Here is a 115,343-nt window from a genome sequence, read left to right as displayed (position 1 = left end):
TCCGGTAACACAAATGCGCAAAACCATTGCTCGTCGTTTATCAGAAAGCTTATTTACCGCACCACATTTTTACCTTACCATGTCAATTGATATGGATCAAGCAATTGAAGCGCGTAAACGAATCAATGAGCTAGGAACTGTTAAAGTTTCGTTTAACGATATTGTATTGAAAGCTGTAGCAGTTGCATTGAAAAAACACCCTAAAGTAAACTCAAGTTGGTTAGGCGACAAGATCCGTTACAACAACCATGTGAACATTGGAGTAGCAGTAGCTGTTGAAGATGGCTTATTAGTTCCAGTAGTTCGTTTTGCTGACACTAAATCGCTTTCAACTATTTCTGCAGAAGTAAAAGAATATGCTCAAAAAGCAAAAGATAAAAAATTACAACCAGCAGATTGGGAGGGTTCTACCTTTACAATTTCTAACTTGGGTATGTATGGTATTGACCAGTTCACAGCTATTATCAATCCACCTGATGCTTGTATTTTAGCAGTTGGAGGGATTAGTCAGGTACCAGTTGTTAAGAACGGTCAAGTTATTCCAGGTAATGTAATGAAAGTCACTTTATCTTGTGACCACCGCGTTGTAGATGGAGCTACAGGGTCTGAATTCTTGCAAACCCTTAAAGGTTTATTAGAAGAACCGCTTCGTTTATTAGTGTAAAGAAAAAAAGTTTGATACATAAAAAATACCTCGTTAATAATTATAACGAGGTATTTTTTTAATAGAGTTTATTAGTCTATAGCAATTCTGAAAGAGTTTCTAGTTTCATCCCACGAGAACCTTTTACTAATATGTTGGCATTTTCAACAGGGTGGGTTCTTAAATATGATGCAGCCTCTTCTGTTGTTTCAAAAAACTTAAATTCTGAAGCATCCTTTAGGCCATAAAAATGTTTCCCTACTAAAATAGCATTATTAATACCTTCAGCTTTAAGCTGATTAATAACTTTCAAATGCTCCTCTGAACTATATTCACCGAGTTCAAACATATCAGCCAAAATAGCAAGCTTATTTACCGCCTTATTATGTGCAAAATTGCTTATCGCTGCAGCCATACTGCTTGGATTAGCATTATAGAAATCGCAGATCAGGGAATTCTTGGCTGTCTTTAATGCTTGTGACCGATTATTCTTAGGATAATAACTTTCTACTCCGGCTTTAATCTGATCGGAAGTTAAACCAAAGTAGTGACCTATGCAGATAGCTGCCAGCACATTCTCAAAATTATAGCCGCCAACCAAGTTACTTTTAACAGTTTGCCACTCATTAGCCTCAGCAGTAGACCAGTCTAACGTAACGGTATCTTCACTTAAATTATGCTTACGACCACGAACTGTATTTTCAGCTCCTTCTCCATAATGAACAACACGCTTTAGAGTCGATGCCATTTCCATCAAGTAGTTGTTGTCTTTATTGACAAACGCAAGCCCATTATTTTCAAGAAGATGGTCATACAATTCCTTTTTACCTTTCATAACACCTTCAAAACCACCAAATCCTTCCAAATGCGCTTTTCCAACATTTGTAATTATACCAAATTCCGGATTAGCTATACTTGACAACAATGCAATCTCTCGCTGATGATTTGCACCCATTTCAATTATTGCAAAATCAACACTTCCATCGATTGCCAGAATTGTCAATGGCACACCAATATGATTATTCAGATTACCCACGGTGGCATGCGTTTTGAATTTTTGAGAGAGCACCGAATTAATCAGTTCTTTAGTTGTAGTTTTTCCATTAGTACCAGTGATTCCTAAAAAAGGAATTTTGAGTTGATTGCGATGACACTTCGCAAGTTCCTGTAAAGTACATAAAGCATCCTCAACCAAAATAAAGCGTTCATTTTCTTTATATTCTTTTTCATCAATAATTGCATACACTGCCCCGTTTTCAAGCGCTTGTTTAGCAAATTGATTGGCGTTGAAATTATCTCCCTTTAATGCAAAGAAAATACTGTTTGGAGTTATCTTCCTTGTATCAGTACTGATTACTGGGTACTCCTTATAAAGATTATATATCGACTCTATGTTCATGTTAAATTTTGATGCTAAGATAATCAAATTGAAAATTCGAATATCGATTGAAGCCCCTAATCAATTTTCACAAATTTAAAAAGGCTCCCCGTAATTGGGGAGCCTTCAAATAACTAATATTTATATGATCTTACTTGCTTTTGAAATTAGGACGTTTGGTTTTTCCAACTCCTGGAGCACCTACACGACCCATCGCACAACGGAAACCAACCTCTGCTGAAGATGAATCTTGGTCCATAAAGCGGCGAGCACCTGGAGTTAACCAATAAGCTCTATCATTCCATGATCCTCCTTTATAAACTCTAGAACGGTTATTTACCAATGAGGTCTTACCATATCCATACATTGTAGACTCATCACCGTAGTCACGGACATCATATTTCTTAGTGATCTTCGTTCCGTCAATTAATCTACCTGCAGTATCTGGAACTCTTGGAATACGACCTAAACTATCCTTTTTCGCATAAGCACCTTTACCCTCTTTTTGCTTTACGGTAAACTGGTTACCACGGAATGGGTTTTGATCGCTTATATCTTCAAATGAAAGTGGACGGTACACATCTTGCACCCACTCGTTCACGTTTCCAGCCATACAGAACAATCCGTAGTCATTTGGCATATAGCTCTTAACCGGAGCTGTAATGTCAGCATTATCGTTCAAATAACCAGCAACACCGGTATTATCACCTCTACCACGTTTAAAGTTGGCTAAGAATAAACCTTGAGTTTTACCTTGTGAGCTACGTAAGGTTAAGCCATTCCAAGGATATAATTTTTTCTCTTCAATATTCTCATACTTAACATTTCCCTTTAAAGCTAAAGCGGCATACTCCCACTCAGCTTCTGAAGGTAAACGATATGCTCCTGGCAATAGAATACCATCTGAATAACGAACAGAACGAGTTTTATTAGTTGCGTTTGGATCTAGGTTTTTAACGTTTTTCTTAACTGTACCCTCGTATTGACCTGCATAATAAGCATCAGTATTAAAGCTGTTAGCATCCGTTTGGTTTGGCTCAGCCTTTAAAATACCTTTATTCACCAAAATAGCTTCGTTGGCACGGTCAGTTCTCCAAATACAATATTCGTTTGCCTGACTCCAGCTAACTCCAACCACAGGATAATCAGCAAAAGCAGGATGACGTAAATAGTTATCTACATATGGCTCATTATAAGCCAATGGCTTTCTCCAAACCATTGTATCAGGCAATGCGCGCTCATAAACTTCAGGATAGCCTTTGTAAACACGAGCTAACCAGTATAAGTACTCCAGCCAGTCGATATTACGAACTTCCGTTTCGTCCATATAAAACGATGTTACTGTAACACGTTTTTCTGTGTTATCATTGTCATAGCCAAGGTCCTGTTCCAAGGCACCCATAACAAATGTTCCGCCCTCAATGGCCACTAAGCCTGGACCTAGTTGGTCTTTTTTGTATGAAACTTTTTGAAAGCCTCCGTTTTTAGAGTCATTGTAGTTCCAGCCAGTTGTTGACGATCGTTCTTTCTTGTTACAAGCAACAAACGATAACGGCAATCCTAGGGCGCAAGCTAGTATAAGATATCGTGTAGTCTTTTTCATCCTGCTTGAATAGTAGTGGTTATGTTAGGTTTCGATTTAATTTAACTCAAAGCTATAAATTTTCTTTATAGTTTAAAAAGTATCCAAGTCAATTATACGTTCTAATCATTAAATAAGTTGCAATTTAGATTGGTTTCTTTATTATTAAAATTTTCTTTGAATTTAGATTTTTTATTGCACATTTAACAATGTATCAAATTATTATTATAAAACTATAAAATTTTAATTTATTCCTCATTTTTGCAAAAGCCGTTTTGTCATTCAACAAATAAATTTAATATTGCAACCAAAGTATGAATATCATTAAAAAGCGTTTGCTTTTAACCATCTCCATTGCAGGTTTTTGGACGTTTCCATCTTATGCGCAAGGCATTGGAGATGGAGGTTTAATCCAAACTGATGGCAAACGAGTAAATTCTATTACAACTGCCGTACCATTTTTATTAATTGGTCCTGACTCACGTGCGGGAGCAATGGGAGATGCGGGTGTAGCCAGTTCTCCTGACGCTAGCTCGATGCATTGGAATCCGGCTAAATATGCCTTTGCAAAAGAAAAGGGTGGAATAGGCATTGATTATAGCCCCTGGCTTAAATCTCTGGGTATTCAAGATATAAATTTGGCATATCTATCCGGGTACTATAAACTTGATAACCGCCAAACAATTGCTTCTTCTTTTCGATACTTTTCACTTGGGGAATTAATTTTTACGGATAATACAGGTCAAGAATTTGGTCAGTACAATCCTAGTGAGTATGCTATTGATGCAGCCTATATAAGGAATTTAAGCGATCTGTTTTCTATTGCATTAGCGGCCCGTTTTATCCATTCTAACCTAGGATCTGGCAATGTAAATGGTAATGATTTTAATCCCGGCAATGCCTTTGCCTGCGACGTTGCTGTTTATTATAATAAAAATGTTTCACTCTTTAATACTGATGCCAATGTTGCCTGGGGAGTAAACATTTCAAACATCGGCACTAAAATGCAATATGGTACATTAAAAAATTTCTTACCTACCAATTTGAGAATAGGAGGAGCTTCGACCTTTAAGATTAATGAGACAAATTCATTAAGTGTAACAATTGATTTTAACAAATTGCTAGTTCCTACTAACCCAATTGTTGACGAAGAAGGGACTATTGTGGCTGGAGAAGACCCTAACAAAACCGTCCCCGGAGGCATTTTCGGCTCATTTAGTGACGCCCCCGGAGGATTTAAAGAAGAAATGCAAGAAATCAATATAGCTAGCGGTTTAGAATATTGGTTTAATAATATTGTGGCATTAAGAGGGGGCTATTTCTATGAAAATCCAAACAAAGGCAACCGCCAATATTTCACTTTAGGGGCGGGATTAAAATATGAAGACATTGGATTTGATTTCGCTTATCTTATCCCTGGTAAGCAAAACAATCCACTAGAAAGAACAATACGATTTTCTTTAATTTATAATTTTGGCAAAAAACCCGCCGCGTTATAAAAAATTCTGCTTAAAATACTAAAGTCCATTTTAGCAATGGGCTTTTTTTATGCCCATACTTTTGTTGATTAGTTTTGCATATTTGCCCCAAATTTCGACTGATGAATTTTAGAATAGGTTACGGTTTTGATGTACATCAATTAGTTGATGGACATCCTTTTTATTTGGGAGGAGTAAAGCTTGAAGCAGAAAAAGGAGCCTTTGGGCACTCTGACGCTGATGTGCTTTTACATGCCTTGTGCGATGCTTTATTAGGAGCTGCCAACTTACGCGACATTGGCTTCCATTTCAAAAACACAGATGATCGGTGGAAAGGAATAAGTAGTTTGATTTTGCTGGAAGAAACCATGAAACTACTAAACAACAAAGGATATAAAGTTGGGAACGTCGATTGTACTGTTTGTTTGGAAGCCCCCAAAGTAAATCCTCATATTCCTGCTATGCAGAAAGCCATTGCTGAAAAATTGGGCATAGATGAAGATGCGGTTTCTATTAAAGCTACAACGAATGAAAAGTTGGGCTTTATTGGGCGGGAAGAAGGAGTTACAGCTTCTGCAGTAGCCCTTATTTATAAGTAAACTAAATAGTTCATAGATTAATTACCCCCTGAGTTTGTCAAAATCTATGAACTATTTTCTATACACTATTTAAAATCCGCGTTGTCTCATAGCCTCAAAGGCTAAAATTGCAGTACAGGTTGAAACATTCAAAGAATCAATTTGACCCCGCATTGGGATTTTAATTTGTTTATCAGCATTATTTAGCCATTTATCTGTCAATCCGGTTGCCTCAGTTCCCATTATGATGGAGCAAGGCTTAGTCATATCAGTATTATGATATAACTCTGTTGCCGTTAAAGCGGCGGCATAACTGGTAATTCCTTTTGCTTTTAGCCACTCTAACACTTCATCGCTTGTTGAGGCCACCACTTGGGTTGTAAATACACAACCAACACTTGAACGAATTGCATTCGGATTGTAAATATCAGTTTTCGGATCACAAACAATAACTGCATCAACTTTAGCGGCATCAGCTGTACGCAAAATTGCACCTAAATTGCCCGGTTTTTCTACAGCTTCAAGAATAATAAGAAAAGGGTTTTCCGGCAATTTCAATGTTTGAAGAGTTAAGTACTGAGGTTCGGCAACGATAATTAATCCATCAGAACCCTCTCGGTAAGCAATTTTATCAAAAACTTCTTTGCTTATGTAGAAAATATCCCTCTGATTTACTCCCTCAACCCGTTTCTGGCCCCAAACATCCAAGCAAACAAACAATGTCCTAATTTTAAACCCTGCATTTAAGGCTAATCCCAGCTCACGGCTACCTTCAAAAACGATCAGATTCTGCTTTCTACGTTCTGCAGATTTCTCCTGCAGTTTCAGTACATTTTTTATTTTGTGGTTTTGAGCAGAAGTAATTATGTCAATCATCCTTATTTAAACTTAAATGGCAAGAATTGCTGCAAAGGTAGCAACTGATTTGGCTAATAATTATAGAGGGTCCATTTATTTAGAAAAGCTACAAGCTCCTTAAATAATTTTCACTAAGTGTGTAACCTAAACAAGTAGATTGCAGTCATAGTATTCAGATCGATTGCAATTACGATTTGATAATAAATAAAATTTAACCACTTAAATATAATAGAAATCATGGAAGGTATATTAGTCCCAATTTTAATTTCGTTAGGTGCATTTTTAATGGTATTTGGCCTTCGATATTTGGAAAATAAAGAAAGAATGGCAATGATTGAACGCGGTATGGATCCTGGGGTTAGAAAGAAAAACACCAATCCTGCCGGAACTTTAAAATGGGGATTGCTGTTTATCGGCGTAGGTGTAGGCTTATTAACTGCACTTATTTTGACCCAATATGTATTTGTAGGAATGGATGACGATCTGTATTCAGCAGTATATTTTGGAATGATCTTTATTTGTGGCGGGATAGGCTTATTAAGAGCTTATTCTCTTACCAAAAAAGAGCATCAAGAAGAGAAAACAGCAGAGAAACAATCAGCTTATTAATTAAAAACTACTCCGACTAACAAACGGAGCCTGTAAGAGAATATCTTAAAGGCTCCGTTTGTCATACTTTGCCTTTAGGTACTACCATCACTGTAAGGCGACTTAAGCAATTCATTTTCCCCTGTTCATTATACATTTTGATTTCCCAAACGTGCACTGTAGCGCCTATTCTTATAGGAGCGCAAACACCTGTTACAAAACCTGAGCGCACCGCTTTAAGATGATTTGCATTTACTTCAATACCAACACAATCATATTTTAATGGGTCAACACATAGTACAGAAGCAACACTTCCCAATGTTTCAGCCAATACCACTGACGCTCCTCCATGTAAAAGACCATAAGGCTGATGCGTACGAGCATCAACAGGCATAGTTGCCTTTAAATAATCATCCCCTATTTCAGTAAAAGTAATATCCAATAACGATCCAATATGGTTTTTATCACCATATCGCTGATTTATTTGTTCTACAGTAATCGGACTTTTCCAAATCATTTCAATACACGTTTAGTTAAACTCTAATAAAATTGGTTGTATGTTTGAATAGTTAATTGATAACGCAAAGTAAAAAAAACGCCACCCAGAATGAATCCAAGCGGCGCTTCATTATCAAAACAATTCTTTTATCCTTTTTTTACCTCTTTGGCCCATGAATCTTTCAAAGTAACGGTGCGGTTAAACACCAATTGTTCTGGCGTAGAATCTTTATCCAATACAAAATATCCCTTACGGATAAATTGAAAGCGATGCTCGGGATTGAAGTCGTTGGCCAATGCAGGCTCAATATAAGCCTGTTTTATAATTTGTAAACTTTCAGGATTGATATAATCCTTAAAGTCTCCCTCTTCATTAGCCGGATTTTCAACTTTAAACAAACGCTCATACAAACGAACCTCAGCAGTTTTAGCATGTTGAACACTTACCCAGTGAATTGTACCTTTAACATTTATACCACTTGTATCATTTCCGGATTTAGAATTAGGAGCATATGTACAATGTATTTCAGTAACATTACCATTTGCATCCTTTACAAAATCATTGCAAGTTACAATATAGGCATGCTTCAAACGGGTTGACAAACCAGGACCTAGACGGAAAAACTTCTTAGGCGGATTTTCCATAAAATCTTCACGCTCAATCCATAATTCATGACTAAAAGGTAATTCACGAGATCCTTCTCCTCCTTCAACTTCTGGATTATTTTCACCCTCCAATACTTCAACCTGCCCCTCTGGATAATTGGTAATCACCATTTTTATAGGATCAAGAACAGCCATTCTTCTCCAGGAAGTCTTGTTCAGGTCCTCTCGAATGCAAAATTCCAATAAACTAACATCAATAATATTTTCTCGCTTTTGAATACCAATGCGTTCACAAAACTCACGAATTGACGCTGGCGTATAACCACGACGACGTAATCCGCTTATTGTAGGCATTCGAGGATCATCCCAACTCTCAACAAAACCTTCATTCACCAATTGTAACAGTTTCCGCTTGCTCATCACGGTATAGTTCATATTTAAACGAGCAAACTCATATTGTCTTGACGGAAATATTTCCAACTTATCAATAAGCCAGTCGTATAACGGACGATGCGGAACAAACTCCAGAGTACAAATTGAATGGGTTATTTGTTCAATTGAATCACTTTGGCCATGAGCAAAGTCATACATAGGGTAAATACACCACTTATCACCAGTACGATGATGATGAGCATGCTTAATCCTATAAATAATTGGGTCACGCATGTGCATGTTCGGAGATGCCATATCAATTTTGGCACGTAACACCTTTTCACCATCCTTGTATTTGCCAGCTTTCATCTCGGCAAACAGTCGATGGTTTTCTTCCACACTTCTTTCACGATAAGGACTTGGAGTACCTGGTTCTGAAGGGTTACCTTTTTGCGCCGCAATTTCTTCAGATGTAGAATCATCAACATAAGCCAAACCTTTGCTGATTAGTGTCACAGCATAATCATAAAGCTGATCAAAGTAATCAGAAGTATACAGCTCTTCAGCCCAATTAAAGCCCAACCACTTAACGTCTTCCTTAATACTTTCTACGTATTCAGTATCTTCAGTGACTGGATTAGTGTCATCAAAACGAAGGTTGGTCTTGCCATTATATTCTTGCGCCAAACCAAAATTAAGGCAGATGGACTTTGCATGCCCGATATGTAAATAGCCATTAGGTTCAGGAGGGAAACGAGTTAATACACGTCCATCATGTTTTTTTTCGGCTAAATCTTTTTCAACAATTTCTTCTAAGAAGTTAAGCGACCGTTCTTCACTCATAAATTAACATCAGTAATAAAATGCAAATATAGTAGAGTTATGCATTCATTAAGATCATTTTTAATTGGTTTCAGTTACAATCTATTACAAGCTTACCTGAAAAAAATTACATTTGTATCCTATACGCCGGTAGAATTCCGGACTTTATGATGACCAATCAAATGAATAGACCCATTCGCGTTTTAGTTGCCAAATGCGGCTTAGACGGCCATGACCGCGGTGCTAAAATAATAGCAACTTCTTTGCGTGATGCAGGCATGGAAGTAATTTACACAGGCTTACGTCAAACTCCCGAAATGATTGTTAACACTGCTTTACAAGAAGATGTTGACGCTATAGGAATTAGTATTCTCTCAGGTGCTCACATGACCGTTTTCCCAAAGATCATGAAATTGATGAAGGAGAAACAGCTTGACGACGTTCTACTTACTGGAGGAGGAATTATTCCGGAGGAGGACATGAAACAGCTAAACGATCTTGGCGTTGGAACGCTTTTCCCTCCAGGCACCAGTACAAATGAAATTGTTCAATACATAACCTCCTGGACCAAGGAACATCGCTCATTTTGATTTACAATTAATCATGAGGTCTATCCGAAATCCAAAAAATAAAACATCTTAATCAGCATGTACAACAACATTAAAACGGAAATTAACAACCGTATTTTATATATCACCATTAACCGTGCAACTAAGCTAAACGCACTCAATAAAGAAACGTTAGCAGAACTAAATGCCCTAATTAAAGACTTCTATAATAACCCTGAGGCCGGCGTTGCCATTATCACTGGGGATGGACCAAAAGCATTTGTTGCCGGAGCAGATATTTCAGAATTTGCCAGTTTCTCAATCGAAGAAGGCAAACAACTTGCTGCAACTGGTCATTCTTCTGTATTTGATTTAATAGAAAATAGTCCAAAACCTATTATTGCTGCCGTTAATGGATTTGCCCTTGGAGGCGGGCTAGAGTTGGCAATGGCGTGTCATTTCCGCGTTGCAAGCATTAACGCCAAATTGGGCCTACCGGAAGTAACACTTGGCCTAATTCCTGGTTACGGAGGCACTCAACGATTATCTCAATTAGTTGGCAAAGCCAAAGCATTAGAACTTATATTAACCGCTGATATGATTGGTGCTGAAGATGCTCTAGCTCTAGGTTTGGTAAATTATATTACCTCTCCTGATGAATTAATTGCCAAATGCGAAGAACTAGCTGGCAAAATGTTAACTAAGGCCCCATTGGCCCTTAGCGCTGCTATTGCAGCAGTAAACGCATCAACAAAAAATGAAAAAAACGGTTTTGAGGTAGAAATTGATGAATTCGGAAAACTGTTTGGTACTGAAGATTTTAAAGAAGGCACTCAAGCTTTCCTTGAAAAACGTAAAGCTAATTTTACAGGTCGATAAACACCAATAACTTTATAAATGCTAAATTCGTCGCACTTTAAGCTGGCGAGTTTAGCATTTTTTTATCTCCTAACCCTTCGTATAGCTTATCACAATAATTTTTTTGAAAAACAAATAAGTAAAAGCAATTTCTAAATTATGAAACGTATCTTTTTTTTAGCAGTAATAGCAATCAGCGCTATTTTAGTATCTAACAATGCAAATGCTCAAGCTCCTGCAGGTAAAAAATTATTAAACATTGGTTTTGAATCGGGATTTCCAATAGGAGATGCAGCTGATGTATATTCAGTGGTATTAGGCGGTTCTATTCAAGCAGAATTCCCAATCTCTCAAAAATTCTCCGTTACCGGAACTGCTGGCTACTCATCATTCCAACCTAAATCAGAATTTAAAGACGCTGGTCTTGATGGTTATGGATTTATTCCAGTAAAAGTTGGGGGTAAATATTACTTCGCCAGTAATTTCTATGGTATTGGAGAGTTAGGAGCATCTTTTGGAACTGGAGAAGGTTCTTCAACCGCATTTGTTTTCGCTCCTGGAATAGGTTATTCATTCCCTGTTGCTGACAACAAATTTGTTGATGTTTCTGCAAGATATGAAAACCACTCAAACAATGGCAACCTATCATTCTTCGGCCTACGTTTTGCCTATTCCTTTGGGTTTTAATTCAAATTGATAATGATAAAAGCCCGTCGTAATCCCGACGGGCTTTTTTTATGACTAATATGTGCAAAGATTTTTACTCCTACTGGTTTTTTGTACATTGTAACTTTAATAGTCTGTAACTAGATTGACTGGCAAACAATGGTTGTTTTGCGGATAAGAGGAAATCAATCAAGGAGAATTTATGAAAAGTAAAGAAGAAATCGTATCAAACTGGCTACCACGGTATACAGGTACTGAACTTAAAGAATTTGGAGAATATATTTTATTAACCAACTTTAACAACTACGTACGTTTATTTGCCGAATGGGAAGGCGTTGAACTTCGTGGACAAGATAAACCAATGCTTAACGCTACCTCCAGAGACATTACCATTATCAATTTTGGGATGGGAAGTCCTAATGCAGCTATAATTATGGACTTACTCTCAGCAATACAACCTAAAGCCGCTTTGTTTCTGGGCAAGTGTGGTGGCTTAAAGCGCAAAAGTGAACTTGGCGATTTAATTCTTCCTATTGCTGCTATTCGAGGAGAAGGAACTTCAAACGATTACTTTCCACAAGAGATTCCAGCTCTGCCAGCATTTGCCTTACAAAAAGCTGTCTCAACAACTATACGAGAGCATAATCGTGATTACTGGACCGGAACCGTTTATACTACAAACCGAAGAGTTTGGGAACACGATGAAGAATTTAAAGATTACCTAAGGAAAATAAGATGCATGGCAATTGATATGGAAACAGCCACCCTGTTCAGTGCCGGCTTTTATAATAAAATTCCTGCGGGAGCCCTGTTACTTGTTTCTGATCAGCCTATGATTGCCTCAGGCGTAAAAACCGCCGAAAGCGATATAAAAGTAACGGAAAAATTTGTTGAGCAACATTTACGTATTGGTATCGACTCATTATACCAGCTCATTAATAAGGGGAATACCATTAAACATCTTCGTTTTGAAGATATTTAATACCCAAGTCTACCACAACTCTAGTGTCAACTTCCTAGCCGATTTTGCTATTTAACAAAGATTAAACATCGAATGATGATTAGCTTTTTATTCTGTTTGGTGCAGCCTTTGCATTAATACGTCCAAAACCAACGTTTATTTAACTAAAAAAGTGAAACGTGTAGGAGATAAGTCTTTCCAAATCTACCGTCCATTTAACACTTAAATCAGTATTTAAACATGCAGGGGTTATAATAATTTAGAAGGAATAAGAACGCTCCATTAATTTGAAAATACAATAAAAAACTAAGTACCGAATCTGACTAATGATTATTAATTGAGAACATAAAGTTACGAAAGCGCTTGAAGTGTGGAAAAAAATACCCAACTTTGTGCATTCATATCTTTTGTATTGTTAATGAAGATGTTAGAAGGGTTTAATTTATGATAGAAGGCATGAAAAATATTCTGATTATTGATGATGAAGTAAACATTGGATTATTACTAACCCGTTTCTTAACTAAACATGGCTTTCATGTTGAAACCGCTACCAGTGGTGCCAAAGCAATGGAGTTACTCAATGCTAATCGCTATGATTTAGTATTGTGCGACTATAGGCTGGAAGACACTGATGGCCGGGAAATGCTGGATAGGATATTAGGAATTCATCCCCAAACAATTGTTATTATCATTACGGGCTATTCTGATGTAAAAATTGCGGTAGAAATGGTTAAAAATGGGGCTTACGATTATATTTCAAAACCATTGTATCCTGATGAGATTCTGAATACCATCAATAAAGCCCTGGACACTGCTGATTTAAGAGTAACTCCTGAACCTAAGACTTCAGCGCCTGCGGCTAATGGCAGTAAAACTGAAAAAAGCAGTAAAAATCAATCAGGCGGTGTTTTGGTTACAAATAATTATGTCTTAGGTGACTGTGATGCGGCGAAAGAACTTTACCGTCAAATTAGTTTAGTAGCCCCAACCAACTACAGTGTCATTTTATTTGGAGAAAGTGGTACAGGTAAAGAATCTGTTGCCAATATGATCCACCAAAATAGCCCACGTAAAGATCAGCCGTTTGTACCTCTCGACTGCGGATCGCTATCCAAAGAGCTTGCCGGAAGTGAATTATTTGGACACGAAAAAGGTTCATTTACAGGAGCGTTTGGTCAAAAAATAGGTCATTTTGAAATGGCCAACGGGGGTACACTTTTCCTTGATGAAGTAGCCAATTTATCTTATGACATTCAGGTTTCATTACTAAGGGTAATACAAGAGCGCAAAGTAAAACGAATAGGTGGTAACAAAGAAATTGATTTAGATGTGCGCATTCTTGTAGCATCTAATGAAAACTTATGGGAAGCGGTACAGAAAGGTCGTTTTAGAGAAGATTTGTATCACCGTTTTAATGAATTCAGTATTCACATTCCTCCGTTAAGAAACCGAAGCGGTGACTTATTAGTATTTGCCGAATACTTTCTGAAACAAACCAGTAATGAACTTAATAAACACATCAAGGGATTTTCAACAGAGGTAATACGTTACTTCACCCGTTATAGTTGGCCTGGTAACATTAGAGAGTTAAAAAATGTGGTTAGACGAGCCGCTTTATTAACAGAAGATGGAAAAGAAATTGAAACCCGCTCTTTACCTCTTGAATTGCTTGAACTTAATGCAACTCCAATTAATACCCAAGAAACCGAACCAATAATAGTTGAATCAGTTAAAGCCATATCCTACGCCCGTAATGATTTAAAATCAGCTGCGCAAGAGGCCGAATTAGATACCATTATGAAAGTGCTGAAGGAAGTAAACTTTAATAAAACAAAGGCCGCAGCAATTTTAAATATAGACAGAAAAACGCTTTACAACAAAATGAAAGCAATGAAGTTAAACTAGTCTAGAGTGAAGAATAAATTAAAAAGCATTTGGAGTAATCTTGATCGCCCTGAACAGTTTATATGGATAACACTCTTCGTATGTGTTTTACCCAGCATATTAAACCTAGTAGGGATTAACTTTGGTGTTAATTATCAAACCTTCGATACTGCCCGATTAAATACACTCAATTATGAAAGTCAACTTAATCTGATTTATCAATGGTTGGAAGGTCGGTTTATTCATATAATTTTAGTAAGCATGGCTATTGCCATTGCTTTTTTAACTGTAATATTAGCTTTTGTTGATTATAGCATAAAACGCGACATAACTACCCCAATTGTAGGGGTAGCTTTGCTTTGTGCTGGTTTATTTGATGTTTTTCATATCCTTTCTTCAACACAGCTGCTTTCTATTACAACAGAGCTGGTCGATATTTCGTCATTCACATGGCTCTTGAGTAGTGGTTACCATGCCTTTATCCTTATTATCGGAACAGGCATGTTTTTAATAATGCGTCCTGTTGGCAAAACCATAAATAATGACTCTAATGATCGGTTCGTAACTTACATTAGCATCATCTTTGTTTTGCTCACATTTTTAACAATCAACATATTACTAAACTTAAAACGCATCCCAACTTCTGCTCTTACAGGCAAGTTTTATACCCACCCAATAGACGGAGTTCCCCTATTATTATACTTCATTGCACTCGTATTTGTTTTTCCAAAGTTTTATCAACGGTATCCTTCGAAGTTTTCATTAACACTGGTTCTAAGTGTAATTCCTGCCATATTTACGCAATTACACATGGCGTTCAGCTCTCAAATCTTTGACAATCATTTCATGATAGCTCATTTCATGAAAATGATAACTTATATAATGCCATTCTGCGGGTTGGGATTGAATTATTTGGAAACGCTACGTAATGAAAAACTAATGGTTGCCAACCTTCATCAGGTAATTGATGAGCGAAAGAAAGCAGAAGAACTGGTAAGCGGTGTTTTAAACAGCTCAACTTATGCAATTATTACTTTTGAGTCAATAAGAAATAATAACGGACAGATTGTTGATTTCAAAGCCATTCTGACCAATCCTGTGGCAGAAAATATGCTTCGGGGATTTTACAAACTTCCATATCATGGAGCTATAATAAACCGATCGCTAAGTGAAATTTTCTACTCAGTAAAAGAATCAGGTTTGGTTAATGAATTTATTAAAGTTGTAGAATTTGATACCTTATTCGAATCTCAGCATTATTCAACGAACTTGCAACGATGGTTTTACATCAACGCGGTCAAATATCGTGACGGCTGTGTGGTTGTTTTTGACGATATCACTGAAATTAAACGTAATGAAATTGAGCTGAAAGAAAGCAAGAACTTTGTGGAGAAGATTGCAGATAATACTCCTACAGGAATTCTGGTGGTTGATATTGAAAATTTAAAACCTATTTATAGCAATAAGGAGCTATTACAAATAATCGAAATTAATGAAGAGGAGCTATTTGCCGCTGATGAATTAATAATAAATGCAATCCTGAATGGAGAGCCGCAGAATTTAACCGAAGATTATTTGAGTAAATTAAACGTTATTGCAAAAGGGCAAATAATTGAAAATGAACATAAATATAAAACAGAAAGTGGCGAATGGAAATGGTTATATTCTAAACAAGTGCCCTTCAAAACTAATTTACAAGGAAAAACAACGCAGGCCCTTTGCGTTATACAGGATATTACAGAGCGAAAAATAAGTCAGGCCAAGATTCTAAAAAGCGAGGAGAAATATCGTAACCTCTTTGAACAATCGAAAGACATGATTTTTATCATTAACCGAGAGGGTAATATCATTGATATCAATCAGTCTGCCGTAAATCTTTTGGAAACAGAACTCGACAAGTTAAAGTCTTCCAACCTGCGTTCATTTTTCTTTACCAAAAGCGATTGGAAGAACTTCCTTCATCAGATTATTCAACGCGGCAACGTTATAGATATGGAAATTACCTTGGTTAGCAGTAAAGGACAACGCATTTATGCGTTAATTACCGCTGCCGCGCAATACGATAACGAAGGACGTTCTATTTTCTTCCAGGGAATTATTCATGATATTACTGCTCTAAAGCGCTCCGAACACGAGCGTTTAGTTTCTCAAAAGCTCGATGCAACCGAACGGGTAGCCAGAACCATTGCCCATGAGGTAAGAAACCCATTGACCAATGTAAATCTTGCTCTTGAACAACTAAAGCTTGAAATAAACGACAAAAATGACTCTTATGATTTCTATTTTGATATAATCCAGCGTAACTGCAAGCGAATTAATGTACTGATAACACAACTTCTTAACAGTACACGTGCAGAATACCTCGAACTTAAAAACAAATCAGTAAACGAACTTATTGACGAAACGTTGGAATTAGCCATTGATCGAATCAAGCTTAACGAAATTAAAGTTGAAAAAGATTTTATGCAAGCCGATTGCGAAATTTCGATTGATGAGGACAAAATGAAGATTGCCTTATTAAACATCATTATTAATGCAATTGAGGCAATGACTCCCCAAAAAGGGTTGTTAACGCTTAAAACTTATTGCCACAATGGCAAAGCCATTATAGAAATAGCCGATAATGGATCGGGCATTAAGCCAGAAAACATCTCTAAACTTTTTGAGCCTTTTTACACAGAAAAACAAAACGGTAGTGGATTGGGACTCACCAGTACTCAGAACATTGTCCTTACTCATGAGGGAACCATTGATGTAGAGAGCCACTTGGGAATAGGAACTCGTTTTATCCTTAAGTTCAACCATGTGTAACCAAAAAATTGCAAACCATCTAACAAGCTACTATTCAGTTGTATTATAGAAATTCTTGAAATTTCAAAAATGAACGAACCGTCAATTTTGAAATAATGGCAATTTATTTGCCGTAAATTTGCCCAGCAATAAAAATGAAGCATATGAAAAAGTCTAATTTTTTTGCACTTGTATTAGCGGCAGCTTTTGCCGTACCGGCATTTGCGCAGGATGGAGGTGCAAAAGTGTTTGGCGGGGCCAAACAATTCAACACATGGTCAATTGGGGTTAACGGCGGTGTTACCGCTCCTGTTATCTTCTTAGGTGGCCATAACGATTACAATGAATGGGATGCAAACTTTGGTTACGGAGCGTACATTCAAAAGCAAATCACCCATGCATTTGCCTTGAAATTGGACTACCAAGGAGGTAAAGTATCAGGTTCCTACAACCCAAATGAAAACGGACAGGGCAACCCTGGTTTCTCTTCGTTTGAAACAACCATTAACTATGCAGCTTCCTTACAAGCACAAATCGACTTGACCAGCTTGTTGTGGAAACGCGACAGCAAAGTGGCGTTATACGTGCAAGGTGGTTACGGTTTAACCGGTTACAAGCCAGATAGCGAAACCCGTACTGAGCAGTTCTTCCCAGTAGGTGGTGGTTTGAAATTCAAATTATCAGAGCGCATTGGTTTGGACTTAGGTTACACCATGAACTTCCTGGATGCGGATAACTTGGACAGAACCTGGTATGGTTCAGCTAACGACAAATGGTCGTACGGTTATGCAGGTTTGAACTTCAGCTTGGGTAACAAATCGAAGAAAAACCTAGATTGGGCAAACCCTTATGCCTTGATGTATGATGAGTTGAAAGATGATCAATTACGTCAGGAAGTTGAAGCATTGAAATCACGTGTAGCCGCTACAGAAGGTGATGTATCGAACATGAAGAAAGATTCTGACGGAGACGGCGTATCGGATGTGTTTGACAAAGAACCAAATACTCCAGCAGGCAACGTAGTTGACGGTGCAGGTCGTACCATCGTGTTCCCTAAACCAGAGCCTACAGCCGCAGTAGCTGAGCAAAGCAACACCATTCAATTCGACTTTAACTCAGACAAATTACGTCCAGAGTCAATGGGTGCGATTGAAAACATGGCGAACGAATTGAAAGCTTCAGGCGGTAAAATGTTGTTAGAAGGTCACGCTTCAGCAGAAGGTACCGAAGCTTACAACGTGGACTTATCAAAACGTCGCGCAAGTTCAGTGAAAAAAGCTTTAGTGAAAGCCGGAGTAAAATCAGGTAACATCACTACTAAAGGTTACGGCGAAACTCGTCCAGTAGCATCGAACGACACTGAAGAAGGTCGCCAGAAAAACCGTCGTGTTGAATTCAAAGTTCAATAATTAGAATATATAGTCAGATTAGATAATAGTAATGAAAAACGGTAGCCGAAATTCGGCTGCCGTTTTTTGCTTCCACCCCAAGCTATTAAATACTCAATTTGTCATAAACCACGTAAACTTTTAAATTTGCATAAATTTCACAACAAAATGAGCAACGTAGTAAGTACTGCCAACTGGGACAAAATTAAAACGAAGATAAAACGTAAATACAACCGATTAACCGATGAAGAATTAGTTTTTGTTCCCGGACAGGAAGAAGATTTAATTAACAGGTTGATGAAATTAATTAATAAAGACCGTAACTATGTTGAGTTTATGCTTAGCAAGATGCAGTCGAATGAAGCTAATAATCGTTTGTGATGAGTACGATTATTGAAACCGAAGTAATTGAGGAAGTTGAAGTTTCCACAGAAGTTGGGCTACCTTTAAAGCTTGTTTTATGGAATGATGACTTCAATACGTTTGAGCACGTTATTGCTTGTCTTGTAAAGTATATCAAGAAAACATATGACGAAGCTGAAGCAATTGCTTGGATTGTTCACACCAAAGGTAAATTTATTTTACTAGAAGGCGCCCGCCGAAACCTGGTTGAATATTATAATATCCTTAAATTTAAGGGACTGACAGTAAGTCTTGACTAAGCAATAATACCGCGGTAAAAATTCCGTTTTTACTTTGTATTTAATTAGCTTTAGGTGAATAAATTTCATGAATAAGGTAAGTGCATTTTTCAAATCGCCTAAAAAATCAGCTATTGCTGCCGGCATAGTTGCTGCTACATTATTCTCTTTTAAAGCGATTGATGAGCGCTTCGATATTACTAAAAACCTCGATATATTTGCAGGCATCTATCGAGAAGTCAACTTGAATTATGTTGATCAGGTTGAGCCTGCTCAATTAATAAACAAAGCTGCTAGCGCCATAACTGGTTCTCTAGATCCGTATACAGAATATGTTCCTGAAACGGATATCGAAGACTTCAAGATGAACTATGTTTCAAATGAATACGGTGGAATTGGAGCCCTGATTCTGCAAAAAGATAACAAGACTTTTATTTCTGAATCCTACGAAGGGTTCCCAGCCCAAAAAGCTGATATCCGTGCAGGTGATCAACTCGTTTCCATTAATGGTGTCTTTCTGGAAGGAAAAACCAATGATGAAGTTAGTGACTTGCTTAAAGGCAATAAGAACTCAACAATTACAATTAAAATCGTCCGTCCCGGAGATTTAAAACCCATTGAAAAGAAGCTTCAAAGGGAAGAGATAAAATTTCCTAATGTTACTTATTCTGGAATTCTACCCCAACATACCGGATATATAAAACTTGAAAGGTTTTTGGAGGGATCGGCTCTGGAAGTAAAAAATGCCTTCCTTGCACTGAAAAAGAAAGACAAAATTTCTTCACTAATCATTGATTTGAGAGGAAACGGAGGGGGTATCCTTCAAGAAGCAGTAAAAATTGTTAACTATTTTATAGCAAAAGGAGAAACTGTAGTTTCCCAAAAAGGAAGACTTCCTCAAAATAATTATGTTTACCATGCTGGTGCAATTCCTCTGGATACAACTATTCCATTAATAATTCTGATTGATAGCGGCACAGCATCCGCTTCAGAAATTGTAGCAGGCGCAGTTCAGGATTTGGACAGAGGAGTTATTGTTGGCCAACAAAGCTATGGCAAAGGGCTAGTGCAACAGACATTAAAGTTACCTTATAACAGTCTTTTGAAAGTAACTATTGCCAAGTATTATACTCCGAGTGGTCGTTGTATCCAGAAAATAGACTATCAACATAAAAATAAAAACGGACAGGCATCTAATGTTGCTGATTCTTTAATTGCTGAATTCAGGACAAAAAATGGAAGAACGGTTTCTGACGGTAGAGGCATCACTCCTGATATTTTCGTAAAGCCTTATTATTTCAGCTCTGTGGTTACTGCTCTAATTGAAAATAACTTGATTTTCGACTATGGAACTCTGTACCGTCAAAAAAACAATAGCATAAAACAACCGAGAGAGTTTCAATTAAAGGACAGTGAATATGAAAACTTTATAAGTTTTGCCAATAAAAACAATTTTGAATATACGACAACAAGTGATAAACTGCTAGATGATTTGGAAAAAATAACCAAACAAGAGAAATACTTTGATCAAATTGAACAGCAATACACCTCATTAAAAAACAAGGCCATAAAAAATCGTAAAGACGACTTGGTTGAGTATAAATCAGAAATTACCCAAGTACTGGAAAATGAAATTATTTCTCGGTATTATTTCCAACACGGAAGAATTGAAGCTTCATTTAAATATGATGTAGAACTAAAAGAAGCCTTGAAAATTGCTGCTCTAAGAACTAATTACTATAATGTCATCAAAGGAGTAGGAGATTATAAAACTATTGGCAAAAACAGTCAAACTTTACGTAAAACAATTGAAACAGTGCAAAAATAATGATCCTATACCTTAACACCTCAAATTCCTGTCTAACAGTAATTATCAAAGTCAATTGATGGTACACCATTAACATTTACAATTGAATCAATCAGTACTGTAGTTCCATTATCCAAGCGTAAAAACTCCTTGTTATTAATTTCATAAAACTCTGTTATCAGCCCCATAGTATGTTGCTGCCGTCCGCTTTCGTCAGTATAAATGATTGAACAAGGCGTTTTGTCAGCAGCAAATACTTCCAGGCGATTAGAGAAAAAACTACGCATTAATTTGTAATTTCCCATTTGTTGATTTTAATGATTTTCTACGGCTAGCTCTTTTTGATGCTCTTCTGTAAGCTTACGTTGTAATTCGTTTGGAACTGGAGCATATTCAGCAAATTGAACGTTAACCTTAGCCCTGCCCTGACTAATATTACGCAATACAGAAAAGAATTTATCAAGTTCGGCCAATGGAGTGCGTGATTTAATAACTTGGAACCCACTACGATTATCCATACCTGTTATTATGCTTCTTCGGCTTTGGAGTTCGGTCATTACATCTCCCATCATTTCGTCGGGAACCGTGGTTTCCACATCGTAAACCGGCTCAAGCAATTGAGGTTCAGCATTATGAAAAGCTTCTTTAAAGGCCATCATTCCTGCAATTTTGAACGAAATATCATTGCTATCAACAGGATGCATCTTACCATCATAAACACTCACTCTAATATCTCTAACGAAAGAACCTGTTAATGGTCCTTCATGCATTTTTTCCATAACTCCCTTTAAGATCGAAGGAATAAAGCGGGCATCAATCACTCCTCCTACTATGCAATTATTAAAAACAAGCTTTCCTCCCCACGCCAAATCGTGTGTTTCGGAATCACGCACCGGGTATTCCTTTAATGGAGGCATTCCGTCATAATAAGGTTCAATTTTCATAAAAACCTCTCCAAACTGACCAGCTCCACCGGATTGCTTTTTATGCCGATAAGATGAGTTGGCAGGTTTTTGAATGGTCTCTCGATATGGAATTTTCGCCTTAATGAATTCAACCTGCATCTTATAAATATTTTCCAGTCGCCACTTCGTTAGAGCTAAATGAAGTTCCCCTTGTCCGTGTAATATTACCTGTTTCAGTTCGCGGTTATACTCAATCTCAATTGTCGGATCCTCAAGGTGTATTTCGGCCATCACTTCACTCAATTTTTCGTCGTCTTGTTTGTTTTTAGCTATTACAGCAATACGAACTTTAGGATTGGGGAAATGAATAGGATCAATACTTCCAACAGCCCCTTTGCCATTCAATGTATGATTGGTAGAAGTATTTTTAAGCTTAAGTGTGCAACCAATATCTCCTACCTTCAGTTTATCAACTGCATTCCGGTTCTTCCCATCGGCAATGAACAATTGATTTAATCGCTCTGTAGTATTGGTTTTTTCGTTAGTTAGTTCTTGGCCAACTGAAACTTCTCCCGAAACGACTTTGAAAAATGAGAGCTTGCCCAAATGCGGTTCAACTAATGTTTTAAAAACAAAGAGACGGGTAGGCCCTTTAGGGTCAAATGGCACTTCTCTTCCATCTTCAGTAAGTTCTGGAGGCATATCAACTGCACTTGGAGCAACATTATCTATGAATCCCATTAAACGACCGCTGCCCATATCTTTTCGTCCTGACAAGCAAAACACCGGAAAGACCTGATGTTTCATCATTCCAATTTTTAATCCTTCCCGTAATTCATCTTCGTCTAAACTTCCTTTTTCAAAATACAGCTCCATTAGCTTTTCATCGTTCTCAGCGGCCTTCTCAACCAGCTCATTATGTAGCCGATCTGCTTGTTCCCTTTCTTCATCAGGTATTGGAAGCTTTGTTGGTTTTCCACCTTCTGTCGAGAACTTATACATAGTCATTTTTAGCAAATCGATAATGCAGTTAAAATTAAGACCCTGATTTACGGGATATTGCATTATAGTGACTGCTGGTCCAAAAAAGCGTTTAGCTTCTTCTACTGCTTGATTAAAATTGGCTTTATCACTGTCCAGTTGATTAACTGCAATTATGGTTGGCTTTTGGTATTTATCTATATAATCCCACAACAATTCAGTTCCTACCTCTACTCCGTATTGCGCATTAAGAAGTACTACAGCTGTATCACAAACCCGAATGGAAGAAATAACTTCACCAATAAAATCGTCCAATCCTGGTGTATCAATTATATTAATCTTATAATCATGCCATTCGGTGTGCATTGATGTTGCATAAACTGAATTACCCCGTTCATGCTCAATTTCATGATAATCAGAAACAGTATTTTTTTCTTCAACCGAACCACGACGGTTAATTAATCCGGCTTCAAAAAGCATGGTCTCGGCAAGCGTGGTCTTGCCGCTTTTCGCAGAACCAACTAACACCACATTTTTAATGTGCTTTTCATCATACATTTTCATAAAAGTTTATTGTTTAAGGTGAGCAGAAAAGTAGGCTGGCTATAAAATCTTTTAATGATTACAAATTGAGAAACCGGGTCATAGCCAAGCTATTTAAATTGCTATATAACTGCTATTAAGCATATTAATATAATTTTATTTTTCGATTAATTAAAACACAAACATGGATTATTGATTAGTAATAGTATGATAAAAACTAAACACAGGCTTTACGCAACTATTGTTTAAGTAATTTTAATTTCATTAAGTGCAATTATCTTGAAAATCGCTAACTTTCATGCTCAATTATCAAACCACAAGTACAACAAATGAAAAAATTAGGTACAATTATTTCCCGGATTAAAGTAGCAGGATTTTTGTCAATTGTGATATTAGCCTCATCTTGTGCTAATGAGTTAAAATTTGTGCGAGTAAAAAGCACCGAATCAATGCATGCTCAAAAAGCCCAAAATGAACAGAAATCAGAAGATGTGCATCCTCAAGGTGCTCAATATATTGAGCAAGAGATAAAAACGACAACTGTTTATTCCGCTCCAGATGGCTCAGCTGAAACAACAGAAAGCTTAACAGGAGAGTCAAACACTACAACCACTCGTCAGCTGGTACGTACTGAAATGAGTAAAAATGAGGCATTCAATAAATTATCAGTAACTCAACAAGAGAAAGTAGAAAAACTAATTGCAAAACGAGTAGATAAAGTTGTGGCCAAAAAGAAAACTGCTCCTGCACCAGCTCCAAGCGTTGAATTCACACGTATTATGCTAATTGGTTTAATTATTTTACTTGCCGGCATTATTCTGGGCGCCATTGTTGGCGGTCTTGGATGGGTTGCATTTGTTGTTGGTTTAGGCCTTATCGTTTACGGCTTAATTGTTCAGCTATAACTCTACAATCAACGTTATATAAAAGTCCCTGCAAACTTTAGTTCTGCAGGGATTTTTATTAATACAAGTAATTTCTCTTAACTTAGTAAAAAGCTGTAACCCGAAGTAACTTCAATGCGTCATACCCTAAAATGATAAAACAGTTATCAGATATAGAGTTAATTGATTTGGCACTGAGTGGAAATCAGGGTGCTTACGTTGATCTATTAAATCGACATCAAAGGTATGCATTTACCCTGGCTCTACGCTTCACAAAGAACCGAGAGGATGCTGAAGAAATTGCTCAGGACAGCTTTCTGAAAGCGTTTCGTTCATTGGCTTCATTTCAACGTACATCAAAATTTACCACCTGGCTGTATTCCATTGTCTATACAACAGCAATGAGTAAGCTCAGAAAAGGAAAACTTGACACTTCGTCACTTGATGACGATGAACACCCGATAATTGTTGAAAATCCATCAAATGATGAAAGCAGCAGCAGAATTGAACATAAAATCAGAAGTGAATATTTAAAACAGGCTATTGACAAACTATTACCTGACGATGGGGTGATTATAACCTTGTTTTATTTGCATGAACAATCATTAGAAGAAATTGCGGCTGTAATTAATATGCCGGCAAACACGGTAAAAGTTAAACTTCACCGGGCACGGCAGCGTTTAAAAGTTCAACTCGAACTTTTATTAAATGATGAAGTAAATGAATTATTATAACAAACTAACTACTTTTGTCCTGTTGTACAGGCAATTAGTTAAATAGAAAGAATTGATATGAACCGGATAACTGAAGAACAACTTTGGGATTTGGCGGACGGGTTAATACAGGAGCCCCAAGCCGGTGAATTGATGCGTTATATTGAAGAACATCCAGTTCTAAAGAAAAAACTGGATGAAATAAAGGCTCTGAATGCATCTCTTGCATCAATACCTTTAGAAGCGCCTTCGGCAAATTTCACTGCCAAGGTTATGGCACAATGGCGTACCGAAACTTCTCCATCAGCCTTAAAAACACTTGTAAATCGAAAAATTATTTACGGAATTGCAGCTGTTTTTGGAGTGTTGATTATATCGCTATTGATTTACACAATTGGAAGTACCACACCTGAACCTTCGGCTCAGTACATGGCAAAAAGTGAACAGGTTCAGGAAGTTGTTAATTCACAGATTGATTCATTTTTAGGCAACAAAACCTTTTGGTTTTCGTTTTTAATGATTGATGCTGTACTACTACTTGTTTTTATTGATAAATGGATCAGCGGAAAACGATTAAAAAATGAATTAGCATGATCAAGTTTTGCCGATCTTTTACTGTGGGTTTGGTTGGATTTGTGGTCACACTATCGGCTTGTGTAAAAGAAGGCGATGAGGATTTTCGATATAAACAAATTGCCCGAGCTTGGATTGAGACCAAAATAATAACTAATGGCGAACCAGCCGTCGCTCCCGGGCGTCAGCATGTATTCTTTTCAAATCTAAAGTATCGGAGAGTGTGCGCAATAAATGAATATTGTGTTCCTGTACCTGAGGGAGATTGGAGTTTGTTATCAGACAGCACACTACAAACTGTCTATAATACCGAAATCAATATTTATACAATAAAGAAGCTTGACAACCTTAACCTCTGGCTTGAATACCAGTCGGGAAAGAATAAGATCCAGATACAAATGCAGACCCGATAATTTTAAGACACATAAAAACAGGCCTCTTCTTTTTGAGAAGAGGCCTGTTTTTATGCATGTTAAGAAACTGTTCTAATTAAAACTGATTGGAACTTCTATAAAACTATTATCCCAACCCATTAGCATTTTAGCACCTTTACCATTGTCTTCTTTAAATAAAATGGTAAATGCCTCTATTGGAGTCGGTGGAGTTTTTACAGGAACGTCTAAACGCAAAACATCTTTTGCCTTATCGTAAAAATATGCACCCCATTTGTCTGTTACACTATTAAAAATAATCGTCCATTTATCCTTATTCGGGATGGTGAACAATGAATATTCCCCGGCTTTAATCTCTTTATCTCCAATCTTAATATCCTTATAAAATTTAACATCAGTACACTCATTTGCTCCAGTTCTCCAAACTTTGCCATAGTCTTCAAGCTTACCAAAAATTTCACGTCCTCTGCGTTGCGGACGAGAATAGATTATCCGAACTATGGGTTTTTTAGTTATATCTCGCTCAAAAGCAGCCCGAACTGGAAAATAAACTATATCAGCAGGACTTTTATCAATTGGAATAGCTTGAATGGAATCTTGAGTCTGTGCAAAAGAATAAACGGTTAGTGACATAAACATCACAAGAGCTAAACTGAATTTCTTCATCGTTTTATTTTGACTTAAAATATGTAAATACTAAATGTTGATTCAACGCTTTAACTGAGCTAATGTTTCAGTTCTTGTTCAAATAATTTAAAAATTCTTTTGTATTCGTCCGTCCAGCTGCTAGGCTCTACAAAACCATGATCTTCCATTGGATAAACAGCGAGCTCCCAATTACTCTTACCCAATTCAATCAGCCGCTGCGAAAGGCGTACAATATCCTGAAAGTGTACATTGACATCAACCATCCCATGACACATGAGTAATTTGCCTTTTAAACCTTCAGCAAAATAAATAGGTGAGCTTCTCTTATAAGCAATACTATCATTAATAGGCTCATTTAAGATATTTGCTGTATAATCATGATTATAATGAGCCCAATCAGTAACTGAGCGCAAAGCAGCTCCTGCCTTAAATACTTCTGGCTGAGTAAACATGGCCATTAATGTGATAAATCCTCCATAAGAGCCTCCATAAATACCAATTGCTTTTGGATTAACGCCATATTTATCAACCAATAATTTTGCTCCATCCACCTGATCATTCAAGTCAGCTCCACCCATATGACGATAAATATTGGTTCGACAGCGTCTTCCATACCCTGCGCTTGCCTGATAATCAATATCCAAAACCGTATATCCTTTATCAATCAATAAATTATGGAACATATATTCCCTGAAATACTGGCTCCACCAATAATGGGCGTTTTGCAAATATCCGGCACCATGCACAAAAATTACTGCTGGTTTATTAGTATGAGGTTTTGACGGTTGATATAATCGAGCATAAACCTCCCCTGTGCGCCCCTTAAAACTAATCACTTCGGGCTCTCTCCATTTGTAAGATTTAAACTCCTCCGAAGTCGACTGGGTAAGTTGCTGGGGCTCCCCCCCGGATTTATTCTCTTGTAGGTATAACTCCCACGGCTTATTGCTATATGAATAACGAATTGCCAGCCATTTCTCATCAGGGGACAAAGAAACTTCGTTTGCCCCTTTCATAGAAGTTAATTTCTCAAATGCTCCTCCATTAACAGAAAGTCTATAAAAATCTTTTGTCCCTGGATGTTCTTTATTAGCGGTTATATAAAAGCTACGCTTGTCGTTAGAAAGTTTTACAGACTGAACTTCCCAATTACCTGTGGTAAGTATATTTTTTTTACCGTCTGCAACCTGATAAGTATAAAGATGGGAATAACCCGTAGCCTCACTCTGGTAATAAACAGTTTGATTATTAATCCAACCAATATTCTCACCGTAACGATCTATTCCCGGCCCTCCAATCCAAGCTTCGTCACGTTGACGATCAATCAATTTTAATTTACCATCAACTACATTTAGGCTAAATATCCAACGGTCTTTATTATCGGTTGAAAAAACTGAAACTATGGCATTTTTACCGTCTTCACTCCAATAAGGCCCATAAAAGGTTACTTCGCGAGCTTCCTTCTTTTTCTCTCGAAGTTTCTTCTCAAACGGATAATCCTTTAAATAATCAGGTAAATCATAAATACCGGGAATTTGCAAGGTTGAAACCGACAGAATAGTATCTCGTAAACGATCATAAACGTAAAACTCTGACAATGGTTGGATCCCACCAACTTTAGAGCGAGTTGGGATATCTTCTGTATAACCTGACTCTGTTACATAATTAGGCACAATGGTATTCCTAGCCTCCTCGTCAACCGTCATATTGTAAGTCACAAAATTACCATCCGGACTAATCCTTAAATTGGTAACTGACTTTCCTTCCAAATAGATTTCTCTTAAACGTTTGAACTGTTCCTTTTTACGAGCCTTTTGCGCTCCCTCTCTAGCCGCCTTCCGCTCTTTTAATATCTCAAACTCTGCTAGCTGATCTTCCTTTAACCATTTGTCCTGATCATTAACATGAGCATCTCTTATTTTTGTTCCTTTTAAAAAATTGGTCAATTGAGTTAGAGAGCCGCTATTAAGCGATAAACTGAATAAATTATCTGCTCTTCTAAATATAACCTGATCACCATTGCCTGAAAACACAGGAAGAAACTCTTGCTCAACGGTATTGGTAAGCTGACGAAAAGAACCGTTCTTTAAGTCGTAGAGGTAAATATCTCCGTATTTCTCAACCACTTTCAATGAACGGTCCTTATTATAAGCTCCATTACGAGCCAAGCCCATTCTTACAGGCGTTGCAACCTTATTTATCTTCCTATTACTTACCTCAACAACATACAATGAGTCACTTTTAGTTTTATCAGGGTTCCAATTGAAATAAACCGACTGACTGTCATCACTCCAAAATACCGCAGAAGGAGATACACCAATCCATTTAGGATCACGCATAATCTTTTCAACACTCAGCGAATCAAACTGCTGTCCAAAGGCTGTAAGCTGAATTAAAAATAGAGGAATGGATAAGTACAGTTTCTTCATATAACCAGTTAAAGCCCCGCAAGATAATAAGTGAAACGAAGCATTTATAACTACAACATGATTAATACACAGATGCTGTAAAAATGGTTATATTAAAAAAGAACACGAAGTACAAATAAGTCGTTACAATTTGTAATTCATACAACTAAACTCAGGCTCCTACTTGTTGCTTACTTAAGAAATCTTGGTAGGCTAATTTAATACCTTGTGGTAATTCAATTTTGTGCATCCAGCCTAAACCATGTAATTTGGACACATCCATCAGTTTTCGAGGAGTGCCGTCAGGCTTGCTAGTATTAAAGATAAGTTCTCCTTCGTAGCCCACAATCTCTTTCACTAATAATGCCAACTCTTTTATTGAAAGATCTACTCCTGTTCCAACATTAATAAATTCGGGTGCACTATAATTTTGCATTAAATAAAAACATGCTTCGGCTAAATCATCGGCATATAAAAACTCGCGTTTGGGTGAGCCAGTTCCCCAAATTTCTACTTGAGGCAAACTATTTTTCTTTGCCTCATGAAACTTACGGATCAGAGCGGGTAACACATGTGACTTTTCTAAGTCATAGTTATCATTCGGTCCATAAAGATTGGTTGGCATTACTGAAATAAAATCGCAGCCATATTGCGCACGGTAAGCTTCACACATTTTAATGCCTGCAATTTTAGCTATTGCATATGGCTCATTAGTTGGTTCAAGCAAACCAGTTAGCAAATATTCTTCTTTTAATGGTTGCGGCGCCAGCTTTGGGTAGATACATGACGAACCCAAAAACATCAGCTTTTTTACCCCATTTACATAGGACTGATGAATTACATTGTTTTGGATGCAAAGGTTCTCGTAAATAAAATCAGCCCGATAAGTATTGTTAGCCACAATACCACCAACTTTTGCCGCTGCCAGAAACACATAATCAGGCTTTTCTTCAGCAAAAAAATCAGCCACGGCTTCTTGGTTGCGTAAATCAAGTTCGACCGAAGTACGAATGACTATATTATTAAATCCTTCTCTCTGTAATTTGCGATAAATTGCAGAACCAACCATACCACGGTGACCTGCTACAAAAATTTTAGCTTCCTTGTTCATTAAATAAAGTAGAATCTTGCGGCAAAGATACTTTTCTTTTTCTTGGAGGATAAAAGAAATCAAGTGGTTTTGCCAAAAAATGAGCCAAAACTCGTGTAAACAGTTCACTTGTTTGATTAAAATTCACCTTACGTGAGCGTAAAGCAAGTAATAAGGAAAGACTGAAACTCACTAGGAAATTCATTAACCCTATTAAAAAAATTCCTAACAATGAAGTTGCAATGGTAATATCCGAAAGGTAATCACCAAGGGTGTAATAAGCCATTGCAAAACTACCTCCAGCGAGCGTAACGTGCCTGATATCAAAAGGAAGACCGGTAATTTGACCCAAAATTGCCGCAAAGCCTAAAAAGAAACCCAGATAAAGGTTCCCCATTAAGCCTCCCAAATTCTTCTCAATGTACTTGCTTATTTTAATGATGGTATTTTGTGAAAGATACTTTTGCAACGTCCGATGATTCCTGATGCGATCTCCAACATTGCCATAATGAATAAGATTGTCGTAATAACCGTTTATGATTCCTGAAAGAAATAAGAACACTCCTGTAATTGCTGCATACATTACAGAAAGAGAGTGAACCGGGTCAATACTTTTAATGGTATTAAGGGCTTTGACCTCATCAACGATATAATCTCCGGTAAAATAATGGTACAACCATGCAATAATGTATGGCAATGGTATAACTATAATCAGGTTACCTAAAAACGAAATAAACTGGCTTCGCGAAAGCTTCACAATCAACTCGGCAGTTCTATCAACGTTAATTAACTGATGCTTTTTGTCATCCAAGGCACTTGCTACTGCTGAGGCCGTCATTGACGGCTGTTTGGTAGCCAAGGTGGAGTGAGTTATAAAAATAGTAATAAAACTGGCTGCATAGTTAAGACTGAATAATAATCCCTCAACCAATGGAGCCGCTTTAATTGATGAAAGGACAAACTTAATCCATGTCGTAAAGGAGATTATTAAACCGCCCGTCATTGATTGAAGGAAAAACTTATAATACTGCTTAGGGGTGTTGGTAATATAATGTTCGCCAGTTTGGCTGGTATATTCAACTACCTGATAAGCTAACATTTGTGTATTATCCTGAAGATGTTGCCTTATCCCATGCTTCTGATTTTCAGAGCGAACCATTTGGGTAAACATTTCAACTGCTAAACTTAATCGCAATGCCCGGGTTTCACTCAAAATTGATCCTAAAATTCGGCCTAACCGCTCAATATTCTGCTCAATACGCAACAGTAAATAAGCCAGATTTACACTTACTCCTTTTTTCTTTTGGCCCCGACGAACCTGTTCAACCGAGTCCCTACATTGACTCAACATCACTAAAATATGGCGATACAAAAGATTCAACTGTTCCCTGTCGGAATTGGACTGTTTTGCATCATCAATCAGTTTGTTGACTTCAAGTGCTAATACTTGGAATGAAGAATTATAGTTCTCAATATGAGGCAGCCGTACAATAATTTCGGGTTCCAAGCCCAATGAAGAAATACGACTTGCAACTATTTGAGCTGAGGTATATAAGGAAGGATAAAATTCATCAGAAAGCACATTATTCTTTGTAGCTCTAAAATCCATTAACTCAAACAACTCACACCAGGCATCCTGATCAATTGCCTCAACCCACTTATAATCATTGTCTTCATGAAAAACTTCTGCAATTACACTCAGCAATTCTGTTTTTTCTATATAAGCTGGCAAGAACTTTTCATTAAAACGTCTAAATAGTTCAGAAAAGAAACTCTGTTTTGCAGAAATGCCTAACTCGGTAAACAGGCGAATTTGCTTTTTCGACCTGATAATATTTTTAATGAATGACCGGAAGCCTGATAAAAGTTCATTATCCGTTTTTAGTTGATAAAGAATATAATCAAGCTGATGCTTTGCTGAATGAACATTAGAAATAGTTTTAGGGCGTATGCAATCAACCAGTATTCTCAACTCGTTTACTCCACAGTTATGATTTTTGCGTATGCAATCTAATATTTGTTCAATTTTGGTCATAAAATGAATAACAGTTCTTCAGGCAACTTATTGTTTAAAGGCAAAGTTTCCAATAATCTTAATTTATAAGCTAACTGAAGAAAATTGTTTACGACTGAACTTATTATCTTTGCCGCGTGGGAAAGAATAAATTACGTCAATTTGCCGAATTAGATACGTTCCATAACGTATTTCAAAAAGATAGCTCGTTAAAAGGAAAGTGGAGAAGCGAGTTTTTTAAAAATGAGTGTCCTGTTGTGTTGGAATTAGCCTGTGGCAAAGGCGAGTACACTGTTAATTTAGCTCGAAAGTTTCCGGACCAGAATTTCATTGGTGTTGATTTAAAAGGAAATCGTTTATGGACGGGTGCCAAAATGGCTATTGAGGGAAAAATTGAAAACGTTGGATTTCTGCGTATTCAAATTGAGCATTTGCAATCTTATTTTGAACCTGGTGAAGTGGATGAGATTTGGATTACCTTCCCTGATCCGCAACCACAAGTTAGCAGAGAGAAAAAGCGTTTAACATCAATGCGTTTTTTAGACGTTTACCGTCCGGTGTTAAAAGAAAATGCTATTATTCATCTTAAAACGGATAATGATCAGTTGTATGAATACACCCTTGAAGTAATCAACGAAAATAAACTAACGCTTTTAGCTCATACCAATGATGTTTATAATTCGGAATTATTAAACGATGTATTGTCAATAAAAACTTATTATGAACGCAAATACCTTTCACAAGGCAAAAACATCAATTATGTAAAGTTTAGTTTATAAATTTAATATACAAGCAAGGGTTAACAGTCACGTTAATCCTTCTTGCTTTCAGCTGGCAGGTTATTTATTGCTGAGATGTAGTAATTCCGGTCCTTTTCGATAAACCAAATAGCGCCGTTCCCAATCATTGCTCCCTGATAGTTCCTAAAAATTCGATCAAGGCGTTGCTCCTCAATCACTTTTTTCAAAGGCCCATCAAATAGTGCGTTATATTGCTTCCTAAACTCATCTGCATTTTTAATTTCCCCCAAAGGGTATTGGACATGAAAAGCAATGCTGTCAACTTCGTTGTTTTTCACCCAACCTTTCAATTGGATAATAAAACGTTTGAAATCATCCGGACGACTAAAACCAGCTGTTCTCCATGATGTCGGGATACTACCATCGTCAAATAAAGTGTCTTGCGCAGTAAGTTCAGTATTATTAAAAGGAGTTTCAGAGGACTTTACCGAGGAATCCTGCATTTTGTTCAATGAATCCATTCTGCTTTCACTCCCCTTTTTTGAAGGTTGACAAGAACAAAATAGCACCAAACCGCCGATGAGCATGCACTTGTTCATACAAATTAATAATGAAGAATTGAGATCAGTGCTTAGTTTTCTCTATTTTATCACTGTATTTCAGGTACATAGGCAAGGCTGCAGACCCATACCATTGAAAGATTTCATAATCTAATACCCCAGAAGCTACAGCTGGATCTGAACTTAAAAGGGGCTTAGCCTCTTCCGGCGTTTTAACATTAAAGATAAAGATACCCCGGTATGTTTTATCATTCTTTTTCATTGGCCCTGCAACTACTAATTGCCCATTATTAGCCAAACGGTTAATATTGTTTAAATGCCCGCGAAAAATACTGTCAAGTTTGGCTTTATCTTCAATTTTAGTCGGTCCAGTTTTTAAAATCACGAAGATGTATGGTTTCATTCCATACTCATCAGCACCTAATGAATCTGCAAGGGCTTTGTTATAGCTTGAGTTGATATTTTGTGCTTTCGCAGCCAAAACCACCCCGCATAGAAGTAGGAGAAGCAAAACTTTTTTCATAATCTGAATTTACGATTTTCCGAATAAACAAGTCACTATCTCACAATCAAAAATCATATGACTAGAACTCTGCGTCTACCTGGATAACAATCGTTTTCTTGCTAACAGGATGCTTAAACTCAATCATTTCTGCATGCAAATGCAACCGATCTCCTTTGCTGCCATACAAATCATCTCCTACAATTGGACTATTAAGGCCTAATTTATGCGCAGAATGGACACGCAATTGATGAGTACGCCCTGTTATTGGATAGAAATGAATCCTGGTATATTTATCGGTACGTTCAACCACATTCCATTTTGTTGTGGCAGGTTTACCATATTCGTAACATACAAGCTGATGCGGTCGGTTATCCAAGTCAACTCGTAAGGGTAAAGTAATTACACCTTCTTCATGCTGAACAACACCCTCCAGCAGAGCCACATAACGTTTTTTTACAGTTCGGTTTATAAATTGACTTTGTAAATACTTGTACGTTTCCTCCGATTTGGCAATCAACATCAGCCCTGAAGTCGACATATCCAACCGATGAACAATCAATGGACCAGATGCTTCCGGATAAAGAGTTCTTACCCGTTCATAAACCGAATCCTTTACATTTTTTCCTGGCACAGACAAGAATTCTGCAGGTTTATTGATTACTGCCAACTCTTCGTCTTCATAAACTATACTGATATCTTTCCCTTCGGCAGGGTTAATGAGCATTGGATTCTCATCCATTTCAATACCATGGAGCATGTGAGCTAAAATAGGCTCACATTTACCTCTACATGCGGGATAAAACTGCCCATGAATCCGAACCTCTGATTTAGGCGATTGCCCCCACCAGAATTCGGCCATAGCCAAGGGTTTTAAATCGTGAAGAAATGCATATTGCAACAATTTTGGTGCAGCACACTCTCCGGCCCCTGCTGGAGGACGTGCCTCAGCTGAATTCTGAAAAATGCGTTGCAGGCTTTTTTTCTCGCCGTATTGATTCAAAAAATAATATTGATCAAACAGTTTTTGTTGTAATGAAGCCGATTTATGTCTGCGTTCTTCCTTTAAAGAAACTATTTCGTTAACCTTTGCATCAATTTTATGCTGAATAGCCGCCAGCTGATTCTTTATTTGCTTGTTAAAATGTTTTAGATAAAAACTTTCATTAATACTTTCTTTTCTGAGTTCTTCCAACGCATTTGTTAGTTCGTTTTCAGAAAGTTCTGCTTCATGTATCTTTCTTTTCAAATCCCGAGCTTGTTTAGCTTCCTTCATTTGCTGCTTTAGCTCGGTTAATTGCAAAGAGGCGCTATTCGTTTCTGTAGCTAATAGCTCATAAAGCTGAGCTAATTCAGGAGCATTCTCAAGTAGTTCAATTTGCCTATTGTAATGATTTAATACTTCCTCTTCTTTCCTAAAAAAACCATCCTCGGTAAGCATATCAAAAACGGGAGGTACAAACCGTGAATGATGATTTTCTCCAGCCAGCTTTCCTGAAAATGCTGAAAGGTATCCAATTTCTCCATTCTGATTTTCAACAATCAAAACCCCAAACATCTTTCCAATCACCATTCCATCTTTTGTTCCGTCAATTCCGAAGTTATGATCCCACTCCTTTTGATCCTCGAGGTGTTTTTGCAGCTCACTGGCTGCAATAAGACAAAGTGGGTGTGGTTCGTAGTAAAACGGAAAAGTAAACCGTAAGGGTAAAGGATAAGTGACTACAGATTCCTGAAAAAATGTAAAGTATGGATCTTTCAATACTATCTGTTCACTCATTTCGCCGTTTCCTTTATACTGTAAATCAATTGGTTAAAAATGAAAGTTGCAAAAATACAAAGCTTTGATTGATTGGTAAGGTAAATTTTGAAAGAAATTAAAAATGATTGCATGAAGAATTTAAAAATGTGAGAAACTTTCCTGAAGAGCACCACTTTTTTCATTAATTTAATGACCCTTTATACTTATTCCTAGATTAATCATAAAACAAACAATATATGACAGTAGTAAATGTTTATCTGAATTTTAACGGCAACTGCGAAGAAGCCTTTAACTTCTACAAATCTGTTTTTGGCGGAGATTTTCCTTTTTTGGGTCGATTTAAGGATATGCCACCACAAGAGGGCATGCCTCCGGTTCCTAAAGAAATGGAAGATAAAATCATGCACGTTTCATTGCCGATCAGTAATGAAACCATGTTAATGGGGAGCGACACAGGAGGTGAATGGGCTCCAAGTTTTAAACAAGGTAATAACTTCTCTATTTCAATAGGCACAGATAGTAAAGATGAAGCTGATCGTTTATTTAATGGCCTTTCAGCCGGAGGGCAAGTAACCATGCCAATGAATCAAACCTTTTGGGGGGACTATTTCGGTATGTTTACCGACAAATTTGGCATAAACTGGATGGTAAGTTTTAATACCAACCAACAAAAATAATAACAATAAAAAAATAAACGTCGACTAACCGACCATACATCTGTTAATCGACGTTTCTATCATGGAACCTGTATAGGCTATAATTTCTCTGCTTTAGGCAAATTCTTTTCAATTTCACTAAAATCAACACCACACTTGCAGTTGGCTCCACAACCATTCTTTTTAGGTTTTAGCTGACGGTAAATCATTCGGCCCATATATACCAAGGCTAATAAAAAAACGACACCTACTAATAATTGTTGAATCATGACGCAAAGTTATTTAGAATCAATCTAATCTTAAAATTGTTTTTATTGAAAATAGCATAACATGCCTATTTTTAGCACATTAGTTATTCAAGTCGTCTATTCTTGTCAATCTATCAATAATATCTACATAATTTATAATCGAAGATCTTATGAAGAAGTTGTTATTATACCAGCTGCTCTTCCCGATCGCGATCCAATCTGTTGTAGGGTCAGCCAGCCACAGATATTCAAACTTTAGCGAAAGCGCGAAATGTTATTTTTCATGATTTGAATTCTCTATTTTCATATACACTAACAAATTTAAATGTTTATCCCTCCCAAAAAGAAGTTCAGTTCAATATAGATGTCATCTTCTACGGCCTGCATTTTCTTCCTCGCTTTCATTAAATAGGAATCTGTCTGGTTATTAATTAACTGTTAATTGACAGTAAAAGTCAGTGGTTTTAACCTTAATAATTCATTTTCAATCTGTTTTGTAAAACAAATATCCTCAATGGCTTTACCAGGTTAAATTATTTATCTACCTTTGCGGCAAATTTTTGAAAGTACTTTTCGAATGCAAAATATTAGAAACATTGCGATCATCGCACACGTTGACCACGGTAAAACTACTTTGGTTGACAAGATTTTACACACTTGCTCTCTTTTCCGTGATAACCAGGAAACGGGCGAATTAATCTTAGACAATAACGACCTGGAACGTGAGCGTGGTATCACCATCGTTTCTAAAAACGTTTCGGTTAATTATAAAGGCACCAAAATCAATATTATTGATACGCCGGGCCACGCCGACTTTGGTGGTGAGGTTGAGCGTGTATTGAAAATGGCTGATGGGGTTCTTTTGTTAGTGGATGCGTTTGAAGGACCGATGCCTCAAACTCGTTTCGTAACGCAAAAAGCTCTTTCGTTAGGACTAAAACCAATTGTAGTAATCAATAAGGTAGATAAAGAAAACTGCCGTCCTGATGAAGTTCACGAGAAAGTATTCGAATTATTCTTCAACCTTGAGGCTACCGAAGAGCAATTAGATTTCCCTGCTATCTACGGTTCTTCTAAACAAGGTTGGATGAGCACTGATTATACAAATAAAACGGAAGATATCCTACCTTTATTAGATGCAGTTTTAGAGCACATTCCTGCTCCTCCTGTTTCTGAAGGAACTTTACAGTTACAAATTACCTCACTCGACTTCTCTAAATTCGTTGGACGTATTGCTATTGGCCGTGTAGCCCGTGGTACTATTTCTGAAAACCAGCCGGTAACATTGATGAAAAAAGATGGCAAACTGGTAAAATCTCGTGTTAAAGAACTTTACACGTTTGAAGGTTTAGGCCGTATTAGAGTTGAATCAGTTAAGGCAGGAGATATTTGTGCAGTAGTAGGTATTGACGGTTTCGATATTGGTGATACAATTGCTGATTTTGACAATCCGGAAGCATTACCAGTAATGCACATTGATGAGCCTACAATGAATATGTTGTTCACCATCAATAACTCACCATTCTTTGGCAAAGAAGGTAAATTCGTTACTTCTCGTCACTTAATTGAGCGTTTAGAGAAAGAAATGGAGAAAAACCTTGCATTAAAAGTTGAGCCTACCTCTTCAAATGATGCTTATCTGGTTTTTGGTCGTGGTATTCTTCACTTATCGGTTTTAATCGAAACCATGCGTCGTGAAGGTTATGAATTGCAAGTGGGTCAGCCACAAGTAATCATCAAAGAAATCGATGGTGTTAAATGTGAACCAATTGAAACTTTAATTGTTGACGTTCCTGCTGAAACTGCCGGTAAAGTAATTGAGTTGGCAACTATGCGTAAAGGTGAGTTGTTAATTATGGAACCAAAAGGAGATTTACAGCATTTAGAGTTTGAAATCCCTTCTCGTGGTATCATTGGTTTACGTAACAGTGTATTAACTGCTACTGCAGGTGAGGCTATTATGGCGCACCGCTTCAAATCATACGAGCCATGGAAAGGTGATATCTCTCAACGTTCTGCAGGTGTATTGATCTCAATGGATAAAGGTTCTTCAACCGCTTACCGTATCGATAAATTACAAGATCGCGGTATTTTCTTCGTTGATCCGGGAGAGGAAGTTTACGAAGGTATGATCATTGGTGAGCACAGCCGTGATTCAGACTTAACGGTAAATATCACTGAAGGTAAACAGTTAACTAACTTCCGTACTACCTCTAAAGATGATGCAACTCGTATTGCTCCTGCAACCAAATTCTCGTTAGAGGAAGCAATGGAGTACATTCAGGCTGATGAGTATGTTGAGGTAACACCTCAAAGTATGCGCCTTCGTAAAATCATTTTGAAAGAAAATGAGCGTCAGGTTGCAGCTAAGAAAAAAGCATAATATATCTGATTACTTTGCAGGTCACGCACAGTAATTCAAAATAGGTTGTAAAAGCCTTCCGAGCAATCGGAAGGCTTTCTTTTTTCAATGCATCTAAATCTCTTACTTTTGAAATTCCAAAGCATTATTTCGGTTTCAAAATGATAATTAGTCACTACCAACAAGAACTTGCAATAGTTAACAGTCAAATTAAGCATTACACAGAACTTGTTAACCGTTATTCTCTGTTTCGTTTAGGAACTATAATTGGCGGCTTAACAATTCTCTTTGTTTCATTTAAATTTGATTCGCCATGGCTAAGTGCAGGCATTGCCATACTCATTGTACTTCTGTTTATCTGGTTAATTGCTACTCAGAATAAATATGACCAGCAAAAAGAATATCACATCAACTTAAAAAAGGTACTTGAAAACGAACTCAATGTAATGAGCAAGCAAGCATCTATTTATAACAATGGACATACTTTTGAAGACGACCATCATTCTTACACTTCCGATTTGGATATTTTCGGCCCTAAGTCATTATTTCAGTTAATAAACCGATGTGCAACCGTTCAAGGAATTGAAGAATTGTCTGCATGGCTAAAACATCCTGCTGACATAAATGCAATTAATAGCCGACAGGAAGCAGTAAAAGAAATTTGTCAAAAGCATAAATGGAGAACTCACTTTCAGACATTACTGCTTTTTAATTTGAGTTTAAAGGAAAATCCGGTTGAAGGCTTATTGCGTTATTTAAAACTCCCACGTGAAAACCATAAACTATTAAGAAGATATGTAATGGTTGCACCTTGGCTCTTCATCGGATTATTGTGCGCTTCATTTTTAATCCCTAAGCTATTTGCGTTTGTAATTGCCTTAGGCATTTCACACATTGGAATAATCATTAATAATCAACTATATATTAATAAAACCGATGTTCTTGTGGGTAAAATCGGTAAAACCCTAAGTGATTTTTCAGCAGCTTTTAAAGCTATTGAAAATGAAAACTGGCAAAGCTCACTCTGCATTCATTTAACTGATAGCATGAAAAGTAATACAGAGTCAACTATTTCCGAAACCATTAATCTACTTTCGTCGCTCATTATAAAGCTTGACTATCGTTTGAATGTTTATGTGGCGGTAATTTTAAATGCCATTTTCTTATGGGATCTCCGCCAAGTTTTTGCAATTGAAAACTGGAAAGAATTAAATAAAGCTAATATTGATGAAGCGTTTCATTGTCTAGCTAAATTTGAAGTCTTGAATAGCATGGCTTGCCTATCAGCAAACAATTCGAGCTGGATATTCCCAGAAATTATTGAATCTGAAAACTGCACTTACGAAGCAAAAGAATTAGGCCACCCGCTAATTGCACAGAATTTAAGAATAACCAATAATTACGAACTTATTAACGATCGTAAAATTGATATTATAACAGGGTCAAATATGGCCGGAAAAAGCACCTTCCTGCGAACGCTGGGCATTAATGCTGTATTGGGATTATCTGGAGCTTCGGTTTGTGCATCTCAAATGCGTCTTTCACCAATCCAGTTAGTTACTTATATGCGTATTCGTGATTCTCTAAATGAAAGTACATCAACTTTTAAAGCAGAGCTAAATCGATTACAATTAGTCCTTGAAACTGTTCCAAAAACATCCAACACATTCTTTTTAATTGATGAAATGCTCCGTGGAACCAATTCTGTGGATAAATACCGGGGATCAAAAGCTGTGGTAGAGAAACTGATCGCCGGCAAAGGTGTGGGGGTGGTGGCAACCCACGACCTTCAGGTTGCACATTTAATAGAAAAATATCCCGATTATATCCGTAATTTTTATTTTGACATACAGGTTAAAGACAATGAAATGCATTTCGATTACAAACTCAAACAAGGAGAGTGTAAAACCTTTAATGCTTCATTGTTGCTAAAACAAATTGGTATTGAAGTAGATTAAATTGTTTTTATGTTATGAACGAAAGTAGTATTCGTTTTAACCTATTAAAGCATCATTTAGGCTTTATAACATCCTTCATCAAATTAAAACCTAAAGACTGGCAAATTCAGTTACTTGAACTGGGAAACCTTCATTTTGATGTTTATACCGGTCAGCTTTCAGTGAAGGAAATTAAGTCTCAAATCTTACTCTGCTTACTTAACATCGGCGTTCAATCGCCTCAACAATATTTCGATTTTTTGGGGGACGAATTGAATTATAAAACCATTGCCATTTCTGATGGCAGCTATTGGGTGTTGCGCTGGGGCATAGACTCTAAAGAATTTATTCATATCCATATTGCCAGATTTGGACCACATACACTTCGAGTTAAATCCACTGCTTTAAAAACAGCCATTGCACTGGCAATTAATCATCCAGAAATAAACACAACAGATATAAATTCAATAAATGATATTAGAGCCATATTAGGAATTTCCCCTATTAATTCTCATGGTATAGAAAGCATTAATGAATTACTAAAGTTGATTTCCGGAAAATTTAAACAGTAATATTATCTCAGGTAAAGCTTTTTATAGTCTTCATCAAGCTTATAAATATCTCTTCTGAAATTCAAATTCCCTTTCTCATCAACCCAGACCGTTCTATAAACAATAGAAACAGGAACCAGTTGTTTCAATGTCACCCAAGTCTCTTTCCCCCCCTGCATTACTGAACTTATTTTGACACTATCCCATTCTGCTTCATTTCGTAATAAATGCTCTGCCAATTTTTGCGGCTCAGAAATACGAATACATCCATGACTAAATGAACGAAAACTTGAATTAAAGAGGCTTTTAGCAGGAGTATCGTGCAAATAAATATCATGTTCATTAGGAAACAGGAATTTAACCAGTCCCAAAGAGTTGGATGGACCAGGTTTTTGCCTTACCGAGTATGGGAATGGTTCATTGGGGTATTTTTCCCAACTGATACTACTGGCAGAAACAGTTTTATTCCCTTGTCTAAACTCCAAACGTTCTTTGTAAATATAGCCTCGGTCCTTTTTTACTTCAGGAATAATCTCATTCCGTACAATCGATAGGGGTACATTCCAATAAGGACTGAATACGATGTACTTCATATCTCCGGTAAAAACAGAGGTGGACGAAGTAGGCTTTCCTACAACCACTGCAGTGCTCCAGCAAAGTTCACCGGCTTGATAAACATGCATTTTGAATTCAGGTATGTTTATAATGATTCCGTCTCCATTTTGAGAAATCCCATTCCATTTCAACCGTTGAATATTGGACAACAATTGCTCTAAGCGTTGAGTAGGACCAACGTTCAATGCTGTTATTACTTCTCTTCCTATTATTCCATCTTCTTTTAATCCGTTTAATTGCTGAAAAGCTTTAACTTTTGACTGAAAAGATGACGTATAAACATCAGAGGAATCCGTTTGTACTGTATCTAGAAGTAAAAAAACTCTTCTTTTTATTTCAACAAGCTGATGGTTTTTCTCTCCAGACTTAAATGCTTTTTGTGGAACAACCAATTCACTCCAGGAATCATTTTGTTTAAATACTGAATAACTGCTTAACTTATCGCTCAGTTTATATAATTCTGGCTCCCCGCTAACGTTGCATACCCTAATTAAAGGCAACATTGCCAACAATTCTTTTATTGCCTCATTAACAGTTAATGGAAGTGGAAAAAACCACTTTTCTGCCGTTTCATAACATTTCGGATATGTCAGCTTCAAGAACTCTAGAAAATATCCGGTAAGCTTGATTTCTGTATGCAGTTTAAGTGAATCCGTTTTTAATGAATCAGGAATATTTTGAAAATATTTTGTTATGCCATTAACGGCAAGAAAACAATTGACATAATTACGCTCTTGGATTGAATGCTGCTGCAAAAGATTTTTGAAGTTGATAGCAGCCTCTGAAAGATTATTATTTATAATCCAAACTGCGTATTGAGGCCTGCTCTTATAAAAATTGAGAATTTCAGACTTAATGGAACGTGTTAATGAATCTGCGTCAATAATTAAAGCTAAAGTAGGTGCTTCTATTGAAACCAAAGATGTGTCAATTTCAACACCAGTTCTTAAAGGCCTGGTATTGTAGGCATTCCCGGCTTGAATAAAACACAGAAAAACGATACATGTATGCAGCAATCTCATTGGAAGAGCAAAATTTAGAATGCGGCCTACTTCTACGAAAAAACGAAGCCTCCTATTCTGTTAATTTAACAAAAAGGAGGCTTACGAACAATATATGGTTTAATCGACTAACGCAAATAAGCTGATTTATTAATATAAGATGGGTTGTTTCCCGCAATGAACAGCACTGCACCATCTTTAATTGTATCAATAATCTGTTTGTTTAATTCTTTTGGCAAAGCAGGACATCCCCAGCTTCTACCTAACATTCCATTATGAGCAATAAACGAACGGGAAACATAATCAGCTGAGTGGATTATGATTTCTCGCTCACGGGCCTTGTCATTGATACCTCTTTCAAGTCCGTTGAGCACCATTGAATAGCCATGCTTAGGACTAATGATAGTTTGTCCGGTTAAATAAAAGCCCAGACTACTTTGCAATGAACCTTCAATATTTGAAAAGTGAGTTGCATATTCTTCTCCTGAGTTTTTGCCATGAGCAACAAGAGAATGAAACAGCAATTGTTTTTTGGCAACATCAATTACAAACAATCGCTCTTCACTTGAAGGTTTGTTAAAATCAATTATTGCTAGAATTTGCTTTTTAGGATTTATTTTTCTGAATCCAACAAGCGCCCTATCAAAAACTTCTTTATTCAAAAGAAGATTAAGACCGGTGTTAGTGTAAACTTCTTCTGCCTCAGTAACCAGGGTATTTTCCTTTTTAACCGTAGCAGCTGGCGATTCGTCTTTTTTATCCTTGTGGGAATAGTTAGAATAACCGTTTACCGCAATCAACGAGAACACCAAGAATAATACTGTCCCTACCTTTCTTTTCATTTAGTCGCCAGTTTTGTTTCCTATTGTAATCATCTTCTACGAACTCTTAACCTCCTGGGTTACAAATAATTGAAAGTTAATTTAAGGTAATCTTTTCTGAATTAAAAACAAAAAAAATTAACCATTTATAAGGCAATATAAATTTAGATATTGTTTTACGCAGAACCCTAAACAAACAACAATCTCATTCACAGGATATTACAACTACAAATTTACATTCATTTTTTAAACGTTACATTCAATTGACTATGAAAATAGTTTATAGGTAGTACTTTTGCACATTACAATTAGTGAGTATGGCCTTAAAACTGCTTTTAAAATATATACTAGAACTGATCTTGATATTTTGGTTGTTAAGACTATTATTAAGATTAGCAGCGCCATTTCTGTTTAGAACTATGGCAAAAAAAGCCGGAGAACAGGCTGAAAGGTTTTACCGTCAGCAACAACAGCAATATACCAATACTTATAACCAAAGGCAAGGTGAAATGCATGTTAATTATGCTCCAGAACAACAAAACAAACGAAAGCCTAACCTTGACAGTGCGGGAGAGTTTGTTGATTATGAGGAAGTAAAGTAGATTAATCTGTCCATTTAAAACTAATCAAATGAAATTTTACGATCTCGAATCGGAGTTAAAGTTTGGAAAATACGAGGGAAAAACACTTCAAGATATTGTAAAACTTGATCCCGATTATTTAAATACTTGTGCAATACAGGAAAAAGACTTTTTTATTGCAGGGCCTGTAATTAATGATTTAAAAGGCTTAAATCCACAATTTAGGCTAACAGACGTAGCCCTTGCCACTCTGGCTCAAAAACATAAGCATTGGAAAATTGATGCAGATATTGAAGATGATGACGACGAAGATACATATGCTTATTTTGACGAGCAGGCCTGGAAAAATGAATTTGGCTTACCAGATGATGATGATGAAGCCTCAGAAATATTAAGCCTCGAAGCCGCAAGCTTAGAAGCTGAAGTTAAAGGGCATCTTCCAGGAATGACCGACAAGAAAGATCCGGAAACTATTCAGCACGCTAAAGATGTTGAGGATTCGGATGATGCTTTAGAAGAATTCCCGTTTGAAAAATTTGATGAAGACATTGACGACTGGGAAGGAAACTATGACGAGGAAGATGAATGGAACTAATTTTCTTATCAATAAACGTAGGCCGCAGTTTACACTGCGGTTTTCTTTTTTAATAGATTACCTAAAATTGAACAACTCTTTTCAGAATATTGTTTGGAACGCTCTCCCTTTTACAGTTAATTCATTTTTCTATATTTGGCCGTTTCAAATAAACTAAAGCCTCAAAATAATGAACCAGTGGTTTAAGAAGAATTGGCCAAACATAGTGGCCCTTGTGTTGTTTATCGCAATTTGTTTTATCTATTTCAGTCCGCTTTTGCAAGGCAAAAAGCTCATGCAAAGTGATGTTATGCAGGCTACTGCCGTACAACAGGAAATTAAAGATTACACAAAAAATGGCATTGGCCCACTTTGGACCAATTCCGTATTTAGTGGAATGCCATCCTATCAAATATGGGCACAATATCCTTCTAACTTAGCCTCACATGTTATTTCCATCTGGAATAAGATTTTTCCTAATCCGGTAAACTTTGTTTTATTATACCTGGTTGGCGGCTTTTTCTTGTTTAGGATGCTTCGCTTTAAGCCTTGGCTTAGCTTTTTAGGAGCTATTGCAATCGCATTTTCATCATACAACTTTGTATTAATTGAAGCCGGACACACCGGAAAAGCTCTGGCTATTGCTTTTTTTGCACCAATTTTAGGTGCTATAATTATGGCCTTTAGAGGTAAACGTTTATGGGGAGCAGCTCTTTTAGCTTTATTTCTAGCACTGGAGATTCGTTCGAATCACTTGCAAATGACTTACTACTTAATGATTGCCATTTTGGTATTGGTTATTGCAGAACTAGTTGATGCCATCAAACAAAAGAAACTGGTTGATTTTACGAAGACTTGTGGAACTTTAGCTATTGCAGCAATCATTGGAGTGGGTGTTAACTTTGGTACACTTTGGGTAACCTATGAATATGCGCAAGAAACCATCAGGGGAAAATCTGATTTGGTAAAACCAGCTGCTACGAATGCATCAAAAGGTTTAGACAAAGAATATGCTTACCAATGGAGTGAGGGCATTATGGAATCAGTAACATTTCTTATTCCTGATGCTTATGGAGGCGCAAGCGGCATTCCGTTTACTCCTAAATCGAATACTTATGCAGAGTTGGTGAAAAACAATGTTCCGGCTCAAGACGCAGCCCAACTTGCGGCACAAATTGGAGGAGCTGCCCGCTATTGGGGAGACAAACCATTCACATCAGGTCCTTATTATTTTGGAGCAGCGATTATTTTCCTGTTTATACTCGGGCTTAGCTTAGTTAGAGGTTCATTAAAATGGGGTATTGCCATTGCAGCCTTATTAAGTATCATGCTTTCATGGGGAAGAAACTTCCAAGGGTTTTCTGACTTGTTTTTCGATTATTTCCCAATGTATAATAAGTTCCGTGCAGTTGAGTCTATTCTAGTAATCGCCGGCTTAATGATACCTGTTTTAGCTGTAATTGTGCTAAACCAGATCTTTGAAAATAAAATTACTAAAGAGCAAATCCTTAAAAACCTTAAATATACCCTTTATGGCTTAGGTGGATTTTTATTGGCATTTATAGCATTACCAAACCTATTCCTTTCGTTTAGCTCGCCAAATGACGCTAACCTAACACAACAATTACAGGCAATGGGAGGTGATGCGATGGCTCAATCGTTAATGGGCGCAATTAAGGCTGATAGAATTAGCATTGCCCGTATGGATGGTATCCGTTCATTGGTATTTGTACTTTTTGCAGCAGGTTTAGTATGGGCATTTATTTCGCAAAAAATCAAAGCAGAATTTGCAGCAATTGGTTTAATTGCTGTTATCATGGTTGACATGTGGGGTATTGATAAGCGTTATTTAAAAGACGAAAACTTCACTGAAAAACGCATTTTTACTCAGGCGCAACAACCACGCGAAGTAGATTTGGAAATTAAACGAGATACCGATCCTTATTACAGAGTGTATGATATGACTGTCGGAAATGCATTCAGCAATGCAGCTCCCTCTCAATTCCATAAAAACATTGGAGGTTACCATGCCGCAAAACTAATGCGTTATCAAAATCTTATCGATAGCCAATTAGTAAAAGGCAATCCATGGGCATTCAACATGCTAAACACCAAGTATATCATCATGCCTGATAGTACTAAAGGTGCTCGTGTAGTTCGTAATGATCAAGCTTTAGGCAACGCTTGGTTTGTGACTGGTGTTAAGTTTGTTGCCAATGGAAATGAAGAGTTAGCAGCCCTTGATGTTGTGAATCCTAAAACCACTGCAATTATCAGTGATCAGTTCCGTAAAAATATCAATATCGCTAAAATGGATTTTGATACTACTGGAACAATCAAACTAAAAAGCTACCATCCTGAACATTTGGTATATGAATCAAATTCGAGAGCATCGCAAATTGCCGTATTCTCCGAAATTTATTACAACAAAGGTTGGAATGCTTATGTAGATGGTAACTTACATCCTTATTTCCGTGCCGATTATCTATTGAGAGCTATACAGCTAGAAGCTGGCAAACATACAATTGAATTCAAGTTTGAGCCGAAGTCATATTACACTGGTGAAAAAGTTTCACTTATCTGTTCAATCTTGTTAGTTTCTGGATTTGCAGGGATCGGGTTTCTCAGCTTTAGAAAGAAGAAAAATGCCACACCCACAGAAGAGATAAATGCTTAATAAAAAAAGAGCTGGTCGGTTTCGATCAGCTCTTTTTTTTACTTTTTTCTTACAAGTGTTTTATTTTTACCGAATGAACAAAAAAGCGATTACTACTCCACGTGAGCAGATGTTGAAAAACATCCGAAAAGCTTTGCTTGAAAAGCGTGATAACCCTTATCCAAACTATGAGGATTCTCCGCTCTATCCACCAAATCATGACTTGTTAGAAGTGATTTTTGCTGAAGAGCTGAATAAAGTTGCCGGAAAGTTTTTGTTCTGTGAAGATGAAATCCATTTTATTGAAAATATAATTGGCTTGGCTGAAGAAAAAGATTGGCTAAAGATCATTTGCTGGGACACCAAACTGCAACAATTGTTACGCAAGTATGACTATCCATACATTGCAGATGACACCAATTTTGTAAATGCAGAAGTGGGCATTACAACTTGTGAAGCCCTTATCGCCCGCAATGGCAGCGTACTGGTATCAAGTGCACAGCAAAGCGGTCGCAGGTTGAGTGTTTATCCGCATACACATATTGTGCTGGCCTATACATCTCAATTGGTAATGGATTTAAAAGACGGTTTTGCACTTTTAAAAGAAAAATATGAGGAACGCTTACCGTCAAATATTACCGTAATTACCGGACCTAGCCGTACTGCAGATATCGAAAAAACATTGGTATTGGGGGCTCATGGTCCTAAAGAATTATATGTTTTTTTAATTGACGACTTAAATCCCGATTTTAAAGCCCTTGGATCTCAGGTTGAATTAGACCTTTAGTCTGCTATTCCATAGACGGCCAGCCAAACAGTTTTTCTCTTGAGTTTGACAGCAAAATAACATAAAATATTTATAACCAAATAGATACGAAAAATCAGGCACACTACAAGAAATAGCTAAGTGGTTGATTTTAAAGATATTGATTCAAGGAGGCTACATTCAATACTGAAGGGAGCGATTTTAGGCCAAGTTTCTGCTGAAAGTCAGTTTCTTCCTCAGAGGCTGCAGATCGTAGGAAATAGTTTTTGTCCTGTTGCTCCACTAAACTCACCTGCATTTTATCGAGAAGTTTCCGCAGTTTTCCTTCGGTCGTCTTGAACCCGGCTTTTTCCAGTTTTAGCAAGGTGAAGTTCAGTAAGGTATAGGACAGGTAACAAAGGCAGATATGACCTTCTATCCGCTTATCTGTCCAATGAAACATTGGACGGGTTTCCAGATGGGATTTAAATGTGCGGAAGGTATGTTCAATTTTGTAAAGGTGTTTATACTGCTCCAGCGTTTCACTTACCGAGAGACTCTTATTGTTAGTGGCAATAGCCAGAAAGCCGTCAAAACGTTCATCGCGTTTTATTTTTTCCTGGTCCAGCTGATAGGTTTGTGAACCTTGTTTTTTCAAATAGAAACGACCCGCCTTTTTACTGAGGAGTTCGGGGCGGGATAATAAAGTTTCGGCTGTCTGCAGCTTTTCTGCCCGGTCGTGGGCATCTTTTTTTGCCCTTTTAGCCGAATAGGTCCCAATAATCACCCTTCCCTGATATTCGATCGTTGCATAGCGAACCATAACAAGCTGATCTTCACTATCGCTATAGCTCCATTCTCCATGGTAGTTCTTCAAGTCCAGCAGGAAATCCTGGAGGGAACCGGGAAGCTTCTTTAACCTTTCGCCTACAATAAATTCATAACCGCTTTCGGTGGTAACATCAAGATTGTTTTTGGAAAGCATCCCCCGGTCAGCCACTACAATCACCTGATTGATCTGATAGTCTTTCTTCAGGTCTTTTACCGCTTTTTCAAACGTATGACCTTCGAACGTGTCGCCTTTGAATACCTGATACCCTATAGGCTGTTTATCCCGGTCAATCAGCAGGCAAAACAAGATCTGGGTAGTACCAATCTTACCATCTTTACTAAAGCCCTTTTGTCGTAAAGCCCCCTCTTGTTCTAGTTCACTTTCAAAATAAAGTGTGGTGACATCATAGAAAACAACATCCAGTTGCTGATTGAATAAATCCCGGCCCGTTTGATAGATCTGCTTTTGGATCGCTTTGTTATAATCGGCCAGCTTATCTAAAGAACGGTACAGATGCTGCAGCTCTACTTTCTCAATGCCCAGGTATTCGTTTTGGTTGAAATAGGAGCTTCGTTTGCTGCAGGGATCCTGCAAGCGCTCAAGAATCATTAACAGCACAGCATTCTGCAGGTCAAAGCCAAGTTTATGCTTGCTGCCGATCTGCCCGAATAAACGGGGGAGTTTATAATGGGACAGGGCTTTGGAGAAAACCTGAAAGTAACCATAATTGAAACGGGCTTTTTCGCCCGTGGTAATTTCCAGAAGATCTTTCAGGTCGCCTCCGCCAAGTTCGTAAAGTTTTGAGCCGATACGTTTTAGCTCTTCTGGTGTATAGTCTTCCAGTTTACCAAGGGTATATAAAATACGATGACGGCTTATCCCGCTCTCATCGCGATAGCTTTCAACGATGCGTAAATACTTTCCTGACTTCTTGTTTTCTACCCTTAGAAAGGCCATGGGCCAAATCTAAAGTCCCTATAGGGAAAAAACAAAAAGTTGGCACACTACACTTTTTTGAAAAATCAATCCAAAAATGGGCCCTGCATACCTAAAAATGAGGTTTTAGAAAATAGTGCTGTCAAACTCAAGAAAAGATTGGCTAAAGATCATTTGCTGGGACACCAAACTGCAACAATTGTTACGCAAGTATGACTATCCATACATTGCAGATGACACCAATTTTGTAAATGCAGAAGTGGGCATTACAACTTGTGAAGCCCTTATCGCCCGCAATGGCAGCGTACTGGTATCAAGTGCACAGCAAAGCGGTCGCAGGTTGAGTGTTTATCCGCATACACATATTGTGCTGGCCTATACATCTCAATTGGTAATGGATTTAAAAGACGGTTTTGCACTTTTAAAAGAAAAATATGAGGAACGCTTACCGTCAAATATTACCGTAATTACCGGACCTAGCCGTACTGCAGATATCGAAAAAACATTGGTATTGGGGGCTCATGGTCCTAAAGAATTATATGTTTTTTTAATTGACGACTTAAATCCCGATTTTAAAGCCCTTGGATCTCAGGTTGAATTAGACCTTTAGTCTGCTATTCCATAGACGGCCAGCCAAACAGTTTTTCTTTATGGCTTATTAATCCTTCATGATGGAAATTACAGACATGGGTTTTGACTTCAATAAAATCAGCTCGTTTTTATTTTTGTCTACTAAATCCCCTTCGGCTTGTTGATTACGCAGTTTCGGACAATATTTTGTACCCTTTGCTTTTTAAATAATCAAGTGCCAGCTGCTCTCGGTATTTCCCAAATCGTTATGTTGAGTCATAGGTATAGTTTTGAAGTATTAAGTTATAAGTTTTACGTTATTTTTGCAGCAAAATCCAGTTAATGTGATAATGAAAGAAGTGCAGTTTATAGATTGGGGCTTAATTGATTACAAAGAAGCTTGGGATAAGCAGGAAGCTATATTTTCGGAAACGGTTCGAATAAAAACTGAAAACCGCAATAACCAACCGAACTTACAAAAAGAAACCAATGACTATTTGGTCTTTTGCGAACACCCGCACGTTTATACTTTAGGAAAAAGCGGGAAGCCGGAGCACTTGTTACTCAATGATCAGGCTCTTAAAGAAAAAGAAGCAAGTTATTACAAAATAAACAGAGGTGGAGATATTACCTATCACGGCCCAGGACAGATTGTTGGCTACCCGATTTTTGATTTGGATCATTTTTTCACTGACATCCACAAGTATTTGCGTTTTTTGGAAGAGGCAATAATACTTACACTGGGAGAATATGGAGTAAAAGCAGGCAGATCAGAAGGACAAACCGGTGTGTGGCTGGATGCTGAAAACCCTTGGACTGCACGTAAAATTTGCGCAATGGGCGTTCGCTGTAGTCGCTGGGTAACAATGCATGGATTTGCATTTAATGTTAACGCCAACCTCGACTATTTTAACAACATTGTTCCTTGTGGAATTAGTGACAAAGCCGTAACCTCATTAAATAAAGAGTTGGGCCATGATGTTGACATCAACGAAACAAAAGAAATCTTAAAAAGAAAGCTTTGCGAACTTTTTGAGATGCATCTAATTTAATTTCAATCATCAACAATATCATTAACCTTTCAAAGCTTTTGTTTTTCTATGACAAATCAAAGACTAACTTACCTCGCACTGGGTGACTCATATACTATCGGCGAAGCCGTTGAAGTTGCTGACCGCTATCCGGTTCAATTGGTACAATTGCTGGCTAAAGAAGGCATATCTATTGAAAGTCCTGAAATAATAGCAACTACCGGCTGGACCACTGATGAACTAATGAAAGGCATCGAACAGGCTCAGTTATCTAAAACCTTCGATATTGTCACCCTGCTAATTGGAGTTAATAATCAATACCGCAAAAGAAGCACGCAAGCCTACCGAAGCCAATTCCGCAGGCTATTACGTATTGCTAATAAATTTGCAAAAGGCAATAGAAAACATGTTTTTGTACTATCAATCCCTGATTGGGGCGTTACTCCTTTTGCTCAAAACAGATGGGATACCCACGTGATTAAGGAAGAAATAAACAGATTTAACGAAGTAAATAAGGACGAAGCGCTAAACTATGGAGTGCATTACATCAACATAACTCCAACTTCTTATTTAGCGGAAAATGATTCAACCTTTATTGCTAGTGACAATTTACACTTTTCGGGCAAAATGTATGAGGAGTGGGCCAAACTAGCATTGTCTGCTGTTCGTAAAGAACTTCAATAAAATCTCAAATTCTTAAAAGTACTTAAAACAAAAAGTACTTTTAAGAACTCACCACTTTTTTTTATTTTCTCATTTTTATTTCGAAGGTCTATACCTCCCTCCAAGATCGATTTAAGATTGGCCAGATAAAACGTCCATCCTTCTGAGCATCCTAAATGATAATAGGCCTTTGATTGTGCATCAATTGGTATATTGCTTTGGGTTAGTTCCACAATCGTTTCACCTTCTTCAAGTTTTACTGATAGGCTTACAATACCTGCTTTCCCAAAACTAAACTTAAAGAAATCCTTCCCATTTATTTCTAACACCAAACCATGTTCAACGGTAGAATCATCATAGCCAAACCACATCCATTCGTATTCATCATTCAATTGAATAAACTCGTTGCTTTTTCGAACTCTTCCTTCTTTCGATTTAAATTCAGCCTTACGTAAAAACCAACTTTCTAAACCCGAAGGTGTTGTCCAGGCATTATAAACAGTTTCAATAGTTGTCTTTAAAGGAATCCTTTTAGTGAAGGCGGACCAATCATACGTTTCCATAGTTAAAGTAATTTTATCCTATTAAAGCTACCCAAGATTTGAAGATAAAATAAAGTCAATTTAAACGCTATCATTTCCTAATATTGGCCTTATGAAAAAAAAGTTATTGATTGTTTTATTTTTCCTTTTCACTTCATTCTTCGTTAATGCCCAGGACCAGTTAGTTATTAAGGCGGCCACAATTCCGTCACCTGATACAGTTTGGGTTTTTAGACCCTCAAATCCTACTCAAAAGAAAACACCGTTACTTTTCTTGCTCCATGGTTGGTCGGGTAGCTATAAACAATGGAATTCCATCATCGACCTGCAACAACTTGCGGATAACTACGGATTTCATATTGTTTGCCCTGATGGATTTTATGACTCATGGTATGTAAACTCAACTTTTGATCGTAAGCGACAATTTACCAGCTTTTTCTTCGACAAACTCTATCCCGAAATTGTTTCAAACTACCCCGTTGATACTTCACAAGTATTCATCAGCGGCTTGAGCATGGGAGGACATGGCGCTTTGAGTTTATACTGTGAACGGCCCGACCTCTTTAAAAGTGCTGGCAGTACCAGTGGTGGAGTTGATTTAAGCGTAATTGGCACTTTTAAGAATCAATACGGCATAAATAAGATTTTAGGGTCATTTAATGAATCAAAAGCTACCTGGGCTCATTTTTCGGTACTTACTAAAATTGAACGATTAAATGGGCTAAACAAGGAGTTTATTTTTGATTGTGGTACAGAAGATTTTTTCTATACCGCAAATAATGCTTTAAGAGCCAAATGTGATGAGCTCAAAATTAAAGCAACTTATATTTCTCAGCCAGGAAACCATAACAGGGAATACTGGAAGAAATCAATAGTTCAGCATATGTTGTTCTTTAAGGAATTAATACAGTCCAGTCATAATCAAGTTAAATCAGAATAAATCATTTCATTACTTTCGGCTAAAATTTAAATCGATGAAAAAAAAACTCTTGATGCTTATTACAGCGGGCATACTAACAATTACCTATGCTTTTGCTCAAAAAGCGATCATATTAAAACAGAATTTTCAAGTAGGTAAAAAATACAGCTATGCAATGCTCCTTAACCAAAACATTAATCAAGACATTATGGGGCAGAAAATAGACCTGAAACAGGTTATGGATATGACCTACTCCTTTGCTGTAAACAAAACACAAGGTGATAATAAAGACATTAAGGTTGTTTATGAAAAGGTGTATTCATTAACGGAGGCAATGGGAAATTCAAATGAGTATGACTCTTCAAAAGATGATGGCACAAGTAAAAATCCACTTAGTGCAATGAAAGGTGCAGGATTTAACATGCTTCTATCATCAAAAGGCGAAGTTAAATCTGTTACTGGTGTTGATAAAATGATTGATGCCATGATTCAAAAGGTTTCGAGTGATAGTGCGACTGCCCAAACGTTGAAAGAAACTCTAAAAAAACAATTCGGCAATGAAGCCATTAAAACCAGCATGGAAAATGCATTGAAAATTTATCCTGATCATCCAGTTAAAATTGGTGATTCATGGGAAGTGCAAACCGAGGTAAAGGCTGCCCTTCCTATGACCATGAAAACTGTTTATACTTTAAAAGAGCTAAAAAACAATAAAGCCATTATTGGCATAAGCGGAACAATTGGAGCAAACGGTCCCGCAGAAATAATGGGTTTTAGCATGCAAACCAACCTCACCGGTACCAATATCGGTGATATGATTGTTGATGTAAAATCGGGCTTACCTTTAACCAGCAACATCAAATTAAATATTAATGGAACTCTTAACGCAATGGGCCAAGACATTAAAATGAAAATTGAAGGCGAAAACAAAATATCTGCTAAAGAGTTGTAATTCTGTCCTGCTTTACCCATAAACAAAAGAAGAATGCTTACCGGCATTCTTCTTTTGTTTATGGAGTCCTTAATGACATTATCTTTTCTGACAAAATTTCATCCTGATAAATCTTTATATTACATCCCATGTCAGAAATCTGCCAATTTTCAACGGCAATACCCATTCAATTTATTTGGCACAATCTCTGTTAGTTGTGGGCATAACTATTAAAAAAATAATCATAGAACTATGGCATTAAATATTAAACCTATCGCAGACAGAGTAGTAGTAGAAGCTGCTCCTGCAGAAACGACTACCGCTGGCGGTATCATTATCCCTGATACAGCTAAAGAAAAACCTCAACAAGGAACTATCGTAGCAGTTGGCACCGGTAAAAAAGATGAGCCAATGACTGTGAAAGTGGGCGATACCGTTCTGTATGGCAAATACGCTGGTACTGAAATTACTGTAGAAGGTAAAGAGTATTTAATCATGCGCGAATCTGATATCTACGCGATTATCTAAATTTTTTAATGATAGAAAGAGAGAATACTATTTTCCTCCTTTATTCATTTCAAAGCAATCTAAAAAAGTTTAACAAACAAAAGACATGGCAAAACAAGTAAAATACAATGTTGAAGCACGCGACGCTTTAAAGCGTGGTGTTGATACTTTAGCAAACGCAGTTAAAGTAACCTTAGGTCCTAAAGGCCGTAACGTAATCATCGATAAAAAATTCGGAGCTCCTTCAATTACTAAAGACGGTGTTTCAGTTGCTAAAGAAATTGAATTAAAAGATTCTTTAGAAAACATGGGTGCTCAAATGGTAAAAGAAGTTGCCTCTAAAACTGCTGACATTGCTGGCGATGGAACTACTACTGCTACCGTTTTAGCTCAGGCTATTGTTACTGCAGGTATTAAAAACGTGGCTGCCGGTGCAAATCCAATGGATTTAAAACGCGGTATCGACAAAGCTGTTGCTGCTGTAATTGCAAACTTAAAACAACAGTCACAATCTGTAGGTGATGACAACAATAAAATCAAGCAAGTTGCTTCTATTTCAGCTAATAATGATGAAGTTATTGGTTCGTTAATCGCTGAGGCAATGGACAAAGTGAAAAAAGAAGGTGTTATTACTGTAGAAGAAGCAAAAGGTACTGATACTACTGTAGAAGTAGTTGAAGGTATGCAATTCGACCGTGGTTACCTTTCTCCATACTTTGTTACCAATGCCGACAAAATGGAAACTGAGTTAGAAAACCCTTATATTTTGATCTACGACAAGAAGATTTCTTCAATGAAAGAATTGCTTCCTGTTTTAGAAAAACAAGTTCAAACCGGTCGTCCTTTATTAATCATTGCTGAAGATTTAGAAGGCGAAGCTTTAGCAACATTAGTTGTTAACAAAATCCAAGGCCGTTTGAAAGTAGCTGCTGTTAAGGCTCCTGGTTTTGGCGATCGTCGTAAAGCAATGTTAGAGGACATCGCAATCTTAACTGGTGGCACTGTAATTTCTGAAGAGCGAGGTTACAAGTTAGAAAATGCTGACTTAACTTACTTGGGTCAGGCTGAGAAAGTGGTTATCGACAAAGATAATACTACTGTTATCAACGGTTCGGGAGAAAAAGCAAACATCGTTGCTCGCGTTAATCAGATCAAAGCTCAGATTGAAACAACAACATCTGACTATGATAAAGAAAAATTACAGGAGCGTTTGGCAAAATTAGCTGGTGGTGTTGCTGTTCTTTATGTTGGTGCTGCTACTGAAGTAGAGATGAAAGAGAAAAAAGACCGTGTTGATGATGCTTTACATGCAACTCGTGCAGCTGTTGAGGAAGGCATTGTTGCAGGCGGTGGTGTTGCCTTTATTCGTGCAATTTCTTCATTAGAAGGCTTAAAAGGCCATAATGATGACGAAACTACAGGTATCGCTATTATCAAGCGTGCAATTGAAGAACCTTTACGTCAAATTTGCGAAAATGCAGGCATTGAAGGTTCTATTGTAGTACAAAAAGTAAAAGAAGGTAGTGCTGATTTCGGTTACAATGCTCGTGAAAACCGTTACGAAAACTTAATTGCAGCGGGTGTAATTGACCCTACTAAAGTATCTCGTGTTGCTTTAGAGAATGCAGCTTCTATTGCTTCAATGTTGTTAACTACTGAGTGTGTATTAGCTGATGAGCCTTCAGAAGACGCTGGTCATGCTCATGGTGGAGCCCCTGGCATGGGTGGCATGGGTGGTATGATGTAATAATTTACCGTTCATTAACGAACTTATAAATCAAGAGCCCTTCTTATATCAAAGAAGGGCTCTTGATTTATTGATAATATTGCATTGCTTAATGGCGTACTCCACAATATTATCCCTTTCATATTCAGAATCCTTACGAGGTTGCCATTCCGTCCAAATCATAATAATATCATCATCAGGATAACTACCATCCCACTCCCCACAATGTGCATAAACTGTACCTGCAATTATTAGAAAAAGTTTATTCGTTGATGGCAAATCACTCAACGGTTTTTTTCAACATAACATGTATTTCCATACTCCTATTTAAGCCGAATGCCAGTCGACAATGAAAACTGCACATATAAATAAGATTCATCATTAAAAATCTTTACAGCCAAACAAGCAGCGCTCAATCTTTCATCTTTACAGGGTTAGCTAATCGTTATTCTCAAAATTGTTAGTATATTGATATAAGCCTTTTGAAAAATTTTATCTGTTAAATCATTGAATTATGGACAATTCGCAAGATTTTAAAAAGCAGGTATTGGAACTGTTTATTCAGAAAAAGGAGAATCTACTGGCCGAAACCAAAACGGATCAGCGATATAAAATTGATGGAGCGGAAGCTGACAAAATTGATACCGGAGGACTTTATGAAAGTACTACACAGCAACTACTTGATGAAGCTCAATTGCAAACACAGCCTATCAACTTTTTACAAGACGAGATAAGAACTCTGAAATCAATAAATACTCAAAACAAACCTGACAAAGTTACTTTTGGAGCGCTAGTACAAACAAACTATGCCTATTTTTTAATCGGAGCAGCCCAGGAGCCTTTTTTTTATGATAGTATAAAGTTTATTGGACTTTCTATCGGAGCACCATTATATCAGAAAATGACTGGACTAAAAGTAAACTCTGAATTTCACTTCAACGGAATTAAATACGTTATTATTGATATTTTTTAATTTCTACTCTAATTTAAATACCTCACCTACAATAAAATTTCTGATCCTTAGTTTTAGAGAAAACTAAAACTATGAAGTTCTTCAGAAAAAAAGATTTAAAGCAAGACGAATTACCTCAACAGTCAATCTTACGAGAATGGCTGGGAGCCTTGACTTTTGCCCTTGTAATGGCCACTATAATCAATACTTTTTTCATGCAGCTATATGCTGTTCCAACAGGGTCAATGGAAAAATCAGTATATATTGGTGACCGAATATATGTCAGTAAGCTACATTATGGAGCTCGATTGCCTATAACTCCGCTCTCAATACCTTTGATGCACAATACCCTTCCTTTAGGCAATAACTTAAATTCTTACTTCAGTGGTTTGCAAGCTCCTTATTTTCGTTTACCTGGAATTTCTTCCGTACAGCGCGGAGATGTAGTAGTATTCAACTTTCCTCTAGATAAAGATTCTCAAGGAAATTACCGTCCTATTGATAAAAAGGAGAATTATGTAAAACGTTGTGTTGCATTACCAAACGATGTTCTTACAATAAGAAACGGGAAATTGTTTATTAATAGCAAACCTGCCGAAATAAAAGAGCGTGAACAAATGGAATATTTTGTCACTACTGATGGTTCATCATTTAGCAGTGAGTTTCTAAAGCAATTAGACATTCGTAAATTTGATGGTACACCTTCGGCTAACAATGATATTATACCATTGCCAGACAATCAGTATTTCATGTTCTTATCAGAAATGCAAGCTGAATTATTGTCACAAAATCCTATTGTTAAAAAGATTCAAAAACATGTTTTACCTGCGGGTGAACGAGAAACCGAAGTGTTTCAACCATCCAATACGAGCTGGAATCGGGACAATTATGGCCCATTGACCATTCCTGTCAAGGGCACTAGGGTTAAATTAACAAATGAAAATTTACCGCTTTACAAAAACATCATTGAAGTTTATGAAAACAACACATTAACGGTTAATGACACGGGCATTTTCATCAATGGACATAAACAGGATACTTATTCATTTAAATTGGATTATTATTTCATGATGGGTGATAATCGTCATAACTCAGAAGACTCAAGAAGCTGGGGCTTTGTACCTGAAGATCATATTGTAGGGAAGCCACTTTTTGTATACCTTTCGTTTAATGAACGTGGAACTATTTTTGATAAAATTAGATGGAATAGAATCTTTAAAACTATAAACGATTGATAATTACATTTTGCTAATGCAATTTAATTGTAAAAATTTAAACCTTATGGTAACACACTGATTTTCAAGGTTTAAATTTGCAAGCTGAAAAAAAAATAGCAGACGATGAGAGAAAAACGGGTGTTGCATTTTTTATTACTATGGATTTGTTTATTGGCTTTATCCGCGCAGTCATGCAGTAAAGCTGATATTAATCCACCTGTAAAAAATGAATTATTACCTCAGGGAGGCAGTGGCGTTCCGGGAATAGCCCTTACATTGTATTCCATTCATGGAAATTCAATTGAAAAAAAAGGCGATTATAAAGTTGGTGATTCATTATTAACCTATCAATCTGATGCGGCAAAACATTGGCAAATGTGGGAATATTTTACTCGATTAATTCCCCAAGAGTACCGCAATAAGATTACTGAGTTAGCTATTATTTATAGCAATCATAAAGTAGCGGGCTATGTACAACCGCTTAAAAAAGATTTAAGTGAGTGGCGACTGGCTTTATCAATAGACATTAGTGATAATCTAAATCAGGTAAATCTACGACAAGGGTTTTCATATGTTTTAGTACATGAATTTGGCCATGTTTTAACATTAAACGACACTCAAATTGATGCAGTTTCAACTGATAATTGTACCACTTATAAGATAGATCGTGGCTGTATGCGCCCCGAATCCTATATCTATAAACATTTTCAGTTGGATTGGATTCAGCTAATAAATGAATATAACACTATAGGTACCGACAATAAAGACGCTTTGCATAGCTTTTGGTTAAAGTATAAAAGTAATTTCGTTAGTGAATATGCATCAACAAGCATTAATGAAGATATAGCAGAGACCTTTGCATACTTTGTTATCCTTGCCCAAAAACCTACAGGATCAACAATCGCCGATAAGAAAATTCAATTAATGTATACTCAGCCTCAGTTGGTCGATATCAGAAATCGGATACGAAACAACCCTGATGTGGTTGCTATTAGCAGTGCTCAGCTGAAGGTATTCTCTACAGAAAGCATGAGAAATACCAAAGAACGACCAGTAGTTATTCAATAGCCAATCAAAACGAATTAAAAAACAAAAGGCCTCGATTCAGTGAATCGGGGCCTTTATAGTTATTTCATATTGAGGTTAACTTTGCATACGCTCAGGCATAACCGCATTTGGATCATCAATATCTGTAACATTGATTGCTTCAACCGAAGCAATTTCAGGAACCTCACGCTTAACAGCTTGCTCAATTCCTGCCTTTAAGGTCATAATACTCATTGGACATGATCCGCATGAACCCAGAAGTTTCAATTTCAATACATTTTCGTCTGTTACTTCCAATACTTCAACATTACCACCATCCGCTTCTAAATATGGACGAATTTGGTTTAAGGCACTTTCAACTTTATTTAACAGTTCTGCGTTACTCATGCTAAAAATTTTTTTTAGTCTTTTTGCAAAGATAAGAAAATAATTATACTACTAACTCTTTATTAGCCAAGGCGTTTTGTATAGCAATCTGTTGAGCCATTTTCTCGGCTATATCATCAAAGGCCATTGCCACCGGATTTCCATTTTCCAAAGCAATGGGTTCTCCCTTGTCACCTCCTTCACTAACGGTCATAACGATCGGAAGTTCACCTAAAAACGGCACATCAAACTGTGTGGCCAATGTTTTACCTCCGTCTTTACCAAAAATATAGTATTTATTATTCGGTAATTCTGCAGGGGTAAAATATGACATATTTTCAACGACCCCTAAAATCGGAACTTTAACGCCTTCCATTCTAAACATTCCTGCACCTTTTCTCGCATCAGCCAAGGCCACGTTTTGCGGGGTGGTAACAATCACCACTCCTGCAACAGGAAATCCTTGAGCCAATGTTATATGAACATCTCCTGTTCCCGGAGGCGTATCAACAATTAAATAATCCAATTCCCCCCATTCTGCATCATTAAATAGCTGTTTAATGGCCGATGAAACCATTGGTCCACGCCATGGAATAGCCTGATTGGGATCGGTAAAAAAACCTATAGACAATAACTTTATACCATATTTTTCTATAGGTTGAATTTTATTTTGCCCGTTCACCTGTACCATAAATGGTTTAGCATTTTCAAGATTGAACATGATAGGAATTGAAGGGCCATAGATGTCACCGTCAATCAATCCAACTTTTGCACCTTTTTTTGCAAGAGCAAGGGCAAGGTTTACAGCAACAGTTGATTTACCAACACCACCTTTACCAGAAGCAATGGCTATAATGTTTTTAATATTACTAAAAGTATTGGTGCTTTTAGTGGTTACCCTTGAAGTCATATTTATTTCCACCTCTGCATCCTTATCAACAAAATGTTTGATTGCATTTACACATGCGTTTCTGATAAGGTCTTTTAGCGGGCATGCCGGTGTGGTAAGAATTACGGAAAAGCTCACCTTCTTTCCATCCACTTTCACATCCTCTACCATTTTTAGAGTTACTATATCTTTCTTAAGATCAGGCTCCTCAACGTTGCTAAGAGCGGCTAAAACTTGTTCCGTAGTAATCATTTAGTGTTAATATGTTAAGAATTTTCATCAAAATTAACTAAAAAAATAGGATATTTTGGTTTTTGTTTAGTTAGCATAGTACTATCAATTAAATACCTGTAAAACAATGGCCACCGTAAACCTTTGCATAAGACCCGATATGAAAGATAGCAATGGGCTCATTCCCATTTATATGATCTTTCAGCATAGAGGTAAACGTTTTAAACACTTTACAGGATTAAAAGTTCCTGAAGAAAACTGGGATTCCCAAAAACAGCAAGTGGTTGAATTAAACGGCAATACCGACAGGTGGAACAGTACGCTTGAAATGCAAAAAATAAAGCTACTCAATGCTTCCCATCATGTTTTACAAGACCATAAAGATGCAGACGTCCAAGAAATAAAAGAGGCTTTTTACAGAGATCTTTTTAAATCGGGCAGTGAGTTCTTTGCCGAACTAGCTAACTTTATTGACGAATCCCGAAAAACAAAAAAAGAAAGTACCGTTTTCGTTTACGAAACACTTATCAAAGACCTCAAGCTTTTTGAAGATGCCGATGATTATCGCATCAGTTTTCATAACCTTAACTCAGAGTTTTATATAGCGTTCACCCGTTTCCTAGAAAAAACATTAAACAATACCAATAACACCATTAGTAAAAAAATTAAAGCACTTAAGGCGTTCTTACATTATGCATCGGACAAAAAGCTAATGCAAACTGCCGAATTTGAGGCGTTCGGCACCAAAACTATTGAATCACCAAAACTTTCGCTTACAGATAGTGAAGTGGAGCGGCTTTATACGTTAAATCTGAGCTTAAATAAAGAATTAGCTGTAATCAGAGACATCTTTATGTTTGGCTGTGTTACCGGCCTTAAGTATTCCGATATTATAAAACTTAAGGTTGATGAAGTTACTGACGGAAAGTTGCTCATCATCAATCAATATACCTTTATTAAGACACGTATTCCAATGAATAATTATGCTCAATTTATTCTGAAAAAATACATGCCCGAGAAAGGATATTGTTTTCCTTTCGTACAAAATGTTTATGCCAATAAGCATTTAAAAACCTTGGGCAAAATGGCTGGCATTGATGCTCCAATTACAGTTAGCGTTCATAAAGGAGATAAAATCATTGAAAAGCAAAAACCTAAATACGAATTAATTACTACTGACACTGCCAGATATACCTATGCAGCGTTATCTTTGCGCGCTGGTATGCGCCCGGAATTGCTGATTCAGGTACTTGGTCAAAAAACGATTAATGCTTTACTAGAATACAGCTATTTCAGCAGCCCAATGAATGATTTTGAGATGGTAGATTGTTGGAATAAAAAATTCTTTTAGGTTTTGAAAATATTTCTGAAAAAGTACTGGTGGATATTCGCCATTTTTATTGTTTTAATAGGCATTGGCATAGCTGTGCTTTTTGCTAAACGTGAAGAAATCCTTAATAAAACAATAACAAAAATTACAAAGGCCCAGCTTACAAGGAATCAACTCGATATTAAAATTGAGAATGCCCGTTTTGTTGGTCTTAGTTCTGTTCGGTTTGATAAAATTACTGTTGTACCGCTTCAAAAAGACACCTTACTTTCCATTTCCAACTTTGAAGTTAAGGTGCGGCTTTTACCTTTAATCCTGGGAGATGTTAAGCTTGCTTCTGTTCAACTTAATAATGGAAAACTGAGCTTGGTTAACCGCAACGGGGTTAAGAATTATGACTTCTTACTGAAAGAACATAAACGCGATACCACTCAAAAATCAGAACTGGATTTAGCCAAATTGGCTAACCGGCTTATTAACCAAGTGCTTTATAAAGTGCCTGACAATATGGAGCTGCGCAATTTTGAAGCTTCATTTACAGAAACTGACAGCTCCAGAACCACAAGCATAATAGCCAAAGAAATTTTAATAGACGATCAGGAACTTAAATCCACTTTTATAATTAATAGAGGCGAAGCCGTTTGGCACTGCTCAGGTACGGTTGATGGCGGAGATAAAGAAATGGACGTTAAACTTTATGCTGATGGAAAAAAAGTGGAACTTCCCTTTCTTGAACAGAAATTCGGCCTAAAACTAAATGTTGACACCGTTATGACTCGCATGGATGGAACCAGTTACCATAGAGGGGAACTAACCATTAAAGGAGCCTGGGGAGTTCGTAACTTGTTAATTAACCATCCGAAAATTGCCTCAAAAGATATTGTAGTTGATAATGGTTCCATTGATGCCACTATGGTTATTGGTAAGAACTTCTTATCACTGGATAGTGCTTCAACCATTCATTTACGAAACCTTGAAGCTCATCCGTTTATAAAATACACTTTAAAACCATCAAAAGTGTATGAACTTAAAATGAGTACCGATTGGGTAAATGCTCAGGATTTTTTTAATGCATTCCCTATAGGTATGTTTGAATCCTTAGAAGGATTAAAGGTCTCAGGAAAACTTAAATATGGATTAGATTTTTACTTGGAAGATAAGGATCCTGATAACTGCCGTTTTGATTCTCGTTTGGAGAAAAAAGATTTTAAAATCTTGAAATTCGGAGTAGTAAACCTTCAAAAAATCAATGCTCCGTTTGTATATACTCCTTACGAATATGGCAAGCCAATGCGTAATATTACAATAGGACCTGAAAACCCAAATTACACCCCTTATAATCAGATTTGCAATTATTTAAAAAATGCTATCTTAACAGCCGAAGATTACGCGTTCTTTAAACATAAAGGATTCTTTGAAGAGGCAATCAGAAAATCAATTGTTACCAACTACAAGGCCAAAAGCTTTAAGCGAGGGGGTAGTACAATTTCTATGCAATTAGTAAAAAATATATACCTGAGCCGACAAAAAACAATGGCTCGTAAGATAGAAGAAATGCTAATTGTTTGGCTCATTGAAAACAACCGACTCACCAGCAAAGAACGTATGTACGAGGTATACCTCAACATTATTGAATGGGCACCAAACGTATACGGAGTTGGAGAAGCGGCTAGGTTTTATTTTGCTAAGAATCCCTCGGAATTAAACCTTGGGGAATCAATGTTTTTGGCTAGTATTATACCTAGTCCAAAGCGTTATCGTTATCAATTTTACCCTAATGGAGCATTGAAGCAACGTATTAGCGGCTATTATTTTAATTTAATAAGCGGGCTAATGCTAAAACGAGGAATGATTACCGAAGAAGACCGTGCTTCTATGTACAATGTAATTCTTCGTGGGCCTGCTCGAAATTACGTTATAACTGATACATCGGCAGTTGATACAACGATTAACGATGTTGACGAATTTGCTCCTCAACAAATAATGGAAGAGGAGCCGGTTAAAACTAAAACAGAAACTATTGACCAACAAGAAACAAAGTCAGTGGTTACAGAGCCTGTTATAGAAAAGAGTAAAGCAGAAATACGACGTCAGGAACGTGAGGAGAAAAGGAAAAAGCGTAGGGAGGAAAAAGAAAAGGAACAACAATTAATTAACCAGTAACAACCTAAATATTAAACATAAACTCGAAAGCCAATGAAGAGAAGTTTACACTTAATCTGGATTTTTCTTACGTTTTTTATCTTTACTGCTAATGCACAAAATGTCACATTAAAAGGTAAGATAGTTGAAGATGTTCCTGAGGCGTACCCAATTCCGAATGCCACTTTAACAATTTCTAACACTAAACTTATTTATTCGGCAAATAAAAACGGAGAGTTCTCCATTAGCATCCCTGAAAAAAACAAGGTAGATAGCTTAATAATCACCTCATTAGGGTATAAAGCCAAAGTCATCAGTATTAAAGATATGCTTAAAACGCAGTTCTCAACTGTAAAGTTAAAATCGGCGTTTCTTCAACTTGACGATGTTGTTGTAAATGCCAAAAAAGCAACAAAACTTTACGTAGGAAGCGATAAGGAAAGAAGTTTCGGCAAGTACTGTCCCTTCCCTGAACTTCAGCATGCATTTTATATCCCTAACGACAATAATACTACCGGCATTATTCGTTCTGTTCGCTTCTTCATTCGAGAATGTGAAAACGGTGTAATTGACGCTCCTTTCCGTGTAAAGCTTTATGGGAAAGCCGACATGCGTGATTATCCAGGACAAGAGTTAATTCAGGATGCGATTATTGCACGTGCACAAAAAAACAATGAATGGCTTTCTGTAGATATTTCACAGTATAATGTTGAAGTCCCTTATGATGGATTCTTTATCGTTCTTGAAATTCTGCCATTACAGTACTATTCATCGGAGGTTACTAGTACCGAAACCACTTATGATGGCAACAAAATCACGGTAATGCATTACCCTGCGCCTGCAATTGGTTATGAAAAACTAGAGGAAGGATTGATTGCTCGTTCATGGAGACGTTACGGCATTAACAAATGGGAAAAAGTTGATCAATACAACTACATGATGGGGGCCAATATCACTGCCGACTGATTTATTTCTACAATTAATTATCAATTAATATTTCAAAAACGAAACAGGGGCTTAATGTCCCTGTTTCGTTTTAAATCAAAAATATTCTCCAACACTATCTATTTACCTTTAAAAATTTCTCCTGAATAATTTGCTGAACCGGCTTATTATTGATCTTACTTTCCAACCACGAAATAATGTCCAGATACAAGAAAGGGCGTTTTTCATATGGGTGATTTTCATATGGCACCAACCTATCGTGCAAACGTTTAAACTCACGCTTTATATCTGTTGCATAAATATTTCCTAGATTCTTCAAAAAGTTGATAATTTCTACTTGAACCTTGTGTAAATCATCCATTTTTACCAAAAACCGATATACAGATTTAATTTGATATTCAAGATTTGAGTCATTACCTGCTTCATAATTGGCAATCAAATTTAAAATGCGGGCAAAGCATTGAATATCCGACCGCACATCGGTGTCACGCGTACTGATTATTTTATTCAAATAAGCAATCGCGTTTTTATTGTCACCACTACCAAAATACAAGCAAGCAATCTTATAATAATAAACTAAGACATGATGCTCATCAATCCGTTCACTGTGATGTGATAAAAAGGATTTCAATTCAGGAATCAGTGCAAGCCCCTTGGTAAAGCTACCCTCCATAAAATGAAGATTCACCTTATGAGTTAAAATACATGACTGAACCAACATCTTTGCATTATCATCAAAAAAGTCATTTTCATCTTCAACTTCGCTTTGCAGGGTTGTAAGTACCTCCCAAAACTTTGAATAGTAGCGCAGGTAGAATAATGATTCAAGCAGATAATTATAAGCCTTAATGTAAAAGCTGATCATGCTTTGCTTCATTTGAGGATTTTCATTAAAGAGATCAACCCAACGTTGAGCATAACGATAACACGAGACAAAATCCTGAATTATAGAATAATACCAAACATAAGATTGATACAAGTACATTTTCTCAGAAAACCCCAGCTTATCCGCATCATATTTAGGCAGGTTGAGCTCAAAAAAGGTTTGAACATAGGCAACATCCTTGCTATTACGGGCATAGCCCACCTTTAAATACAATCCGTAAAGTTGCAAGGCAAGGTTAGAGAATTCATTAGCAGTTTGAATACTGGTATTTAATCCAATTGCCTCATTGGTCAAAATATCTGCCCTATTAGAAATACTTCTTGTGATGTATTGAGATTCGATCATCTTCTCGAATTCAACAATTTCAAGAGCTATGGTATTCTGCATCAACTGCAAGGCTACCTGCTTAGCCTTATCTAAAATTTTTAAGCTTTGACGATATAAGCCTTTATTATAAAGAATTTTAGCAAAATCAACCTGTTCCCGCAATTGTAAATCGGGGTAGTGTTGCACATTCATTAATCGCAAACTGATAAGAATCTGCTTATACAAATGGGCTTTCATGTTTGAAAGTTGAACTTTCTTAACGGGTGCCTTTTTCAGTATTCGTTCCTCATCATAATCATCTATTCCGTCAATTGCATCAAATAATGCGAGAAACTTAGCATCTTGATTGCCTTGTAAACGGGTAGCGAACAGTTTAAAGTTCCGCTTTTCTGATTTCGACATCGACTTTATCAATTCAAACACAGGCTCATTCTTTCCATTAGCCATTGTATATAGACCTCCTTTAAATATCTGATTTAATGATAGTTATCAAAAATATACCAAAATTGAAAATAGTACAAAATACTCAATAATGGTTTCCAAAAGCTAATCTTAGTGAATACTTTAGAAATTCCAAACACAAATCTAACAATGTCAACAAGAAAGATTCAGATATTCGATACAACCCTACGTGATGGGGAGCAAGTGCCGGGTTGCAAATTAAATACACCCGAGAAGGTAGAGATTGCACGTAACCTGGAGAAACTGGGGGTTGACGTAATCGAGGCAGGTTTCCCAATTTCTAGCCCTGGGGACTTTAAATCAGTAGTGGAAATATCAAAAGCTGTAACCGAACCAATTGTGTGCGGTTTATCTCGTGCAGTACAAAAAGACATTGAAACAGCTGCTGAGGCATTAAAATATGCTAAACGCCCTCGGATTCATACCGGAATAGGAACTTCGGATTCTCATATTCTGCACAAATTTAATTCAACCCGTGAAGAAATTATTGAACGTGCCGTTGCTGCTGTAAAATATGCCAAACGCTTTGTTGAAGATGTGGAATTTTATGCTGAAGATGCCGGCCGTACTGATAATGAATACTTAGCACGAGTTTGTGAGGCTGTAGTTGCGGCAGGAGCAACTGTCCTTAATATTCCTGACACAACAGGCTATTGTTTGCCACATGAATACGGTGCAAAAATCAAATACTTAAAAGAAAACGTAAAAGGGATAGACAAAGCCATTTTATCAACACACTGCCATAATGATTTAGGATTAGCGACTGCTAACTCAATTGAAGGAGTAATAAATGGAGCAGGACAGATTGAGTGTACTATTAACGGCATAGGTGAACGAGCAGGAAACACTTCTTTAGAAGAAGTAGTAATGATTATGCGTCAGCATCCGTACCTAAACCTGATTACCGGAGTTGAGTCCAAAATGCTTTATCCAATCAGCCAACTTGTTTCTGAAAAAATGCAGATGTTTGTGCAGCCAAACAAAGCCATTGTCGGCTCAAATGCATTTGCGCATTCTTCGGGTATTCACCAAGATGGCGTCATTAAAAATCGTGAAACATACGAAATTATGGACCCGGCTGATGTTGGTGTCGATCAGTCTTTAATTGTTCTTACAGCTCGCAGCGGTCGTGCAGCATTGGCTTATCGTGCGCACAAAATTGGCTACTTGCTTACCAAAGATGCTTTGGACGAAGTATATACTCAATTCTTAATAGTAGCCGATCGTAAGAAAGAAGTTTACGACAATGACATTCATGAATTGATGAAAGACGTGAAGATTGAGCTTTCGGCTTAATTACTTAACTAATAACGACTGTAAACAAGAGTAATGAATAATTCATTGCTTACTTAACTATATTGAAAAGATGGGTAAGACCTTATTTGACAAAGTTTGGGATGCACACGTTGTAACAACTACCGAAGGCGGTATCGATGTGTTGTATATCGACAAGCATTTAATACACGAAGTAACCAGTCCTCAGGCATTTGCAGAACTGGAACAACGGGGTATTTCTTTATTCCGCTCTAAAAAAATGGTGGCAACCGCCGATCATAACGTTCCAACTATCGACCAGCATTTACCAATTAAAGATGATCTATCACGCTTTCAGGTTAACAAACTAACCGAAAACTGTAACAAGTTTGGGGTTGAATTGTATGGACTTGGTCATAAATATCAAGGCATCGTGCATGTAATTGGTCCGGAATTAGGTATTACACAGCCAGGCATGACCATTGTTTGCGGTGATAGCCATACCTCAACTCATGGTGCTTTTGGTTCCATTGCATTTGGTATAGGCACAAGTCAGGTTGCTATGGTAATGGCTAGTCAGTGCTTATTGCAGCAAAAACCTAAAAAAATGCGCATCAATGTGAACGGCAAATTAGCCAAAGGCGTTCTTCCCAAAGATGTTGTATTATATATCATTGCAAAACTAAGTGCTAATGGAGGAACCGGGTATTTTGTAGAATTTGCCGGTAATATTTTCCGAGAAATGAGCATGGAAGGCAGAATGACAGTATGTAACATGAGTATTGAAATGGGAGCCCGTGGAGGAATGATTGCCCCTGACGATATAACCATAGACTATGTTCGTGGACGTGAGTTTGCCCCTCAAGGCGAAGCTTTTGAAAAAGCATCTGCATATTGGAAATCATTGACAACAGATGCCGATGCTGTTTTTGATGCAGAATACTCATATATTGCTGAAGACATTGAACCAATGATTACCTATGGTACCAATCCGGGTATGGGAATTAAGGTTACAGATACCGTTCCAACAGAAGATACATTCTCTGGTAAAGAAAGTTTTAATAAAGCATTAAGCTATATGGGGCTTGAAGCCGGCGAAAACATGATTGGCAAACAAGTTAATTATGTTTTTATTGGAAGCTGCACCAATTCTCGAATTGAAGACTTACGAATCGCGGCTCAAGTAGTAAAAGGTCATAAGAAAGCTGAAAATGTTCATGCCTTTATCGTTCCCGGCTCTAAGCAAGTAGAAGCACAGGCGATAGCAGAAGGATTGGACAAGATTTTTGAAGAAGCAGGATTCCAGTTACGCGAACCAGGCTGCTCAGCTTGTTTGGCCATGAATGACGATAAAATTCCAGCTGGCGAATATTGCGTTTCTACTTCAAATAGAAACTTTGAAGGCCGTCAAGGTCCTGGAGCCCGTACTTTCTTAGCCAGTCCTTTGGTTGCGGCTGTTGCTGCTCTGGAAGGCAAGATTGCTGATGTAAAACCGTATTTGAATTAATCAGGATGTGATTTAATCACGTACCTCAAATCAGAAATGATGAAAGCATTTAAAGAATTAACCTCAACGGCAGTTCCAATGCCGATTGAAAACATAGATACAGATCAGATCATTCCGGCTCGTTTCTTAAAAGCGACAAGTCGCGAAGGGTTTGGAGATAATTTATTCCGCGATTGGCGTTACAACAGTGAGGGCCAGCCAAAGGCTGATTTCGTTTTGAATGACGCTCGTTATAGTGGTAAAATTTTAGTAGCAGGCAGAAATTTTGGTTGTGGTTCTAGCCGTGAACATGCAGCATGGTCAATTCATGACTACGGCTTTAAAGTAGTAGTATCAAGTTTCTTTGCAGATATCTTTAAAGGCAATGCGTTAAACAATTTCTTACTGCCGGTTCAGGTTACTGAAGAGTTTTTACAAGAAATTTTAGCTGCTATAATTGCCGATCCAGCAACCGAACTAAAAATAGATCTGAAAACCCAATCCATTGAATTGGTAAACACAGGCAAATCAGAGAATTTCGTAATAGACGGATACAAAAAAATGTGCCTCCTTAACGGTTTTGACGATATTGATTACTTGCTTTCTCTTAAAGACAGGATTGAAGCCTTCGAGCACCAAGCTGTTAAATTTTAAACAAGCATCATCATAAGGTTAATTGATAGGCCGGGGAGAAGCCCCGGCCGCCCTTAGGGGTAACCTTTTAGATATATAAGAAGAAATACTCTTCATACATATAACTTTAATTCAATTACATAGTCCCCAACAGGGGATTTTTAAGTTTATGAACAAGAAAATAGCTGTACTTTCCGGCGACGGGATTGGACCAGAGGTTGTAGCACAAGCCATTAAGGTGTTAGATGCCATCGCAAAAAAATTCAATCACACATTTGAATATTCTGAAGCGCTTGCAGGTGCCATTGCAATAGATAAAACAGGCAATCCGATGCCTGATGAAACACTAAAAATCTGTTTAGATTCTGATGCAATTTTGTTTGGAGCCATTGGCGATCCGAAATACGACAATGACCCGAACGCAAAAGTTCGTCCGGAGCAAGGTTTATTAAAGATTCGTAAAGAAATGGGGTTATTCTGTAATATTCGCCCGGTAACTACTTACGATTCATTAATTAGTAAATCACCTTTAAAAGAAGACCGTATTAAAGGAGCAGATCTGGTTGTGTACCGTGAATTAACCGGTGGAATTTACTTTGGAGATAAAGGTCGCAAAGGCGATGGGTCAATTGCTTATGATAACTGCGAGTACTCAGTTGAAGAAATTGAGCGCATTGCCAAATTAGCATTTGAAGCAGCCCAAGCTCGTCGTAAGAAACTAACATTAGTTGATAAAGCTAATGTTTTAGAGACTTCTAGATTATGGAGAGATGTGGTAAAGAAAATGGCTCCACAATACGCTGATGTTGAAGTGGATTTTTTATTTGTTGATAATGCAGCAATGCAAATGATTGTATACCCAACACAATTTGATGTTATTTTAACTGAGAACATGTTTGGGGACATTATTTCAGATGAGGCGAGTGTTATAACGGGTTCACTTGGCTTATTGGCATCGGCATCAATTGGAGCCCAAACCGCCATGTTTGAACCTTGTCATGGCTCTTACCCACAAGCAGCAGGCAAGAACATTGCTAATCCGGCTGCAACCATTTTATCGGCTGCAATGATGTTGGATTATTTTAAACTTTTTGAAGAAGCTAATTTGATTCGGGAGGCGGTACAGTACTCAATCGATAAAGGTTTGTCAACTGTTGATGTTAACCCGGAAAATCCGCAAAGCACCTCTTCTGTTGGAAATATTATTTCTGCTTATATTTCTGAAGCAACTGTTACTGCATAAAATTTTTCAATTTTAGTAGTTTAATCCTGCCATTCAACCGTGGCAGGATTTTTTTTTGATAACCTTTCATTTCTCTGTAACGAAACTTTAGTTTGATATACTTACTGGTAGTCAAACTTAAATCAGTTTATAAAATGAAAACATCACGATCTGCCATTTCGCCTGCAGGCTTCCTTCTATTAATTCTAGGTGTAACCTGTTTTGATCAACATACAGTTATGAAATACACTTTTCTTATTCTGTCGATTATTCTCATAATAGGGCGGATATTTCTTACATTAAGAACAAAAAAAACAATCGAATTGTTAACTGTTCATAATCCACCAATTGGATAATTAAGTATGCTACAAGGAATATAATTCATATAAAATAAGAAGCGCAAGAGTTGAACTTTTGCGCTTCTTATTTTATTAAATATTTCTTGTTATCTTCTTCCTTTTTTCTTGACTGGAAACTTCATCTTATAATCCGTTTTAATGTTTCCTTTAGAAATAGCATCCAAACGGCCTCTCAACATAGCTTTTTTTAACGGATTCAGATAATCGGTAAATAATTTACCCTCAATGTGATCGTATTCATGCTGAATTACACGTGCTGCAATTCCCGAATAGTCTTCAATATGCTCATCCCAATTCTCATCATAATACTTAATCTTGATATTTGCCGGGCGCATCACGTCTTCCCTAATATCCGGAATGCTTAAACATCCCTCTGTAAAAGCCCATTTTTCACCAGTCTGTTCAAGCATTTCTGCATTAATAAACACCCGTTTAAACCCTTTTAGCTCTTTTGATTCTGCTTCACTTACCTCATCATCGTCATCATCTCCAAATGGTTTTGCATCAATAACAAATAAACGGATTGAAAGACCAATCTGAGGAGCAGCAATACCCACACCACTGGCATTATACATGGTTTCAAACATATTGTTAATTAAACCTGATAAATCAGGGTAATCCTTATCAATAGGTTGTGCTTTTTTTAATAATACAGGATCGCCATAGGCGGTAATTGGTAATATCATCTATTTAGTACTTATAAGTCGTGTTGAATTTGGTTGTGTGTGTAGAAATTCAACAAACCGCAAAAGTACAAAAAACCGTCGTGATTTTTTTCCGTGCTTTTAGAACCCAAACGATCGCTTTTCCATATACGATTGCAGGATAATGACCGCACTTACAGTATCTATTAATTCTTTTTTTTGCCTGACGTTTTTCTTCAAGCCACTTTGGGCAATACTTTGACTGGCCATTTTGGAGGTAAACCGTTCATCCATTCGCTCAATCGGAATCTGCGGAAATTGTTTTTTTAAAAGATTAATGAACGCTTCAACGTGTCGAGCTGATTCTGAGGGTGAGCTATCCATTTGCTTCGGCTCTCCGACAATGAAAGTTTCTATTTGTTCGGTCAGCAAGTAATTCTTCAAAAATTCAACCACATCTTTTGGGTGAATTGTTGTTAATGCAGTAGAAATAATTTGCAAAGGATCCGTTACCGCAATACCCAAACGCTTGGTACCAAAATCAAAAGCCATCAATCGTGCCATAAGCCAAAATTTAATGCAAAGGTGTAAATTGTAGCGCATAATTAAGAGTGTTTGCATTAATTAGTATTGCATTAAAATATTTTAGAACTTTACAGCATGCTGTTTAAAGACATTGAAGGCAATAAAGAGGTTAAAGAACAATTAATTAGATCGGTAAAGGAAAACCGGATTAGCCATGCACAATTATTTTTGGGTCCTGAAGGCTCAGGCGCTATGTCCTTGGCTATTGCTTATGCGCAATATATTGCCTGCGAAAATAAGCTTGATGATGATTCCTGCGGGCAATGTTCCTCTTGCCGTAAATACCAAAAGTTCATTCACCCAGATCTGCATTTCTCATACCCGTTTATTGCCAGTAAAACGAACAAGGTTGAAACCAGCATTGATGTAATTGAGGAATGGCGCAAGGCTTTATCAGCCGACAATTACCTTTCTTTGAATGCTTGGTTAAAATACCTTGAAGTCGAAAACAAGCAACCTAACATTCCTATTGCCGAATGCCATGCTATCATTCAAAAGTTAAGTTTAAAGCCTTTTGAGTCAGAATTTAAGGTACTAATTATGTGGTTGCCTGAGTTCTTGGGTAATGAGGGAAACTCATTACTGAAAATTATTGAAGAGCCTGCACATAAAACCCTGTTCTTATTAGTAGCCGAAAACCGTGACAAGATGCTGAATACTATTCTTTCGCGAACACAACTTATTAAAATCAATAAGCTAAGCAATAAGGACATTCAACAGCACTTTATAGATAACCACCAGAGCGACTCGGCACAAGCGAATCGTATTGCTTATTTATCAAATGGCAACATGGCTACAGCCTACTCGATTTTCAATGAGGAAGAAAACAAGGAAACCGGCAGTTTCGCCGATTGGATGCGCTTATGTTATACTGGCAACGGAACCGGAATTGTAAAATGGGTAGAAGATTTTGCCAAAATTGGGCGCGAACGTCAAAAAAACTTCATCCGCTATGGATTGAACATTATTCGTGATTGTTTGTTATATGGAGACGGGGCCAAGGAAATGATTTATTTAGAGGGTGAGGAGCTCGACTTCGTTAGCAAGTTCTCAGCGTTGGTAGGCATTCAAAAAGGCGAAAAGTTGATAAAATGCTTTGAAGAAGCAATCTATCATGTTGAAAGAAATGCTAACCCTAAAATTTTATTTTTAGATGTATCTTTGCAAATTAATCGTTATTTGCGAAGTTAAATTTTTAGATTTTCATAATCTGTTTGGGTATAAATTTCCCAAACAGATTATTCATTATATAAATTATGGGATGTAGTACCTGTTCAACCGGAGGATGCACACCGGCCGGATGCAAAAGCAATGGTTCGTGCTTAACCGATGGAGGATGTAGTAAGCTTGATGTTTACGATTGGCTGGCCGACATGGACCTGCCATCACACTATAAACCATTTAACATTGTTGAAGTAAAATTTAAAGGCTCACGTAAAGATTTTTACTTGAATCCTAGTAACTTTTACCTCGAAATGGGAGAAATGGTAGCCGTTGAAGGTAATCAGGGAGGATATGACCTGGGACATGTTTCCCTTACTGGAGAACTGGTTCGTATGCAGATGAAAAAGAAAGGGGTAAAAGACAGCGCCGAATTCAAAAAAATCATCCGTAAAGCTAACCAATCTGATATTGATAAGTGGAAATTAGCCAAAGGTCTTGAGTATGAAACTATGCACAAGGCTCGTACCTTGGCCCTTGAACTCGGCCTTAAAATGAAGCTAAGTGATGTTGATTATCAAGGCGATAAAACCAAAGCCACTTTTTACTATACGGCTGATGACCGTGTGGACTTCCGTGAGTTAATTAAGCGTATGGCCGAGGCCTTTAAAATTCGCATTGAAATGCGTCAAATAGGTATGCGCCAAGAAGCTAGTCGCCTAGGAGGAATCGGCTCCTGCGGTCGTGAACTATGCTGCTCAACCTGGCTTACAGATTTTCGTACTGTTTCAACAGCTGCAGCCCGCTATCAGAATCTTTCCCTTAACACGCTTAAACTGGCAGGTCAATGTGGTAAGCTAAAATGTTGCTTAAACTATGAACTTGATACTTACATTGACGCCCTTAAAGATATTCCGGAAAATGTAACTGGCTTACAAACCGAGAGAGGATTTGCCCGATTACAAAAAACCGACATTTTTAAACGTATCATGTGGTTTAGCTATGAGGGTGTAACTGACTGGATTCCATTGGAAGTTGGTAAGGTAAAAGAAATTTTAGCCTCAAACGCCAAAGGCCAAAAGTCTGTTGACCTTAAAGCAGTTGAATATACCACTACAACAACAGGAGTAAAAGATGTTGCATTTGACTTTGAAAATGTTGTTGGGCAAGATTCATTAACTCGTCTCGACGAGAAAAATAAGAAAAAGAAGAAAAAGAAAAAATCAAAAGGTGATTCAAACGCTCCTCGTCAGGAGGCTCGTGAGCAACAACCAGTTCAGGAACGTCAACAGCAAGGAGGTGGAAAGCCGCAACAACAAAGTCGTCAGCAGCAGTCCAACAATCCACAACAACGCAGCTCAAAACAAGGAGAAGGACCTAATCGTCCACAACAAGGAGGGGGTAATAAAAACCAACAGCGCCGTCCTAACCAACAACGGAATAATCAAAAACCAACTAACAACAATAATTCAACCAAGCAATAAATGTTTCGTTCAAAACTATTGTTTAGCAGCCTTTTGGCTATTATATTAAGTTCACTGTTATACTCCTGCACTGATAGTGCTGTTTATAATAACACTCTAACCATAGATCCTAAAGGCTGGTTTTCAAATGACAAAGCCGTATATGATGTTAAACTTGATCAGACGGGCAAGTATTCACTTTATTTGAACCTAAGGCATACAGATGATTATAAATATTCGAATATTTTTTTCAGGCTGTATGTAAAAAACCCTGATGGGAAGATGCAAACCACCCGTATTGTTGAGGTTAAATTAGCTGAGAATGACGGTAAATGGCTGGGTTCAGGTACAGGGAAACTACTAGCGAAAAAAATATTTATAACCAACGGGATTGACTTCTCTAAACCTGGTCAATATCGGATTGAATTGGAGCAATTCATGCGTGATGATCCGTTAAAAGAGATATCTGATGTGGGCATTCAATTATTCAAAAATTAAACACCCAACCACATCCGGTTAACAATCTCTTTGAAATTGTGTTTTGAAGAAAGGGTTCCAACAAGGCTGTGATTGTTGACCAATCTTGATTCAACAAATGCCTCTGCAACATACTCAGGTGAATAACGAGTCAATAATGATGCTTGTAATAGCTTCGCCATGTGCTCAACTAATGTTCTACTTTCAGCTTCATTATTTTCCAATAGTGAAGCTGAACTTTTTTTAACAAAGTCCCTAATAAATTTATCTAACAGAGGATTTATTCCTAAAGCCAACTCCAACTCTGAAATAACACTTTTCAATGAATTGGATTGAGTTTGCATTGCACGAATAACATCGAGGCAAATAACATTGCCTGAACCTTCCCAAACTGCATTCAAAGGAGCCTCTCTGTAAAGACGAGGCAAGATAGATTCTTCAATAAAGCCAGCTCCACCTAAACATTCCAAGGCTTCATATACCATTGCTGGTGTTCGTTTACAAATCCAGAATTTCGCGATAGGTGTAACAATACGTTTAAAGACCTCTTCCTGCTCTGATTTATTTTCATTATCAAATGCTAAGGCCAATCGCATAGCTAATTGAGTGGCTGCTTCGGTTTCGAGACATAAATCGGCTAATACATTGAGCATAATAGGCTGATTAATCAACTTTTTGCCAAACGCCGAGCGATTTTGACAATGGTGTATTGCCTGAACTGTAGCCTGATGCAGTAACCCCGTTGAGCCTATAGCACAATCTAAGCGAGTATGATTTACCATTTCAATTATAGTGGCCACCCCACGACCTTCCTCGCCTAATAAAACCGCGTAAGCATCAGTAAACTCAATTTCTCCTGAAGCATTGGATCTGTTGCCCAGCTTGTCTTTCAAGCGTTGTATAGAGTAATTGTTAAGCTGACCATCAGGAGTATATCGAGGCATAAAAAAACACGACAAACCTTTAGGAGCCTGAGCCAGCACCAGAAATGCATCCACCATTGGAGCTGAACAAAACCACTTATGCCCAGTCAAAAGAAAGTCCGTATCATTTATTGATTTAGCCCATGAAGTATTAGCCCTTACATCCGAACCACCTTGTTTTTCAGTCATGGCCATCCCACACAAAACACCATTTTTTTTATCAAATGGCAAATATCGGGCATCATACTCATTGCTCAATAGTTTACCCAACCAATCTTTTAAAGCTTTCGGAGCCTGTTTATTCAGCACAGGATAAATAGAGAAAGTCATTGAAATAGGACATAGATGACCAAACTCAACCTCCGAAGCCATCATCATAAGTGCAGCCCTAACACTATGACAATATGGCTGTTGGTCAACCCAAGGCAGGTTATGCAAGCGATTAGCCATTGCCAAATGCATAAGTTCATGCCAAGAGGGATGAAAATCAACCTCATTAATTCGGAAACCAAATCGATTAAAAGCTTTTAGAGCAGGAGTGAATTGGTTTGCCAGAAAGCCCCATTGTATTACTTTCGAACTTCCCATTTGTGCACCGAATTTAGTTAGTTGAAGATGAGCCCAGGACGCATTAAACTGCTCAACACAACCCTTCAGAATTGGGTTGGTTAAATAGAGATTATAATCTTCCAATGGAGGAGGCTGGTTAAACACATCATGGGTTTTATAACCCTCTATCATTTTCCTTTCAATATTCACTTTCTTATGATTTAAAATCCTTCCAGAATCATTCCTAATCTATTAATATTAAGCAGATTATCAAAGTAAATTAGAATAACAGAAGCACACATAACATTAACTATCATTCTTGTTTTTTTAATAATAGTTAGGATAATCAATCCGAAAACAATTACTTTAGGACCATAAACTATTAAACCATCTATTTAAAATGCTAAGCTTAAAATCTCTTTCCCAAAAAGGTTCAGTGTTGGGCGTTTTGGCAATCAGTACTTGTTTGCTATGTTCATCTTTTACTACTAATGTTATTAATAGTAATGCCCTAATTGTTGTCAACCATACTGAATCGCAACAACAGAGCGACGATGATGTATACCTTTATGTAGAAAACCCGCCAAGATTTCCAGGAGGCAACACTGCATTGGTGAACTTCATCAACAGAAACCTTCAATATCCACAGCGAGCATTGGAAAAAAACACTCAAGGAAGAGTTTCTGTATCATTTGTAGTTAGAAAAGACGGAACTCTAACTGATATTAGAGTCATAAAAAAACTAAAAGACGGTTTATCTGAAGAAGCTGTCCGAATAATTAAAGCGATGCCTAGATGGACACCTGCTGTACATTATGGTAAAAGAGTGAATGCTAAATACACACTTCCAATTGACTTTAAATTAAAAATGAGCTAAAAAAGCAACGGCAGTTTACAAAGTAGACTGCCGTTCTTTATTTTACCAAATCCAATCTGATTATTTAAGGCTTATTCAATTTGATTATAAGCTTTCTAATTCTTGTCTGAAATCGTATTGTAAGTCCTCATGCAACTTATCAATAGCTTTGTTTATATTTTTAAGCTGTTGCTGATATAAATTGAATAAAGCTGTACTTGATCCTATTTTAATCCCCGAATGTTTTAATGTCTTACAAAAATGTATTAACAACTCCGCCTCAGTTTGCTTATCGCCTGAATATTTAATATACTTTTTAGTTATTCTTAATGTTTTTCGAATTGATTTAAGCGACAGGTAAATGTTAGATTTGGTTATTCCGGCAAAGTACTCATCAATTTCCTGTTTAACTGATTCAATATATGCTGGTTCATTATCCGCTTCAAACAACAAATAGGTCAACAGCTCCTTATTTTCCTTTTTGTATTTGGCAATTCTCAAACAAATGGCAGTAAGCTGTACCGGCGATAATTCGACTAGTTCTTTTTTAAGTTCATTAAGCGAGGCTGCTTTCATTGACGAAAATTAATCAACTTTTTAATTATATATCGAACTTGATACCTTGAGCAAGCGGCAGGTCTGTCCCGTAATTAATCGTATTAGTTTGTCGACGCATATATACTTTCCATGCGTCAGAGCCTGATTCCCTTCCTCCACCGGTTTCCTTCTCACCTCCAAAAGCTCCTCCAATTTCTGCACCCGAAGTTCCAATATTCACGTTTGCAATGCCGCAATCTGAACCCGCATGCGACAGGAACTTTTCTGCTTCCCGCAAATTAGTTGTCATTATTGCAGATGAAAGTCCCTGAGGCACCCCATTCTGAAGCGCAAGGGCTTCATCAATGGTTTTATATTTCATCAAATAAAGTATTGGAGCAAAAGTTTCATGTTGCACTATTTCAAAGTGATTTGACGCCTCAAAAATCACAGGCTTTACATAGCACCCCGATTCGTAACCGTTTCCGCTCAAAACACCACCTTCTATCAACAAGGTTGCTCCTTCGGCTTTTGCTTTTTCAATGGCCTTAAGGTAGTTTTCTACGGCTAGCTTATCAATCAACGGACCAACATGGTTGTTTTCATTCAAAGGATTACCAATTCGTAACTGGGGGTAAGCACTAACCAATTTTGCCCTAAATGCCTCATAAACTGATTCATGAATAATCAGTCGGCGTGTTGAAGTACAACGTTGACCGGCAGTTCCAACAGCTCCAAATACCACACCGGGAAGAGCCATATTCAGATCGGCATGCTCTGAAATAATGATGGCGTTATTTCCACCAAGTTCTAATAAACTTCTCCCTAAACGTCTTCCTACTGCTTCCCCAACAGCTTTGCCCATACGAGTTGACCCTGTTGCCGATACTAATGGCACACGAGTATCATTGGCCATCAATGATCCAATTTCTCTGTCGCCAATAACGAGGCAGGAGACCCCTTCTTCAATGCCATTATCGTTTAAAATTTTAGCAATAATCTTTTGACAGGCTATAGCTGTCAAAGGTGTCTTTTCTGAGGGTTTCCATATACAAACATCTCCACAAACCAAAGCCAATGCCGCATTCCAAGCCCAAACCGCTACAGGGAAATTAAATGCAGAAATAATACCCACCACTCCCAACGGATGGTATTGCTCATACATGCGGTGACGAGCCCGCTCAGAATGCATAGTTAATCCGTATAACTGGCGTGAAAGGCCAACTGCAAAATCGCAGATATCTATCATTTCTTGCACTTCTCCCAAACCTTCCTGAAGACTTTTACCCATTTCATAAGAAACCAAAGATCCTAATGACTGCTTTTTCAACCTTAACTCTTCTCCAAACTGACGTACAATTTCTCCACGTTTAGGAGCCGGCAATAAACGCCAGCTCAGAAATGCTTTTTGAGCTGCTTTAATTACATAATCGTAGTTTTCAGCATTGGCAAATGAAACTTTAGCAATGGCTTTACCATCAACAGGAGAATAAATGGTTTTGGATTCAGCATCTGCATCCGCTCCCCAGGTTAAGCCTGTACTCCAGGCTAAATTATCTTGTTCGATATTCAGTTCTTGCAGAACTGAAGGGATATTTATAGTGTTCATAATTTGAATTGGTATAAGATAAAAATAGAAAAAGGAGTTGAATTGAAGAGCTTCAAAGACGTTTATTCATCAATAAAATAGAGCATTTCACTTATCTTTGCTGCATGAAAATTTTAATGGTGTGTTTGGGGAACATTTGCCGCTCTCCAATGGCAGAAGGCATTATGCGTGATTTAATTGAAAAGAACAGACTTAGCTGGCAGGTAGACTCATGCGGAACTGGTGACTGGCACGTTGGCGAAGCTCCCGATCGAAGGGCACAAAGAACCACCCAAAGTTTTGGAATCGATATTAGCGATTTACGTGCTCGTCAATTTTCGATTACTGACTTTGATTTATTTGACCGTATTTTCGTAATGGACCAGTCGAATTACAAAAATGTTCTTAGGATGGCTCGCAATAATAACGATAAAGAAAAGGTGGATTTATTACTAAATATCTCAATCCCAGGACAAAATTGCGAGGTCGCTGATCCATGGTATGATGAATCTCTTTTTATCCCTGTATTTAAGCAGATTGAAGATGCCTGTAATGAAATTATTAAAATACAAGTAGGCGCTAGAAATTAAAATATTTCATTTCCTGCTGAAATTTAAAATTAACCTAATTTTACCCATTAAAATAAGCATTCAACACTTATCATCCATAATATACAACGAATGAAACCAAGCATCCCAAAAGGAACCCGTGATTTTTCGCCTGTTGAGGTGGCCCGAAGAACATATATTTTCGATACTATTAAACGTGTTTTCCAAAAGTTCGGCTATCAGCCTATTGAAACACCGGTGATGGAAAACCTAAGTACCCTAACTGGCAAATATGGAGAAGAAGGGGATCAACTTATTTTCAAGGTGCTTAATTCCGGTGATTATTTGTCAAAAGTAGATTCAAATAAACTGGAAAACCGTAACTCAAAAGCCTTAACATTCGAAATCTCGGAAAAAGCATTACGTTATGATTTAACTGTGCCGTTTGCTCGATACGTAGTAATGCGTCAAAACGAAATTGCCATGCCATTTAAGCGCTACCAGGTTCAGCCTGTTTGGCGAGCAGACCGTCCTCAAAAAGGTCGTTATCGTGAATTTTACCAATGCGATGCCGATGTGGTTGGCTCTGAATCTTTATTGAATGAAGCCGAGTTTATCTGCATTTATGACGAAGCCCTGTCTTGCTTAGGCTTGAAAGATTTCACCATTAAAATCAACAATCGCAAAATTTTAAGCGGCATTGCTGAAATTATTGGAAAACCGGAATTAATTGTGGACATGACTGTTGCCATTGATAAGCTTGACAAGATTGGGTATGATGGTGTTACTAAAGAGTTAATGGAACGTGGATTTACAAGTCAGAATATTGAAGTATTAAATCCGTTTATTGAACTAAAAGGTTCAAATGAGGAAAAGCTTCAAGTGATGAAGCAAAGCTTGGCTACTTCAGAAATTGGGAAAAAGGGAATTGAGGAATTAGAGTCCATTTTCAATTACCTTTCTTCTTTTGAGTTAAAGAATGCCACAATTGAATTAGATATTACATTGGCCCGTGGTATAAATTATTATACCGGAGCTATTTTTGAAGTAAAATCAAATGAGGTGCAGATGGGCTCTATTGGTGGAGGAGGTCGTTACGATGACCTTACCGGCATGTTTGGACTTAAGGGTGTAACCGGAGTTGGTATTTCATTTGGTGCCGATCGTATTTACGATGTAATGCTAGATTTGAACTTGTTCCCTGAAAGTGCAATAACATCAACTAAAGTACTAATTACTAATTTTGATTCTGCTGCAGAAAAGTATGCACTACCCGTATTAGTAAAATTGAGAGCCAATGGAATTAATTCAGAATTATATCCAAGCTCAACTAAACTTCAAAAACAGATGAAATATGCCGATTCCAAACGAATTCCATTTGTAATTTTAATTGGAGAAGAAGAAATGCAGTCGGGAAAATTAACACTAAAAAACATGACCAGTGGCGAGCAAGAGAAACTGACCATTGACATGATAATAGAGAAATTAGCATAAATAAAAGCCTTGATAAATTAATATCAAGGCTTTTATTCTTGATCAAAATAACATCTAGCGGTTTAAAACCTTGACTTTACTGTTTACCAACTGGTTCATTTCAGGTGATAACCTGAACCAATAAACCGCTCCCATGTATATTGCTGTAATCAATCCTGATCGCACTGCTATGTCCACGATAAAATTAGGTAATGGTGGTAACAAATAATTTAAAGCTAAAACAACTAGCCCAATAAACAAGATTGCTACATTGTTAACACTAAACGGCTGCAGACCAAACTTTGCCCACACAAAAGCAAAACGGAATAAATTAAACAAGAAGGTTCCTAAGGCAGCTGCAATGGCGGCGCCAGTTAATCCATATTTCGGAATAAATACATAGTTTGCTCCAATAATAACCAGAATAAGCGCCACAAAAAAATAGGTATCAAATTTAAAATACTTTGAGGTGGCTAAAATTACCCCATTCACCCCCGTTGCCATATCTATCAAACTCCCTAACCCCACAAACAAAATAACGTATTTACCTGTTTTATAGGCCGGTGGCAAAATATGAAACACGTTATCAATATTGGCCCAAATACCTATAAACAGCAACAAACCTATTAAAAGTTGATTAATACAACTTTTACGGTAAAGGGATAAAACTCCGGCGTAATCTTCGTTTTTCCAATGCTCTGCAATAATGGTTCCTGCAATTCTGTACATTGAACGGGCAGGCATTGCAATTACCACTGCAAAATAAACAGTAATATCGTATACCCCGGTCTCCTTAGTCCCCAATAGATTAAAGATCATGAATTTATCGATATACTGAATAATCATAGTAGTGAAACCGCTCAAGATGGCAAATGCACTAATACTAGCCATGCCTGCAACCAGTTTTTTGTCCGGAAAAGAAAGGTCCGGAGTAAAATCCAACTTTTTCTCTTTTGCCAGCTTAAACGCTATGATGAAAGTTGGGAATGCATTGGCAAATAGCCACACATACAAAAATTGATCGAAACTTAAGGTAAATACTAACAGTAGAGCCATTGAAAGGCCTACAAAGAATTTTTGGTAAAACTCTCGTAATGCAGTACCCGTAACGGTATCATAAAGCGCTCTATTGTAGTTGTCAAGTACACTAAAAAACTGAAGAAAAAAAGCCAAAGCCCATAGTATTGGTCCATATTCCTTAAAGATCAATTGGTTTTTAGGGCTATTCGACCAGAAGAAATCCCCTCCAATACTAACAATTACCCAACAAAGTATAAAACCAATTAATGATACTATAACCGACAGAAATAAGAAACCATGATTGTTTTTCTTTGGATTCCGAAAGTAAGGAAAAAAACGTACCGAAGCCGACTGAAAGCCTAAACTCGACACTTGTACCAATATGGAAGAACATGCTAAAATTACTGCCAAAAGACCGTTTTCCTCTTCTGACAAACAGAATGGCCGTAAGAATATTGTAGTAACAAATCCTACGGCCACACCTAAATAGGAGTAAATAGTGCCCTTTATTAATTGTTTTTGAATTATTCCCATCAGGAAAATTTAAAAGGCAAGCTATTTATTATGATTTACGCTTTGTATAAACAAAGCTTGGAATTTCATTTACCGTGGTTTCTTTCTCAAACTCAAACCCCGAATGTTCAAAAGCCCGTACAGAAGCCATGTTTTCTTTGCGAATATAAGCCCTTACCAAATCACCCGGAAAAAGATTAAAGAAATAATCACAGGCATCCATGATCATTTGCTTAGCGAGCAGACGTCCTCTAAAATCTTTATCAATAGAGATACGAACAATGGTATCACTGTTATGACGTTCAAAACGGATTTGTCCGATAGCCATTCCAGTTTCATACTCAAACACAAGCATAATAGAGTTTTCGTCTTTTAATGCAGCATTAAACCAGTTAACATGGGTTTGGTAGTCAATCTTTTTTTGGCTGTATGAGTTTTTACGAGCCTGATCTTCGTTGGCCCATTTAAAATATAAATCAACGTCTGTAGACTTCGCGAGGCGGTGGACAATCATAAAGTAAATAAATATACTGCTACTATTGAATTTATTTTAATGCAAGCAACAGTTTTCGGTAATGAATTTGTACTTGAAATTAAACCGCTAATATAAAAAGGCTTATTGGATTTATGCTATTATATTCGTTCAAAAGCATCAATATAACTTTTTTCACTCCAATTTTTGACCTTAACTCCTCTGTATTTAGCGTATTTAGCAAGCACTTTATAACTAAAAAAGGCCTTTGCTAATGATGCGAAGAAGCTATGAACACCATATTCAGCCGTATTATTAGCATGCGTGTTCATTACTATACTTTTTCCCTGTTGATTATAAAAATGTTTATCTATCGTCACCAGGTTATTGTTTTCATCAAGGGCAATTTGTTCGTGCCATGAATGATCTGCTCCTAATAAAAAAACCTCTTTAAACTGCATATTTGTGGCGATGAAAATACATGCCCCTAAAATATTTTGGCATTGTGGCATTGCGAGATTTCGCTTAAAAAACTGAAACTTAACTTCATTAAGACCATCAAAAACCACATAGTTATAAAAGCTTATCTTAATATTAGGATTCTGCTTTACCAATTGCTGTAAAAATAAGTTTTTACTAGCTCTGGCCGGCAAAAACAATGTCATTTCCCAGCTTACATCATTAAGCAAGTGTTCATACGTTTTCTTTACAGCATCAATAGGGGTTGAAACGCCATTATAGCTTGCAAAATATGGATCCAGAAATACGTAATATTTTGGTTTAAGCTCAACAAAAAGCGGAGAAACAGCAAAACTATTTACAACAAATAGAGAAACTGAGGAGTCTACTAACTCTGCATGTCGTTTTTCAATAGATTGTTTTAATGATGGGCCATTACCCAAAATATAACACTTTGGGGTTGTTGCCTCAGGTAATTTTAATCCGAATTTTGAACGAACTAAGACCTTTAGCACCGAAACTATGGTTTGTAAGGCTGCACTTACTTTATCACTTATGAAGGTTACACTATTTTCAATCATTACAGCATTATTTCTTCTTTCCCCATATCACAATATATGGTGAGAAAATACGGCTTTCAAAATTTAGCAACTTTGTAATCATTTTTCCGGCTAACCAAACGGTTCTGAACAACATCTTTACTGCCATATTTTGTTGCTGACGGTTTTCAAGCCAAATGGAAAACTTACCATAATAACCACAATGTTCAACTTCAAAACCTAAGTCCTCAAAAATTCGCGTCAGAAGCATTGGGTCCATCGAAGAAATATTGTGTTTGTCGTAATTTTCTCTATCAAATTTACGCTGAAACCATCCGTTAACCCCCGTAAAATTTGGCAATGTTAGCAGCAAAATGCCATCATTGCTTAAAAAATCAACATGGCGACGAACCACATCTTTCGTATTTTGAAAATGCTCTATCAGGCCACATGAAAAAACAAGGTCATATTTTTCTCTTTCGCTTTCGTCAAATAAATCACCCTGAATAAAACGAATACTATCTTTAGGAACATTATTAAATACTTCGAGCTCGTTTATAATTTTTGGATGAATAAAAAAATCTAATAGAGTAGCTTGTTTATTCAAGTACTTTGTTAAAAAAAGGGAAAAATAGCCAGGAAACCCTCCCAATTCAATGGAATTTTTAATTGAATGTTTAGCAATAATTTTTCTGAAAACATCAAAAAAAACATAATGTGGCCCAATTTCGTGCAAAATATCTGTCTTAGAGTCCCAATAGTTTGCCCAAAATTGCTGATCGGTTAAATTGTTTTCAATAGCTTGCGTTTCCATTTTTAACACACGAAATTACGTATTTGAATATGTACTTTTGACAGATTAGTAAATTGTTTTACAAAGGTGTAAGAATACTGATAATTTAAGAATAGCGGATTAATTTTTTAATGAAAATACTGCAAATAAACAGTTATGATGGTAATGGAGGCGCTGCCCGGGCAGCCGCACGACTAAACGAGGCTCTAAAACTGCATAATATAGAAAGCAATCTTATTGTAAATTATAAATACGGCAGTCATCCCGAAATCAAAACCTTTTCTGCCAACCCTATCACTAAACTTTATACCTTTTCCCTTATTGGGCTTGAACAGGTATTAACTAAACTTCGGCTGAAGAAAGAAAAAATTCCATTTTCTATCCCATTTATTGGAAAATCAATACAAAAACATACAGCTGTTAAAGAGGCTGATATTCTACACTTGCACTGGACCAACCAAGGTTTTTTAACAATTAAATCATTAGAAAAACTTTTGGCACTTGGAAAACCCGTTGTATGGACCTTTCATGATAGTTACGCATTTACCGGCGGTTGCCATGTGCGATATGATTGCGAAAACTATAAACTCCAATGTGGTAATTGCCCTGTTGTAAAAAATAGTACCTCCAATGATGTTTCGCATCAATTTTGGAAGAAAAAACACAACTTATACTCAAAGTACCGATTTCAGATAGTAACCCCAAGCAATTGGATGGGTAGCGCCGTTAGGAACAGCTCATTATTGAACAACTTTCCAATTTTAACTATCCCAAATGCTATCGACGCCAATTTGTTTAAACCATTAGACAAGGTAGAAGCACGTCTAAAACTTGGGCTATCAGCTGATAAATTTATAATGCTAAGCGGTTTTATGCCTTCAAAAGTTGATAAACATAAAGGTGTTTCCTATTTAATTGAAGCCTTGGACTTATTGGCTGATCGGCATGATTGCAAAAATGTTGAACTTGTTATTTTTGGCAATAAACCAGGTACGGAAACACCACAAATGAGTGTTAGCACTTCATATTTGGGCACCATTAACAATGATGAACTGTTAGCAACAGTATATGCCGCCGCTGATATTTTCCTAACAACTACCTTGGATGATAATTTACCCAATACAGTTATGGAAAGCTTGGCATGTGGCACCCCGGTAATTTCATTTTCAACTGGAGGGGTACCAGACATGGTAAAGCACGAAGAAACAGGTTATCTTGCAAAGTACAAATCATCAGAAGATTTTTGCACGGGTATACTTTGGGCAATTAATCATCCCAATAGGAAAGAGCTAAATGACCAAGCCCGACAGCTGGTGCTCGAAAGCTTCAGTATGGAAGCTGTCGGTAAGAAACATGCCGACTTATATAAATCACTTTTGCACTAAATCATCACACTAATCTCGACTTAAAATAACAATGCAGGGCGGATACCGACTACAACAAATAGCATCAAAAAAGGACCTTCAAAAACCAGTTTTAAGTATAATTACAATTGTTTATAACGGTGCTCCATTTATTGAGCGGACATTAAAAAGTGTTACAGAACAAACCTACGCTAACATTGAATACATTGTAATTGACGGGGCATCAAGGGACAATACACTTGACATAATAAAAAATTATCAAAACAATATTGCACTTTGGCAATCTGAGAAGGACAAGGGAATTTACGACGCGATGAATAAGGGATTGCAGTTGGCCACTGGCGACTTTGTACTTTTTATGAATGCAGGGGATTGTTTTTACCATCCGTCAACTGTTGAATCCATTTTTTATGAAAACTCACTTGCTGATATTTATTATGGAGATGCCTTAGTTGTTGATAATGAGAATAAAAGTCTTGGACCCCGCCGACTGAGACCGCCTGAAGTATTAACATGGAAAAGCTTCAGAATGGGAATGCTGGTTTGTCATCAATCTTTTATTGTTAAACGGTCAATTGCGCCGTTGTATAACCTTAACTATAAAATTGCCGCTGATATCGACTGGTGTATCAGTTGTATGAAAAATGCTCAGCAAATCAAAAACACTCATTTATTTATTTCGAGGTATTTGGCAGGAGGAGCATCATGGCAAAACCTAAAAAAAGCATTAGCTGAACGTTTTGAGATTATGCATAATCACTATGGATTATTAAGCACAATTGGGTCGCATATAATCATTGCACTACGAATAATTACACAGAAAATCCGTGGAACGAAATTCACTAACTAAGGCTTATAAAAACAGAAGCAGCAAGCGATTAACACTTGCTGCTTCTTGTTTTATTATAATTCCAACAGAATAGGCTTAATTCTTCTTTAACTTTTTTCTCATTCGATCAAAGAAAGAACCATTCTGCTCCTCGTCTTTAACCATATCAGTCTTTGCACCTGAAACTGAATAACTATCTACCAGTGTTATCAGTTTTAGGTTACTTTTTACCTGTTCTAATGTTAATCCCGATTTGAAGGTAATGATTCGAACTTCACCAGGTAATAAATCGAAATAGTTAACATCAAACGCTGAATGCTGATCGTTGGCCAGTAACAGATATAGGTTTTTGGCTAATACATCAGAGCTTAGTTTTATTGAAAATTGCGATCCTGTCTGTTGGATTTCAGATTTAATAACCGGTTGTGGCAAGTTAAGAGCCTTAAGGGTATCTAGGTACAAAATGTTCTTCGAAACTGATTTACCCTCCACCAACAATTCCGCAACTAATAAATGTGAAGTTTTATCAACCTTTTGGAGGTGAATAGCAGTTGGCTCACTATAAACTACTTTACTTTTATTAGCTTCCAATTGAACAATTTCAGATTTTGACCAGACCTGATTTCCTTTAAAATCCATCAGTTTGAGTTTTAACTCGGCAGGTTTGCTTTCTTTTAAATCAGAAATGGCGTAAACAGACAATTTGTTATTCTCCATCTGAGGATCAACCAATACAGGAGTGAACGCATCTTTTACAAAGTATTGCAAAGCCTTCCATCGGCCATAATAATCGATACTACTCCATGATGCCACTGGCCAGCAATCGTTCAATTGCCAATATAATGAGCCCATGCAATAAGGCATGTTTCGACGATGAGCCTCAATGGCAAGCTTTATTCCCTCGGCCTGCAAAAGTTGTCCCACATATAAAAACGACTCAAAATCTTTAGGCGATTTATAATATCGGTCCATATAAGTTTTGATTAACCCATTGCCTTTATAACTCTTTTGATGAGCTTTCATCACGGCCGAATTAATATCGAAATCTTCGGATTTTGCAAACCGATTGATCGTTACAACATCAGGGAACGATTGAAACCCATACTCACTCATAAAGCGTGGGACATGAGTATTATAGGCTTCAAAAGGCATTTCGGCATGCCAAACACCCCAGAAATGGTTGTCTCCTCTTTTAAAATCTTCAACTTTCCCCCAGTTACTTATAGGTGATGAACCAAAGTAAAATCGGTTACTATCAAATCGTTCAACAGCTTGCGGCAATATCTCGTCAAAAACCTTTTTATACCCATTTATAAGTTCATTACTGTCTAGTTCGGAATAGTTATATGATTTTTGCCATCCCCAATTTTTCCAGGCGACTGCAATCTCATTATTACCACACCATAAGACCAAACTCGGATGCTTGCGTAAGCGTTTAATATTATATTCAGCCTCAGCTTTTACATTAGCCAAAAACGCCGAATCAGAAGGATACATAGTACAGGCAAACATAAAATCCTGCCAAATCAAAATACCATTTTCATCCGCAAGGTTATAGAACTCATCACTTTCATAAACGCCACCACCCCAGACACGTAACATGTTCATGTTTGACTGCTTTACATCTGCGAAAGTTTTTTGAAGCCTGTCGACAGTAACACGAGGCAGGAAACTATCCGACGGGATATAATTTGCCCCTTTCATAAATACCGGCACCCCATTTACCTTAACATAAAAGCTTTCTCCAATAGAGTCAGAAGCATTTACAACTTGAACGGTACGCAACCCCACATTTTGAACTGTACGGTCGCCTGCTTCATCTGTAAACACCTCCATCATCACTTTATACAGTTTTTGTTCACCTAAACCATTGGGCCACCACCGTTTTGGATTAGGTATCTGAAAGGAAACTTTTACATTCTGACGACCAGGAGTGAGGTATTGGTTCATGTAAACAGTTTCAAATTCATTATCAGGACTCGAAACCTTTAACTGAACCGTTTTGTCTAGATCAGATTCTAAATCGATAATAGCTTCCAGTGAAGCCTGATTGTTGTTTAAATATAGTTGTTGTACATGTGTATCAACGATCCGAACCTTGTTCCATGCATGCAATCGTACAGATTTCCAAATACCGGAGGTTACAAAACGTGGTCCCCAGTCCCATCCGTATTGATAAGGTGCTTTTCGGGTGAAAATGCTAGTTTTTATGGGTGATTGCTCATTATCTGCAGGATATTTAATTTTTGAAGCTTGATAAATAGGCATCGCTTTATTTACCGGAGAGTGAAAATAAACCCTCAATTTATTTTCTCCAGCTCTAAGAAAATGCCTTACTTGCACCTGATGGCCAATAAACATGTTATTGGAACTTAACACCAAAGAATCATTCACAAAAACATCGGCATAAGTATCAAGGCCTTCAAAATCCAAATCGATATTTTCGTAAGCATTTAACTCCTCATCAATATTGATATCGGTTTCATAGATCCAGTCCTTTTGCTCAATCCATTGAACTTCCTTTTCGTTTGTACGATAAAAAGGGTCTCCAATTACTTTATTGGCAAGTAAATCCGTATGAACCGTTCCCGGCACTTCAGCAGAACGCCACTGAGATGCATCAGCTTGTTTGAACTTCCAATTTTTGTTCAGTTCAATTGTTTTTACTGCTTGTCCCTTAACCATCGTTATGGAACATGCCACAATGGTTGTGAGAAGCAGTTTCCTGAAAAATTTCCTCATGTTTGGTATAACGTTTTTATCACTGCACAACTTGCTCTCAACAAGCTTTTTAGTTGCCACTTAACTGATTTAGCTTTTGATGCATTGCTTTTACTTTTTCAACATCAACTATTGCTTTTTCAAACTCCGATAATTGACCTTCCTTGCCCATTTTTATATTTGGATGCTGAAATTGCATTTCGGTTTTAACAAATTTCATTGCCGAAGAATGAAAGTGCCTAATTCCAGCCTCATACAGCAGTTTCATATTGTCAGCATTTACTCCGCTACCTGCCATAATATTTACTCTATTATCTGCTTGCTGAATAATCTGTCTAAGAACCTCAACACCCTCGACAGCAGTATTATATGTGCCGGATGTCAATATTCTTTTAATACCACAACCATATATCTTTTCCAAAGCATCAAAAGGATCTTTTGACATATCAAACGCCCGATGGAATGTTATATCCATTGGAGACGCCAATTCTACCAGCTGTTTAGTCCGTTCAACATCCACTGATCCGTCTGGCAATAAAAGTCCAATCACGACACCGTCAGCTCCTAGGCGTTTCGCTTCCAGGACATCACGTTTCATTACTTCGAACTCAATATCATTATAACAAAAGTCACCTCCACGCGGACGAATAATTACATATAGTTTGATATTGTCTGCCTTACGGGCTAAGGCTATAGTTCCACTACTTGGAGTCGTACCGCCATCCTGCATGCTATCGCAAAGTTCAACTCTATCAGCTCCGCCTTTTACCGCTTCCACCACCGATTCCGCCGAATAACAGCATATTTCTAAAGAAGATTCAGTCATTTTATTTCTTATGTTCTTACTTTAATCAATAAATTGCTTTAATACTCAATCGTCAATTCATCCATAAACATCCAGGCTATATTACCAGCCCCAGGGTGCCACCCCGGCAATTTCCCGGCATTCTCAACTTCTATTTTTATAAACTTAACCTTCTCCTTCGCATTATTTTCCTTTGAAAATTCCTTAATAACAATTTCTGGATGAGTTAAAGGCATTTCATTTTTTATTGTTCCTAAATCCACATAATTACTACCGTCTGCTGAAACCTTGAAACGTATACTCTTAGGAATAAAAATCCAAGACCCTGTATTCTCCATAAAACGAATATTGAGCTTCTTTATAGCGATTGGTTTTTCAAGTTCAATCGTTAAGCTTAACTGTCCATTGTCGGTTGCAAACCACTTTCCATCTCTGAAATCGTAAGAGCCTAAAGTGCCATCTAACAATATATCAGCCGTATTCTTGTAGGTATTTCCTGGTGTTACGTTTGACTTTATTTTTGGGAATGATCCTTTTGATGTTTTAACGATAGCCCTGGTAAAATTGATAGTTGAAGGCTCACTTTGATTACCGTCTTTATCGATAGCAACTGCATTGACAATAACACTTTTATTTACCTCAAACGGCTTGGTATATATTTTTGATGAGGAAGTTGGAACCGTACCATCCACCGTATAATAAATTTTAGCCCCTTGGGTCTCTGACTTCAATGTAATAAGTTTTTTCCCGAAAAAAATCGTTTTACCTGAAGCTTCATATGGCTTAAACATTAGCTTTTCGCCTTGCTTTTGGCTAACATTAATGGCTTGTACAGGACAGTCTTCAGGCTTTGTACCCCGAGAGTGATTCGGTTGATTCACCATTGAAAAAACAAATGCCCCCCCTTTAACCAAATCCTTATGCGTAACATACGTTTTTGAGTAGGGTTGATTATTTAGCAATGTCCCCTCTACGTAAATATTATCTTCGAAAACATCATTTGCTGAAATTGTAAATGATGTCTCAGAATCAGGGTTGAGGGTAACCGACTCAAACAGTGGACTCCCTAAAATATATTGTCCGGAAGCTGGATTTACTGGATAAAAACCTAAAGCCGAAAACACATACCATGCTGACATTTGTCCGCAGTCTTCATTTCCACATAATCCAGCCCTTTCAATGCTGTATAACCCATCCCTAATTTCATGTACTTTTTGCTGGGTCTTCCAAGGCTCGGCGGCATAGTTATATAAATAAGCAACATGGTGACTTGGTTCATTTCCATGTGCATACTGCCCAATAAGACCACTTACATCTAAAGCATGTTCATTATCTACCAGAGACTTTTGAGCAAACAAACTATCTAGCTTTGCTGCAAATTTTTTTGCTCCTCCATATAATTCCATCATCCCATTTACATCCTGTGGTGCAAAAAAACTATATTGCCAAGCATTTCCTTCTGTAAAGTCACCGCTTCCGAATATTGAAACCTGCATAGGATTAAAGTCAGGATTCCATTGCCCATAACTATTGCGACCACGCATAAAACCAACTGAAGGATCAAAAACATTACGATAATTTAATGCACGACCTAAAAAATATTCGTAATCATTTTGCTTACCCAATTTGAGCGCTACCTGTGAAATGCACCAATCATCAAAGGTATATTCCAGTTGTTTAGAAACTGAATTAGCTTCAAGCTCCCGGGGAATAAAACCATTCAGCTTGTAGTACTTTAATCCTCTGTCATCATCCAGTGCACTTTTTTTCATTGCCTCATAGGCCAGGCTTACATCAAGCGAGCCAATTCCTTTTAAAATCATATCGGCAATTACAGGGACAGCATGATAGCCAATCATTGTTCCGGTTTCATTTGAGGCAAGCTCCCAAATGGGCAGTCGACCGGATTGTTTATAATCATCTAATAATGACTGTACCATTTCAGTGTTCCTTTCAGGTGCAATTAAAGTAAACAAGGGGTGTAACGCTCTAAAAGTATCCCAGAGTGAGAAAACAGTATAGTGATTCGTAGTAGTTTTATGGATTTGCATATCCATTCCACGGTACTGCCCATCAACATCACTATAAATATTAGGGTGAATAAAGCAATGGTAAAGCGAAGTATAAAATATTGTTTTTTGCTTTACTTGAGAGGAATCCAGCGAGTCAACTGGCGCATTAACCTTTATTTTGCTCAACTGCTGTTCCCAACTATTTTCTGTTTGGGCTCTGATTTTTTCAAAATCCCATTCGGGAGCCTCGGCTTCCAAATTTTTACGCGCCCCTTCAACACTCACCGATGAAATGGCCACTTTAACCAAAATAGCCTCATTTTCTTTGGTTGTAAACCTGAAAATGCCTTTCACAGCTGTACCTTCCATTTTGCGACCATCAACAGTCATATCTTCGTCGTTGGCCACTGCAAATTTTTTAAAGGGCTTAGAAAACTTTATAATAAAATAAACATATTGGTCGTTTGCCCAACCTTTTGATCGTCGTAAACCAACAACTTCATCGTTACCACTTATTTGAATAAAACTCTCCCGCACATCATCAGAAATACCATGCTCCAAGTCGACCACGACATTACTCACTGATGATTTGGGGAAAATGTATTTATGTATGCCCACGCGGGTGGTCGTTGTCAATTCAGCTGTTATTTTATAATCATCCAGAAAAACACTGTAATAGCCGGGTGAAGCCTTTTCTGTTTCATGACTGAAACGAGAACGGTAGCCATCATTTGATTTATCTTTTGCTCCTGGTTGAACTTTCCAGGCTCCTATTGTGGGCATTAATAAAATATCACCATAATCTCCGCCACCGGTTCCACTCAAATGAGTATGTGAAAATCCAATGATAGAACTATCAGAGCTATGATACCCCGAACACCAATCCCAGCCTTCAGTCCCCGTGTCCGGACTCAATTGCACCATACCGAAAGGCACCGTTGCACCTGGAAAAGTATGCCCATGTGCGGCCGTACCAATGAACGGATTTACATAACTTATCAGTTTCTGACTGTAAGTAGAGAGGGTAATAGTACTTAACAAAACACAAAGTGAGGTTTTGATAAATGCTCGATTCATTATGAGTTTATTTGGTTTGATTCTTCTAAAATCGAGATTCTATTATAAAATGACAAAAGGAATAACACTTATTCCATTTTCATAAAAGTAGATACATTTGAAATGGCAGCAATTAAGCCTTATTTTTCCGTTTTTTTACCACAGGTAAATTGATATAAAATGTAGTACCAATACCGGCAACTGAGTTGAAACGAATCATTCCACCTGCATTTTCAATAGAGTTCTTCACAAAAGCAAGTCCAATACCCATACCCGAACTTTTTGTGGTAAAGTTGGGGGCAAAAACTTTCTCTCGAACCTCATCAGGAATCCCGCTACCCGTATCAGAAATGGTAATAGACACTTCATTTTCTGAACCAGTTAGATCTATCATAACCATTCCGCGCTCATCGGTCGGCATTGCCTGCAATGCATTTTTCACCAAGTTGTTGAACGATCTAAGTAACTGATCCTTATCAGCAAATATTTTAGTATTACTGTAATTCCATGAACGGAAAATCACTTCGGCACTTTCAGTTTCTTTAAAAATGTTAACTGTTTGTTCCAAAATTTCTTTCACATCAAACACTTCATTTTTGGTTTCAGGCATTTTGGCAAAACTAGAGAACTCTGAAGCAATAAAAGATAAACTGTCAATCTGCTGAACAAAACTCCTACTGAATTTTTCAAATTTCTGATCAAAGTTCGGGTCTTTGTCACGCCATGAACGCTCCAGGTGTTGAATTCCTAAGCGGAGAGGAGTTAACGGATTTTTGATCTCATGTGCAATTTGCTTTGCCATTTCTTTCCATGCGTTTTCGCGCTCCGACATGGCCAGTTTATGCGCGCTAACTTCGAGCTCGGCAATCATATTGTTGTACTCATGCACCATCGCTCCAATTTCATCGTTATTTTGCCATTCAATTGGTTTATTACGTCCAATCCGTGTGGTCTTAAAATTTTGCAGCAGCATTTCAAGCGGAGCTGTTATCGAGTTGGAAAACACAAATGCGATAATACCGATTGCTAAAAACACAAAAGAATAAACGTTAATAATAGAGCTCAAAAAGATTGATATTTTCCCTCTGTAGTCTTCTTCATTTTCAAAATAAGGGATATTGATGTACCCTAGAATCTTATTTTTTGAATTTATAATTGGGGCATATGCAGAAAGGTAATTTAATGTCCCTAGGGATTCTCTTTCTGTTATGTACTCTGTGAACCCATTTTTGGAAATATCATGAAACGGCCTTGGATTAATGTTTTCAGAGATCAATCCCCTATCAAATAGTTTTGGTTGTGTAGTACGAATTAGCCGACCATCAGGTCCATAAAGATTTACATCCGATGAACTGATATCAGCAAAAGAGGCAAACTTAATAGGAAACTCATTATCCAGTACCAATGAATCATCTTTAACCAGTTGTGCATTAAAATTCACACTAGCCAAATTGATCCTTTCAATGATTAACCCATTTTGTTGATCTCGGTATTGTTTCCGGACATTCAATAATGTAACCCAACCGATTACCAAAACTGAAGCCATTACAGCAATAATCATTGATAATTGAATCCGGGTTTTAAATAAGAGGTTGAAGGAATTTAATAGCTGTGTAAAATTAAACTGGCTAATGTTTTCATAATTCTCCTCCAGGTAAGTACCAATGTTTCTTAAGAAGAAAATTGCAGCTGCAAAAAGAATTGAGAAACCTAATATATATGAAAAGATAGCCAGATCAGTTAAAAAGTCATGATTTCTGCGGCTAACAATTATCTGTGTGTCTTGTCCAACCCGATAGACAAGGTGGTTAAAGTTGTTTAAGTTGAAAAAGTAGCTGTCTGTACTTTTAAAGTCGGATGTAAAATCTGAACTATTTGCTTTATATTGATAATCCCCTCTATTTATCATCAATTTGCCCTTATTATACAAGGCATATGAATAGTTTTCAAGTTCCCGATTTACGTTTACATTACTTTCCAATAATACCTGAGGATATTTGCTTCCTCTTTCTGCTAGTTTGGAACGAATATCAAAGAACAGCTTTGCCTCTGTTATTCCTTCTTTAATGCTTATTGCTCCTATGTATTGCTGAATACCCGGAATTCCTTTAGGTTGAAAGAGGGTGTCGGTCCCAGCAAGCGCCTGATTAAAATCGAGCCCACTATTTTTAAACAACAAACGTATGCTCGAGACCTCCTGATTGTCTAAGGTATCTGCAGGATTCTCAAGCGGATATGTGTTTACTTCGTAGCGAGAAAAATACCCTGTAAAATAAACCTTTTGCAATCTATCATTTAAAGCCAGCCTATTCTTTTCGGCAGAAAGAAAGTAATTAATTACAATTGGGTCTGTCTTTATTTTCCTTTTTATATCCGTAAAAACAATTTCGGCAATTGGGTCATGGGCATCCTCTAGTTTTAACGCTAATAACTTACGGTTTTCCTTTTCCTTTTCAGCTAAGAAAATATTTAAGTTTGATGCTATTATTGTTGAGAATATAAGCAAAACTAAAGTTCGTTCTGGAAAGGTGAGCACCGCCCTTCCTTGTTTTGTACTACGTTCAACAACCAAAAGAAAAAGTGCAATCAATAAGTAATAAACATTGTAGTTGCCTTTTAGAACAAAATAGATCGTTACAGCAAAGATTGACGTTGTAAATACAGCAAGCTTTTCATTCTCATGAAAGTTCAATTCCGCAAAAAACCTCACTATCAATATTGAAATAAGGAAAAATGTATATACTGTTATGCCTATTATAGTTAGACCAATAATGCTATATCCACTTATATCGAGTATCTCAGATAGATCAAACTCAATTTTGGAGTTCAAAATCAATCCTTCAAAGATATCGTACAGCAGTTTACAAAGCTGAAATATGAAAAACAGAAAAATACCCGAAACCGCATAGGCTGCTGTTTTGTGACCGAAGGATAAATCAATAGGCTTGATTTTTCTACTGTAATACCAAACAATGCCGAAAACCAGCAAAACATTTAGTAAAAGATCTCCTAATGAATTATTGGGATAAGATGAGGCGTAGATTGTAGGAGCGAACATTTCACTTCTGTAGAATTCGCCTGGAATAGCAAACTCTAACAATAACAATCGAAATCCAATCGGAACCACCACGATTAGTAAAAAGGCTTGCCATTTTTTCTGTCGCTCATAAAGCTGATTCCCAATAAAAACAAACAGAATAAATAAAATAAGAATCATTAAGCTCTCGATTACGATTTTCGGGATCGATATAGTTTGATCTCGACTAAAACTGTCTATTTTTAGTCCGAAAAGAACTATATCGGGCTCAATAACCACGTAAACAATCCGCTTCTCATCTAAGCTGGAAAGCTTAAAGTAATCCGGTATGTTAAGTTCTTCTGAAAATGTGTTTTTTAAGAAACTATTTTGAAACGAGTATTCTTTTTTCACCAGCATTAAAAACAAGCTGGAAATATTTTTATTGACCTTCTTATTTATGAAATACCAACCATTGGAGAGTTTCACAAATGAACTGCCACTTTTTATCTGACTTGGATTGTCAATAATTACATTGTTGCTAGTCCAAAAAATTAGATGGTCACCCTTAAACTGCAATAAATTAAGATTCTGATCTTTTAATTTTTGAATAATCTCAACAGAGTTAACGGCAGGGGAGTTTAAGTTTTTACCATCTATCGAGTATAGATAGAAACCGTCGATAAACTCCAGCTTTTCAGTCAGCAAACGTCCAACTCTGTTAGCTACCATTCTTAGCTCCGTATCGGGCTTTGAAAAGTAGCTAACAGTATAGTTTACAATAAACAGCGCACCAATTAGCGTTAATGTATAAAAAATAAACTTGGCGTTGCTTTTTAACATATTTTGGTTTTGGCAATCCTATATCCTTTTATCCCTCTAGATTCTCCATTTACCGACCTTTATCTCAAATAATAACCGAAGTATAATCAAAGAAATTCCGGAAACAGAAAATTAATACACTATTAAATTTAAAAAATAGCTGAACTTTTATAAAAAAACAAGTTTATTTCTACTCGTTATTTTTGAACAGGGCATAAAAAAAGCAGTCGTTGCTTTTCCGACTGCTTTTACTATATCTTAAAATTGATATTATTTTTTTGCGCTATCAACTGGAGCAGCAACAGGAGCTGCATTATTACCTGCAGGAAGTTTTGCAGGAGCTTGCGACGGCATGTTAGTATTATCAATTTGTTTTTGTATTGCCGACTCACCTTGCTCACCTCCACGGTTGATAAAGAAATTTGTAGAAAGACTTACAACCAAAAGGGCAATAACCAGTGACCAAGTTGCTTTCTCAAGAAAATCAGAAGTTTTTTGAACTCCCATCATTTGGTTGCTACCACCAAATGCTGAGCTTAAACCTCCACCCTTAGGGTTTTGTACCAATACAATTAATACCAATAAAATCGCTATTAAAATTGCTAAGATCACTAATGCCAAATACATCTTTCTATTTATAAATTAAAGTTCGTTTTCTTAATTAATTAGTTGACAACTTAGCTATTATGCTTAAGTTTCTCAATTTGAGCCGCAAAGTAAGTATTTTTTTCCGGATATTTCAAACACAATTTTTCGTATACCACAATTGCTTTTTCATACAAATGCTGATCTGCATATATTTTAGCCATTGTTTCGCTGACAATTGCCATTTCATCATTTGTGCTTTTTTCCGACTTATCTTCAAATGATATCTCATTCAACTGAACCGCTCTTATCATTGGCTCTTCCCTTATGAAGCGTTCAATTATCTGATCTTCTTTCTTCCGCAAATCAAACTCAATCACTACTGTTTGCTCAAGTTCATTTAGATTTGATACATGGAGTGCATTTTCCAAAAACTCTTTACCAATATCTGTAGTAACTACACGCTTAATTGGCACTGTTGTATCCACATGATCAGTCGCATAATTAACAGTATCCTGCACTCCTCTGATGCGACGAAGCCAGAAGGTAAAAGTATGAGGAAGTTTATCATCAATGCTTAAGGCTATCTTATTTTCGCCTTCTAATATGGTAGGCAGAGGCTCAAACACTTGAAGTGTTTCCTTTTTGTGAGGAATAACTGTATTTTCAGATTCTAGCTCTTCGCTCTTAACGGTTTCGGTTATAGAAGTATCTTTCTGTAATATTAGATTAACCGGAGTTTCTAAACTGTTTTTCCAACGATGAAATTCTGGCGGAGTGCTATAATCATCTTGCTCATCTTCTGACGCTTCATTAGACACCTTAATTTCTTCATCATGAACTAATGCTTCCGCATCCCGATAAGTTCCGGCAGGTTTTACATTTTGGAATTCTGTTGGTAACTGATCACTTACTTCAAAATAATCTTGAGGACTAACTGTTTCCGGCTGAATGGTTAGTGGTTCAAGCAAATCTTCAACTTCTGACTCGGCATTTAAAAAATCAATTGCCTCGTCATCTTTTATCAGGTTATCCTCAGCAACATTTGACTCAGTCACAAGTTGATTCTCATCAACTGACGTTTCAGTAAATATGTATGGTTTTTCTTCCTCCAAAACAGCTAAATCAGCAACTTGATTTAACGTAATGGGAGGGTTTAGAAAACAAAACAGGGCTTCTCTGCTTACTGCATAAGCCGCAGCTGTTCCTCTTAACGATTCATATTCGTTTGGGGCCAATTTCTTGGCCAACTTGGCACGCATAAAATGCAGGGTAGCACAATATGGATAGTTCAGCAATCCTTTACTTAGACTTTCTTCCATATTGTTCCCCAACTCAGCTGAGTTGCTCAATGAATTATTAAATATTCCTGCGTTCAAATTTTACCAGTTTGAGAATGCTCGATTATAAATATCAGTTGTTAACTTATCAATAATTGTTTGGTTAAGCTGTTGCTGTACCGATGCCAAGTTTTGCCCTTTTGGAAAGTTTTCAAATTGAGAAAACGACTGTTCAAAACTCTGCTTTTCATCTTTGGTGTTGGTACATTTTACTTGTACCGTTATGGTTAAACGGTTTTGTTCAGCAGCTCCAGTTGTTCCTTCCGAAGTAAAAGACACAGGTTCTACTCTGTATCCGATAATAGTTCCTTCAAAGTTCACATCACCTATGGAACGTGTCAATCCAAGTGGCGACTGGCGAGAGATTCTGTCTTTAAGTCCCTCAGTAAACTTTTGACTTAGGGTGGGATCTACTAATGGAGCTCTGTTTTCAAAAAACTGCACTGAATAGGTTTTAACTGTTGGAGGAATTGATGCTCCCGTAAATGAATAACACCCTGAAAGTGCATATGATAATAAAACTCCAAGAGTAAGAAATATTATTTTTCTCATTCCAATATTTAACACAAACGTGCAATTTACACTATAAATTTAGCTCTTTAATTTTACGATATAGGGTTCTTTCAGAAATACCTAATTCTGAAGCGGCATATTTCCTTTTACCTTTATGTTTTTTCAGAGCCTTCTTGATTAAATCTGCCTCCTGATCGTTTAGAGACAGACTTTCCTCCACCTCTTCAGCGATATTTATTGGATGATATTGCGACTGAGGGACAACAGGAGCTACAACGGGCTGTATATTTAATGGCGTAGCAATATCAATATTCTCATCTTCAAACGGTCGGACGTCGCTATACAATTTGGTAATAATCTGAGGATTTGACTGCACAATGTGACTAATCCCTTCAGGATGTTGAATAATTTCAACTACCAGTTTCTTTAAATCAGTAATATCTTTTCGCATGTCGAACAACACCTTATATAAGATGTCTCGCTCAGAGAAGTCATTCGTTGAGTTACTTTCTTTCCGTAACATAGGCAACGTGGTTGACTGCTCTACCGGAAGGTAATGTCTCAAAGTAACACCGTCCACCTCCCGATTCTTTTCTAATACGGCAATCTGTTCAGCCAAGTTACGCAACTGACGCACGTTTCCCGGCCATGAATAATCTTCAAGGATTTGACGAGCATCTTCTGTTAACTGAACCGAAGGGCTGCGATACTTCTCACTAAAATCAGCTACAAATTTCCTGAACAGCAAGTAAATATCTTCTTTACGTTCACGTAATGAAGGAATTCTTAATGGGACAGTATTTAAGCGGTAATACAAGTCTTCTCTGAACTTTCCATTTTGCACAGCTTCAAAAACGTCAACGTTGGTAGCTGCAACAATACGAACATTAGTTTTTTGCACTTTTGAAGACCCCACTCGTAAGTATTCACCAGTTTCTAAAACACGCAATAAGCGCGCTTGTGTTCCCTGTGGTAATTCAGCAACCTCATCCAGAAAAATTGTCCCTCCGTTTACTACTTCGAAATAACCTTTACGGTCATCAACAGCATTGGTAAACGAACCTTTCACATGGCCGAATAATTCAGAATCAACTGTTCCTTCGGGAATGGCACCACAGTTCACAGCGATAAACGGTCCATGTTTACGATGACTCAGATTATGTATAATGTGAGAAAACGCCTCTTTTCCAGATCCGCTTTCACCGGTTATAAGAACAGAAATATCGGTAGGAGCCACTTGTCCGGCAATATCAATTGCCCTGTTCAGCAATGGCGAATTACCAATAATCCCAAATCGTTGTTTAATTTCTTGTACGTTCATTAAAGATTACAATAATGAAGAAAGACTGAAAAATATTTTTCAGTTTTATATATTATTAATGAGTCAAATTAGAAACCAATGAGTTTTTAGAATGATGATTGAACTGACTAGGTGAGTCTAAATAAATTCTTTCATTTGGTCACCGATAATACAATCATCAATTCACTCCATTACTTTACTAACGTTCCTATCAGCGTGGCAGAGGTGCAACGTTCAACCAATACGTTTACATAATCGCCTGGTTTTATATTTTCTCTTACCGGGAAGATTACCATTGCATTCTGATCATTTCTTCCGCAGTAATCCTGATCCGATTTTTTAGAAAATCCTTCCACCAATACTTTCTGAACTTTGCCTATCTGTGCTTCGAGTTTTAATTTAGACAGTCCCAGCTGCTTATTGATAATCTCCGTCAACCTTCTGTTCTTCACTTCAGCAGGAATATCGTCGGCTAATTTTTTGGCAGCAGGAGTTCCCGGACGCTCTGAATACATAAACATATAGGCAAAATCATACTGTACAAAGTCCATCATTGAAAGCGTATCTTTATGTTCCTCTTCAGTTTCAGAGCAGAACCCAGCAATAATGTCGGTAGAAATTGCACACTCAGGAATAATTCTACGAATGGCTTCAACACGCTCCATATACCATTCACGATCATAGGTGCGGTTCATCAGCTCTAAAACGCGGCTGTTACCAGACTGAACAGGAAGGTGAATGTATTTGCAAATATTCTCATACTTACCCATGGTAAACAACACCTCATCGGTAATATCTTTAGGGTGAGAAGTTGAAAAACGAATTCGAATTTCAGGACTTACCAGAGCCACTCGTTCTAACAGTTGTGCAAAATTCACTTTCTCAGAACCGTCTTCACTTTGCCATTTGTAAGAGTCTACGTTTTGACCTAGTAAAGTTACTTCTTTGTAACCGCTGTTATATAAATCTGTTACTTCCTTTACAATTGAATGTGCATCACGGCTACGCTCACGCCCACGCGTAAATGGAACTACACAAAACGAACACATGTTATCACATCCTCGCATAATTGAAACAAAAGCTGAAATACCGTTACTGGTAAGTCGAACAGGATTAATGTCGGCATAAGTTTCTTCACGAGAAAGCAACACGTTAACGGCCTTATTTCCTTCATCAACACGTCCGATCAGATTAGGCAAGTCTCGGTAAGCATCCGGCCCTACAACAATATCCACCAATTTCTCTTCTTCCAAAAACTTCGCTTTTAGTCGCTCAGCCATACATCCCAATACTCCAACAACCATATCTGGCTTCCGAACCTTAGCAACAGCAAAGTCTTTTAAGCGGTTACGAACACGTTGTTCAGCATTTTCACGAATAGAACAGGTATTGATAAAAATCACGTCCGCTTCTTGATAGGTACCGGTGGTTTCAAAACCCATATCAAGCATAATGGAAGCTACAATCTCCGAATCAGAGAAGTTCATCTGGCAACCGTAGCTTTCAATATAAAGTTTACGTCCGTTATTTTTACCAGATTGATTTTCTAACAACAACGCCTCGCCCTGACGCGCTTCATCATGCTCCTTAACCGTAATGCCCGAGTTAAACATATCTCTTCTCTTTTTATTAATCTAAACGTCCTCTTACTTCCAGTTAGTCTATTCTTTATTAACTGATTACCAACTGTGTTTCAAAAAAATAAGACGGCAAAAATAAGCATTTACCCCGACAAATGACACTTTGGCAGTAAGATTGTCTTTACTAATTATTAAATTACGCACTGAGTATAGACAAATGCCTGAAAAAAAACGAAAAACTCTTTATTGGTTGGCAGGAATAATTGTTTTTATATTGCTCACTATGGGCAGCATTGTGATTTTTTATGCTTATCATTATGAACACATTTTAAAAACGAAGCTTCAGAAAGAGGTTTTTGAAAAATCAAAAGGCTTATACCGACTGGAGATGGACCGGGTAATAATAAGACCTTTTATCGGTAAAATTAAAATAAACCAACCGCGATTACTGCCTGACACCAACCGTTATAATCAATTAAAGGAATTGTCCTTGGCGCCTCCTTCGCTATATACTGCTTCTTGTAAAACAATTCAGTTAAGTAACGTTAATTTATGGGATTATTTCAAATACAAAAAGCTATCTATACGGCTTTTACTAATCGAACAACCTAAACTGGTTTTGGTTAAAGATTTAAATATCCAGTTGACCAAAACAACAAAACCGATTGAAAATCTTTATCAAATGATAGCTTCTTTGTTTAAGGCAACTCAACTTAGAGCAATCAAAATCATTGACGGCGATTTTACTTATAATCGCAAAACCCAAAACAAAACCACTTCAATTCACATAAACAAATTCACCATTGAGGCTGACGATTTCCTAGTTGACTCTGTGTCCGAAATGGATACCACTCGATTCTTTTATTGTAAAAACATTCAAGTTCAGGTTGCAGATTATAATTACTTAACGCCCAATAATCGCTATTCATTTAGCATTGGTCAGTTTAACCTCTCAACAAGTGATTCCAGTATAACCCTCGTCAATGTAAACCTAACCCCGAGGTTTAAAAAGGAAGTCTTTGCACAAAAAGCAGGCGAACAAACCGACTGTTTCACGCTAACTACTGATTCAGTTTACTTAAAAGGTGTTCAACTTAGAACTTTACTTTTTGATGAACGCATTCGAGTAAAAAATATAGAAATAATTAAGCCTCAATTTGAATCCTACAGAGACAAGAATGTGAAGCGAAAGAACTTTAAAGAGAAACTATTATTCCATCAGATGCTTCAGCAACTACCCCATGAGGTTTTAATAGCCAATCTTAAAATTAAAAACGGCTACATCAACTATGAAGAGGTACCTGAGAAAGGCAAACAAGCTGGAGCAATTTATTTCACCAATCTTTATGCTGATTTCACAAACATTAACAATATAATAAGTACGTCAATACCCAAAAACATCAATATAAATGCTCAAGCATTTCTAATGGGTTCAGGTGATTTACATGTTAAATTCATCCTTCCCGTGAACCCTTCGGAAAAAACTTTTAAAGTTAACGGTTCATTGAAAGCAATGGACATTGACAGAATGAACACGGCTTTAGAAAAGCTGGCTTATATACGAGTAAGAACGGGAAGGGTTAATCAACTGAATTTTGACATCACAGCCACTCCTGACGTATCAAAAACTCATTTAAAGTTTCTGTATAGTAATTTGGAATTGCAGCTATTAAATAAGCAAACAGGAACTACTGAGCGCCAAGGGCTTGCATCAACACTTGTTAACGCTTTAATTATTGATGAGAGCAACCCTATTGCGGGCCTTCCTCCTCGTATTATTAATGTTTCCTATCATAGAGATAAAACAAGGTCTGTGTTTAATTTTTTATGGAAAAGTTTATTCATGGCTATAAAACCGGCTGTTGGAGTAACCGCTAAAAAAGAAATCAAAATTGCAGACCTGAAAACAAAGTTCGAAGCGTATAAAAATAAGTCAAAACGAAAGCGTGAAGCACGAAAGTTACAGCAGGAGCTTGAAAAGCAATCCAATCGAAAGTAACACAATGATGAATACTGGGCTTTTTAATAAAAAACACCCCGACTTTTTAAAGCCGGGGTGTTTTTTTTATTAAAAGGACATTGAATTAAACTTTGTAAATCCACCCATGGGTATCAGTAACAGTGCCTGCTTTAATAGCATCAAGATGTTTGTGAACCTTGTTCGAGAATTCTCGGCCGGCAGGATCAGGTAAAACGTAATCTTTGCTACCATTGGTAATCTGCGCAATTTGACTGATTGTGGCAGCTGTCCCAACACCAAATGCTTCTGTCAATCGACCTTCTTCAATAGCATTTACTACTTCTGAAACTGCAACCGGACGCTCTTCAACTGTCATTCCCCAATCGCGTGCAACAGTTAATACGCTATCACGGGTAATGCCCTTCAAAATAGTATCCTTGGCAGGAGGCGTAATCAGTTTGCCATCAATTACAAACATTACATTCATTACTCCCGACTCTTCAATAAATTCATGATTACTCGAATCAGTCCAAATTACCTGGTCAAAGCCTTCTTTCTGAGCCAGCATAGTCGGATACATTGCCCCTCCGTAGTTAGCTGCTGCTTTAGAATAACCAATTCCTCCAGGGCATGAACGAGAGTAAGTAGTTTCAAACTTAACTTTTACAGGTTTGCTGTAGTAAGCTCCTACAGGACAAGTAAAAATAATGAATAAGTATTTAGAAGAAGGACGCACGCCAATAAACTCATCCGTTGAAAACATAAACGGACGGATATATAATGCGCTATCAGGTTTATTTGGAATCCAATTTTGATCAATATCAATTAACTGCGCCATGCCTTTCATGAAGATTTCTTCAGGAACAGTTGGCATACACATACGTTCTGCTGATAAGTTGAAACGTTGGAAATTCGCCTCAGGGCGAAAAATCACCGCTTGTCCTTGCTCATTTTTAAAAGCTTTCAGACCTTCAAATATAGCTTGCCCGTAGTGAAGAGCAGCCATTGCAGGTGTAAACTCAATAGGTGCGTATGGTTTAATGGCTAAATTCTTCCATTCGCCATCGCTATACTCTGCCACAAACATGTGGTCTGCGAAAACCTTTCCGAACGGTAAGTCATTAAAATCAACACTGCTGATTTTTGATTGTTCAATTTTTTGAACGTCAATATTCAAAGTCTCCAACATTATAAACTTATTTAGTTAACTGTATGCAAGATTAGTCATTTTTTGACAGCTTTTCTAATTTATCTGCCTCATATGCAGCAAGAAAAGGCTCTTTTTATTTCTATTTCTTTACTGGCACAAATTCATCAACCCAACTTTTACCCCAATTTTCAATCTCATCGGAAGTCCATAGCTCAGGATAGAAAACTAGTTTTTGGAAACGTGGCGGCAAATATTTCTGCCAGTTGGTACCACCTGTTGCTTTAATATCTTCTGGATCGCGTTGCATATAACGCACAGCCGAACGATAATGCATCAGCTTCCAATTTACGTTTACATAGGTATCGAAGCTGCGCAACAACTCTTTCAATTGGGATACATCCTCACCTTTACTTTGTAAAGACAAATAACATCGCCAAAAGTTGTTGGTTTGAAGATTCGTTGCCAAATCAATAAACCTCTGACTATATTTTTGCTCAAATTGTTTTAACGTAAGCGTTTTTTTACCTGTTGATAATTCTGTCGCACCGGTTTTCCAATACAAGTTTTCGTAAAGATCAGTTATAGATGCATTTTTTAAACTCTCTCTTTTTTCTGCGGGAACAAGTGTTAAGAAATCAGATGCATAAATTTCAATCATCCGGTATTGTCCCGATTGGAAACCACTGGCCGGTAACAGCGACATACGAAATGCCAAGAACTGTTCTTTTTCCATTCCATCAACCATCACATCAAAAGAGTCAATCAACGCTTCGAAATAACGATTTACACGTTTTAAACGTGCAGCGAAGAAATTAACGCTTAACTCACTCTTTTGTGCAATTTGTTCGCATTCATGTAAAATCAAATTCAGATACAATTCCGTAATCTGATGGTACATAATAAATATTTTCTCATCCGGAAACTGTGTTTTAGGATGCTGAAGAGTTAAAAGGGTATCGAGATGTATATAATCCCAATAGGTTAAAAAATCGGCATAGAGCAAACCATCAAGATATGAATTCATATCCTGCCCCATTGCATCATACTTTTGCTGCAATTGCTCAAGCCGTTTCAAAAGTTCATCAGTAAGTTGCATAATAATTTATTGATTTGTTTAGGCTCTGCAAAGGTAGTTCAATGCTTTCAAAAAGCCACATATTCATTCGGTAATTAATTGCAGCTTGTTATCTTCGCATTGCAACACATATATGGCCACTGTTGATGAAAGTACCAATCATTCGAAAAAAATCCATATTTCTCTCAGACCAGCTCATACTTTTAGGGTATTTAATTAAATGGCTTTTAATATGCCTGCTGGTTGGAATAATTACCGGTTCAGCTTCGGCAGGCTTCTTGCTTTCGTTGGATTGGGCAACCTACTGGAGGGAGAATCACTTTTGGGTAATCTTTTTTTTGCCCTTAGCCGGATTATTCATTGGACTGCTTTACCATTATTACGGGCAGGACGTTTCAAAAGGCAATAATCAACTTTTAGAAGAGTTTCACAATCCGAAAAATATTGTGCCTTTTAAAATGGCACCGCTTATTTGGCTTACAACCGTTCTGACGCACCTTGTTGGCGGGTCTGCCGGAAGAGAAGGAACAGCCGTACAAATGGGTGGCTCGTTGGCTGATCAGTTTACTAATTTGTTCCAACTGAAACCGCGAGATCGCAAGGTGATTCTTATAGCAGGTATTGCAGGTGGTTTTGCCTCAGTATTTGGCACTCCATTGGCTGGTGCCATTTTTGGATTAGAGGTTTTGGTTGTAGGGCAAATCAGTTACACAGCTATTTTACCAGCTTTACTTTCAGCAGTTATTGCAGATCAAACCTGCCGCACCTGGAATGTTGATCACAACCATTACCATATTGATAAGACTCCTTTATTAGATGCTCCAGGCATATCTTATGCCATTATTGCAGGCATTTTATTTGGCATTACAGCCATGATCTTTTCTAAAACAATGCATAAAATTACTGATGCTTTTAAGGAAAAGGTATCATATGCACCCATTAGACCAGTCATTGGAGGCTTTGCAGTTCTGGGCGTTTTCCTTCTGATAAATTGGCTAGCCCCAACCTATGGAACGCGGTACACAGGTTTGGGTCTTCCTGTTATTGCTGAATCATTTCAGCAGCAACAAACCTTTATTGATTTTGCTGCTAAACTATTATTAACAGCCTTTACTATTGGATGTGGATTCAAAGGGGGAGAGGTCACGCCCTTGTTTTTTATTGGGGCAACGCTGGGGAGCGCTTTATCACTATTTCTCCCATTACCTGTGGGACTTTTAGCAGGGATGGGATTTGTTGCAGTATTTGCCGGAGCTGCCAATACTCCATTGACTTGTATTGTTATGGGGATAGAACTTTTTGGCATCCAGACCGGCGTTTTTATTGCAATTGCCAGCATCGTTTCTTTCTTATTTTCCGGCAACTCCAGTATTTATCTATCGCAACCCACTAAAAATCACAAACACATTTTACTGAGATATTTGAATAAATAATTAATTGCATTTAACTATTTTTTTGCAGCTAAAATCGATGGCGAGTGAAAGTTTTATAATGAAGATATACTTCTAATTCGCTTGATGTAGTATAAAAAAGGTGAAATGTTAAAATCTGAACAAATAGCGCTGAACTAAATAAAAACGCCTTTGAAAATTGCTATTCAAAGGCGTTTTTATTTAAACTAAACTATAGAAAGTATTATTCTTTCACACGTTCAATATAATCACCGGTACGGGTATCAATCCGAACTTTATCACCTTCATTAATGAATAACGGAACACGAATTTCTGCTCCTGTTGAAACAGTTGCCGCTTTAGTTACGTTGGTTGCAGTATCACCTTTAACAGCCGGCTCTGAATATGTAATTTCAAGCGTTACATGGCTTGGCATTGTGGCCATAATAGGCTCATCATTTTCAAGTGCTACCATCACCTGCATTCCTTCAGCTAAAAATTTAACAGCGTCGCCAAACATTGCTTTAGGAACATAAATCTGATCGTAAGTATTATTATCCATTACAACCAAATTTTCGCCATCCTCGTATAAATATTGATAGTTTTGAGTTTCAACTCGAGCAATAGTAACCTCTTCATCAGTACGGAAACGGTACTCAACCAATTTATTAGTTTTTACGTTACGCATTGATGCCTGATAAAAAGCACGAAGATTGCCTGGAGTACGGTGAATGAACTCTTCTACCAATACCAATTCGCCATTAAAACGAAGAATATTACCAGTTTTTACTTCTGAAGCCTTAGCCATAAAATATTAAAGTGTTTGAAATTGAGCCGCAAAGATAATAAAAAGTTCAGAGTCTTGAATACCTAACAAAGGGCTATTTAAGATTATCTTAAACAGTTTATTGAACGAAATGATCTTATCTCAATGCATTACATCTTATAATTCATCACATTTATTTTGTGCTGACAAAAAGCATATTCATGCTCCTGATTAGAACAAACAATAGTAAGACGATTATTGGCAAAGCGTCCAATTAAACTTAAGTACCATTCGACGCCTTGGTGGTCTAGGTTTGATGTGGGTTCATCTAGTAAGAGCAAGGGAGCATCTGTGCAAAAGGCCAACGCTAGCTTTACGCGCTGCTTCATACCCGATGAGTAGTTTTTTATAAATCGATCCCTGTATTTTTCAAAGCCTAGCAGTTCAATTACAGCATGCTTATCAAATCCTGGCATGAATGATTTAAATCCGAAATGAAAATCGATGATTTCGTTGAGGGTAAAGTCCTCAACTAGTTCGAGATAAGGGGAAGCAAAGCTGAGGAGGCTAAAAACCTCTTCAGCTTCAATTTCCTTTCCTAAATATTGGTGAGTAATTTTTCCTTCAGAAGGGCTTAAACTGGCTCCGATTATTTGTACTAGGGTAGATTTACCCGACCCATTGGGGCCTAGCACCGCATAAGATTGACCTTGCTCAAATTGGTAGTCGACCCCCCGGAATATCCAATCCCGGTTAAAACGTCGACCGATATTTTGCAGGCTTATCTCCATTAATTACTTGAAAAGCCTTTCATAATACCGCGGTTTGAATTGCGCACAAAGTTGACAATTTCGTCACGCTCTTCAGTAGGGGTAATATCTGCTTCAATAATATCTAAAGCCTTTGTGGTATTAAAGTTTTTCATATACAGGATACGATAAACTTCCTGAATTTGATTAATCTTTTCAGAACCAAAGCCTCTTCTACGCAAACCAACAGAGTTAATTCCAACAAAGGACAATGGCTCTCTTCCTGCCTTGGTATAAGGAGGAATATCCTTTTTAACCAAAGATCCTCCTGAAACCATTACATGTGCGCCAATTGAAACAAATTGATGGATAGCTGAAGTACCTCCAATGATTGCCCAATCATTAACAGTAACGTGGCCGGCAACTTGCACTGCATTAGCTAAAATGCAATTATCTCCGATAATGCAATCATGTGCAATATGCACATAAGCCATCAGTAAGCAGTTGCTGCCAATGCGAGTTTCTTTACGATCGCTGGTACCCCGATTTACAGTAACACACTCACGAATCGTAGTGTTATCACCAATAACAGCAATAGTATATTCTCCCCCAAATTTTAAGTCTTGCGGAACAGCTGAAATTACAGCTCCTGGGAAAATACGACAATTTTTACCGATACGAGCGCCATCCATAATTGTCACATTAGGCCCTATCCACGTTCCTTCTCCTATCTCTACGTCTTTATGAATTGTTACAAAAGGTTCAATCACAACATTATCTGCAATTTTAGCCTGTGGATGTATATATGCTAACGGTTGAATCATACGTTTGGTTTTCTAGCTATTTGAGCCATCATTTCGGCTTCTGTTACAATTTTATCCCCTACCATTACAATACCTTTCATCTGGCAGATACCTCTGCGAATTGGAGCAGTCAAATCACAACGCAACACTAGAGTGTCTCCTGGAAGAACCTTTTCTTTGAAGCGAACATTTTCAATCTTCATAAAATAAGTAAGGTAGTTTTCAGGATCAGGAACAGTATTCAATACAAGAATACCCCCATTTTGGGCTAGTGCTTCAACTTGTAATACCCCAGGCATTACCGGAGCTCCAGGGAAGTGACCAACAAAGAACGGTTCGTTCATGGTTACATTTTTCACTCCTACTACGTGGCTTGAAGAGATTTCAAGAATTTTATCTATCAACAAGAAAGGAGGACGGTGAGGCAAACGAGCCATAATATCGTTTACATCATAAACGGGCTTTGCGTTAGTGTTGTATAGAGGAATGCTCTTACCACGACGCTCTTTTTTAATCAATGCTTTGATCTTTTTGGCGAAAGCCACATTAGCGGCATGACCAGGGCGTGCAGCCATGATATGAGCTTTTAACGGCATACCCGCCAAAGCTAAGTCACCAATAACATCTAACAGTTTATGACGTGCAGGTTCATTTTGATGACGCAAAGAAATATTATTTAAAATACCTTCTTTGGCTACAGCGATCTTTTCACGGTTAAATAAGGTTGCCAAATGTGCCAATTCACCGTCATTTACTTCACGATCAACAATTACAATGGCATTATTTAAGTCTCCTCCTTTTATCAACCCGTGTTTTAGCAATACTTCTAACTCATGCAGGAACACAAACGTGCGGCATGAAGCTATTTCACTTCTAAATTCAGAAATGTGAGAAATATTAGCATGCTGTGTACCTAAAACCGGTGAGTTATAATCAACCATTACGGTTAAACGATAGTCATCAGCAGGCATGGCGATCATTTCAACTTTACGATCAGCCTCAGCATAGTGAATATTCTGATTAATATGGTAGTATTCTCTGTCTGCTTTTTGATCTTCAAAACCAACCTTTTCCAAAGCTTCTATGAACTGAATAGAGCTTCCGTCCATAATTGGAGCTTCCGGACCATCAACTTCAATAAGTACATTATCTACTTCTAAACCTACCAAAGAAGCTAAAACGTGTTCGATAGTACTTATACGGCCGCCATTTTGCTCCAGGGTTGTTCCCCGTGAAGTATCGGTAACGTTATCAACATCGGCATCAATAATGGGGTTACCCGGCAAATCAATGCGTTGAAATTTATAACCATGATTTTCAGGTGCTGGTTTAAAGGTTAAAGTTACACTGGCGCCAGTATGCAAGCCCACACCTGATACTGATACAGGAGCCTTGAGGGTTCTTTGTTTAACGTTCATTAAAAGTAATTTTATCAGCTGTGGATAATAGGAGTAGCCTCCTATTTACTCTCTCTATTTAACACAGCGTATATTATTCAGCCTGCAAAATTACTAAAAACTAGATATGGAATAACGAAAAATGCATTTTTTAACCTTTAGTCTATAAACCAATTTAGACATTGGTACAAAAACTAGGCTATTTACGTCCCAAAAGTTCTTTTAATTGTTTTTCAAGCTCAGAAACTTTACGTTCAAGCTCTGGCAAACGAGGCAGACTATTTACAGTTTTTAAAGAGTGGAAATAAGGTACAATTGGAGAACCATTCCATTTCTTGCCTTCTTCCTCAATGGTTCGGTGCACACCTGATTGTGCCCCAAATTGAGAACCTTTGGCAATGGTAATGTGTCCAACAATACCAACCTGACCTCCAATAACACAATTTTCACCAACTTTAGTGCTACCCGAAACGCCTGATTGCGCGGCCAGCACCGTATTAGCTCCAATCTCTACATTATGAGCAATTTGGATAAGGTTGTCAATCTTCACACCTTTGCCGATAATCGTTGATCCCATTGTAGCTCGGTCAATTGAAGTATTTGAACCAATTTCAACATTGTCTTCAATCACAACATTTCCAATTTGCGCTACTTTGGTATAAGTACCGTCAGCTTGTGGAGCGAAGCCAAAGCCGT

The 115,343-nt window shown here is 37.3% G+C and carries 102 protein-coding genes and 1 pseudogene (2 of these 103 only partly in view); 55 read left to right on the top strand and 48 right to left on the bottom strand.

Translation table 11 applies throughout. The features are described 5' to 3' along the window. Nucleotides 1–664: the 3' end of a pyruvate dehydrogenase complex dihydrolipoamide acetyltransferase gene (locus L2B55_RS02940; RefSeq protein ID WP_237848799.1), read on the top strand. 965 nt of this gene lie to the left of the window's left edge; 664 of the gene's 1,629 nt are visible here — the last part of the coding sequence; its start codon lies off the left edge, out of view; its stop codon occupies nucleotides 662–664. Nucleotides 665–740: 76 nt separating this feature from the next. On the opposite strand, the gene L2B55_RS02935 is transcribed toward L2B55_RS02940, so the two are convergent. Together L2B55_RS02935 and L2B55_RS02930 are read right to left on the bottom strand one after the other, a co-directional pair. Beyond that, on the bottom strand, nucleotides 741–2,042 hold the full coding sequence (locus L2B55_RS02935) for a UDP-N-acetylmuramoyl-tripeptide--D-alanyl-D-alanine ligase (RefSeq protein ID WP_237848798.1): 1,302 nt from the start codon (nucleotides 2,040–2,042) through the stop codon (nucleotides 741–743). A 130-nt stretch (nucleotides 2,043–2,172) separates the two neighbouring features. Then, on the bottom strand, nucleotides 2,173–3,624 hold the full coding sequence (locus tag L2B55_RS02930; RefSeq protein ID WP_237848797.1) for an SUMF1/EgtB/PvdO family nonheme iron enzyme: 1,452 nt from the start codon (nucleotides 3,622–3,624) through the stop codon (nucleotides 2,173–2,175). A 293-nt stretch (nucleotides 3,625–3,917) separates the two neighbouring features. Between L2B55_RS02930 and porV the strand changes: the two genes are divergently transcribed. Both porV and ispF read left to right on the top strand, forming a co-directional pair. Next, nucleotides 3,918–5,102 (top strand): type IX secretion system outer membrane channel protein PorV, encoded by a 1,185-nt coding sequence (gene porV / locus L2B55_RS02925; protein ID WP_237848796.1) that lies wholly within the window; start codon nucleotides 3,918–3,920, stop codon nucleotides 5,100–5,102. 101 nt (nucleotides 5,103–5,203) lie between these two features. Next, complete coding sequence (ispF, locus tag L2B55_RS02920; protein WP_237848795.1) at nucleotides 5,204–5,680, top strand: 2-C-methyl-D-erythritol 2,4-cyclodiphosphate synthase; 477 nt, start codon at nucleotides 5,204–5,206, stop codon at nucleotides 5,678–5,680. Nucleotides 5,681–5,749: 69 nt separating this feature from the next. On the opposite strand, the gene L2B55_RS02915 is transcribed toward ispF, so the two are convergent. Then, on the bottom strand, nucleotides 5,750–6,535 hold the full coding sequence (locus L2B55_RS02915) for a TrmH family RNA methyltransferase (protein WP_237848794.1): 786 nt from the start codon (nucleotides 6,533–6,535) through the stop codon (nucleotides 5,750–5,752). Between the two features lie 219 nt (nucleotides 6,536–6,754). On the opposite strand from L2B55_RS02915, the gene L2B55_RS02910 reads away from it, so the two are divergent. Continuing rightward, nucleotides 6,755–7,126: a DUF6249 domain-containing protein gene (locus L2B55_RS02910; protein ID WP_237848793.1), complete on the top strand. Its 372-nt coding sequence runs from the start codon at nucleotides 6,755–6,757 to the stop codon at nucleotides 7,124–7,126. Nucleotides 7,127–7,187: 61 nt separating this feature from the next. On the opposite strand, the gene L2B55_RS02905 is transcribed toward L2B55_RS02910, so the two are convergent. Both L2B55_RS02905 and L2B55_RS02900 read right to left on the bottom strand, forming a co-directional pair. Then, on the bottom strand, nucleotides 7,188–7,622 hold the full coding sequence (locus L2B55_RS02905; protein WP_237848792.1) for a hotdog fold thioesterase: 435 nt from the start codon (nucleotides 7,620–7,622) through the stop codon (nucleotides 7,188–7,190). A gap of 128 nt (nucleotides 7,623–7,750) precedes the next feature. After that, nucleotides 7,751–9,424: a glutamine--tRNA ligase/YqeY domain fusion protein gene (locus tag L2B55_RS02900; protein ID WP_237848791.1), complete on the bottom strand. Its 1,674-nt coding sequence runs from the start codon at nucleotides 9,422–9,424 to the stop codon at nucleotides 7,751–7,753. A 161-nt stretch (nucleotides 9,425–9,585) separates the two neighbouring features. Between L2B55_RS02900 and L2B55_RS02895 the strand changes: the two genes are divergently transcribed. The 10 genes from L2B55_RS02895 to L2B55_RS02850 all read left to right on the top strand — a co-directional run bounded on the left by L2B55_RS02895 (nucleotide 9,586) and on the right by L2B55_RS02850 (nucleotide 20,967). Continuing rightward, nucleotides 9,586–9,993, top strand: a complete 408-nt coding sequence (locus L2B55_RS02895) for a cobalamin B12-binding domain-containing protein (RefSeq protein WP_237848790.1) — start codon at nucleotides 9,586–9,588, stop codon at nucleotides 9,991–9,993. Nucleotides 9,994–10,050: 57 nt separating this feature from the next. Next, nucleotides 10,051–10,830, top strand: a complete 780-nt coding sequence (locus L2B55_RS02890) for an enoyl-CoA hydratase/isomerase family protein (RefSeq protein WP_237848789.1) — start codon at nucleotides 10,051–10,053, stop codon at nucleotides 10,828–10,830. 138 nt (nucleotides 10,831–10,968) lie between these two features. After that, nucleotides 10,969–11,496 (top strand): hypothetical protein, encoded by a 528-nt coding sequence (locus tag L2B55_RS02885; RefSeq protein ID WP_237848788.1) that lies wholly within the window; start codon nucleotides 10,969–10,971, stop codon nucleotides 11,494–11,496. Between the two features lie 181 nt (nucleotides 11,497–11,677). After that, the gene (locus L2B55_RS02880; protein ID WP_237848787.1) at nucleotides 11,678–12,457 is read left to right on the top strand and encodes an AMP nucleosidase; all 780 of its coding nucleotides are present in this window, start codon (nucleotides 11,678–11,680) and stop codon (nucleotides 12,455–12,457) included. A gap of 435 nt (nucleotides 12,458–12,892) precedes the next feature. Then, nucleotides 12,893–14,341 (top strand): sigma-54-dependent transcriptional regulator, encoded by a 1,449-nt coding sequence (locus L2B55_RS02875; protein ID WP_237848786.1) that lies wholly within the window; start codon nucleotides 12,893–12,895, stop codon nucleotides 14,339–14,341. 6 nt (nucleotides 14,342–14,347) lie between these two features. Then, nucleotides 14,348–17,131 (top strand): PAS domain S-box protein, encoded by a 2,784-nt coding sequence (locus tag L2B55_RS02870; protein ID WP_237848785.1) that lies wholly within the window; start codon nucleotides 14,348–14,350, stop codon nucleotides 17,129–17,131. Between the two features lie 143 nt (nucleotides 17,132–17,274). Next, nucleotides 17,275–18,519 carry an OmpA family protein gene (locus tag L2B55_RS02865; protein ID WP_237848784.1) on the top strand — a complete coding sequence of 415 codons (1,245 nt, stop codon included), beginning with the start codon at nucleotides 17,275–17,277 and terminating at the stop codon, nucleotides 18,517–18,519. Nucleotides 18,520–18,666: 147 nt separating this feature from the next. Continuing rightward, entirely contained in the window at nucleotides 18,667–18,879 is a 213-nt protein-coding gene (locus L2B55_RS02860; RefSeq protein ID WP_237848783.1) for a hypothetical protein, read from the top strand. Continuing rightward, nucleotides 18,879–19,160, top strand: a complete 282-nt coding sequence (locus L2B55_RS02855; protein WP_237848782.1) for an ATP-dependent Clp protease adaptor ClpS — start codon at nucleotides 18,879–18,881, stop codon at nucleotides 19,158–19,160. The genes L2B55_RS02860 and L2B55_RS02855 overlap by 1 nt, the downstream gene beginning before the upstream one ends. 67 nt (nucleotides 19,161–19,227) lie before the next feature. Then, entirely contained in the window at nucleotides 19,228–20,967 is a 1,740-nt protein-coding gene (locus L2B55_RS02850; RefSeq protein ID WP_237848781.1) for a S41 family peptidase, read from the top strand. 32 nt (nucleotides 20,968–20,999) lie between these two features. On the opposite strand, the gene L2B55_RS02845 is transcribed toward L2B55_RS02850, so the two are convergent. Both L2B55_RS02845 and L2B55_RS02840 read right to left on the bottom strand, forming a co-directional pair. Continuing rightward, nucleotides 21,000–21,251, bottom strand: coding sequence for a hypothetical protein (locus L2B55_RS02845; RefSeq protein ID WP_237848780.1), 252 nt, complete (start codon nucleotides 21,249–21,251; stop codon nucleotides 21,000–21,002). Between the two features lie 9 nt (nucleotides 21,252–21,260). Further along, entirely contained in the window at nucleotides 21,261–23,396 is a 2,136-nt protein-coding gene (locus L2B55_RS02840) for an elongation factor G (RefSeq protein WP_237848779.1), read from the bottom strand. Between the two features lie 308 nt (nucleotides 23,397–23,704). Between L2B55_RS02840 and L2B55_RS02835 the strand changes: the two genes are divergently transcribed. From L2B55_RS02835 to L2B55_RS02820, 4 genes are all read left to right on the top strand, one after another. Continuing rightward, the gene (locus L2B55_RS02835) at nucleotides 23,705–24,280 is read left to right on the top strand and encodes a hypothetical protein (protein ID WP_237848778.1); all 576 of its coding nucleotides are present in this window, start codon (nucleotides 23,705–23,707) and stop codon (nucleotides 24,278–24,280) included. Nucleotides 24,281–24,411: 131 nt separating this feature from the next. Next, nucleotides 24,412–24,993, top strand: coding sequence for an RNA polymerase sigma factor (locus tag L2B55_RS02830; RefSeq protein ID WP_237848777.1), 582 nt, complete (start codon nucleotides 24,412–24,414; stop codon nucleotides 24,991–24,993). A 57-nt stretch (nucleotides 24,994–25,050) separates the two neighbouring features. Then, nucleotides 25,051–25,566, top strand: a complete 516-nt coding sequence (locus tag L2B55_RS02825) for an anti-sigma factor family protein (protein WP_237848776.1) — start codon at nucleotides 25,051–25,053, stop codon at nucleotides 25,564–25,566. Next, nucleotides 25,563–25,958: a hypothetical protein gene (locus L2B55_RS02820; protein WP_237848775.1), complete on the top strand. Its 396-nt coding sequence runs from the start codon at nucleotides 25,563–25,565 to the stop codon at nucleotides 25,956–25,958. Before L2B55_RS02825 ends, L2B55_RS02820 begins: the two co-directional genes overlap by 4 nt. 72 nt (nucleotides 25,959–26,030) lie before the next feature. Here the strand turns inward: L2B55_RS02820 and L2B55_RS02815 are convergent, their stop codons facing one another. The 4 genes from L2B55_RS02815 to L2B55_RS02800 all read right to left on the bottom strand — a co-directional run bounded on the left by L2B55_RS02815 (nucleotide 26,031) and on the right by L2B55_RS02800 (nucleotide 32,118). After that, nucleotides 26,031–26,603, bottom strand: coding sequence for a DUF2911 domain-containing protein (locus L2B55_RS02815; protein WP_237848774.1), 573 nt, complete (start codon nucleotides 26,601–26,603; stop codon nucleotides 26,031–26,033). A 59-nt stretch (nucleotides 26,604–26,662) separates the two neighbouring features. Continuing rightward, on the bottom strand, nucleotides 26,663–29,014 hold the full coding sequence (locus tag L2B55_RS02810) for a prolyl oligopeptidase family serine peptidase (RefSeq protein WP_237848773.1): 2,352 nt from the start codon (nucleotides 29,012–29,014) through the stop codon (nucleotides 26,663–26,665). Nucleotides 29,015–29,165: 151 nt separating this feature from the next. Then, complete coding sequence (gene fcl / locus L2B55_RS02805) at nucleotides 29,166–30,104, bottom strand: GDP-L-fucose synthase (RefSeq protein ID WP_237848772.1); 939 nt, start codon at nucleotides 30,102–30,104, stop codon at nucleotides 29,166–29,168. After that, complete coding sequence (locus L2B55_RS02800) at nucleotides 30,088–32,118, bottom strand: site-specific recombinase (protein WP_237848771.1); 2,031 nt, start codon at nucleotides 32,116–32,118, stop codon at nucleotides 30,088–30,090. Before L2B55_RS02800 ends, fcl begins: the two co-directional genes overlap by 17 nt. A gap of 116 nt (nucleotides 32,119–32,234) precedes the next feature. Here L2B55_RS02800 and trmB point away from each other — a divergent pair, with 116 nt between their 5' ends. Continuing rightward, nucleotides 32,235–32,876, top strand: a complete 642-nt coding sequence (gene trmB, locus L2B55_RS02795) for a tRNA (guanosine(46)-N7)-methyltransferase TrmB (RefSeq protein ID WP_237848770.1) — start codon at nucleotides 32,235–32,237, stop codon at nucleotides 32,874–32,876. A 32-nt stretch (nucleotides 32,877–32,908) separates the two neighbouring features. Here the strand turns inward: trmB and L2B55_RS02790 are convergent, their stop codons facing one another. The 3 genes from L2B55_RS02790 to L2B55_RS02780 all read right to left on the bottom strand — a co-directional run bounded on the left by L2B55_RS02790 (nucleotide 32,909) and on the right by L2B55_RS02780 (nucleotide 35,679). Beyond that, nucleotides 32,909–33,436, bottom strand: coding sequence for a hypothetical protein (locus L2B55_RS02790; protein ID WP_237848769.1), 528 nt, complete (start codon nucleotides 33,434–33,436; stop codon nucleotides 32,909–32,911). Between the two features lie 25 nt (nucleotides 33,437–33,461). Then, the gene (locus tag L2B55_RS02785) at nucleotides 33,462–33,920 is read right to left on the bottom strand and encodes a YciI family protein (protein ID WP_237848768.1); all 459 of its coding nucleotides are present in this window, start codon (nucleotides 33,918–33,920) and stop codon (nucleotides 33,462–33,464) included. Nucleotides 33,921–33,981: 61 nt separating this feature from the next. After that, entirely contained in the window at nucleotides 33,982–35,679 is a 1,698-nt protein-coding gene (locus L2B55_RS02780; protein WP_237848767.1) for an RluA family pseudouridine synthase, read from the bottom strand. A gap of 218 nt (nucleotides 35,680–35,897) precedes the next feature. On the opposite strand from L2B55_RS02780, the gene L2B55_RS02775 reads away from it, so the two are divergent. Then, nucleotides 35,898–36,338 (top strand): VOC family protein, encoded by a 441-nt coding sequence (locus L2B55_RS02775; protein ID WP_237848766.1) that lies wholly within the window; start codon nucleotides 35,898–35,900, stop codon nucleotides 36,336–36,338. Between the two features lie 77 nt (nucleotides 36,339–36,415). Here L2B55_RS02775 and L2B55_RS02770 read toward each other — a convergent pair whose 3' ends face one another. After that, nucleotides 36,416–36,586, bottom strand: coding sequence for a FeoB-associated Cys-rich membrane protein (locus L2B55_RS02770; RefSeq protein ID WP_237848765.1), 171 nt, complete (start codon nucleotides 36,584–36,586; stop codon nucleotides 36,416–36,418). Between the two features lie 556 nt (nucleotides 36,587–37,142). Between L2B55_RS02770 and typA the strand changes: the two genes are divergently transcribed. The 3 genes from typA (at nucleotide 37,143) to L2B55_RS02755 (ending at nucleotide 41,436) form a co-directional block, all read left to right on the top strand. Beyond that, nucleotides 37,143–38,948 carry a translational GTPase TypA gene (typA, locus tag L2B55_RS02765; RefSeq protein ID WP_237848764.1) on the top strand — a complete coding sequence of 602 codons (1,806 nt, stop codon included), beginning with the start codon at nucleotides 37,143–37,145 and terminating at the stop codon, nucleotides 38,946–38,948. A gap of 140 nt (nucleotides 38,949–39,088) precedes the next feature. Further along, nucleotides 39,089–40,885, top strand: coding sequence for a MutS-related protein (locus L2B55_RS02760; protein WP_237848763.1), 1,797 nt, complete (start codon nucleotides 39,089–39,091; stop codon nucleotides 40,883–40,885). A gap of 14 nt (nucleotides 40,886–40,899) precedes the next feature. Next, nucleotides 40,900–41,436: a hypothetical protein gene (locus L2B55_RS02755; protein ID WP_237848762.1), complete on the top strand. Its 537-nt coding sequence runs from the start codon at nucleotides 40,900–40,902 to the stop codon at nucleotides 41,434–41,436. Nucleotides 41,437–41,438: 2 nt separating this feature from the next. On the opposite strand, the gene L2B55_RS02750 is transcribed toward L2B55_RS02755, so the two are convergent. Together L2B55_RS02750 and L2B55_RS02745 are read right to left on the bottom strand one after the other, a co-directional pair. Next, on the bottom strand, nucleotides 41,439–43,052 hold the full coding sequence (locus L2B55_RS02750) for a L,D-transpeptidase family protein (RefSeq protein WP_237848761.1): 1,614 nt from the start codon (nucleotides 43,050–43,052) through the stop codon (nucleotides 41,439–41,441). 107 nt (nucleotides 43,053–43,159) lie between these two features. Next, nucleotides 43,160–43,873: a murein L,D-transpeptidase catalytic domain family protein gene (locus L2B55_RS02745; protein WP_237848760.1), complete on the bottom strand. Its 714-nt coding sequence runs from the start codon at nucleotides 43,871–43,873 to the stop codon at nucleotides 43,160–43,162. A gap of 296 nt (nucleotides 43,874–44,169) precedes the next feature. On the opposite strand from L2B55_RS02745, the gene L2B55_RS02740 reads away from it, so the two are divergent. The 4 genes from L2B55_RS02740 to L2B55_RS02725 all read left to right on the top strand — a co-directional run bounded on the left by L2B55_RS02740 (nucleotide 44,170) and on the right by L2B55_RS02725 (nucleotide 48,450). Continuing rightward, entirely contained in the window at nucleotides 44,170–44,454 is a 285-nt protein-coding gene (locus L2B55_RS02740) for a DUF4834 family protein (protein ID WP_237848759.1), read from the top strand. Between the two features lie 28 nt (nucleotides 44,455–44,482). Next, a complete protein-coding gene (locus L2B55_RS02735; protein ID WP_237848758.1) occupies nucleotides 44,483–45,028 on the top strand; it encodes an exodeoxyribonuclease X C-terminal domain-containing protein in 546 nt (181 codons plus the stop codon). 169 nt (nucleotides 45,029–45,197) lie between these two features. Beyond that, nucleotides 45,198–47,684, top strand: a complete 2,487-nt coding sequence (locus L2B55_RS02730; protein ID WP_237848757.1) for a YfhO family protein — start codon at nucleotides 45,198–45,200, stop codon at nucleotides 47,682–47,684. A gap of 73 nt (nucleotides 47,685–47,757) precedes the next feature. Further along, nucleotides 47,758–48,450, top strand: a complete 693-nt coding sequence (locus L2B55_RS02725) for a LutC/YkgG family protein (RefSeq protein WP_237848756.1) — start codon at nucleotides 47,758–47,760, stop codon at nucleotides 48,448–48,450. Nucleotides 48,451–48,580: 130 nt separating this feature from the next. Here the strand turns inward: L2B55_RS02725 and L2B55_RS02720 are convergent, their stop codons facing one another. After that, nucleotides 48,581–50,197, bottom strand: a complete 1,617-nt coding sequence (locus tag L2B55_RS02720) for an IS1634 family transposase (RefSeq protein WP_237848755.1) — start codon at nucleotides 50,195–50,197, stop codon at nucleotides 48,581–48,583. 133 nt (nucleotides 50,198–50,330) lie between these two features. Here L2B55_RS02720 and L2B55_RS02715 point away from each other — a divergent pair. The 3 genes and pseudogenes from L2B55_RS02715 to L2B55_RS02705 form a co-directional block, all read left to right on the top strand. Beyond that, nucleotides 50,331–50,786, top strand: a pseudogene (locus L2B55_RS02715) (LutC/YkgG family protein); the annotation flags it as partial. Nucleotides 50,787–51,096: 310 nt separating this feature from the next. After that, nucleotides 51,097–51,798: a lipoyl(octanoyl) transferase LipB gene (gene lipB / locus L2B55_RS02710; protein WP_237848754.1), complete on the top strand. Its 702-nt coding sequence runs from the start codon at nucleotides 51,097–51,099 to the stop codon at nucleotides 51,796–51,798. A gap of 48 nt (nucleotides 51,799–51,846) precedes the next feature. After that, nucleotides 51,847–52,461 carry an SGNH/GDSL hydrolase family protein gene (locus L2B55_RS02705; RefSeq protein WP_237848753.1) on the top strand — a complete coding sequence of 205 codons (615 nt, stop codon included), beginning with the start codon at nucleotides 51,847–51,849 and terminating at the stop codon, nucleotides 52,459–52,461. Here L2B55_RS02705 and L2B55_RS02700 read toward each other — a convergent pair. Further along, on the bottom strand, nucleotides 52,455–53,003 hold the full coding sequence (locus L2B55_RS02700) for an SRPBCC family protein (protein ID WP_237848752.1): 549 nt from the start codon (nucleotides 53,001–53,003) through the stop codon (nucleotides 52,455–52,457). The genes L2B55_RS02705 and L2B55_RS02700 overlap by 7 nt on opposite strands. A 91-nt stretch (nucleotides 53,004–53,094) precedes the next feature. Between L2B55_RS02700 and L2B55_RS02695 the strand changes: the two genes are divergently transcribed. The 4 genes from L2B55_RS02695 (at nucleotide 53,095) to groL (ending at nucleotide 57,086) form a co-directional block, all read left to right on the top strand. Beyond that, entirely contained in the window at nucleotides 53,095–53,922 is an 828-nt protein-coding gene (locus tag L2B55_RS02695) for an alpha/beta hydrolase (protein WP_237848751.1), read from the top strand. Between the two features lie 34 nt (nucleotides 53,923–53,956). After that, nucleotides 53,957–54,853, top strand: a complete 897-nt coding sequence (locus tag L2B55_RS02690) for a DUF6263 family protein (RefSeq protein ID WP_237848750.1) — start codon at nucleotides 53,957–53,959, stop codon at nucleotides 54,851–54,853. Nucleotides 54,854–55,084: 231 nt separating this feature from the next. Then, complete coding sequence (locus tag L2B55_RS02685) at nucleotides 55,085–55,360, top strand: co-chaperone GroES (protein WP_237848749.1); 276 nt, start codon at nucleotides 55,085–55,087, stop codon at nucleotides 55,358–55,360. Nucleotides 55,361–55,445: 85 nt separating this feature from the next. Beyond that, nucleotides 55,446–57,086, top strand: a complete 1,641-nt coding sequence (gene groL / locus L2B55_RS02680; protein ID WP_237848748.1) for a chaperonin GroEL — start codon at nucleotides 55,446–55,448, stop codon at nucleotides 57,084–57,086. 48 nt (nucleotides 57,087–57,134) lie between these two features. Here groL and L2B55_RS02675 read toward each other — a convergent pair whose 3' ends face one another. Then, on the bottom strand, nucleotides 57,135–57,353 hold the full coding sequence (locus tag L2B55_RS02675) for a hypothetical protein (protein WP_237848747.1): 219 nt from the start codon (nucleotides 57,351–57,353) through the stop codon (nucleotides 57,135–57,137). A 226-nt stretch (nucleotides 57,354–57,579) separates the two neighbouring features. On the opposite strand from L2B55_RS02675, the gene L2B55_RS02670 reads away from it, so the two are divergent. The 3 genes from L2B55_RS02670 to L2B55_RS02660 all read left to right on the top strand — a co-directional run bounded on the left by L2B55_RS02670 (nucleotide 57,580) and on the right by L2B55_RS02660 (nucleotide 60,302). Then, a complete protein-coding gene (locus L2B55_RS02670; protein ID WP_237848746.1) occupies nucleotides 57,580–58,038 on the top strand; it encodes a hypothetical protein in 459 nt (152 codons plus the stop codon). Between the two features lie 71 nt (nucleotides 58,039–58,109). Beyond that, nucleotides 58,110–59,252, top strand: coding sequence for a signal peptidase I (gene lepB / locus L2B55_RS02665; RefSeq protein ID WP_237848745.1), 1,143 nt, complete (start codon nucleotides 58,110–58,112; stop codon nucleotides 59,250–59,252). A gap of 105 nt (nucleotides 59,253–59,357) precedes the next feature. Next, nucleotides 59,358–60,302: a zinc-binding metallopeptidase gene (locus tag L2B55_RS02660; RefSeq protein ID WP_237848744.1), complete on the top strand. Its 945-nt coding sequence runs from the start codon at nucleotides 59,358–59,360 to the stop codon at nucleotides 60,300–60,302. Nucleotides 60,303–60,377: 75 nt separating this feature from the next. Here L2B55_RS02660 and L2B55_RS02655 read toward each other — a convergent pair whose 3' ends face one another. Together L2B55_RS02655 and L2B55_RS02650 are read right to left on the bottom strand one after the other, a co-directional pair. Further along, nucleotides 60,378–60,668, bottom strand: a complete 291-nt coding sequence (locus L2B55_RS02655) for a NifU family protein (protein ID WP_237848743.1) — start codon at nucleotides 60,666–60,668, stop codon at nucleotides 60,378–60,380. A gap of 43 nt (nucleotides 60,669–60,711) precedes the next feature. After that, on the bottom strand, nucleotides 60,712–61,788 hold the full coding sequence (locus L2B55_RS02650) for an Mrp/NBP35 family ATP-binding protein (RefSeq protein WP_237848742.1): 1,077 nt from the start codon (nucleotides 61,786–61,788) through the stop codon (nucleotides 60,712–60,714). 106 nt (nucleotides 61,789–61,894) lie between these two features. Between L2B55_RS02650 and L2B55_RS02645 the strand changes: the two genes are divergently transcribed. From L2B55_RS02645 to L2B55_RS02635, 3 genes are read left to right on the top strand one after another with little or no spacing between them, the layout of a single operon-like run. Beyond that, nucleotides 61,895–63,118: a site-specific integrase gene (locus L2B55_RS02645; RefSeq protein WP_237848741.1), complete on the top strand. Its 1,224-nt coding sequence runs from the start codon at nucleotides 61,895–61,897 to the stop codon at nucleotides 63,116–63,118. Between the two features lie 3 nt (nucleotides 63,119–63,121). Next, nucleotides 63,122–65,260 (top strand): biosynthetic peptidoglycan transglycosylase, encoded by a 2,139-nt coding sequence (locus tag L2B55_RS02640; RefSeq protein WP_237848740.1) that lies wholly within the window; start codon nucleotides 63,122–63,124, stop codon nucleotides 65,258–65,260. A 33-nt stretch (nucleotides 65,261–65,293) separates the two neighbouring features. Further along, the gene (locus L2B55_RS02635) at nucleotides 65,294–66,205 is read left to right on the top strand and encodes a carboxypeptidase-like regulatory domain-containing protein (RefSeq protein WP_237848739.1); all 912 of its coding nucleotides are present in this window, start codon (nucleotides 65,294–65,296) and stop codon (nucleotides 66,203–66,205) included. A 94-nt stretch (nucleotides 66,206–66,299) separates the two neighbouring features. Here L2B55_RS02635 and L2B55_RS02630 read toward each other — a convergent pair whose 3' ends face one another. After that, nucleotides 66,300–67,844, bottom strand: coding sequence for a hypothetical protein (locus L2B55_RS02630; protein ID WP_237848738.1), 1,545 nt, complete (start codon nucleotides 67,842–67,844; stop codon nucleotides 66,300–66,302). Nucleotides 67,845–67,988: 144 nt separating this feature from the next. Here L2B55_RS02630 and L2B55_RS02625 point away from each other — a divergent pair, with 144 nt between their 5' ends. From L2B55_RS02625 to L2B55_RS02605, 5 genes are all read left to right on the top strand, one after another. Next, nucleotides 67,989–69,155 carry a 2-isopropylmalate synthase gene (locus L2B55_RS02625; protein ID WP_237848737.1) on the top strand — a complete coding sequence of 389 codons (1,167 nt, stop codon included), beginning with the start codon at nucleotides 67,989–67,991 and terminating at the stop codon, nucleotides 69,153–69,155. A 70-nt stretch (nucleotides 69,156–69,225) separates the two neighbouring features. After that, nucleotides 69,226–70,620, top strand: a complete 1,395-nt coding sequence (gene leuC / locus L2B55_RS02620; RefSeq protein WP_237848736.1) for a 3-isopropylmalate dehydratase large subunit — start codon at nucleotides 69,226–69,228, stop codon at nucleotides 70,618–70,620. 39 nt (nucleotides 70,621–70,659) lie between these two features. Continuing rightward, nucleotides 70,660–71,253 carry a 3-isopropylmalate dehydratase small subunit gene (gene leuD, locus L2B55_RS02615; protein ID WP_237850319.1) on the top strand — a complete coding sequence of 198 codons (594 nt, stop codon included), beginning with the start codon at nucleotides 70,660–70,662 and terminating at the stop codon, nucleotides 71,251–71,253. A gap of 148 nt (nucleotides 71,254–71,401) precedes the next feature. Next, on the top strand, nucleotides 71,402–72,475 hold the full coding sequence (gene leuB / locus L2B55_RS02610) for a 3-isopropylmalate dehydrogenase (protein WP_237848735.1): 1,074 nt from the start codon (nucleotides 71,402–71,404) through the stop codon (nucleotides 72,473–72,475). Between the two features lie 134 nt (nucleotides 72,476–72,609). Then, nucleotides 72,610–72,810: a hypothetical protein gene (locus L2B55_RS02605; protein ID WP_237848734.1), complete on the top strand. Its 201-nt coding sequence runs from the start codon at nucleotides 72,610–72,612 to the stop codon at nucleotides 72,808–72,810. Between the two features lie 89 nt (nucleotides 72,811–72,899). Here the strand turns inward: L2B55_RS02605 and def are convergent, their stop codons facing one another. Together def and ruvX are read right to left on the bottom strand one after the other, a co-directional pair. Further along, nucleotides 72,900–73,499, bottom strand: coding sequence for a peptide deformylase (gene def, locus L2B55_RS02600; protein ID WP_237848733.1), 600 nt, complete (start codon nucleotides 73,497–73,499; stop codon nucleotides 72,900–72,902). 99 nt (nucleotides 73,500–73,598) lie between these two features. Beyond that, nucleotides 73,599–74,021, bottom strand: a complete 423-nt coding sequence (gene ruvX, locus L2B55_RS02595) for a Holliday junction resolvase RuvX (protein WP_237850318.1) — start codon at nucleotides 74,019–74,021, stop codon at nucleotides 73,599–73,601. Between the two features lie 96 nt (nucleotides 74,022–74,117). On the opposite strand from ruvX, the gene L2B55_RS02590 reads away from it, so the two are divergent. From L2B55_RS02590 to L2B55_RS02580, 3 genes are all read left to right on the top strand, one after another. Continuing rightward, complete coding sequence (locus L2B55_RS02590) at nucleotides 74,118–75,233, top strand: DNA polymerase III subunit (RefSeq protein ID WP_237848732.1); 1,116 nt, start codon at nucleotides 74,118–74,120, stop codon at nucleotides 75,231–75,233. 65 nt (nucleotides 75,234–75,298) lie between these two features. After that, a complete protein-coding gene (locus L2B55_RS02585) occupies nucleotides 75,299–76,687 on the top strand; it encodes a PSP1 domain-containing protein (protein ID WP_237848731.1) in 1,389 nt (462 codons plus the stop codon). After that, a complete protein-coding gene (locus tag L2B55_RS02580) occupies nucleotides 76,688–77,164 on the top strand; it encodes a gliding motility lipoprotein GldH (RefSeq protein ID WP_237848730.1) in 477 nt (158 codons plus the stop codon). It abuts the gene before it with no gap. Here the strand turns inward: L2B55_RS02580 and L2B55_RS02575 are convergent. Next, the gene (locus L2B55_RS02575) at nucleotides 77,161–78,825 is read right to left on the bottom strand and encodes an isovaleryl-CoA dehydrogenase (RefSeq protein WP_237848729.1); all 1,665 of its coding nucleotides are present in this window, start codon (nucleotides 78,823–78,825) and stop codon (nucleotides 77,161–77,163) included. The two genes, L2B55_RS02580 and L2B55_RS02575, sit on opposite strands and share 4 nt — an antisense overlap. A gap of 190 nt (nucleotides 78,826–79,015) precedes the next feature. Between L2B55_RS02575 and L2B55_RS02570 the strand changes: the two genes are divergently transcribed. Then, nucleotides 79,016–79,492 carry an energy transducer TonB gene (locus L2B55_RS02570; protein WP_237848728.1) on the top strand — a complete coding sequence of 159 codons (477 nt, stop codon included), beginning with the start codon at nucleotides 79,016–79,018 and terminating at the stop codon, nucleotides 79,490–79,492. A gap of 84 nt (nucleotides 79,493–79,576) precedes the next feature. Here L2B55_RS02570 and L2B55_RS02565 read toward each other — a convergent pair whose 3' ends face one another. Continuing rightward, nucleotides 79,577–80,047 (bottom strand): hypothetical protein, encoded by a 471-nt coding sequence (locus L2B55_RS02565; protein WP_237848727.1) that lies wholly within the window; start codon nucleotides 80,045–80,047, stop codon nucleotides 79,577–79,579. Nucleotides 80,048–80,072: 25 nt separating this feature from the next. After that, nucleotides 80,073–81,617, bottom strand: coding sequence for an L-piperidine-6-carboxylate dehydrogenase (gene amaB, locus L2B55_RS02560; protein WP_237848726.1), 1,545 nt, complete (start codon nucleotides 81,615–81,617; stop codon nucleotides 80,073–80,075). A gap of 104 nt (nucleotides 81,618–81,721) precedes the next feature. On the opposite strand from amaB, the gene L2B55_RS02555 reads away from it, so the two are divergent. Continuing rightward, entirely contained in the window at nucleotides 81,722–82,186 is a 465-nt protein-coding gene (locus L2B55_RS02555; RefSeq protein ID WP_237848725.1) for a low molecular weight protein-tyrosine-phosphatase, read from the top strand. Between the two features lie 81 nt (nucleotides 82,187–82,267). After that, nucleotides 82,268–83,638 carry a histidine--tRNA ligase gene (gene hisS / locus L2B55_RS02550; protein ID WP_237850317.1) on the top strand — a complete coding sequence of 457 codons (1,371 nt, stop codon included), beginning with the start codon at nucleotides 82,268–82,270 and terminating at the stop codon, nucleotides 83,636–83,638. 54 nt (nucleotides 83,639–83,692) lie between these two features. Here the strand turns inward: hisS and L2B55_RS02545 are convergent, their stop codons facing one another. The 4 genes from L2B55_RS02545 to L2B55_RS02530 all read right to left on the bottom strand — a co-directional run bounded on the left by L2B55_RS02545 (nucleotide 83,693) and on the right by L2B55_RS02530 (nucleotide 87,434). Beyond that, entirely contained in the window at nucleotides 83,693–85,171 is a 1,479-nt protein-coding gene (locus tag L2B55_RS02545) for a lipopolysaccharide biosynthesis protein (RefSeq protein ID WP_237848724.1), read from the bottom strand. A 28-nt stretch (nucleotides 85,172–85,199) separates the two neighbouring features. After that, the gene (locus tag L2B55_RS02540) at nucleotides 85,200–85,664 is read right to left on the bottom strand and encodes a GNAT family N-acetyltransferase (protein WP_237848723.1); all 465 of its coding nucleotides are present in this window, start codon (nucleotides 85,662–85,664) and stop codon (nucleotides 85,200–85,202) included. Between the two features lie 119 nt (nucleotides 85,665–85,783). Continuing rightward, a complete protein-coding gene (locus tag L2B55_RS02535; RefSeq protein ID WP_237848722.1) occupies nucleotides 85,784–86,662 on the bottom strand; it encodes a motility associated factor glycosyltransferase family protein in 879 nt (292 codons plus the stop codon). Nucleotides 86,663–86,669: 7 nt separating this feature from the next. After that, on the bottom strand, nucleotides 86,670–87,434 hold the full coding sequence (locus tag L2B55_RS02530) for a class I SAM-dependent methyltransferase (RefSeq protein WP_237848721.1): 765 nt from the start codon (nucleotides 87,432–87,434) through the stop codon (nucleotides 86,670–86,672). A gap of 110 nt (nucleotides 87,435–87,544) precedes the next feature. Between L2B55_RS02530 and L2B55_RS02525 the strand changes: the two genes are divergently transcribed. Beyond that, nucleotides 87,545–88,798, top strand: coding sequence for a glycosyltransferase (locus tag L2B55_RS02525; protein ID WP_237848720.1), 1,254 nt, complete (start codon nucleotides 87,545–87,547; stop codon nucleotides 88,796–88,798). Nucleotides 88,799–88,829: 31 nt separating this feature from the next. Next, nucleotides 88,830–89,627 (top strand): glycosyltransferase family 2 protein, encoded by a 798-nt coding sequence (locus L2B55_RS02520; RefSeq protein WP_237848719.1) that lies wholly within the window; start codon nucleotides 88,830–88,832, stop codon nucleotides 89,625–89,627. 75 nt (nucleotides 89,628–89,702) lie between these two features. Here L2B55_RS02520 and L2B55_RS02515 read toward each other — a convergent pair whose 3' ends face one another. From L2B55_RS02515 to miaB, 9 genes are all read right to left on the bottom strand, one after another. Beyond that, complete coding sequence (locus tag L2B55_RS02515; RefSeq protein WP_237848718.1) at nucleotides 89,703–92,348, bottom strand: beta-mannosidase; 2,646 nt, start codon at nucleotides 92,346–92,348, stop codon at nucleotides 89,703–89,705. Between the two features lie 49 nt (nucleotides 92,349–92,397). Continuing rightward, a complete protein-coding gene (locus tag L2B55_RS02510; protein ID WP_237848717.1) occupies nucleotides 92,398–93,153 on the bottom strand; it encodes a copper homeostasis protein CutC in 756 nt (251 codons plus the stop codon). Between the two features lie 38 nt (nucleotides 93,154–93,191). Beyond that, the gene (locus L2B55_RS02505; protein WP_237848716.1) at nucleotides 93,192–96,221 is read right to left on the bottom strand and encodes a GH92 family glycosyl hydrolase; all 3,030 of its coding nucleotides are present in this window, start codon (nucleotides 96,219–96,221) and stop codon (nucleotides 93,192–93,194) included. Between the two features lie 112 nt (nucleotides 96,222–96,333). After that, the gene (locus L2B55_RS02500; RefSeq protein WP_237848715.1) at nucleotides 96,334–100,059 is read right to left on the bottom strand and encodes a sensor histidine kinase; all 3,726 of its coding nucleotides are present in this window, start codon (nucleotides 100,057–100,059) and stop codon (nucleotides 96,334–96,336) included. 249 nt (nucleotides 100,060–100,308) lie between these two features. Further along, a complete protein-coding gene (gene secG / locus L2B55_RS02495) occupies nucleotides 100,309–100,665 on the bottom strand; it encodes a preprotein translocase subunit SecG (protein ID WP_237848714.1) in 357 nt (118 codons plus the stop codon). Between the two features lie 50 nt (nucleotides 100,666–100,715). Next, the gene (locus L2B55_RS02490) at nucleotides 100,716–102,002 is read right to left on the bottom strand and encodes a hypothetical protein (RefSeq protein WP_237848713.1); all 1,287 of its coding nucleotides are present in this window, start codon (nucleotides 102,000–102,002) and stop codon (nucleotides 100,716–100,718) included. A gap of 3 nt (nucleotides 102,003–102,005) precedes the next feature. Then, complete coding sequence (locus L2B55_RS02485; protein WP_237848712.1) at nucleotides 102,006–102,515, bottom strand: LptE family protein; 510 nt, start codon at nucleotides 102,513–102,515, stop codon at nucleotides 102,006–102,008. Between the two features lie 31 nt (nucleotides 102,516–102,546). Further along, complete coding sequence (locus L2B55_RS02480; protein ID WP_237848711.1) at nucleotides 102,547–103,797, bottom strand: sigma 54-interacting transcriptional regulator; 1,251 nt, start codon at nucleotides 103,795–103,797, stop codon at nucleotides 102,547–102,549. Between the two features lie 170 nt (nucleotides 103,798–103,967). Further along, entirely contained in the window at nucleotides 103,968–105,389 is a 1,422-nt protein-coding gene (gene miaB / locus L2B55_RS02475) for a tRNA (N6-isopentenyl adenosine(37)-C2)-methylthiotransferase MiaB (RefSeq protein ID WP_237848710.1), read from the bottom strand. 184 nt (nucleotides 105,390–105,573) lie between these two features. Here miaB and L2B55_RS02470 point away from each other — a divergent pair, with 184 nt between their 5' ends. After that, complete coding sequence (locus tag L2B55_RS02470) at nucleotides 105,574–107,355, top strand: hypothetical protein (protein WP_237848709.1); 1,782 nt, start codon at nucleotides 105,574–105,576, stop codon at nucleotides 107,353–107,355. A gap of 85 nt (nucleotides 107,356–107,440) precedes the next feature. Here L2B55_RS02470 and L2B55_RS02465 read toward each other — a convergent pair whose 3' ends face one another. Then, complete coding sequence (locus tag L2B55_RS02465) at nucleotides 107,441–108,505, bottom strand: branched-chain amino acid aminotransferase (protein ID WP_237848708.1); 1,065 nt, start codon at nucleotides 108,503–108,505, stop codon at nucleotides 107,441–107,443. 100 nt (nucleotides 108,506–108,605) lie between these two features. Continuing rightward, entirely contained in the window at nucleotides 108,606–109,562 is a 957-nt protein-coding gene (locus L2B55_RS02460) for a tryptophan 2,3-dioxygenase family protein (protein ID WP_237848707.1), read from the bottom strand. A 125-nt stretch (nucleotides 109,563–109,687) separates the two neighbouring features. Between L2B55_RS02460 and L2B55_RS02455 the strand changes: the two genes are divergently transcribed. Then, nucleotides 109,688–110,974 carry a voltage-gated chloride channel family protein gene (locus L2B55_RS02455; protein ID WP_237848706.1) on the top strand — a complete coding sequence of 429 codons (1,287 nt, stop codon included), beginning with the start codon at nucleotides 109,688–109,690 and terminating at the stop codon, nucleotides 110,972–110,974. A gap of 202 nt (nucleotides 110,975–111,176) precedes the next feature. On the opposite strand, the gene efp is transcribed toward L2B55_RS02455, so the two are convergent. From efp to lpxD, 5 genes are all read right to left on the bottom strand, one after another. Next, a complete protein-coding gene (gene efp / locus L2B55_RS02450) occupies nucleotides 111,177–111,740 on the bottom strand; it encodes an elongation factor P (protein ID WP_237848705.1) in 564 nt (187 codons plus the stop codon). A 128-nt stretch (nucleotides 111,741–111,868) separates the two neighbouring features. After that, nucleotides 111,869–112,489: an ABC transporter ATP-binding protein gene (locus L2B55_RS02445; RefSeq protein ID WP_237848704.1), complete on the bottom strand. Its 621-nt coding sequence runs from the start codon at nucleotides 112,487–112,489 to the stop codon at nucleotides 111,869–111,871. Further along, complete coding sequence (gene lpxA / locus L2B55_RS02440) at nucleotides 112,489–113,271, bottom strand: acyl-ACP--UDP-N-acetylglucosamine O-acyltransferase (protein WP_237848703.1); 783 nt, start codon at nucleotides 113,269–113,271, stop codon at nucleotides 112,489–112,491. Before lpxA ends, L2B55_RS02445 begins: the two co-directional genes overlap by 1 nt. Next, the gene (locus L2B55_RS02435; RefSeq protein WP_237848702.1) at nucleotides 113,268–114,668 is read right to left on the bottom strand and encodes a bifunctional UDP-3-O-[3-hydroxymyristoyl] N-acetylglucosamine deacetylase/3-hydroxyacyl-ACP dehydratase; all 1,401 of its coding nucleotides are present in this window, start codon (nucleotides 114,666–114,668) and stop codon (nucleotides 113,268–113,270) included. Before L2B55_RS02435 ends, lpxA begins: the two co-directional genes overlap by 4 nt. Nucleotides 114,669–114,846: 178 nt before the next feature. Beyond that, nucleotides 114,847–115,343: the 3' portion of a UDP-3-O-(3-hydroxymyristoyl)glucosamine N-acyltransferase gene (gene lpxD, locus L2B55_RS02430; RefSeq protein ID WP_237850316.1), read on the bottom strand. 544 nt of this gene lie beyond the right edge of the window; only the last 497 of its 1,041 coding nucleotides appear in the window; its start codon lies beyond the right edge, outside the window; it ends in the stop codon at nucleotides 114,847–114,849.

It is taken from the genome of Solitalea lacus (assembly GCF_022014595.1).
GTDB lineage: Bacteria > Bacteroidota > Bacteroidia > Sphingobacteriales > Sphingobacteriaceae > Solitalea > Solitalea lacus.
This window is presented reverse-complemented; position numbering and strand designations above follow the sequence as displayed.

What these genes read in the sequence shown, in the direction of transcription:
- L2B55_RS02815 (WP_237848774.1), bottom strand. Translation starts at nt 26,603, where the DNA reads ATGAAGAAATTCAGTTTAGCTCTTGTGATGTTTATGTCACTAACCGTT.
- L2B55_RS02485 (WP_237848712.1), bottom strand. Translation starts at nt 102,515, where the DNA reads ATGAGAAAAATAATATTTCTTACTCTTGGAGTTTTATTATCATATGCA.
- L2B55_RS02790 (WP_237848769.1), bottom strand. Translation starts at nt 33,436, where the DNA reads ATGAACAAGTGCATGCTCATCGGCGGTTTGGTGCTATTTTGTTCTTGT.
- leuD (WP_237850319.1), top strand. Translation starts at nt 70,660, where the DNA reads ATGAAAGCATTTAAAGAATTAACCTCAACGGCAGTTCCAATGCCGATT.
- L2B55_RS02530 (WP_237848721.1), bottom strand. Translation starts at nt 87,434, where the DNA reads ATGGAAACGCAAGCTATTGAAAACAATTTAACCGATCAGCAATTTTGG.
- porV (WP_237848796.1), top strand. Translation starts at nt 3,918, where the DNA reads ATGAATATCATTAAAAAGCGTTTGCTTTTAACCATCTCCATTGCAGGT.
- L2B55_RS02895 (WP_237848790.1), top strand. Translation starts at nt 9,586, where the DNA reads ATGAATAGACCCATTCGCGTTTTAGTTGCCAAATGCGGCTTAGACGGC.
- L2B55_RS02660 (WP_237848744.1), top strand. Translation starts at nt 59,358, where the DNA reads ATGAGAGAAAAACGGGTGTTGCATTTTTTATTACTATGGATTTGTTTA.
- L2B55_RS02650 (WP_237848742.1), bottom strand. Translation starts at nt 61,788, where the DNA reads ATGATTACTACGGAACAAGTTTTAGCCGCTCTTAGCAACGTTGAGGAG.
- def (WP_237848733.1), bottom strand. Translation starts at nt 73,499, where the DNA reads ATGATATTACCAATTACCGCCTATGGCGATCCTGTATTATTAAAAAAA.
- L2B55_RS02755 (WP_237848762.1), top strand. Translation starts at nt 40,900, where the DNA reads ATGAACGAAAGTAGTATTCGTTTTAACCTATTAAAGCATCATTTAGGC.
- L2B55_RS02525 (WP_237848720.1), top strand. Translation starts at nt 87,545, where the DNA reads ATGAAAATACTGCAAATAAACAGTTATGATGGTAATGGAGGCGCTGCC.
- L2B55_RS02725 (WP_237848756.1), top strand. Translation starts at nt 47,758, where the DNA reads ATGAACAAAAAAGCGATTACTACTCCACGTGAGCAGATGTTGAAAAAC.
- L2B55_RS02655 (WP_237848743.1), bottom strand. Translation starts at nt 60,668, where the DNA reads ATGAGTAACGCAGAACTGTTAAATAAAGTTGAAAGTGCCTTAAACCAA.
- L2B55_RS02785 (WP_237848768.1), bottom strand. Translation starts at nt 33,920, where the DNA reads ATGAAAAAAGTTTTGCTTCTCCTACTTCTATGCGGGGTGGTTTTGGCT.
- L2B55_RS02695 (WP_237848751.1), top strand. Translation starts at nt 53,095, where the DNA reads ATGAAAAAAAAGTTATTGATTGTTTTATTTTTCCTTTTCACTTCATTC.
- L2B55_RS02740 (WP_237848759.1), top strand. Translation starts at nt 44,170, where the DNA reads ATGGCCTTAAAACTGCTTTTAAAATATATACTAGAACTGATCTTGATA.
- lepB (WP_237848745.1), top strand. Translation starts at nt 58,110, where the DNA reads ATGAAGTTCTTCAGAAAAAAAGATTTAAAGCAAGACGAATTACCTCAA.
- L2B55_RS02800 (WP_237848771.1), bottom strand. Translation starts at nt 32,118, where the DNA reads ATGACCAAAATTGAACAAATATTAGATTGCATACGCAAAAATCATAAC.
- L2B55_RS02735 (WP_237848758.1), top strand. Translation starts at nt 44,483, where the DNA reads ATGAAATTTTACGATCTCGAATCGGAGTTAAAGTTTGGAAAATACGAG.
- L2B55_RS02605 (WP_237848734.1), top strand. Translation starts at nt 72,610, where the DNA reads ATGAAAACATCACGATCTGCCATTTCGCCTGCAGGCTTCCTTCTATTA.
- L2B55_RS02555 (WP_237848725.1), top strand. Translation starts at nt 81,722, where the DNA reads ATGAAAATTTTAATGGTGTGTTTGGGGAACATTTGCCGCTCTCCAATG.
- L2B55_RS02700 (WP_237848752.1), bottom strand. Translation starts at nt 53,003, where the DNA reads ATGGAAACGTATGATTGGTCCGCCTTCACTAAAAGGATTCCTTTAAAG.
- L2B55_RS02635 (WP_237848739.1), top strand. Translation starts at nt 65,294, where the DNA reads ATGAAGAGAAGTTTACACTTAATCTGGATTTTTCTTACGTTTTTTATC.
- L2B55_RS02880 (WP_237848787.1), top strand. Translation starts at nt 11,678, where the DNA reads ATGAAAAGTAAAGAAGAAATCGTATCAAACTGGCTACCACGGTATACA.
- lpxA (WP_237848703.1), bottom strand. Translation starts at nt 113,271, where the DNA reads ATGATTCAACCGTTAGCATATATACATCCACAGGCTAAAATTGCAGAT.
- L2B55_RS02750 (WP_237848761.1), bottom strand. Translation starts at nt 43,052, where the DNA reads ATGAGATTGCTGCATACATGTATCGTTTTTCTGTGTTTTATTCAAGCC.
- L2B55_RS02850 (WP_237848781.1), top strand. Translation starts at nt 19,228, where the DNA reads ATGAATAAGGTAAGTGCATTTTTCAAATCGCCTAAAAAATCAGCTATT.
- L2B55_RS02625 (WP_237848737.1), top strand. Translation starts at nt 67,989, where the DNA reads ATGTCAACAAGAAAGATTCAGATATTCGATACAACCCTACGTGATGGG.
- fcl (WP_237848772.1), bottom strand. Translation starts at nt 30,104, where the DNA reads ATGAACAAGGAAGCTAAAATTTTTGTAGCAGGTCACCGTGGTATGGTT.
- ruvX (WP_237850318.1), bottom strand. Translation starts at nt 74,021, where the DNA reads ATGGCACGATTGATGGCTTTTGATTTTGGTACCAAGCGTTTGGGTATT.
- L2B55_RS02890 (WP_237848789.1), top strand. Translation starts at nt 10,051, where the DNA reads ATGTACAACAACATTAAAACGGAAATTAACAACCGTATTTTATATATC.
- L2B55_RS02855 (WP_237848782.1), top strand. Translation starts at nt 18,879, where the DNA reads ATGAGTACGATTATTGAAACCGAAGTAATTGAGGAAGTTGAAGTTTCC.
- L2B55_RS02875 (WP_237848786.1), top strand. Translation starts at nt 12,893, where the DNA reads ATGAAAAATATTCTGATTATTGATGATGAAGTAAACATTGGATTATTA.
- L2B55_RS02570 (WP_237848728.1), top strand. Translation starts at nt 79,016, where the DNA reads ATGCTAAGCTTAAAATCTCTTTCCCAAAAAGGTTCAGTGTTGGGCGTT.
- L2B55_RS02810 (WP_237848773.1), bottom strand. Translation starts at nt 29,014, where the DNA reads ATGAAGAAACTGTACTTATCCATTCCTCTATTTTTAATTCAGCTTACA.
- L2B55_RS02845 (WP_237848780.1), bottom strand. Translation starts at nt 21,251, where the DNA reads ATGGGAAATTACAAATTAATGCGTAGTTTTTTCTCTAATCGCCTGGAA.
- L2B55_RS02535 (WP_237848722.1), bottom strand. Translation starts at nt 86,662, where the DNA reads ATGATTGAAAATAGTGTAACCTTCATAAGTGATAAAGTAAGTGCAGCC.
- L2B55_RS02930 (WP_237848797.1), bottom strand. Translation starts at nt 3,624, where the DNA reads ATGAAAAAGACTACACGATATCTTATACTAGCTTGCGCCCTAGGATTG.
- L2B55_RS02860 (WP_237848783.1), top strand. Translation starts at nt 18,667, where the DNA reads ATGAGCAACGTAGTAAGTACTGCCAACTGGGACAAAATTAAAACGAAG.
- ispF (WP_237848795.1), top strand. Translation starts at nt 5,204, where the DNA reads ATGAATTTTAGAATAGGTTACGGTTTTGATGTACATCAATTAGTTGAT.
- L2B55_RS02885 (WP_237848788.1), top strand. Translation starts at nt 10,969, where the DNA reads ATGAAACGTATCTTTTTTTTAGCAGTAATAGCAATCAGCGCTATTTTA.
- L2B55_RS02770 (WP_237848765.1), bottom strand. Translation starts at nt 36,586, where the DNA reads ATGATTCAACAATTATTAGTAGGTGTCGTTTTTTTATTAGCCTTGGTA.
- L2B55_RS02685 (WP_237848749.1), top strand. Translation starts at nt 55,085, where the DNA reads ATGGCATTAAATATTAAACCTATCGCAGACAGAGTAGTAGTAGAAGCT.
- leuB (WP_237848735.1), top strand. Translation starts at nt 71,402, where the DNA reads ATGAACAAGAAAATAGCTGTACTTTCCGGCGACGGGATTGGACCAGAG.
- L2B55_RS02780 (WP_237848767.1), bottom strand. Translation starts at nt 35,679, where the DNA reads ATGAGTGAACAGATAGTATTGAAAGATCCATACTTTACATTTTTTCAG.
- L2B55_RS02645 (WP_237848741.1), top strand. Translation starts at nt 61,895, where the DNA reads ATGGCCACCGTAAACCTTTGCATAAGACCCGATATGAAAGATAGCAAT.
- L2B55_RS02585 (WP_237848731.1), top strand. Translation starts at nt 75,299, where the DNA reads ATGGGATGTAGTACCTGTTCAACCGGAGGATGCACACCGGCCGGATGC.
- L2B55_RS02825 (WP_237848776.1), top strand. Translation starts at nt 25,051, where the DNA reads ATGAACCGGATAACTGAAGAACAACTTTGGGATTTGGCGGACGGGTTA.
- L2B55_RS02500 (WP_237848715.1), bottom strand. Translation starts at nt 100,059, where the DNA reads ATGTTAAAAAGCAACGCCAAGTTTATTTTTTATACATTAACGCTAATT.
- L2B55_RS02445 (WP_237848704.1), bottom strand. Translation starts at nt 112,489, where the DNA reads ATGGAGATAAGCCTGCAAAATATCGGTCGACGTTTTAACCGGGATTGG.
- L2B55_RS02865 (WP_237848784.1), top strand. Translation starts at nt 17,275, where the DNA reads ATGAAAAAGTCTAATTTTTTTGCACTTGTATTAGCGGCAGCTTTTGCC.
- L2B55_RS02460 (WP_237848707.1), bottom strand. Translation starts at nt 109,562, where the DNA reads ATGCAACTTACTGATGAACTTTTGAAACGGCTTGAGCAATTGCAGCAA.
- L2B55_RS02720 (WP_237848755.1), bottom strand. Translation starts at nt 50,197, where the DNA reads ATGGCCTTTCTAAGGGTAGAAAACAAGAAGTCAGGAAAGTATTTACGC.
- L2B55_RS02730 (WP_237848757.1), top strand. Translation starts at nt 45,198, where the DNA reads ATGAACCAGTGGTTTAAGAAGAATTGGCCAAACATAGTGGCCCTTGTG.
- lipB (WP_237848754.1), top strand. Translation starts at nt 51,097, where the DNA reads ATGAAAGAAGTGCAGTTTATAGATTGGGGCTTAATTGATTACAAAGAA.
- L2B55_RS02465 (WP_237848708.1), bottom strand. Translation starts at nt 108,505, where the DNA reads ATGTTGGAGACTTTGAATATTGACGTTCAAAAAATTGAACAATCAAAA.
- L2B55_RS02915 (WP_237848794.1), bottom strand. Translation starts at nt 6,535, where the DNA reads ATGATTGACATAATTACTTCTGCTCAAAACCACAAAATAAAAAATGTA.
- L2B55_RS02830 (WP_237848777.1), top strand. Translation starts at nt 24,412, where the DNA reads ATGATAAAACAGTTATCAGATATAGAGTTAATTGATTTGGCACTGAGT.
- L2B55_RS02435 (WP_237848702.1), bottom strand. Translation starts at nt 114,668, where the DNA reads ATGAACGTTAAACAAAGAACCCTCAAGGCTCCTGTATCAGTATCAGGT.
- L2B55_RS02910 (WP_237848793.1), top strand. Translation starts at nt 6,755, where the DNA reads ATGGAAGGTATATTAGTCCCAATTTTAATTTCGTTAGGTGCATTTTTA.
- L2B55_RS02510 (WP_237848717.1), bottom strand. Translation starts at nt 93,153, where the DNA reads ATGACTGAATCTTCTTTAGAAATATGCTGTTATTCGGCGGAATCGGTG.
- L2B55_RS02630 (WP_237848738.1), bottom strand. Translation starts at nt 67,844, where the DNA reads ATGGCTAATGGAAAGAATGAGCCTGTGTTTGAATTGATAAAGTCGATG.
- L2B55_RS02580 (WP_237848730.1), top strand. Translation starts at nt 76,688, where the DNA reads ATGTTTCGTTCAAAACTATTGTTTAGCAGCCTTTTGGCTATTATATTA.
- L2B55_RS02690 (WP_237848750.1), top strand. Translation starts at nt 53,957, where the DNA reads ATGAAAAAAAAACTCTTGATGCTTATTACAGCGGGCATACTAACAATT.
- L2B55_RS02935 (WP_237848798.1), bottom strand. Translation starts at nt 2,042, where the DNA reads ATGAACATAGAGTCGATATATAATCTTTATAAGGAGTACCCAGTAATC.
- typA (WP_237848764.1), top strand. Translation starts at nt 37,143, where the DNA reads ATGCAAAATATTAGAAACATTGCGATCATCGCACACGTTGACCACGGT.
- L2B55_RS02480 (WP_237848711.1), bottom strand. Translation starts at nt 103,797, where the DNA reads ATGAACGTACAAGAAATTAAACAACGATTTGGGATTATTGGTAATTCG.
- L2B55_RS02745 (WP_237848760.1), bottom strand. Translation starts at nt 43,873, where the DNA reads ATGAAAAGAAAGGTAGGGACAGTATTATTCTTGGTGTTCTCGTTGATT.
- L2B55_RS02505 (WP_237848716.1), bottom strand. Translation starts at nt 96,221, where the DNA reads ATGAATCGAGCATTTATCAAAACCTCACTTTGTGTTTTGTTAAGTACT.
- L2B55_RS02775 (WP_237848766.1), top strand. Translation starts at nt 35,898, where the DNA reads ATGACAGTAGTAAATGTTTATCTGAATTTTAACGGCAACTGCGAAGAA.
- L2B55_RS02705 (WP_237848753.1), top strand. Translation starts at nt 51,847, where the DNA reads ATGACAAATCAAAGACTAACTTACCTCGCACTGGGTGACTCATATACT.
- L2B55_RS02515 (WP_237848718.1), bottom strand. Translation starts at nt 92,348, where the DNA reads ATGAGGAAATTTTTCAGGAAACTGCTTCTCACAACCATTGTGGCATGT.
- L2B55_RS02470 (WP_237848709.1), top strand. Translation starts at nt 105,574, where the DNA reads ATGCCTGAAAAAAAACGAAAAACTCTTTATTGGTTGGCAGGAATAATT.
- L2B55_RS02905 (WP_237848792.1), bottom strand. Translation starts at nt 7,622, where the DNA reads ATGATTTGGAAAAGTCCGATTACTGTAGAACAAATAAATCAGCGATAT.
- amaB (WP_237848726.1), bottom strand. Translation starts at nt 81,617, where the DNA reads ATGAACACTATAAATATCCCTTCAGTTCTGCAAGAACTGAATATCGAA.
- L2B55_RS02820 (WP_237848775.1), top strand. Translation starts at nt 25,563, where the DNA reads ATGATCAAGTTTTGCCGATCTTTTACTGTGGGTTTGGTTGGATTTGTG.
- efp (WP_237848705.1), bottom strand. Translation starts at nt 111,740, where the DNA reads ATGGCTAAGGCTTCAGAAGTAAAAACTGGTAATATTCTTCGTTTTAAT.
- miaB (WP_237848710.1), bottom strand. Translation starts at nt 105,389, where the DNA reads ATGTTTAACTCGGGCATTACGGTTAAGGAGCATGATGAAGCGCGTCAG.
- L2B55_RS02520 (WP_237848719.1), top strand. Translation starts at nt 88,830, where the DNA reads ATGCAGGGCGGATACCGACTACAACAAATAGCATCAAAAAAGGACCTT.
- L2B55_RS02545 (WP_237848724.1), bottom strand. Translation starts at nt 85,171, where the DNA reads ATGGGAATAATTCAAAAACAATTAATAAAGGGCACTATTTACTCCTAT.
- L2B55_RS02670 (WP_237848746.1), top strand. Translation starts at nt 57,580, where the DNA reads ATGGACAATTCGCAAGATTTTAAAAAGCAGGTATTGGAACTGTTTATT.
- L2B55_RS02840 (WP_237848779.1), bottom strand. Translation starts at nt 23,396, where the DNA reads ATGAAAATGTATGATGAAAAGCACATTAAAAATGTGGTGTTAGTTGGT.
- groL (WP_237848748.1), top strand. Translation starts at nt 55,446, where the DNA reads ATGGCAAAACAAGTAAAATACAATGTTGAAGCACGCGACGCTTTAAAG.
- L2B55_RS02590 (WP_237848732.1), top strand. Translation starts at nt 74,118, where the DNA reads ATGCTGTTTAAAGACATTGAAGGCAATAAAGAGGTTAAAGAACAATTA.
- L2B55_RS02455 (WP_237848706.1), top strand. Translation starts at nt 109,688, where the DNA reads ATGAAAGTACCAATCATTCGAAAAAAATCCATATTTCTCTCAGACCAG.
- L2B55_RS02760 (WP_237848763.1), top strand. Translation starts at nt 39,089, where the DNA reads ATGATAATTAGTCACTACCAACAAGAACTTGCAATAGTTAACAGTCAA.
- L2B55_RS02900 (WP_237848791.1), bottom strand. Translation starts at nt 9,424, where the DNA reads ATGAGTGAAGAACGGTCGCTTAACTTCTTAGAAGAAATTGTTGAAAAA.
- L2B55_RS02835 (WP_237848778.1), top strand. Translation starts at nt 23,705, where the DNA reads ATGAAAAAATTAGGTACAATTATTTCCCGGATTAAAGTAGCAGGATTT.
- secG (WP_237848714.1), bottom strand. Translation starts at nt 100,665, where the DNA reads ATGTATTTGGCATTAGTGATCTTAGCAATTTTAATAGCGATTTTATTG.
- L2B55_RS02565 (WP_237848727.1), bottom strand. Translation starts at nt 80,047, where the DNA reads ATGAAAGCAGCCTCGCTTAATGAACTTAAAAAAGAACTAGTCGAATTA.
- L2B55_RS02540 (WP_237848723.1), bottom strand. Translation starts at nt 85,664, where the DNA reads ATGATTGTCCACCGCCTCGCGAAGTCTACAGACGTTGATTTATATTTT.
- leuC (WP_237848736.1), top strand. Translation starts at nt 69,226, where the DNA reads ATGGGTAAGACCTTATTTGACAAAGTTTGGGATGCACACGTTGTAACA.